This window comes from Izhakiella australiensis (genome assembly GCF_002006995.1).
In the GTDB taxonomy this organism is placed as follows: Bacteria; Pseudomonadota; Gammaproteobacteria; order Enterobacterales; family Enterobacteriaceae; genus Izhakiella; species Izhakiella australiensis.
This window is the reverse complement of record NZ_MRUL01000005.1, coordinates 1-115,343: the sequence shown is the minus strand read 5'-3', so window position 1 is coordinate 115,343 and position 115,343 is coordinate 1. Positions and strand designations below refer to the sequence as shown.

Here is a 115,343-nt window from a genome sequence, read left to right as displayed (position 1 = left end):
TGGCCAAATTTGCCGGTGAGCTATCAACGTTTATAAAAGTGAAAACCCGTCGCCCCCGACAAGCGCCTGGTTATGAACACGCCCATTTGTACGCATCAATCCGCCCGCTGGTTGACGAGGTGCATGAGCTGTTAAATCAGATTTTAGTGCGAGCGGGTCAGTTAATTACGCTTGAATCCCGTGGCAATGGCGTATGGTCAGCAACCTTACTCCCGGCAGAATTACGCGGTTTTTCTAATCTGGTTCTGGCGGTTTCTGCGCAAATACCAATGGATGTATTACAGCATCAATATGCAGCTCAGGCGAAAATCAGCGCGCCGCAACAGCTGCGTGAGTTGGTGCGCTCGCATTTACCAGGCCTTGAGATCAGTATGTTGCCGGTTCCCCCTCGACAGATCCCCTACAGTTCGGGTTATGTCTATTTTGAACTCAATAAAGCCGGGCCTTTCTGGGATAAAGTTTCCAGTACAGGTGCAATTGCGATACATGTCGCCGGTGATTTTCCCGGATTGAAAATGGAACTCTGGGGAATCAGGGATTAATGGCCGTGAGTAATGAACCTAATCTGGTCGATGAGTTAGCTGCTTTTTCGTCTGGCACCCTGAGTGAAGCCGGTTCGCAATCGCAGGGAGACTTTTTACTCGACCATGGCGATCCTTTTAATTTTGCTGAACCAGGTAATAGCAGAAGGGGCAGCGAGGCCGATCGGGCGCAGCTATCTTCACTGTACGATGTCAGCCAATTGCGCACTGCCAGCGTACAGCAACGGGTCGCAATGGTGACCGCATCTGCGACGCCGTTACTGGAAGCGGCGCAACCGCTGCTACGCGCCCTGAGCGAAATGCCTGAAGTCATCAAAAGTAAAGAGCAGGTATGGCTGCTAAAGCAAGCGTTGAAGAATGAGGTTTCGCTGTTTAGCGTTGTCTGTGATGAAGCGGATATTTCGTGGAAAAAAATGGCCATCGTCCGCTATTGCCTGTGTACTTCGTTAGATGAGGCCGCCCACGGTCGGCCCTGGGGCGTTGAATCAGGTTGGTCGCAAAGTAATCTTCTTAATCATTTTGAGGGCGATAACGACGGCGGCAATAAATTCTTTTTGCTCGTAGGCCGGCTGTCAATGAATCCACGGGAATACGGTGATGTTCTGGAAATATTACTGCGGATTCTGGGACTGGGTTTTGAAGGCCGCTATAGCATCATTGAAAACGGTGAACGGCAGCTGACCCGTATTCGGCAGCGGTTGTTAACGCTGCTACAAAGTATGAGAGACAGTGTACCGGATCAGCTGTCTTCCCACGGGTTGCCGCTAAGAACCGGGAAACAGCGCCGGCGTTTTTATGTTCCTCTGCGCGTGTCATGGTTATTCGCCGGCATACTACTTGCCGGGAGCTTCATTGCTCTCAAGTATTTTCTCATGCAACCGGAATTACGTTTACAACACCATATGCAGAGCCTGAAAAGGCTTCCGGTCGCTCAGGTTGCGCCACCGGTGCGATTACGCCTTGCTGTTTTGCTAAGAAATGAGATCGCCCGGAAACTCGTGAAGGTCGTGGAAACGGATAAACAGAGCACGGTGACGTTTCAGGGAGACACAATGTTTGCTGTCGGTGGTGACTCGGTTTTACCTCGCATGCGCCCTGTCTTGCAGCGCGTGGCCGATGAAATACGACGTGTTAAAGGGAAAGCGTTGGTTGTGGGATATACAGATTCAATGCCGATAAATAAGCCGGGCTTTCCTGATAATCAGGTGCTATCGGAAAAACGTGCGGCCAATATTGCTCTTTTTCTGAAACAGTCAGGAATACCGGCCAGCAATATACGGTTCGAAGGGCATGGAGAACGTGACCCGTTAGCCAGCAATAAAACGGTTGAAGGTCGGGCACAAAACCGACGTGTGGAAATATTTGTTAATTACTAATGGATTAGTCATGTCAGTATTTAATAGGTTATTCAGCGGGCAGGGACTAAAGCAGTTTTTATTAATCGCTTTTTTTTGCTTGCTTGGCGCAGCTATCTGGTTTTTAGGCCCGTTGTTGGGCGTTGGTGATGTGCGTCCGCTAGAGCCGGTGGATAGCCGGATTATACTTTTATTTTCGCTTTTCTTGTTATTCCTTTTCTGCTGGTTCCATCTGCCATTATTTATTTCTATTGCTCTGCTTATCAGTGTCTCTGTTTGGATTATTGGACCTTATCTGGTAACCGGAAGTAGTTATCCATTGAAGGATGTAGGCGTTCGTCTGGCTATCCTGATCGCTATTCTGACGCTGACATTATTATATTCGCTATGGTGTCTTTTACGGGCAATGACAATAAACCCTGCACTGCTTGACAGGTTTATAAAAAGCAAGCCGCAGGAAAAGCAATCTGTTAATGAACAGAAAGTGATTGGTAACATTATCAAACAGGGGATTCGCTATATGCAGCGTATCCATCGAACTACGCCCTTATGGCAGCGTTTTTTGTTTATTAATACGCGTCAGAGATTGCCCTGGTTTCTGGTCATGGGGACAGCGGGTGCCGGAAAAACAACCATGTTGTTCTCTTCCGGGCAGGAGCTTCCTTTACCAGAACAATTGAATCGCAAAGATAAAGAAAATCCGCCAACTGAAAGCTGTGAATGTTTGTTCACCAATGACGCTATTTTCCTTGATACCGCTGGCAGATATACCAGTGATGAGGGGGGTTCCCAGCAAGAATGGGATTATCTGGTGCAGGCGCTCAAGAAAAATCAGTTAGAATGCAATGTAAGCGGTGTGTTATTGGCTCTTTCTGCAACCGATATTTTACACAGAACTACGTCAGAATTGCTGTCCGTAGCGGCAACTTTGCGCGCCAGACTTTACGAGTTGCGTCAGCAAACGGGTGAGCACTTTCCTGTTTACCTGACGATTACTAAGTTAGATCTATTAACCGGATTTGAAGAGTATTTTCGTAACCTGACAGCCGCCGAGCGTGAGCAGATATGGGGAGTGACGCTGCCCTGGCAACAAGGGAAGATCATAACGACTGATGAATTGAAAGATAGGCTTGGCCATGAGTTCTCCTTATTAGCGGAGCGACTCAGCAGGGTGATGTACCTGCGTCAGCAGGAGGAATATGACGTAAACGATCGAAAAAATATGTATGCCTTTCCTCAGGATTTCCATCTGCTGGCGCAGAGGGTTATTGAAGTGGTGAAGAATATTTTTATCGCGTCTCGCTATGATGATACTCAGTTTAATTCCACTCTCAGAGGTGTCTACTTTGTCAGTAGTTGTCAGGCAGGTTTTGTCAGGCTGCTTAATAATAGTACCTTATTAAGAAAATGGAATAACCTGATTGAGAACGATACACCGGCAACACCCTCATCGCTGTCTGATAAAAAAGATGAAGAAGGACTGCTAAGCCATTCTTTTTGGGGGAAAAGTTATTTTTTAAATAGTTTGTTTAGGGATGTTGTCGTTAAAGACCAGGGGTTAGCCGGATACAGTGTGCCTTTGCAGTCTAAGTTTATGCTTAAAAATATCATGGGGCATATTTTTATCTGGGGCGGTATCTTATATTTATTGTCCGGTCTTGCTACGAGCTATCAACTTAATCGGGGTTATATTAATACGATAGGGGATAGAGTCGACAGCCTTGATGGACAGGTTACTTATTACATTAAGCATCCAGGTGAGAAGTTGTTGGCAGGTTTACTGGATAAAACTCAGTTGCTGTCATCATATGAACATCTTGATATTAATAATCCTGAATTTAGCTGGCGCTATGGTCTTTATACCGGAAGCCAAATATTTTTTGGCGCTGATAAGTTATATCATTACTTTTTGCAGCACTATCTGCTGGCTCAAATTGAAGCCGAAAGTGAGAAAGCATTGAGCGATGCAATACAAAATGGTGATGAAAATAAGACATGGGAAAGTTTAAAGCTTTATTTGATGCTTACAGCGCAGGGACGGGAAAATACCGCCTGGATGATAAAGGCGATTGCTGAGCAGTGGGATGAGAGCGGTTTAATTCAGTCTTATAAGAACCGTGAGCAGTTTTTATCACATTTGAATGATCTTTTCAGCAATGCACAATGGAAGCGTTATGCAAAAAAACCAGATGCTGAGCTGATAAAATTGGCTCGCTCATTATTAAATCAAACGTCGTCAACGATGCGTATATGGCAACAGCTAAAGCGTGAAATGATGGCTGAGTTACCTGAAAATATCACTATCGCCAGGGTGACCGGTGAGGATAGCCAACAGATTTTTACGTTGGCAGGCAGCCCAATGCAGCAACAGGGCATTCCGGGTATTTACACGCGCTCAGCCTGGAATCATCTGGTTAAAAAAAAATTCTTAACCGATTTGGTAACGCTGCATCGTGAAGATGACTGGATAAGCGGTCGGCAAGCTAAAATGCATAATCCTTTCGCTCAACGAGCAGAAATTATGAAACTGTATTTACAAGAATACACAAATTACTGGCAGTCTTTTCTGGCAAGTATTCGGTTGAGCACTTTTAGCTATGTAACTAATAATGCTCCTGACATGCCATTAAACATAGCCTTACTTCGCACTCTGTCTACCGGCCATTCTCCTCTGGTGGCCTTGCTAAATAATGTCGTATATGAAACCACTTTGGCGCCGGATGAAAATGAAATTTCCGAAAATATAAATTTAAAGATGAACCATGGGCGGATAGTGGATCAGGCCAAAAAGATTAGCAAAAAAATAAGTGAAAAAGAGCAGCTACTGATCAGGGAGAACGTTGATGCTAAGTTTAGTGCGCTTCGTTTCTTTGTTAAAGGTCCGGGACAAGCTGGCGGAAGAGGCGATGCCGCTCAATCCTCATCCGGGACGGCCCTTACCCGACTAATGAGCATGTTAAACGAACAGTATACCCGTCTTGTTATTTATAACGATGAATTGAAAAATGGTGATATACCGCCGACGAGCGAAGCAAGTAGCCAGCTGATTGCGGAGTCAAGAACCTGGCCAGATCCGATAAGAAATATTGTTTCTCCGTTACTTACCCGCTCCAATGCCAAAATTAAAAGTAGCGCTATTCAGCTGAGCGTTGCATCAATCGATAAAGGGCCGGGAGCCGTATGTCGTGACCTTCTGGAGGGGCGCTATCCTTTTGCGAATAGTAAACGTAATGTTCGCCTGGCCGATTTCGAACGATTTTTCTCGTCCGGTGGTGTTGTTGATTCGTGGTTCAGAGACCATCTGGCAGGCAAAGTGGATACTTCTAGTTATCCCTGGCGTTTTAAAGGAACGACGGACAGTAAGGGACTTGCTTTTTTTGAAAAAGTTGACAGCATTCGCAGTACATTCCTTACAGGCAATGAAGGAAAAAGATTAGCGCTCAATTTTTCTGCCTCAATTCGCTATATATCCCCTTCCATCACGCAGTTCAATATGAATATGGATGGTGAAAATTTCAATTATGCGCATGGCCCGCTGACAACACATTATTTCACCTGGCCGGGAAATAAAAAGGGCACCATCATTACTATGGTTGCTCAAAGTCAGCATGCCGATTCAGTACCGGTTACAAGCAGGAAATCAAAAGATCGTTGGGATGCATTACGCTGGCTTGGTGATAAGAGCCAGCAGGAACGCGCTAATGATTCAGCGCGTGGTTCAGCTGTGTCTGGTAATCTAATTTATCGGGGACCATGGGCATTACTGCGCTGGCTGGAGGCAGCAGAAAGCGTTAATCAACAGGACGATGGCAGCCTGCTTTTAAGCTGGAAGATTGGTCCAGGTCGCGTCGATATTCAGATTGATGGACTGAATGAATCAGCTCAATTGCCAGGCGAGCTATTGCGTAGCTTCCACTGCCCTGGCAGTTAGTCAGAGGGATAAATATTATGTTTAATTTTACTATCCCACATATAAGAACTTTTATACCAGCAAAGATGGAGATTACTCCCCGGCTGGCTTTTTATCGTTCTGTTAACCAACAATTTTGCAGCTGGTTGCAGTATGTATCTCGTCATATGCAGCCATCGTTAGTACCTTTCTCGGATAGCTATCCCTGGTGCTTTGTTTCTCCTGCATATGCTATCAGTCAGCGACACTTTATGGTTGGTGCTTTTCTGCCTGCGTGGCAGACAACGGAAAGCCAGCCAGCTGCATTATATGTACTGATTAAGAAAGAGAGCACCATTCGCCTTCTCCAGCATATTCAAAATGAAACGCTACCGTTTTTTATGATGCGAATTTTAGCATTATTAGCGGAGAGGGGAGAACAAGAGAAATATAAGAAAGAGTTGTACCGCTGGCTTCAACGATTACAGTGCATGCTGCCTGCAATACGATGCTCACGGCAATTTATGTATGCGAATGGTGCAAGATGGAAAATAGATAGTCTTCGGGTGCAGCACTGTGGTTTTGATTTTCGGTACAAGGATGAAGATGGGGTGGATGTGATGCCATGGATAGATTGGCCGAACTGCACCCTGAGTAGCAATGAAATATGGCTATGGAGACAAAGCAGAAATGGAAAAATACTTGAATCGCAAAAGTTAGACAGGTTGATTATGAATCAGTCTTCGAAGGATATTGTTCATAGTTAAGGAATCACTCATCTATCAGGTATGATTATGTCCCGTACAATTACACTTACCAGTGCAGCAATGCCCTTCTTATTGGGAGAGCCTGCTTTAGTATTATTCAGGTTAGATGGCGAAGAAGCCTTTTCAACATTGTATAGTTACACGTTAACGATAAAAACGCCCGATAATCCGCAAATCCCCTGGCAGGCAGCATCTAATATTGACCTGAAGGCTCTGGTCGGTAAAGAGATGACTGTCGTTATGGAGCTTGATGGTAGCGGACTGGACTTTATTCGTGGTATCGGTAAAGGTCAGCGTGAAATTTCTGGAATAGTTGAAAAAGCAAGTTATGTCGGCCGTGATGCTAACCAAGCGATGTTTGAGATTGTTATTCGTCCCTGGCTGTACCTCGCCACGCTAACCAAAGACTTTAAAATATTTCAGAATAAAACGGTCGTAGATATTATTGATGAGGTACTCCTCGAATATAATTTTCCTTACGAAAAACGTTTCTCGGCGGTTTATCCTGCGCTGGATTTTCAAGTGCAATATGGTGAAAGCGACTTTGCCTTCATTGAGAGATTAATGGAGGAGTGGGGGATTTATTGGTTTTTCGAACATCAGGATCAAAAACATAAATTGATTTTGGTTGATCATGTCGGAGCACATAAATCCTATTTCAGTGAGGCATATCGCGTCATCGAGTATATGCCGGAATCACCTAAAGCTGGTGAGGAGTATATCAGCCAGTTTCATCATAAAGAGTCAATTACCACAGGTCGTTGGGTAACCAATGATTATGATTTTACTAAGTCACGAGCTGATATTATTGCGTTAGATATGAAGCCGCGACAAACCAGCTTTAATAATATGGAGATTTTTAGCTGGCCTGGCGACTATGACCAACCCAATATTGGTGAGCAACTGGCACGTATTAGAATGGAGGAACTCGGCGCAATAGGGTCGCGCGCTGTGGGTTGTGGAGAGGTCCGTGGTATTGTTTGCGGGACTAATTTTGAGTTAAAAGGTTATCCGGTTAGTAAAGTCAATCGTGAATATATGGTAATTTCCAGCCATCTTCTGGCGCAGGAGATTGACCAGGGTGCCCGTGACGATCAATTTAGTATCAACTGTTCATTCACCGTTCAGCCAACCAGCAAAATATACCGCCACCCTCAGGTTATTCCTCGACCAAGAACGCATGGACCGCAAAGTGCTATCGTGGTAGGACCGCCAGGCGAAGAAGTCTGGACCGACACCTACGGCCGGGTGAAGATTCGTTTTGTTTGGGATCGCTATGGAGAGAATCGTGAGAATGATTCCTGCTGGGTGCGCGTTAGTCAGGCATGGGCAGGTAATGGCTTTGGTGGTATTTACATTCCCCGCGTCGGGCAGGAAGTCATTGTTGAATTTATTAATGGTGATCCCGACCGCCCAATTATTATGGGGAGTTTATATAACAATGTAACCCAGCCTCCTTGGGCTCTGCCGGGCAACGCAACGCAAAGTGGCATGATCAGTCGTACCATTGGCGGTGGTTTTATGAACTACAACGGCGTGCGATTTGAAGATAAACCCGGGCTGGAAACCTATTGGGAACAAGCTGAACGCGACATGATCCGCCTGACTAAAAATAATGAATGCCAGACGATCGGTATTAACTCATCTATGCAGGTTGGTTGCCATCGTGATGTGGTCATCGGCGGCAATTTGTCTGAAAACGTGGCGGAATGCTCTTCATATGTCGTAGGCCTGAACACAAATTATAGCATTGGTGGTTGTTATGGCATGGTTGTTGGGATGAATTTCAACTCAACGATTTCTGGCCTGTGCAGCACGCTAGTGGGGGCTTGCTCCACGTTACAAGTTGGCGGGGCTTACGACATAACGGTAGCTGGTGCCCATGCACTTAATGTTGGTGGTGTGGTCGCAAATAACGTTGGCGGAGCTTATTTAACAAATGTTGGTGGCGCGCATCTCACCAACGTCGGAGGGTATTATGCAACCAGTGTTGGAGGTGCCTGGCAGGCGACAGCAGGAGGTGCCGCGACGGTATTTGGTGGTGGTAAGGTCGCCGTTGGTGCCGGTGGCGAGCTGATTCTGTCGGGTAAGGTCGTCAAGATTATTGGTAAGGATAAAGTCATCATTCAGGGAGGAGAAGTCCACATTAATCCCGGAGATGACGATGAATGTGGCGGCGGTGGTGGCGGTGGCGGTATTGGCCTGGGAGGGCTGGCAAGCCTTGCCGGTTTGGGGGGATTAATATCGCTGGCAGTTATTGCCGGTGGACCAGGATTACCTATACCTCTACCGCCGTTGCCGATTCCGCCGCCGCCAGCGCCTCCGACACCGCCAACGCCGACACCAACGCCAACGCCAACGCCGACGCCAACGCCGACGCCGACGCCAACGCCGACACCGACGCCGACGCCAACGCCAACGCCAACGCCAACGCCGACGCCGACGCCAACGCCGACGCCGACGCCAACGCCGACGCCGACGCCAACGCCAACGCAGAGTCAGACGCCTGAACCTTAATCAGAGGTTTTATCATGCCGGGTTTCAACCTGGCCGATGTTGACATTTATTAGGGAGGATTAAACATGCAACCTGCAGCAAGATTGGGAGACGCCAGCAGTCATGGGGGCGCGATTGTCAGTGGGTCTGGTAATGTATTTATTAATAGCCAACCCGCTGCAATTGCAGGAGTCAGCGTAGCAACCTGTGCTTTGTTGCACGGTGCCGCAAGTATTGCCTGTGGATCAGGAACGGTATTTATTAATGAGCAGCCAGCTGCACGTTTGGGGGATGCAACCGGATGTGGCGCAGCTATAACATGCGGTTCCGGTAATGTTTTTATCGGCTAATATAATTCTACTAACTATCAACTGGCCGCCAGACCTGCCATCCTTCTCTGTCGATGGGGGGAATAATAAGGAAGGCAACGCGCTGTACTTTATTTTAAGTAAAGCCGGAGCCAGCCTGAATACCCCTACGCCAGGGGAGGATTTTCTCTGCTTCTACTGGACGGACACTGCGCTGATGATGAAAAATCATTGTCATGAGCATGTTTGCTTGATTAATGGACATATTCAGCGGCCGGATAACGTTATTACTTTACAAAGTGGCGTAATGGTTCAGGCCGGAACATTCAGATTAAGCGTCACTATGCCAGATGAAGATAAACCCATCCTCAGTCCGGATATTATCGGAGATCATAAAGATCTGCCTGAATTAGATGAGTTTTTATCGCACGGGGGGCACTATATACCCTGGGACGAATCGGCAGCACATCAGGATGATGTGCTGAAAAAGCTGGCGTATGAATATAAATACTTCTTACTATGGGGGCGGAATAGTCAGGAGGATTATGAAAATGAAGAAAAGGACGAAAATTATTTACCTGAGCGTGATGAGTTTTTGGATAGCGTCACAGACAGTGTAAAAGATAAAACCATCACAGAATGTATTTTTGATAATGAACACCTTATTAATCGTGTCATTGACGAAATCATGTCAATAAATCAGCCAGAAGAGCCAGAAGAGCAACCACCTGATTTGTTAACAGCGTTAGCGCCCGATAATATGAGCAGAATTGAAAAACACTCGATGCCAGAATTACTGTATCGCGAGCTTTATAAATTGGGGCTGGATAGCCACCTTTAGATTTAAAGGAATTATATGAACACAGAAAAAGTAACCATCAGCGCGGAAGCATCTGAATTTGAAAAAATGATAATCCAATCAATTGATGCTGTGAAAAAAAATCCAGATGATGTTGAATGCCGTCTGACATTATTCAAAATTTATTGCCTTCAAAGTAATTGGGATGCTGCTCTGCAGCAGCTGGTAATACTTATGAAGATTGAACCCGAGGTACAGCAGCAATGCGAACTCTATAAGAATTTGATTTACAGTGAGCGCATGCGCGAATCTGTGCTTTCAGGTGAGAGGGCGGCAGGATCACCAGGAAAACAGCAGCCGGACTGGATTAAAAATTTACAGAGAGCAAATGCACTATATGCCGCAGGCCAGTTCATTGAGGGGGAGTCGGTTCGCGGTCAGTGTATTGAAGTGGCCAGCGCTCAACCGGGTTATAGCTCAGCCATTGGCGAGTTTGAATGGTTGGCCGATGGCGATGACCGTCTGGGGCCTGTGTGCGAATTTATCAGTGCTGGTGCTTACCGCTGGGTTCCTTTCGCTACCATACAGTCCCTCCAGGTTAATGAGCCTCAGAGCATAAGTGATCTCGTCTGGGCGCCAGCTGAAATAGTGATTGAAGGACAAACATGGAAAGGTTACTTGCCGGCTCGATACCCACTTACTATTACCAGTGAGCAAAGTCTAAAGATTGGTTCTAAAACCGAGTGGCAACGGCAGAAAGGCGGTCGCTACATAGGGCTTGGAAGAAAGACATGGATAAGTAACCGGGGGGAATACTCGCTTTTTGAAATGGGTAAACTCACATTCAGCGAGCATGGTAATCAGCAATGAGAAATAATCCATTTCCTCCAGGACTACTGGAGCGATTGCTGGATGATGAGCCAAGAGTACAAACTGAAGAATGGAATAAGTACCATTTTGATGCCCGCACAATGCGGGCTGTCGTCCAACGTAGTATCGCTGAGTTGCTTAACACTACCAATATTGAAGGTAGCCTTGATGCTACACGTCATAATGAAGTCATGGCATCGACATTGAATTATGGTATCTCACCACTAATCGGTGGGTATGCCTCATCTCGTAATTGGAACTCATTAGAAATAAAAGTGCGTAACGCGCTTATCAGGTTTGAACCCAGACTCATTCCTGACTCTATAGTCATTAACTGTTCAGGGAACAGACAGTCACCATCATCCAATGGTATCATCAATTTCGAAATACATGCTTTGATAAACTGGCATCCACATCCTATTGATTTAGCCCTTAAAGCGCTCTACGAAGTTGAGACTGACAGAGCTAATTTACTATAGCGCCTTTATGCAGTTAATGCTGCGAAATACAAATGGATTTCGCAGCATTATTTTTCATTTTTTTAATTAATAGATAATATCCACCATTTTATAAAAATGAAAGCGTAATAGCCGTATGCTAATGTCCACTCGATTGATACAGTTAAGTAACATATCCAGGGATGTTTCTGAGTAAAGTTAATAAATGCTTTCTTCATACTTAATATGTATGGATGATTGTAATCTTTATTATTTAATAGATGACATTGATTTTAAATCAGGTTATGAATAATGATAATGTAAGTAATATGTTAACAATTATCATTAGCAATAAAATGTAGCTTAATTTACTCCACACACCTTTATCTGAACAAGTTGATAACAATTTCTTTGTGCGGGTTATTATCTGGGATGTTTCTTTATCATCTTCATTTTTTGTAGGATCCGGCTGGTCATCGGATAAAAGCGTAAATCCCCTGCGTGGTATCGTTTGGATTAGCTTTTCATGAACGCCACAGGATTTTAAGGCTTTTCTTAGCTCTGATATATTTTGATAGAGCGTATTTGCCGTGACCTCCATACCAAAGCGCCGCCATGCATATTCATACAACTCTTCATGGCTAACCAGCTTATCTCTCTTCTCTATCAATAGGGTCAGGCAGTATGATGCCGGAGTACTTATGTCGTAACTGGTAAAGTCAGATTTAAGCATTTTTTTATCCTTATCATACTCTACTTCATTATTTATTCTGACTATCATAAGATTCATCTCATTGTTGTTTTACTAAATATAAATTTGATTATTACAACAAGCTTGTTAGTTGTAAAACCAAAAAAATGATGCTTTTCTGGAAAGCAGTAAGTAGCCGTTAAAATATTTATTTAACGCCATGATTTCAGGTTGTAGTATGTAAAAGACATTACCGTCCTGCTCAGCGTTTGATCAGAGTATGGTTTTTATAGCAGAGCCATTAATGATAATTATCGTGACATTATCAAAAACATGTACACTCTCCCTCAGAAATAAGGGTGGTATCCATGCGTAATGACTGATTATAATCGTTATTTAATTTAGTCTGCTTTTGCGATTTGTTACGAGAGGGTGCCATGCATTCCATTGCCATTTCCTTTAAGAAAAATATCAACATAATAGTTCACCATTAAAAAAATTGGTTAAGCCCATGGGAATATCTATAGTTATATATCCTACATAAACAAGTGTTACACTACATTAAAAAATAAAAAAAGTTAAATAGATTAAAACAATTAAATTGTATGAATCGATCGTTATTAGCAATTCAAAAATAAACAACTTAATCTCATTCAATATTTGGTATTGATTGGCTGTTAGCTGTAAAGCGTACTGCATTAATTAATTTTAATATTTTCTGGGTTGCTTTCAGATTAATACTCTGTATTTTTTCAAAATTAATCTATTTTAATAACTTTTTATGTTTTATTTATCATATTGTTATGTCTAATCTCATCTGTTTTTATGTCTCTGAAGGGAAAAGTACAATGATTATAATACACTTCATATTATCTTCTTTATTAGGCGCATTCAGAGACCGATTTATCATGATCGATACCGCTAAAATCCGTTAAAAGTGGATTTTACAACACATAACCACTGCATGGTCATACTCCTTCCGGTGAAAAAATTCTGACTCTGGCTGTACTGTTTGATATAAAATGATGTGAAGTTATCTGGCTTTGATGGAGGTTTTTTGACCATTAATCAAGTTGTTAATTTTTTATTATGAAGTTGCGTTTATATTTCCTGTGCGGAACTCACTTCCTATTGCTCTGCGTTCCGGTTTATCCCTACTATATCTCTATCGATTTCAATCGGTGACTTTTTTGTTGTGTTAATGATTACTTTTTGCTTCAGATGGCAGCTTAATAATCCTGTATTTCATTCTTTAATGTAAAAAATCAGCTTGCCAAAAATTACCCTGATATGAAAGTTCGCCAGATTCTGCTGCAAGGCGAGTAAGCTTGCCTGTGGCATTTTAATTTTTCGGGTGTCAGTGATAATGGTTGAGCCTCTGTGGGTTTCTGCCATTCAGAATACGGAGGTTTAGGGTGGTGGTAGTCAGATATAATTTGATAATTTTAATTTTTTTATCTTTAACCGGTTGTTCACTTATTTCCTCTGACGGGATTGATACTGAACCAAATGCTCAACGTACAGCAAGTGCGGTTAAGTCTCGCTATCCATCATCGATTGGAGAAGCGAATAAAAAACCCACAAAATATTGGAATGCGATCCCTTCTTCTAATAACACCTGTATCGATAATTTTAATTTTCTCAAAAGTACAAGCCCGGATGATTACTCAGACTTTGAGGAGCGGTATAGCAGGATCAGTAAAGTATATGGTTTTCTGAATAAAAACAAGAACATCATGGACCCGGATGCTAGATCGATTCTTTCGATCTCTCTCAACATGAAGCTGTATACGCTATGTGAAGAAATTAGGTACAAAGGCTATCAGCTGGTAAGGGACAAGGTCAGGGTCGTTGAAAATAGTGACCGGATATCTTCTGCAGAAGCGGGGAAATAAGCCCATATTTTTATCAGAATGGGTCGGGGAGAACGTTGTGAGAATAACTCTACGAGGTTTCTTTTCATTGCTATCTCAAGGTAACTTTTTAGTCTTACAGACGACGACTTCGTTCCCCCAGGGAGCAGTCGTCGCCGCTAAGCTTATTCACCGGGAAACAAAAACGGATTCAGACTGCTGCGGGCAAATCCTTCCTGCTCCATACGCGCATCCAGCACCAGTGAAGCCAGATCATCGGCAACCGGTTCCAGCGCGGGATCTTTTTCCTGATAGAGCATTTTCAGGTAGGTGCCGCAGTCGCCGCAGCTTTCCGCTTTTATCGCGCTTTTTTCGCTCTCCAGCGCCCAGTAATGCATATCGATGGTTTGCTCGCAGTTAGTGCATTTCGCGGGCTCCACGTACCATTCGCTTTCACACAGATTGCAGTGCAGATAGCGTAAATCCTCGCGCTGAGTTGCCATATGCACCACGCTTGCTACCGGCATACTGGCGCAGACCGGACAAAACTGGCGATGTTCACCGAATGTGGCGCGTGCTTTGCCGGGAATATGCGCTGCCATTTGCGCCCAGTAAACGGAAAGGGCTGCCCAGATAAAGGGCGCTTTATCGCTGTTGAGCCGGGCGAACTCCTGCGCGAACAGCGCATCGGCCATCGATTCCAGCTCGCTGGCGGATGATTTTTCAAGATTTTCCAGCACCGCCAGCGCCTGACCGGTCATTTCCGGTTTCAGCTCGGCGATTAATGAGTGCAGCAGCCGCTGCCAGTGATCGCCACGTGGCAGGCTATGGATATCAAGCGGGGGTTTGCCAATGCTCGCGGCCTGCTTGAGGCGCGAGTGCAAATCTATATGCAGCGGATGGTCGTAAAGTACGATCTCCTGCGCCTGGGCGATTTTAGCGGCGAAGCGCAGATAATCACCCAGCGGGTTTTTATCTGCCAGCTGGCGCAGTCGTGCCGCCCTGCGGCTGTAGAGATTTTTAAGCCGGGGAAAAAGTAACGGTGGAATCGTCTCCTCCGTTATCTTATCGCTCTTCTCCAGCGCGTCCAGTGGGATGATCCGAATACTCATCAGAGACGTTTTCCTGTTGGTCAGGTGAGCGTTGCTGTCGTAATTTCCGACACCGAATGCGCTGGTCGTGCGGCGTGGATCCGCAGTATTGAACATGCGTCGCTAAACCGCAGACGCCAGATAACTGACCGCTAACCAGCTGCAAGAGTAAACGGATATTCGAAGCCTTGAATACACATTTCTGCCGCAAATTATAGCGTCCGTGAATGACGAATTCCTTATGACGGGCCATTTTATGGCTATTTTTTGCCCACTTCATAACATAGCGCTTAATACGAGGCGATTGCCGGAGAAAGTATCGGGGGTAAAGGCTGCTGGCGTAAAACGGAGAGCGGCAATCAGCAGTTTGCTGCTGACGTTGCGTCGAAGGTCGCGGCGCGCCAAAATAAAACCGTTTAGCCATGCTATAAAGTTAAAGAATTATCATATGAATTGTCGGGTTGAGAAAAAGGGTGGCATCGTTGGGCGCTGAAAAACAATATCCTGGTGAGGTTACCTCCACCACCGCTGGGGCGATCGCTAAGCCGGTCTGGTCACGTTCAGCGTTGAGTGAGCCTGCCGTCGACTGGCTGGCGCAGGAGGTGCCGGTTGCGCTGGTCTATAACGGGATTTCTCATGTGGTGATGATGGCAACCCCCGGCGATCTCCAGCATCTGGCTGTAGGCTTCTCGCTTTCAGAAGGGATTATCTCTACGCCGCAGGATATCTATGGCATTGATATCGTCAACGCGGGTCAGGGTATTGAGGTTCAAATTGAACTGTCCAGCCGCCGCTTTATGGCGCTAAAAGCGCGCCGTCGTTCGATGGAAGGGCGTACCGGTTGTGGCGTATGTGGCGTGGAGCAGCTGGCTGAAGTTGGCAAGCCCATTGAGCCGTTGCCATTTACACAATCTTTTGCGCTGTCGCTGCTTGATGCGGCGCTGTCGCAGTTAAAGGCCTGCCAGCCGGTGGGAAAAATAACCGGATGCACACATGCCGCCGCCTGGTTAATGCCTGATGGCCAGCTAGCCGCCGGGTTCGAAGACATTGGTCGCCATGTGGCGTTGGATAAGCTGCTTGGGGCGCGCAGTCATCGACCGGAATGGCAGGCGGGAGCGGCGCTGATCTCCAGTCGCGCCAGCTATGAAATGGTGCAGAAGGCGGCGATGTGCGGCGTGGAGATCCTGTTTGCCGTTTCCGCCGCAACCAGTCTGGCCGTTGAGGTTGCCGAGCGCAGTAACCTGACGCTGGTCGGCTTTAGCCAGCCGGGGCGTGCAACCGTCTATTCCCATCCGCAGCGCTTACGCTGATTATGCTGGGTCAGAACCAGCTGCTTTCGGTATAAACCCGATAACACGTCAGTAACGTTGCTGGAAAATGCAGATGATTCTTAAACCACGGTAACGGCATCGGCGGTTTGAGTGCCAGCATGTCGGTTACTATGTGGATCTTTGTGCTGTTTATCGGCGGCGTGCGGTGAGTATTTCATTGCTGATAATCAGGAGGCTGCATGATTTTGCGGCTGGCGCCTGCAACGTGGTTTTATCGCTGTTGGCTGCCCGGTGGATAGCGTCGGCGACCTCCTTTTTTGCAGAAAAAAACCGTGTTTGTTCGGAAATCGCATCGACTGAGAGATTGTAACGCATTGATATACCTTTCCCGGTTGTTGAATTTAACTATAATGATCTCACTGCTTACGCGGTGAAGGACAGCAGGCTGACCTTCACGCTTACCTATAAAATGGAGATGAAACATGAGCTATTCACTGCCATCCCTGCCTTACGCCTACGATGCACTGGAACCGCATTTTGACAAGCAGACGATGGAAATTCACCACACCAAACACCATCAGACCTACGTCAACAACGCCAATGCCGCGCTGGAAGGTACCGAATTCGCAAACCTGCCGGTTGAAGAGCTGATCGCCAAGCTGGAACAGGTTCCTGCTGACAAGAAAACCGCCCTACGTAACAACGCTGGCGGTCATGCAAACCACAGCCTGTTCTGGAAAGGCCTGAAAACCGGCACCACGCTACAGGGGCCGCTGAAAGCTGCCATTGAGAAAGATTTCGGCAGCGTAGAAAAATTCAAAGAAGATTTTGAGAAAGCAGCCACCACCCGTTTTGGTTCCGGCTGGGCATGGCTGGTGAAAAAAGGCGATAAGCTGGCAGTTGTCTCTACCGCTAACCAGGACAGCCCGCTGATGGGCGAAACAGTCAGCGGCGCTTCCGGATTTCCGATTATCGCTCTGGACGTGTGGGAACACGCTTACTATCTGAAATATCAGAATAAACGTCCTGACTACATCAAAGCGTTCTGGAACGTGGTTAACTGGGACGAAGCTGCAAGCCGTTTCGCTTCAGCAAAATAAACCCGCTTTCGAAGCCAGAAGCAGAGGCCGGCAAACATCAGTTTGCCGGCTTTTTTATTCCCGTATACGCCAGATTAATAATTTAATTCTCAAGACGTTGTATTTATTAACAAGATGTTTTTGCACCAGGGCGGGTTTATTTTTCGCTTATTCGCGTAAATCAAACAAAGCCAGGTTTTGTTTTGATTTGTTGTATATCTTAATTTTATTTTTTTGTTTGCAAGCGGGGTGGTGTTGCCTTTTTGGTTCTTTCTTATTTTTCTGTTGTTAATTTTATTATTTTTTTATTAACCATAATGCGTTGTGGTTAATATCTTAATCTTGATTGGTCTGTACATTATTTAACAAAAAAACATGCCATAACTTTAATGGCAACAATATTAATTGGCTGTGCAGCTTTGTTGTTTACTCATATTCTGGCATATTTGTTTTTCAATTTTTTTAGCAATCAAGTTAACGGAGCTGCGGATATATTCCGCAACTCTGCTATGGACAGCTGGAGCGCAACCAGGAGTAATAACATGGACAGATTTAATGTTCGCAGTAGCAAAAGGCTGGCCACGATAGTTGAGGTTTTGCAGGTTATTGAAGAGATGATGGACTCACCCGATAATTCTCCTGCTGATTTATTCTCATTTCCCAGCACGCGTGATATTGCCGATCGCTGTAGCCTGAGCATTTATTCAACGCGGCATATCCTTTTACTATTGCAGGAGAAAGGATTGATTCACTCCGTGAAGGGAAAGCATACGAAACACCTTTACTGGAAACGCACTGACAGTCCAGGCCTGAAACACTGATCAAAAAAACCATCTTAATAAAGATGGTTTTTTTGGTTAAATAATAATGGATCGCATTAGCGCTTTAATTGTTTGGGCGCTTTTCCTTCCGGCCAGACGGCAGCGATGCGTATATGATAGACCATCGTCGCATCAGGTGGGATCTTAGGCGGTACGCCTTTTTTACCGTATGCCAGCTCCGGCGGCACCACTAAATTCATTTCACCCTGGCTGCGAAGTTTCGACAGCGCTTCCTGAAATAGTGGCGGATAGGCGCTCATCTTTTCACTCAGCATCTGCCTGGTTTTTTCCATATCGTTGATAACCCTACCGTTAGTCAGGCTCTCTTCAACTACGATAGCAACGGTATCACTGGGTTTCAGCGGTTTAATTCCCGGTTTAAGCACTTCATACCAGAATCCATAAGGTGATTTCTTAACGCCTTTTCGCTTACGGTAGGCGTCAAGAAAGCCGCGATCCTGCTTGCGGATGGTTGGTTTAAAACCTGGCGGCGGCGGTGATGGTGCTGCTGCTTGTTGTGAACGCGTTTTCGCTGGCAGCTGCACGGCATTTGCTTCATTTGCCGCTTCCAGCGCTTTGGTAAAGCTTTTTTCGTCGATCTTTGGTTGATGATTGAAGGCATCGATAATACCCGCCAGGATAAGATTCTTATCGACCTTATTGCCTGCCGCCTGATGCTTTTCCTGCAATAGCAAAATTTCAGCACCGAGCGAAATACCAATGGCATAGCCCTGGCGAACGGTAGGATTTTTTAAAATTTGCGGATTTAAAACCGGTAAGTTTTTGAGCGGTACGGCGTTAAGCCGATTTTGCAAGTCGGCGACTTTAGCCTGTGCCTCATTCAGGCGCTTTTGCAGCCCGTGGGATTCGTCCGGCGACTGCTGACCACTGTGGCTGTTTTCACTACTGCCGGCGCCTGCCGCCCGCAGCAGTTCGAGCTGATTTTGTAACAGGCTGAGCCTGGCGCTGGCTGCCTTTAACGCCTCCGCCGTCTTCTGGCGCTCCGCCACTGCTGATTCAGCGTCCTTGCGGCTCAGCTTCAACTGCTTTTGCAGCCCGTCCAGCTTGACGTTTGCCGTATTAAGCTGTGCTTTAAGCTGCTCCTGCGCGTTTTTTAACGCCAGCTCTGATTTTTGCTGGCCGGTGTCGGCGTTTTTCCGCGTGCGCTCCAGCTGCTGGTTTGCTGCATCCAGCTGTTTTTGCAGCTGCTCCCGCGTCGCTTTTAGCGCCTCGGCGGCCTTCTGCTGTCCGGCATAGGCATCATCACGGGCGTGGATAAGCTGTTGGTTTACCTCATCAAGCTGTTTACGCATCAGGGCGATTTCCGCCGCGTCCTGCTTCGCTGATGGCTGCCTGGCAGCGCGTAGTTGCTCCAGCTGGCTACGGGTCTGGCTGAGCTGCTCCTGAACCTTTTTTAATGCCTTATCCTGCTGCTGGCGGGCGGATTGCGCCGATTCCGCGTCGGCCTGGGCCTTAGCCAGCTGCTGCTGTAGCGTTTTTAATTGTTCTGCTTGTGCCTGGCGTGCGGGTTTTTGCGCGCGCTGCTGCTCTAATTGCTGGCGAACCTGTTTTATATGTTTTTTTAGCGCATGGCGTTGCTTCAGCAGCTGGTTATATTTTACCACCAGCTCGCTGGTGCGCTGCTGGCTTTGCGCCAGCTGCTGCGAAAGCGCCTCAATTTGTTGCCGGGTCTGACTCTCTCCGCTGGTAATGCCGGAAAGCTGACGCAGCTTCTGCACGGCGGTAGCAATTGCCGACAGGTCAATTTTTTCACTGGGTTGCGGATTTTTCTGGGCTTTTTCCAGCGCCTGCTTTAAGGCGTTTATTTCATCGGCCTGCTGCTGCAGACGTCGGCCGTCCTGCAAGGCGGCCTGATTCTGACTGACGCTTTTGGGGGATTTTTGTACGGACGACTTTTTTGGCGCCGACGCGCGATGCGTTGCTTGCTTTGAATGGCCCGGTGGATGCTCCGCCGTATACCGCTCAGCGAAGCGGAGTAGCGGCGGTACTGCTGAATCTGCTTTTGCCGCTAGCGGCAGTTGGGTAAGGCTCAGGCTGGCAGCGATACTAAGATAAAGCGCTCCCCGCATTACGGCATAGCTCCATGCAGGCTAAGGGTGTTCATCATCGTCTGGCCAATCTGCGCGCAGATCAGGTTTGAGCGATAATGATACAGCGCATCAATGGTATCCTGCGTTTCGGCAGAGGTTTCCGAGCGAATTGAAGCATATTTTGCCGCCCCGTTCATAATGAAGCGGAACGCGTTATTAAGACGTGGATATTGGTTTGGCGCCAGGGTTTTCAGCGCTTCAAGCTGAGCCTTGCAGCGTTCCAGGTTAAGGGTTTCACTGCTTTTGCTCTGGCTGTCAGTTGTCGTCTCAGAGGTTGCCGGTTCTGACGAATGCGGCGCCAAAGGCCGCAGGTTGTCAGCACCGGGTGATGAGGGCATTGTGGCCACTTTTGCCGGTGGCGCCTCAATCGTTTTTTTTACAGGGTGACTGCGAAACATACCCTGACAACCTGCCAGTGAACCGCTCACCAGCAGAGCCAATATGAGACACCAAGGGGATTTCATATCCATCTTCCTGAAAATCTAGGTATTAGTTACGTTTCTATTACTCGCAAGGGCGGTAAATGACGGCGGGGGACGGAAAAAGCCTTCATCAATCAACCAGTAGTTCAACTCGGTGGTGCGACTGATATTGAGCTTGGTCATAATGTTGCGTTTATGGGTGCTGACGGTTTTCTCACTAATTTGTAAGTAGCGCGCTACCGTTGCGTGGCTGATGCCGCGGGCCAGAAAGCGCAATATCTGGGTTTCGCGAAATGTCAGCGGGGAGCTGACAGAGAGAGCCGCGGCATTAAGCGGAGAAGTGTTGGCGACGCTTTGCAGCAGATCCAGCGCCGCGTCCAGATACTGCTTAATAACGGCAGGCTGAGTATGACGCGATATCGTGACGACGTTTTCCTGCAGAGAGGCGACCTCGTCCGGGCTGCTGTTTTCCTGTTGCTGAATGATAAATACGTGGCGACGGAAGGCGGGCATTTCCATGCGCAATGCGTGCAGGCGATAAGGCGTCAGTTCGCTTTGGGTAATAAAGATGATTTCGCTACGGGCGCGTAGCTGAAACTGATCGGCGAAATTAGCATTGAGTTTACGCCCGCTGGCCCACTCAGATATAAGTGTCTGTAAGCCTGAGGCGTAAAAACGATCGTCGTCACATATAAGTACCGAGAGATTTTTCTTCATTTTTTACTTCCCTGTTAGCCATCTCTGGGCGCGATGCTCTGCGCGGCAAGATTATCCTGATGTTGTTCTTTGGTGGCTATTAGCCAGACGTTTCCTTCAAGAAAGGTATAACGCAAGCCCTTATCTAAGAGCTTGTAGTTAATATACCGCAAAAAAAACGGGGGGAGTCGTGGCTGAAAAAATGCGATATTTTTGACTGTAAATTTATTTACCGCGACGTTTACTCATGGATAACGAGGAAAAGTAATGGTTATCGCATGGCGTATCGGAGGCAGACGTAAGGGCAATGCAGAGAAAGTAAGCAAGCCTGACAGCCAGGCTTGCCGGAGGCGAGGATTAAAATTTGCTGTTAGCGAAACCGGTCATCTCGGTCAGTTCCATTTCCCGTCCCAGCGCCGTCATGGGATGAACAACCACCAGTCCTTTGACCGATTTCTTCAGGGCGCCCATGTTCGCCTGCTCTTTGCGGGTTATTGCGCGGCTGAAGGTCATTTTCTTTAATTTCAGCGCTTCTTTACTCAGCTTCTGCTCGCGCAGGCTACGCAGGCGCTCAATCTCAGCTTCGAGCTTGTCTTTTTCTGCCAGCAGTTCGCCTAATTTTTCACTGTCTCCGGCGCTGAGCAGCGTTGGTTCTTTACGATTTAGCGCATCCAAACGGTCGCTGAGGCGCTTAATCTCTTCTTTTTCCTGTTCTTTCATTTTGACACCCGGTGATTCTTACCTGTAACAAAAACCATTAACCCGGCTAAGGATACACTAAAGGGAGATATTCGGGGAAAACCGTCTATTTCTGGAAGGCTTTTTTCATACTTATACGGGCGATCAGTTCGGTCAGCGAGAGCACCATGGTTGAGCGCACCATTTGCTGATAGCGCTGCTGCTGCATTGCCTGTAATTCTGCGTCTTCTCCTGCCAGATGCGGGCGGGGCGGCAATGTACTCACGCAGTGCAGCTCAGCGAATGGCCCGATAATTTCGTCATCGGTAAAGCGATATTCGCTGCCATCGTGATTCATCTCTTCCCGCAACGCCATCAGCAGCTCGCAGTCTTCGTATTCATGACGACTGATAATACCGAGGCCATAAATTAGCTTCAGTCGCACTGATAGTTCGCCGAGAGGGCCACTTCCCAGCAAAAGCGGTTCGACGGCATATTTCACCGCATAGTCGTCTTTGCGAAACACCTTTATGACTAGCATATTGACTGCTTCCGCCAGTAATTCGACGGTGGCGATCAAAAAACTTCGCACTGTTCGGCCGGCATTAAGGCGTTCAAGAACCTGATTTTCAAATGCCTGGGGTTGTTCCATAACTGCCCGTAACTTTTGCATAACCAAGGAGGGCGCCGATTGACGGAGCCCTTTGCTTTTTACCTGATAGGTCAGGAGAGGCGACATTACTTAATAGCGTTGTAAGCCTTCACTACGTCAGCAACGACCTCGCTTTTGCTGTCCAGACCAGAAACCTGCGCCAGCGCATCCTGCGGGCCTTTTTCCGCCAGTAACGCGGCCAGCTCCTGCGCCTGTGGGTCCTGGTCGCTGTGATAATGCATCGCTGCGGCAATACCCGTTACCAGGTTAGGATGCGGCAGATGATACTCCAGCGTACCCAACGTTGGTTTGATCAAACGATCCCCGGCGCTAAGTTTCCGCAGTGGCTGACGGCCAACGCGCTCAACGTCATCTTTAAGATAGGGGTTTTCAAAACGACCGAGGATTTTGTTGATATAGGCGGCGTGCTTCGCGGGATCGAAGCCATAACGTTTGATCAGCACGGCCCCGCTTTCTTCCATCGCGCCTTTGACGATAGCGCGCACTTTGCCATCCAGAATTGCATCACGAATAGTCTTATGGCCGTTGAGCTGCCCAAGGTAGGCCGTGATTGCGTGGCCGGTATTGAGGGTAAAAAGCTTACGTTCGACGAACGCCATCAGATTATCAGTGAGCTCCATGCCGGGGATCTGCGGCAGCTGGCCCTTAAACTGCGTTTTATCAACAATCCATTCGCTGAAGGTTTCTACCGTCACCTCCAGGGGATCGTTGCTGGCGGATTCGGACGGCGGCACGATACGATCGACCGCCGAGTCAACAAAGCCGACGTGCGCTTCAACCCAGTCATGATACTGCGCGGGCAGCGCGTTGAGCACCTGTACTTTTAGCTGGCTGGTGCCGCGAACCATATTTTCACAGGCGATAATATTCAGAGGACGGGAATTACCGCTATCACTGCGTTTGGCCAGCCCTTTAGCAATTCCCGGAGCGATACGTTCCAGAATTTGCGGACCAACCGCCGTGGTAACGATATCAACCTGGGCAATTTTGCTGATAACTTCTTCGCTGGTGCTATTAATGGCGTCAACGCCTTTGACAATCTCTACCAGTGCCTGCTCGCCAACCACGTGTACCGGATACTCTTTGCGTGCATTCAGCGCATCCAGCACCGCCTGATTAACGTCGGCGAAAGTGAGCTCAATTCCGGCATCAGCCAGCAGTTTGCCAATGAAGCCGCGGCCAATATTACCCGCGCCAAAATGTAATGCTTTCATAACGCTACCTTTACAAATAACCCGTAAATAAAAAGGGGCCGGGTAAGCCGGCCCCTCCGATTATGCAGTGTGTGTTCCGGATAGAATTTCCACTACTTCATCGACACTGGTGGTATTTGCCAGCTTCTCAATGACGCTCTCATCATCGAGCGCATTGGTAAGGCTGGTGATTACCTGTATATGCTCGTTGTTGCGAGCCGCGATACCGATGACCAGGCGGGCGATATCATCGTCTTCTTCGCCGAAGCGAACGCCTGCCGGATACTGACAGAACACCACGCCGGTTTTCAGCACGCGATCTTTTGCTTCAACCGTACCGTGCGGTACTGCAATAGACTCGCCCAGATATGTTGGCGTTAATTTTTCACGCTCCAGCATTGCCTCAACATATTCCGGCTGAACGTAGCCGCCTTTTACCAGTTGCTCGCCGGCAAAACGTATAGCCTGTTCTTTATCGCTGGCTGTCAGACCGAGGAATACGTTACTCGCGCTGAGCTTAAACAGATTTTCGCCGCTGTTATCAAAGCTATCAGCCAGCGTTTCGCCAACTTTCTCACGATGAGACTCGGAACGATTTGCGTCCACCAGGCGGGCGGTAAGATCGCTGTACAGCGCGCTGTCGAGAAAGTTACTCAGCGAGATGTGCTGTGCGTGTGGCGCCTGGCGAATCGCGCGCTCGGTCAGATCGCGGTGGGTGATAACCAAATCCACGTCACCTGGCAGAGCATTAATTGCGGTGTTGGTTACCGAGATGTTGCTCAGACCAGCGTCATTTACTTTCTTACGCAGTACGCCGGCACCCATTGCGCTGGAGCCCATTCCGGCATCGCAAGCAACGATGATTTTACGTACGTGGCTAAGATCGGCATCCTGGACGTTGGTACCGGACGCAGCGCTGGTCGTTGATGACTGACCTTTAGACTGCGCTTTCATATCCTGCACGCGGCGTGTAGCGGCTTCAATGTCATCATCTTCTTTGACTTTGCTGGTTTTCAGCAGGATGGCTGAAACCACAAAGGAGACGGCAAAGGCTGCAACTATCGCTGCGATGTTAGCGAAGTAGGCGCCTTTAGGCGTCATCGCCAACACGGCAAGAATGGACCCCGGAGATGCCGGAGAAACCAAACCGCCGTGCAGAACTGACAGCGTGAACACGCCGGTCATGCCGCCAAGGATAACCGCGATCAGCAGGCGCGGGCTCATCAGGACGTACGGGAAATAGATTTCGTGAATACCGCCGAGGAAGTGGATGATAGCCGCACCCGGCGCAGATTGCTTAGCGTTGCCGCGGCCAAAGAACATATACGCCATCAGCACGCCCATGCCCGGACCTGGGTTGGCCTCGATCAGGAAGAAAATAGATTTACCTTCCGCACTGGCCTGCTGAATGCCCAGCGGCGAGAAAATTCCGTGGTTGATGGCGTTGTTCAGGAACAGAATTTTTGCCGGTTCAACAAAGACGGAGGTGAGCGGCAGCAGGTTGTTTTTAACCATCAGGTTAACGCCGGTGGCCAGGATATGCGACAGGCCTTCTACCAACGGACCGATGGCAAGAAATGCAAGGATCGCCAACAGCATGCCGATGATACCGGCAGAGAAGTTGTTAACCAGCATTTCGAAGCCGCTTTTGATTTTACCGTCAATCTGGCGATCGAAGGTTTTAATTGCCCAGCCGCCCAGCGGGCCGGCAATCATTGAGCCGAGGAACATTGGCATGTCCGCACCAGCAATTACGCCCATGGTGGTAATTGCACCGACTACGCCGCCGCGATCGCCGCCGACCAGCCGGCCACCGGTATAACCGATTAACAGCGGCAGCAGGTAGGTGATCATCGGGCCGACCAGCTTGGCCAGCGTTTCGTTTGGCGTCCATCCCGTCGGGATAAACAGCGCAGTAATGATACCCCAGGCGATGAACGCGCCGATGTTAGGCATCACCATGTTACTCAGAAAACGGCCAAAGCTCTGAACTTTGACCTTGACTGATGAGGACATAAACACACCCCTTATTGGTACGCGCTGACAAATAAGAGAGCGCGTGATTTTTGTTAGAGTCTTACACAGTGGAAACCGTCGGTATTACTGTATGCACGCGGACTCTATCACGCGAATATGTCACTGCGTAGTACCTGGGCCAAACTGTGATTCATGTCACTAAATGCTGTGGGGGTGTGGTGGGTATTTAGTGATTTACGTCACATAAACAGCGTGTAAAAAAACAACACTGGCGATAATTAGTGCATGTAAGAGTTATTTATGTGATGTAGATCACTAATTGTTGTTGGCTGTTTGTTTTTATATTGTGATGTATATCACAAAGTATTTTCGTACAAAAATGCGTCCGATCACACTTTGTCCTGCGTGCGGCCAGCCAGGTTGGAAGTCGTAACTGAATTACGGTTTTACGCGGTCGCAAAGGTGGGATAAAAAGCCGGGTCGACGTGCGCCAACCCGGTCCGTGAGCGTGATTATTGCAGCAGTTTTTGCGCCTGGTTCAGCGCCTGACTGTTTTGTGCCAGCGCATTCATCAAACTGTTATACGTGTCGGCCTGCTGCTGACTGGTGAACTGGACGCTCACGCCATTAATAGTGACGTTGCCTCCCTGCTGTTGCAGAAAATCGCCAGCCTGAACCGCGCTCTGGCTAAGAGTCTGCAATGCGGGCAGCACCGGTAACAGCTGACTGGCTGGCTGCGTGACCACCTGGGCGTAAGCTTTATCGTAAACCGGCTTGAGATCTTCCGGCTGCTTCAAGCCTGCTTTGCTGTTATCCGCCTGGCTTTTTGCCGCCTGTAGCTGTTGAGTCAGCACCCCCAGCGAGCCGCTGGCCTGACGCAAGCTGTCGCGGTGCGTGATGTAATCCTGCGGCATGCGGATAGCGGTTAACTCTGAAACAACCGGCTGAATACCGTCCTGCTTCGCACGACTGACCTGCTGGGCGAAACCGTACAAAATGGCGTAGTCATTAACATAAGGACCAAATTTTTGCTTTTGATCTTCACTTAACGCCGGGATCCGCTCACCGCTGCGCATCACGGTGTTTTGCAGAAAATCAATGAAAGCTTTGCGTTGGTCGGCGGCTTTGTCACCACATCCGCTGAGTATTGCCGTCGAAACCAGGACCAGCAGTGGCAACCAGAACGCTGAATGTAAGCGTGAGATTCCCGTCTTCATGAATACTCCTGTTTAAACTATCAGTTTGATTCGTGGATAAAACTTGCCGAAAGAATAGACGAAAGCGCATTAAATTAACAGCGGGAATGCCGCATCAATCACCGTCCGTGCTGACACAGGATAGAGACATTGCGTGTAAAAATAAGGGGTTATAGCAGGATGTTTATCCGTAGCGGCAACAGGATGCTGTTGCATCCTGTTGCGATAACACCGCTAAAGTATTAAAGCGACCAGGAGGTAACCACTTTATTTTTATTAAAATAAATATCAAGGGTGTCGCCGTGATGTTCGGTATTTCCGGTAAGTTTGTTGGAGGCTGATGACGCGCTATCCGCCGCATCGTTTGCGCTTTGGGTCATGCCCAACGCGCTTGATATTGCCCCGGCGCCGGGAATATAGCCGGCAATGCCTGATGCCGTCCTCAGATTACCACCCTTATCATATGTCCAGCGCGATGAGCCGTCGGAATTCGAACGCTGCGAATCAGGCACGCCATACAGCGCCTGAACCTCAGCCTGAGTGGTTTTATCGGCAATGACGTGACTGCTGATATAACGCTGGCTGAATTTATCCTCGCCCCCGGTAGAACTACAGCCTGCAAGCAGCAAGGCGGCAACGACACCAATAACCAGTTTGTTCATCTTATTTTCCTGTTATATGCGGTAAGATATTTCTTATCACACTATTAATTTTTTTTAAATAAATGATTAAGGTTATGTAAATAAAAATTAACATTGATTTTTTTTATTTTAAATATCAACCAATAACAGACATATAGTTTTATGTACTTGTTAAGGATGACAATAAGCAAAAGATTGATTCGCAGAAAGCATAAATACCCGTTTGCAGACAGAGTATGCCGGTCTGTCCCCTTCATCTTTAATGGCTTTTACGCCTTAATCTGCCTGCCCGATCGCCTTGCACCATGACCGTCCAGGCGCGACTTTTTTCCGGGTTGCCATCCAGGAGAGATATTACTTGAATGCTGATGAGCGTAAATACTCACTGATTCATAGGGTTGCTTTAAAAGGGAAAAAAAGCATAAAAAAATTGGCGCAAGATCCCGGTTTCAGGCTAATAATTAAACCCTGGCGTTCATCCTTGCACTGCCTGTTCTGGCAAGCTTCCGTGCACGATCCCGACCAGTATTATCTGGACCTGTCTTAGGTCTTTCCTCTGGCTGTTCACTTATGTGAGTTTTATTGAGGAGTACCGTGTGGAAACGAGAGAACCAATTGCAGAGCTGCTAAGTAGTCTTGAGCAGATTGTCCTTAGCGGTAATCAGAAAGCGTTACCGAGCATTGATCGTGAAACGGCGCTGCCGGAACCCAAAAAGATCCGGGAAATTAGCGGCATGGAAGTTAATGAGTTTGCTCTGGCGCTGGGCGTGAGCGTTGCCTCAGTGAAGCGCTGGGAATCACAGACTGCCCGGCCATCGGGTTCGGCGCAGAAACTGTTGCAGCTACTGCATACCAATCCTTTGTTATATAAGCAGCTGGTAAATTAGTTTGTTATTACTTCATCTGGCGGCCGAGGCCTTGTCAGATAAATAGCGTAAAGCCCATTGTGGTAAAGAAAGAATAAAAAAACCCCAGCCGACTGCGCGTGGGGTTTTTTGCATTTAGCAGCCAGCGATGATTATTGCAGCAGCGAAATATCTGCAACCTGCAGGAAAAGCTCGCGCAGCTTAGCCAGCAGCGTAAGACGATTGAGCCTGACCGCCGCATCTTCAGCATTAACCATTACGTTATCAAAGAAGTTATCAACCGCTTCCCGCAGCTGGGCCAGCTCGTTGAGCGCTTCCTGATAACGGCCTTCGATAAACAGCGGCTCAAGCTTGCTGCTCAACGCTGCCACGTAGGTTGCGAGCTTTATCTCTGCGTTTTCTTTAAGCAGTGAAGCCTGCACTTCTTCATTCAGCGGGTCAGTCGCTTTAGCCAGGATGTTGGAAACGCGCTTGTTTGCTGCTGCCAGCGCTTGTGCTGCATCAAGAGTGCGGAAATGCGACACCGCTTTCATCCGCGCATCAAAGTCCGCCGGCCGGGTAGGGCGGCGGGCCAGTACGGCCTGGATGGTGTCGACACTGTGCCCCTCTTCCTGATACCAGCTGCGGAAGCGACCCAGCATGAAATCGATAACCTCATCCACCGCGTTTTTATTGGTCAGCTTATCACCGTACAGGCGCACCGCCTGTTCCGTCAGCGTTTGCAGATCCAAAGGCAGATTTTTTTCAACGATAATACGCAGCACGCCCAGCGCGGCACGACGCAGCGCGAACGGGTCTTTATCGCCTTTTGGATGCTGACCAATGCCGAAGATCCCAGCCAGGGTATCCATTTTATCCGCCACTGCAAGGGCACAAGCTACCGGATTAGAGGGCAGGTCATCGCCGGCGAAACGGGGTTGATACTGCTCGTTTAGCGCTACCGCGACGTCTTCCGCTTCGCCATCATGGCGGGCATAGTGCATACCCATTACGCCCTGAGTGTCGGTAAACTCAAACACCATATTGGTCATCAGATCGCACTTGGAAAGCAGTCCGGCGCGCGTGGCGTGGTTAACGTCGGCACCAATCTGAGCGGCGACCCAGCCGGCCAGCGCCTGAATGCGATCGGTTTTATCACGCAGCGTGCCGAGCTGCTTCTGGAACAGCACCGTTTCCAGACGCGGCAGGTTATCTTCCAGGCGCTTTTTACGGTCGGTATTAAAAAAGAACTCCGCATCCGCCAGGCGCGGACGAACGACTTTTTCGTTACCGCTGATAATTTGCTGGGGATCTTTAGAGGCAATATTGGCGACAAAAATAAAATGCGGTAGGAGCTTGCCTTGCTGGTCGTAAACCGGGAAATATTTCTGGTCGCCTTTCATGGTATAAACCAGCGCCTCGGCGGGTACCGCCAGAAACTTTTCTTCAAATTTAGCCGTCAGCACTACCGGCCATTCCACCAACGAGGTGACCTCTTCCAGCAGGCTGTCACTTAAATCGGCCACGCCGCCGATCTGGCGGGCGGCCGCTTCGGCATCGGCTTTTATCTGTGCTTTGCGGGCGTCAAAGTCAGCAATGACCTTGCCGCGTTGTTGCAGCAGAAGCGGATACTGGCTGGCATTCTCAATGGCAAACTCTTGCTCACCCATAAAGCGGTGTCCGCGGATGACGCGGTCTGAAGCGACACCAAGGATCGTCGCCGGAATCAGCTCGTTGTCCAGCAGCAGGGTAACCGTATGCACCGGGCGGACAAACTGCACCTCGCTGTCTCCCCAGCGCATCAGCTTAGGGATCGGCAGCTTAGCCAGCGCGGTACTCACCATCTCCGGCAGCAATCGCTGTGCCGACTCGCCCTTCACCGCCGCGCGATAAACCAGCCATTCGCCCTTGTCAGTGCTAATCCGTTCAGCCTGATCAACGCGAATGCCGCAGCCGCGCGCCCAGCCTTCGGCCGCTTTGGTCGGTTTACCGTCGCCATCAAAGGCGGCGGCGATGGCCGGACCACGTTTTTCTACTTCACGGTCCGGTTGCGCGGCACTCATCGCGGCGACTTTAAGTGCCAGACGGCGCGGTGCGGCGAACCAGCTGACTTCACCGTGCGCCAGGCCTGCGGCATCCAGTTCGGCGGTGAAGTTGGCGGCAAATGACTCGGCCAGATTACGTAGTGCTTTCGGCGGCAGCTCTTCGGTGCCGATTTCCACCAGGAAAGTTTTTTCAGTCATGGCTGCCTCTTACTTGTTATTGCACATCGGGAAGCCCAGCGCCTCGCGAGAGGCGTAGTAGGCTTCAGCCACGGCTTTAGTCAGGGTACGAATGCGCAAAATATAGCGTTGGCGTTCGGTCACGGAGATGGCTTTACGCGCGTCCAGCAGGTTAAAACTGTGTGCCGCTTTCAGAATGCGTTCATAGGCCGGCAGGGGCAGCGGTTTCTCCAGCGCCAGTAGCTGCTGCGCCTCTTTTTCATACTGCTCGAAGCAGGTGAAGAGGAAATCGACGTCGGCGTATTCGAAGTTATAGGTTGATTGTTCAACCTCATTTTGGTGGTAGACGTCGCCGTAGGTGGTTTTACCCAACGGGCCGTCGCTCCAGACCAGATCGTATACGCTGTCAACGCCCTGGATGTACATTGCCAGCCGTTCCAGGCCGTAAGTTATCTCACCGGTTACCGGTTTGCACTCCAGGCCGCCAACCTGCTGGAAGTAGGTAAACTGCGTCACTTCCATGCCGTTCAGCCAGACTTCCCAGCCAAGGCCCCAGGCGCCCAGCGTCGGGTTTTCCCAGTTATCCTCAACGAAGCGAATATCGTGGATGGTGGGGTCCAGACCCAGCTCTTTCAGCGATCCAAGATACAGTTCCTGAATATTGTCCGGCGATGGCTTAATAATCACCTGGAACTGATAATAGTGCTGTAACCGGTTTGGGTTTTCGCCATAGCGCCCGTCGGTCGGACGGCGTGAAGGCTGCACGTAGGCTGCGGCGATCGGCTCCGGGCCGAGTGCGCGCAGGCAGGTCATGGGATGGGATGTTCCTGCGCCGACTTCCATATCCAGCGGTTGGACGATGGTGCAGCCCTGGCGCGCCCAGTAATCCTGCAAGGTCAGGATCAGGCCCTGAAAGGTTTTAGTATCAAACTTTTGCATCTTGAATTCGCACGCGATACGGGTGGATTAAAAAAGTGTGCGCCAGTATACCCTTTGGCTGGGATGTTTACCAAAGGGGGATGCCTCTGAGGCCAATAATGGCCGAAAAAGGCAAACTTATCGCCTGGATGGGCTCGAAATCGCGCTCAGTATGCTCTGAATCGTGCTCTGCAATATTGTTGATGCGCTGTTTCCAGGGCAGGCTATCCGTTGACGCAAGGGGTTGTAACCTGAGGATAACATGACGCAACAGGTCGGTTGGATTGATAATTTACGCGCAGTAGCCTGCCTGATGGTCATTATGATCCATACCACGACCTGGTACCTGACCAGCGGCGCCAAAGCCAGCGAGCACGTCTGGGAGATCGCCAATCTGTTAAATTCCGCATCACGGGTCTGCGTGCCGCTGTTTTTTATGATTTCCGGCTACTTATTTTTTGGCGAGCGTAGCGCCCGCCGACGCCATTTTATCCGCATCGTCTGCTGTCTGCTGTTTTACAGTGCCGTTGCGCTGGCCTATATAACCTGGCTGACGCCTATTAGCGAAGGGCGTTCGCTGCAGCATCTGTTTCAGAAGCCGGTGTTTTACCATCTGTGGTTTTTCTTCGCCATCCTGGTGGTCTATCTGCTGTCGCCGCTGATTGAGGTTAAGCCGACTCATGCGCGTTACTTATTGATTATTGGCGTTATCTTTGGGGTTATTGCTAATCCTAACACCGTCAGTCAGTCATTGGGGTCTGTACACTGGCTGCCGCTGAATCTTTATATCGGGGGCGATACCTTTTATTACCTGCTCTATGGCTTATTTGGCCGGGCGCTTGGTGAGCTTAACAGTGCCAAAACCAGCTACAGCTGGTTGGCTGGCTGGCTGTTTTTCGCCTGCGTCATAGGCATAGCCCTCGGTACAAAAAACCAGACCGCGCTAAATGGCGCCTTTGCCGACACCTGGTATCTGTACTGCGGACCGCTGGTATTTATCGCCGCGTGCAGTCTGTTTATATTGTTCAAAAATGTTCTGCCGCAGTCGCTGCCGGGGCTGGCGCTTATTTCACGCTATTCTCTGCCCATTTACGGATTTCATGCGCTGTTTATTCACTTCATACGCACCCACCACTTAGATCACACCCAGCATCCCTGGCTGGATATTCCGCTGGTGTTTATTATCACGCTGCTGGGCAGTTTGCTGCTGGCCGCAGGGCTGAAAAAAATCGATAAGTATCATCTGGTGAGTTAGTTTGCTCTCCTGCACTGTCGGTTACGGCGACAAGCCAGCCCGCTTTGTTTCGCTCAATCATCATAAGGCCCTGGCATTTTCACCACATTGGGCTGTGCCCATCGCTGCTTGAGTTGATCGACAAACCATTTTCCCGCAGGGCCTGGTGGCTGCGAGGGTTGATAAAATGCAGACATGGTCAGCATAAAGCCCGTGCGGGGCATGTCATCCACATCCAGTACGACCAGCGTTCCGGCATTGATGTCTTGTTCAACCATGTGCAGCGGCATGCCGCCCCAGCCGACGCCATCTTTGAGAAACGCATATTTAGTCGACAGGTCTGCCAGACGCCAGGTCGCAGGAGACGCGACGGCAAAGTCGCGACCTGCTGAAAGGCTGGATCTGTCCGTCAGCACCAGCTGCACGTGATTTGCAAGCTCCTCCCTTGGGATTCGCTGAGTAAACGCCGCCAGCGGGTGGGAGGCCGAAGCGACGGCAATCAGCGGCAGCTCGCCCAGCCGCTCACTGGTCAGTGACGGAAATGTCTGCGGTAAGGGGGGCAGGATACCCAGGCTGCAGCGCCCATCCAGAACAGGTTGGTAGGCTGCCCCCAGCGCTTCCACGAAAAGGCGCAGCGGCGTCAGCGGAAACCGGACGGCAAAGGATTTCACCACCGCACTGATCACTGCGGTCGGAAAAAACACGTCGACCACAATGGATAACTCTGCTTCAACCCCGGAGGTCATAAGCTTCGCCCTTGCCTTCAGCTTGTCCACCCCGGAGACAATATTTCGGGCATCTGCAAGCATCAGAACCCCCTCCGGAGTGAGTTCAGGGTAGCGGCCTGAGCGATTAAACAGTACCACGCCGGTCTGGCTTTCCAGGCCGCTGATTAAGCTGCTAACGGCTGACTGAACCCGCCGGAGTTTACGGCCAGCCGCAGAAAAGCTGCCTTCATCCACCGCGGCAATAAAGGCTCTGATTTGATCGAGTGAGACACCGTCAAGCATGGCGACACCATGTATCTCTAAAACAGATGGGATGTATCAAAATATACTGTCTTCTCAGATGTGTTCCAATTAATTATTTTGTCTGCCAGCAGCACGCCCGCTGGTTATTCCGTACTGCGGCAGCCTGCAATACTTGTCATCCATTAAAGGAGCCGTTATGAACTATTCCATCATTGGCAGCGGCAGTGTCGGTATGGCACTGGCCAGCCAGTTTGCCCGCAGCGCTATCCCCGTCAGCATCGCAAACCGTCGCGGACCGGATTCGCTGATATCCGCGACAAAAAAATACGCTGACTATGTCCACCCGCTGCACCTTCAAACAGCGCTGGACGCCGACATCATTATCCTCGCCGTTCCATTTCCGGCGCATAAAGATATCGCGGCAACAAGAAAAGAATGGCAGGGCAAGATCGTTATTGATGTGACAAATGCCTGGGGTATCCCACTGTCCGAACTCGACAATCAGCCCTCTTCCGCAATAGTGGCGAAGGCGCTGCCGGGGGCGCACCTTGTCAAAGCGTTCAATCATCTGCCGGCAGCGATCCTCGCACAGGTTCCCGTTATTTCCGGGAGGCGCCGGGTTATTTTTGTTTCAGGAGACGATGAAGGCGCAAATACAACAGCCAGCGAACTGGTCAGTCAGCTTGGTTATTCCCCGGTCAGCCTGGGGAAAATTGCTGAAGGGGGGCAGCTGGTGCAGGCCCGATATAAACAATGGGCGCCGCTGATTTTTCAGGATCTGTTTAAAGAGGATAAATAAGCTTATGTACGATCATGAGCCGGGTAACCGTTGGTTTTCCGATGAGCCTTGTCGTCACGGAATATGAGCCTTTGCGCCGACTCGCCTGGGCCACGACCGTTGACGGTGATGATAGCGCATCGACTGCCTACCACGGCTGGGTGATTACCCCGACCAGTGAAGGGCGCCATGTGCTGACGGAAGAGACACAGCAGGGGCCCTGGTTTCTTGAGGTTCTCGGCCATCAACATCCTGGCGGACTTTACCGCTATCACCAGCAATGGGTCGAATGCCTTGCCCGCGCGGCAGAGGCTACCATTAATCGTTAGGACCGCAAGCGGCAGATATGCCGATCCTGAGTACGGATGGCCTGCGGGGCTATATGCCGCCGGTGCTAAAACGCGGGACTATTCTGACCCACTATTACAGAGGACAAATGCGATGAAGATTGAACTTACAGGCCGCAGGGCGCTGGTTACCGGATCGACAGCGGGCATTGGTTTTGCCATTGCGGAGGGGCTTGCTCTTGCGGGCGCTTCTGTCGTCATCAACGGGCGTGGAGAAGAGCGGGTTTCTTCTGCATTGCAGGCGTTGCGTAGCCGCAATCCGGATGGTGATTTTTCCGGGGTGGCTGCCGACCTGTCGACAGCGGAAGGCAGCGCAAAACTAACCGGCCTGGTGCAGGATACCGATATTCTTATCAACAACCTTGGCACTGCGCATCTCAATGGCTTCTTTGAGCAGCAGGACAGTGAGTGGCTGGATCTGTTTCAACTGAATGTAATGAGCGGCGTTCGTACTGCCCGATATTACCTCCCGGCAATGATGAATCGTGGCTGGGGGCGAGTTGTGTTTATCAGCAGCGAGTCGGCGATCATGATCCCAAGTGAGATGATCGATTACGGTATGACAAAAACGGCGCAGCTGGCCATCTCAAGAGGATTGGCCGAGCTGGCTGGCGGTACCGGCGTCACCGTCAATGCTGTTTTACCCGGCCCCACCCGCTCAGAAATTTTGTCAAACTGGATGAAAGTAACAGCCGAGGAGCAGGGGACCACGCAGGAAGAAGCGGAACAGGCATTTCTGAAAAAAATGCGTCCGACCACGCTCATAAAGCGATTCACGACGACTGAAGAGATTGCAAACATGGTGGTTTATGTCTGTTCTGAACAGGCTGCCGGCACTACGGGCGCAGCACTGCGCGTTGACGGTGGTGTTGTACGCGCACTCTTCTGAATTGACCGGGCAGCAACGTTTGCTGCCCTTAAAAAACCAGTCTGACTGCACCGTTAATTTTCCATTCTGGCTTCAATTATCCGCGCTTCACTTCTTACGCTAAATAACACCATAAAATATGTTCTCACCGTGGTTATTCACATCTCTGGCGGGCAGATCCCTTTAATAACTGACATTAAGAATGTTCTGAAACATACCCCAATGAGATACGTTGTGTAATTGCAAATGATAGTAATATTTATTATCATTTTCTTTTAGTGAATAACTGTAAAGAAAAATGACATGATGACAACAATGATAAAAAAGATGGCCTCAGGGGTGCTTGCTCTTTCATTTGTATTTCAATCCAGCGCGCTATTTGCCAGGGAATTCACGGAAAAAGATTTTCAGTCGCAGCCCTTGGGGCGCGGGGCTTACGAGCTGGCATATGATAATGGTCAGCAGGTTCTTTATGTTGCAACAGCCCCCTCATTTGATAAGGATAAAACTGACGGATTAGTATTCCAGCTGGCTGCCAGTAACCTGAATATTAATAAGGAAATAAAAACCGAACGACGGGCCTTTGCGGTATCTCTGGATGAAGAAAAGCATATTTTATATTTGGGCAATGCGCTGGACGGGTCGGTTACCCTGCTGGATACGCGTAGCAATAAAGTAGTAAAAACTATTCAGCTGAGTGATAACTCAAAGCCGCAAAATATCATCCACGCCCGTGAAGTGGTGCTGGATAAAAAGCATCAGCGCCTGTATATCTCCGGCATGGCGGGTAAGGGCAAAGGGTTGCTCTGGGTTGTCGATACGCAGAAACAGCAGTTGGTTGATACCCTTGAAGATATGGACCCCGTCGGCTTCGCGGTTGATACGCGCGGCGATAAGGTTTATGTCGTGAGCGGCAGGGGGGAGTTAATCACTCTGGATGGTAAAACATCGCAACCGCTGTCACGGGTGAAAGTCGATCCCGCTGAGCCTAAGCACTACTTTCTCAATATTGCCCTTAATACCGCCAGCGGAGTGGGTTATATCGCTGACACCAACACCCGTGACGTGCTGGTGGTGCAGCTGGACTCCGGCAAGCTTATTCAGCGTATTCCTTCGCCGAACTCCGTTGCCGTACTGTATAACGCCGCGCGCCACGAAATTTATGTTACCCACCGCAACGCCCGGCTGATAAGCGTTATTGACGCGAACCGCAATGCGCTGAAGCACACCATTAAAACTGCCGCAATGCCTAACAGCCTGGCGCTCTCTTCTGATGCCAGAACGCTGTATGCCAGCGTCAAGCAGGATGAAAAAGACAATAAAGCTGATTATGTCCTCAAAATTGATTTAACCAAACTCTAAGGACTTTTCCGTGACGATTAAAACGCGCCTGGCCGTGGCGATTGCACTCGCCTTTACTCCGCTTTCCGCTGGCGTTTACGCCGCAGAAAATCCGTCAACAAACGAAGGGCAGATGGTGGTAACCGCCACGGGTTTCAGTCAGGAACGACGCGAAGCCCCGGCCACAATCTCGGTGGTTGATGAGAAGGAACTCAATAGCCGTTCAAACCAGAATATTACCGAAGCCTTGCATGAGATGCCCGGCGTGCTGGCAGGCAACGGCCATGGCAGCCTGGCAACCGGCGATATACAGATGCGCGGAATGGACTCTACGTATACCTCATATATGGTTAACGGTATTAAGCAGAGTACCCGCGAATCCCGCCCTTATGGCCACCATCTGGGCACTGAAGCGGCGTTTATGCCGCCGCTGGCCGCCATTGAGCGCATTGAGGTGATCCGGGGGCCAATGTCTTCGCTGTACGGCTCTGACGCGATCGGCGGCGTAGTCAACGTCATCACTAAGAAAGCCTATAACCTGGATAAATGGACCGGGGTGCTGGAAGATAATTACTTCCTGCAGGAGAAAAGCGAGTATGGCAACACCAATCAGATCAATGCCTTTCTGATGGGGCCGGTGGTGCCTGGCAAGCTTGGCGTGAGCGTCGGCGCTGATTACCTCGATCGCCGCGATGATGATAGCCCGACGAAACAGCGTTTCGTTAAGCATCAGTCAGGAAACCTTGATGCCACTATCTCTATGTCGCCAACCGATACTCAACTGTGGGATCTGAATGCCACAAGAGGCCATCAGACCAAAAGTCATAATCCCTGGTACTGGGGTTTCGACCGCGACGCGGTGTCGCTTTCTCAACATGCCTGGTACGGCGATGATCTGATTGAAGTGAAAAATTTCGTCAGCTATGAGAAAGCCCGCACGGAATACCGCGTACCTGAAATGTCGCCGCAGTTCATTGAGCAGCGCAATTTTGAAGCGAATAGCGCCAATAGTTTCTCTCTGGGCGATCACAAGCTGACGTTGGGAGCAAACTTTACCCGTAATGAACTGAATGACACCTTCGACATTGAGGACAAAGTTGCCCCGGGGGTAACCCCGGTCAGCAAGATTGCGCGTAATGGCTGGGCGCTGTTTGCCGAGGATGCCTGGACGATCGTACCGGACTTCATGCTCACGACGTCGGCTCGTCTCGATCATGACAGCTATTTTGGCTACCACCTTACGCCTAAGCTCTATGGGAACTGGACGATTGATGAACACTGGGCGTTGAAAGGCGGCGTATCTGCCGGTTATAAGAAGCCGGATTTGCGCGAAAATAACGGCGGCTTTACCAGCGTGTATGGGAGTTATCCCTATTCGTCCATCGGCATTGGCAACGATGAGCTGAAACCGGAACAGAGCATCAATACTGAGCTGGGCTTGTACTGGCATCAAAACGCGCTGGCTCTGGATGCCACCCTCTTCCATACCAAATTTAAAAACAAAATCAGCGACTACACCATCTGTACGGAGACGGAGACTCAGCAATGCCGGTACAACGGCTATGTCGCTAAAGAGGTTTCCCAATATTTCAACGTCAGCGATGCGGAAATCTACGGTCTGGAGCTGAACGGTGACTGGCAGGTCACCCCTTCTCTGAAGGCCAATGCCAATTATACTTACACCCATAGCGAACAAAAAAGCGGTCAGTACAAGGGTTATGCGCTGAGTGATTTCCCAAGCAGTATGGCGAATGTTTCCCTTAGCTGGAATGCACGCAATGACCTTGAGCTGTGGACGAAAGCCAGCTGGCGCAGTCATTCACCGGATATTGGCAAAACCAGCTCAACGGACGCCTATGCGCTGGTCGACCTGGGGGCGCGCTACCATCTGAACCGCAGCATCACCCTGATGGCCGGTATCTACAACCTGTTTGATGTGAATCCGACTTACACGACCTCTTATAACCAGACGGCAATGCTGGAAGGAAGAAGGTATAACCTCGGCGCCCGCTTTGAGTTCTGATTTTTACCTGCATCCGTCGCGCCGCAGCGAAAAGTAGCGCTGGGATCAAATTGCAGGTTGGCGCGTCTGCATGCGGCGTAGCTGACGCGCGGAAGAGAAGCCGGCGGCCAGTGCGGCGCGTTCAAGGGACTCACCCTGAACCAGTTGCTGCTGGGCTATCGCCAGCCGCAGCGACTGGTGATAATCATGGACGCTGATGCCAAGGTGCTGACGAAAAAGGCGTGACAGATGGCGGGCGCTGACGTGAACCCGCCCGGCCAGTGCTTCTAACGGCCAGCTATCCTGCGGATGAGACAGCATCAGATCCTGGGCGCGGTGGATAGCCGGATGCTGATGATTGCGATGCTGTAGCCAGGGAGAAAGCTGCGGATCGTCGCCGGCGCGGCGAAACCACACCACCATTTCCCGCGCCACTTCCAGTGCGGTCTGCGCACCGCACCGCTGGTGAATCAGGTGTAGCGCCAGGTCGATTCCGGTGGTAATACCGGCGCTGCTCCAGACCCCCTGGTCGACAACAAAAATACGATTATCGCGGACCTTTGCCGCCGGCGCTGCCTGGCGCAGACGGCTGATAACATTATGGTGGGTGGTACATTCTACGCCGTTTAAAATGCCGGCCTGGGCGGCCAGCAGCGTGCCGGAGCAGATACAGATAATAGTAATATCACCGGCATGAATGGCGGGCTGCTGGCGCGCCAGCCAGTTGCGGGCGATACGGGCTTCTTCGCTGCTAAAGCTGCGACGTGAATCGCCGGCCCCCGGCACCACTAATATACTTCCCGGCGGCAACTGTTCCGGCAGCGGTTCTATTTCACCGAAGGTCAGACCGGCCGTTCCTTTCACCACCGGCACAGGGCCGATGTAACGCAGCGCGAAAGCGTCACCGCTTAGCGCCAGGGTTTCTGCCGGGCCGGTAACATCAAGCGTCAGTACGCCAGGGAGCATCAGAAACCAGACCGGGGTTGCCATCTTCACTACTCCTGATTAAAAACAGTCATCAACAGAACAAATATCGGCAAAGCGGTCGGTCAGCACCGCCGATGTGCGTAGACGTAAATCTGCCACGCTTAGCGTCTGACCGCCATACTCCAGCGGCGTGGTCATGGTCGCTTCGGTGACGAATTTCACCTTATAGCCGAGATCGCTGGCCACCCGCGCGGTGGTTTCACAGCATTGCTCGGTACGAATGCCGGTAATAATTAGCTGATTAATATCCCGCTCGCGCAGCCAGCGATCCAGTCCGGTATCGGTAAACGCGTTGTGAACATGTTTATAGATAGTCAACGCCGGTTGGTGGTTCAGGAAAGGCAGGCGAGTCACCAGGCCAGAGGCCAGCGAGAAGGGGCCTTCCTCCGCAAGATGAAACACATCCACTACCGGGATCTGCCGCTGTTCACAGGCGGCGATTAGCGCCAGCAGACGTTGTTCAAACAGCGCACTCTCCGGCTGTTCGGCATAGCCTCTTGCCAGAAATGAACGCTGCACATCAATGGATAATAACGCGGTACGGGACATTTTAAGCCATCCTTTTTTGTTAAGATGACCTTATTCTGCGTGGCTTTAAGTCGTTATGGCAGGCCAAAAACGGACATATTGAACAGCGTAAGGGACAGGTTTGCCTGCGGGGTGAAATCAGCGGGTTCCCGCCCGGGAAGGCGGGAACCCGACGCCGTCAGAAGTTATAGGTAAATCCGGCGGTATAGCGGCGGCCATCGAGGATGGTTTCGTAGGTCTGATAATCGATACGTTTATCAAACAGGTTATAAACCCCCGCGGAAAGCAGGGTATTTTTAGTCACATAATAACGTACCCCTACGTCCACCAGCGTATATGAAGGCGTTCCCTGCGCCATTGAAGTACGGCTCAGATACTCGGAGGTTTCACTGCGGAAGTTCAGGCGGCTCCAGACGCCAAGATCCTGAGTAGCCTGCCAGTCCAGCGTGGTATTAAACATATGCTTTGGCATTTTGGTCAGCGGCTTACCAGAGAACTGGCCGCTTTTTTGCTCTGATTCGGTAAAGGTATAATTCGTCGTCAGGTTGAGATCGCGCGTAATCTTCCAGCCAAAGGTGGACTCCACGCCGCGCATATTGGCTTTATCCACATTGACGCGATCGCTGACGAAATCATAGGTGTGGTTACCAATCCGGCAGGACGGATCGGCGCTGCTGTTGCAGCGTCGCACTTCGGTGATTTTATCTTTGAAATCAGTATTAAAGATGGTCACGCCGGCGTTCAGAGTATCGTTGTTATCCCACAGCAGGGCGATTTCTTCGCTCAGGCTCTTTTCCGGCTTCAGTTCCGGGTTGCCGACGATAATACCGTCCAGGCGGCCACCGCCGGTAACCTGGCCCCAGTTGGCGGAGGACTGGCGTAGGTCCGGCGCCCGGTAGCCTGCTGAAACGCCGCCTTTCAGCGTCCACTGTTCGTCCAGATGCCATACGCCGTAGCCGCGTGGCGTCCAGTTGGTACCGTAGTTCTCATCCTTATCCATGCGTAAACCGCCGGTCAGTGCAAAGCTGTCCGTCATTGCCCATTCGTCTTCGGCAAACAGCGCCCAGCTCCAGCGGGTAAGCTTACTCAAGCCATCGGCGGCTTCCAGCTGGTTACCATTGTCGCGTAGTTTTTCATAACGATACTGGCCGCCGACTGTAAGGGTATGATCGCCAAGAAATATTTGGTTTTGATTATTCAGTGTGGTGTTGTACGAGCGCATTTCACGACCTGGATTATTGGTCTCTTCATGCTGGATGTAGCTGGTGGTGTTAAAGGCATCGTAATAGCCATTATGCGTCAGGGCATAAGTTGTATGCTCATAGCGACTTTCACTTTTGCTATTGGGTGTACACATATTCCCACGACAGCGTTCAGCCGCAGCAGATCTGCCGGGCGTACTGTTGCGATCCTGCAATTCCCGGCTGAAATCGAGGTCAAAATCATTTTTCTCATCCGGCGTCAGATTAAAGGTGACCGCGCCGTTACGCATCCTTTGCTCATTGTAGCCGTTGAGGATTTTGTCCTCCGCGCGCCGTGAAAATAGCCCGGTAACTTTGGCGCCGAGAAGACCCTCAATGAGCGGACCAGAGGCATAAGCATCGGTCTGATACAGGTCGCCGGAACGGCGGTTTTCCTGCAAGGTGGCATCGCCATGAATAGAGCCTGACCAACTTTTACTGTTAGAAATCTTTTTGGTAATGATATTGATTACCCCGCCCATGGCATCGGAACCATATAGCGAAGACATCGGTCCGCGAATCACTTCGATGCGCTCAATGGACTCAAGCGGCGGCATCCACCCTTGCTCAATGCCGGAATTATCGCTATTTGGCCGGGTGCCGCGCGTACTAATACGCTTTCCATCTACCAGAAATAGCGTGTACTGGGATGACATACCGCGAATGCTGATATCGCTGCTGCTGGCTCCACCGGTCACAACCACGCCGGGTACATCTTTCAGCGCATCGGTAACATCGCGATAGGCTTTGTCCTCGATCTGCTGCTTGGTTATTACCGATATAGACGCTGGCGCATCCTGGATTTTTTGCTGAAATCCGGTTGCGGTTACTACCATGGTGTTTTGCTCAGCGGCAAAAAGTTGTGGGCAAGTCGCTGCTGTACAGACTAGTACAGCAAGAATTTTCAGACGGGACATTGTCCAATCACTCCGTTTGATAGGCCATTACGCTCATCAGGTAAGCCGTGCAAATTATGCCGCCGCAGGGCTTAGCGATGAACAGGAGTGAGTGATTGTACAAACTAATGTAGGCTTGTAAATAATAATTACAATAATAATCATTATCATTACGTTTTGTGGTAATGAAACGGCGTTATCTGCCCATGCTGCGTATAAACCATGGCCTGCAATCAACGGGCAGATGATATGTCGGGTTGTAAGGAATACGCGCCTGGGCGCACTGGCTGACAGCGCGTAGCTAAAGCGCGCTGCGATCGGGATCGCCTTCCAGCGCCTCAACCTCTTCTTTCTGGACGTCGTTTGCCAGCTGTTGACGCTGACGCAGGCCAGGGAACCACCACATCCATAGCCCTACCACCACCAACGTGCCGACGCCGCCGATCGCCGCTGCGGGAACCGCGCCAAGCCAGGCCGCCAGCATGCCGGATTCAAATTCGCCGAGTTGATTGGAGGTGTTGATAAAAATGGCATTGACCGCGTTCACCCGCCCGCGCATGTCATCGGGCGTATCAAGCTGTACCAGCGAACCGCGGATTACCATGCTTACCATGTCGAAGCCGCCGAGAGCGAACAGCGCCAGTAATGACAGCCACATCCAGCTGGAAAAGGCGAAAATCAGCGTTGCCGCGCCGAATCCTGCCACGCAGAAGAACATAATCATGCCGACGTTGCGTTGCAGCGTACGGCGGCTGAGCCAGAAGCCAACTAGCAGCGCGCCGACCGCCGGTGCGCTGCGCAGCAGGCCGAGGCCGAAGGGGCCGGTATGGAGCACATCGTGGGCAAAAATCGGCAGCAGGGCGGTAGCGCCCCCCAGCAGCACCGCGAACAGGTCCAGCGAAATAACGCCCAGCACGTCCGGTCGCGCGCGAATAAAGCGTACCCCGGCAAACAGCGTGGAGAGCGTCGCCGGCGTACGCGGCGGCTGAGCCTGCTGGTAACGTAGCGTCGCTACCATTAGCAGCGAAATAAGGTAAAGCACCGCAGTGATGGTATACACCACTTCGGCGCCGGTAGCGTAAAGAAAGCCGCCCAGCGCCGGCCCGACGATCTGCGCTGCCTGACCGGCTACGGCGTTCGCGGCGGTGGCACGCGGCAGAATGGTATTAGGCACCAGCGCCGGCAGCATTGAGATTAGCGACGGCGACTCCATGGTTTTTGCCGTTGAGATAATAAACACCAGCAGTAAAATCACGCCGACGCTGGCGTCACCCTGCCAGGTCAGCCAGGCCAGCGCGACAATCGCGGCCCATTCGCAGATCTGCGCCAGCAGCACCACCCGTCGGCGATCGAACTGATCGGCGATGTGCCCTGCCCAGAGCGCCAGCATCACCGAAGGTAAAAACTGAATCAAGCCGATCATCCCCAGCCAGAAGGCGCTATGGGTTTGGGCATAGATCTGCCAGCCAACGATTATCGACAACATCTGGAAACCGAAGCCGGAGCTGGTACGCGCCAGCCAGAAAGCCACGAACGAACGGTTTTGCAACAAGCGCTCGCTCTCATCTGACAATACAGGTGCCATAAATTCATCCCATTAATAAAATACAACCAACGCGCCCCGGGCTGCTAAAGGCAGGTTTTTTATAGGGTTAACGGCGTCAGATCGGATAAAGCTAAACGATAACTATACTGCTAACGATTCTCGCCGGCAGCTACGGCAGCATCTCTGTTTATTTTTTGTAACAAAGTTGTTAACGTACAATCACAGCCTGGCGCCCTGAACCGGCTTTAACGCTATCAGGATCCGCAGGCGCTATGCCTGCCGTGACGCGCAGCTGGCAAAGGGTAAAACCGCCTGTCATCGGCTGGCGCGGGACGCGGCGGTCGCCTATACCTTAAAACAGGCGATAGCCGATATTGATATCAGGAGGAATGCATGACCACCGCAAAGGTGTTGCTGGTCATTGATATGCAGAACGGGGTTTTTTCCGAACCCTTGTTTGACCCCGCTGGCCGCATTGCCAGCGTTAATCAGCTAATCGATGCTACAGATAAGGTGGTGTTTATTCAGCATACCGACGGCTGGATGAAGGAAGGCAGCGAAGCCTGGAAACTGCTCGACGAGCTGCATCAGCCGGCGGGCGCGCATTATCTCAATAAAACCGCCTGTGATGCTTTTTTTGCCACCGAACTGACAACCCTGCTACAGGATCTCGCCGCTTCCCCGGTCACGCTTTGCGGCTGTATGACGGATTACTGCATTGATGCCACGATCAAAAATGGCGCCAGTCAGGGGGTTAATCTGCTGATTGCCGGCGATGCGCACACCACGGTGGACTCGCCGTTTGCCAGCGCGCAGCAGCTGATTGCTCACCACAATCAGGTGTGGGCTAATCTGACCGTTCCCGGTGTGGAGATTCAGGTAAAAACCAGCGGTGAGATCCTGCAACTCTGGCGTGACGACGCGAATTAACCGTGGTGTCGGGCATAGGTGGCCAGCAGCACCCGCTCTGATTGTTCCAGATAGGTTTTCAGCATCCGCGCGGCGTCCTCGCCGTTGCCGGCCTCGACCCGTTGCAGTATTTCCCGGTTCATTTCAACGTAGGGTACGTGCAGATGTTCGGCGTCCTTGAGTATACCGAACGCCAGCCGCAGCTCTGCGGATATATTGCGATAAAAGCTGCTCAGGCGCTTGCTGTCCGCCAGCTCGACGATTGCCCGGTGAAAATCCATATTAGCGGTGCCGATGCCATCCCAGTCCTGACGTTCCCGACAGGCTAGCGCCTGCTCCACGGCGCGTCGCATGGCTTTCACCGCCGGATGCAATGGATAGGCTCTGGCTATCGCCTGGCATTCAATCAGCTGGCGTACCCGGTAAATATCGACAATGGTTGCCATGTCCGGCGTGCTGACAAAGACACCGCGATTCGGCCAGTATTCCAGCAGCCCTTCCAGCGTCAGCACGCGAAATACCTCGCGCAGCGTATTGCGGGAAATTTCCAGCGTTTCGCTTAACGCGGCTTCTGACAGGCGCTGACCCGGCCGTAGCTCGCCCTGAGTAATCTTATCCCGCAGCTTCTGCGCCACGCTGCCGCTGAGAGTACGGCCAGCGTCACCTGCCTGTTTTACAGCTACCATCTGAAGGGATCCCGTTCGCTTTTACCTGCACGCATAGTCACATAACTTCCTCACAGGCGGCAAGCTGGCTGCCTGCATGCACCAGGGGGGTGAAATGACTCATCGCACGCACTTTGTTGGTTCATTGTGCGCACTTTCGTGGTGCATGGCGGCGGCTTTAGCCTTAATGAGTTCACATTTTCGACAATTTTAAGTAACCATTCCATTACTTTTATGCGTATTGTTCAACAATGATCCCGTCATTGTTCTTATTAAATGCCATTTTGTTAATCACTGGCATGACAGTTGCTTAATTTATCGATGGTCTGACAAAACCTCAATCGGAGGCACAGTTGTGAAACGTGTTGATTTAAATAGCGATCTGGGCGAAAGCTTTGGCGCCTGGCGCATGGGTGACGATGAAGCCATGCTGGCACTGGTTTCCAGCGCCAACGTTGCCTGTGGCTTTCACGCGGGCGATCCGGCCGGCATCCTGCAAACCCTGTGCGCTGCACAAAAGCGTAACGTGGCGATTGGCGCGCACGTTTCCTACCCCGACTTGGCTGGCTTTGGCCGCCGCAATATGGATATTGCCAGCGCTGATCTGACTGCTGATGTGATTTATCAGATAGGCGCTCTGCAAGGACTGGCAACCGCCGCTGGCTGCCGCGTCAGCTACGTTAAGCCCCACGGCGCGCTGTATAACACCATCGCTCATCACCAGCAGCAGGCGCAGGCGGTGATTGCGGCGATCAAGGCGCTGGGGGGCCATCTGGCGCTGATGGTGCTGGCGAACTCGCCGCTGGAGGCGCTGGCGCGTCAGGCGGGAATCCGCGTGCTGCGTGAGGCGTTTGCCGACCGGGCCTATACCCCTGAGGGAACCCTGGTCTCGCGCCGTGAGCCGGGCGCGGTGCTGCACGATCCTGAACAGGTGGCGGCGCGCATGGTGCAGCTGGTTACCACCGGTACGCTGACCGCTATTGATGGCAGCACGCTGACGCTGACGGCGGAGTCAATCTGCATTCATGGCGACTCGCCGGACGCGGTAGCAATAGCCAGCGCTGTGCATCAGGCGTTAACCCGCGCCGGCGTTTCCCTGACTGCCGCGGCAGGCTGAGGAGCTGGCATGCGTTTTTTACCGGTTAATTACGATGCGCTGCTGGTCGAACTGGCAACGCTGGAAGAAACCCTGGCGCTTCTGGATGCGCTACAGCAGGCGTCACTGGAGGCCATCGACGAGATTATACCGGCGGCGCGCACGCTGCTGATCCGCTTTCAGCCGCAGAAAATGTCGGCGCAGCATCTGGTGAATACGCTCAGCGGCTGGCCGCTAAGCGCCCGTCAGCACCGGGTGGGCGAAAAGGTTGATATTCCGCTGCGCTACGACGGTGAGGATTTGCCGCAGGTTGCCGAGCTGCTCGGTATTGAGGTTGCGGAAGTGATCCGCCGCCACAGCGAAACCGAATTCAGCGTCGCCTTCACCGGCTTTGCGCCGGGCTTTGCCTATCTCTCCGGCGACAGCGGCCTGACGGTACCCCGGCGGGCCTCGCCGCGCCCGCGCATTCCCGCCGGCTCCGTCGGCCTGGCTGGGGAGTTCAGCGGCGTTTATCCCAAAGCCAGCCCCGGCGGCTGGCAGCTGATTGGCTCCACCCGATTGGCGATGTGGGATCTGGCGCGCGCCACTCCCGCGCTGCTGCAACCGGGTATGCGCGTCCGTTTCCATGATGAAAGCAAACGCAGCTTCTCATTACCCGCCGCATTCGCCGCCAAAGTAGCAGGCCAGCCTGACGGTGACGCGACGCTGAAGATCGTGGCGTCAGGGATCCAGATGCTGTTTCAGGATGAAGGGCGCGCCGGGAAAGCCGGGCAGGGGGTTTCTACCTCCGGTGCGGTCGATCGCGCCGCGCTGCATAGCGCCAATCGGCTGGTCGGCAATCCGGGTGCTGCAGCCTGCCTCGAATTACTGCCTGGCGGCGTGGTGATTGACATATTGAGCGACTGCCTGCTGGCGCTCACCGGCGCTGGCTGCGCCATCACCCTGACTACCGCCGATCAACAGCGGCATAGGCTATCCGGCTGGCAGCCGCTGGCACTGGCGGCGGGCGACCGCCTGACGCTGGGTGCCCCGCAGCAGGGCGCGCGCTGCTATCTGGCGCTGCGGGGCGGCTTTGTCGTTACGCCGGTGCTGGATAGCTGCGCCACGGATACCCTAGCGCAGCTGGGACCGGCGCCGGTGGTTCAGGGTGACATCCTGCTGCGCCGCCGCAGTGCTGCGCTGCTGCCGGTAGCGCTCAATGAAACCCCCGCCGCTACGCTGCCGGTCGCCGGTGAAAGCGTCACCCTGGATGTGGTGATGGGGCCGCGCACCGACTGGTTCACGCCGCAGGCGGTAGCGCTGTTAAGTCAACAAAGCTGGCGGGTAACGCCGCTTTCCAGTCGCATAGGTCTGCGGCTGGAGGGGGAGAGGGTGCTCAGCCGGGAACAAACCGCCGAGCTGCCCAGCGAAGGGGCAAGGCCCGGCGCGATTCAGGTACCCGCTAACGGTCAGCCAGTGCTGTTTCTTGCCGACCATCCGCTCACCGGCGGTTATCCGGTGATTGCCAACGTCGCTGACTGGCACCTTGATCTGACCGGGCAGCTGCCGCCGGGCGTGCTGGTGCGTTTTAACCCGGTAATGCCATTTATTCCGCTGACGCCGGAAGCGTCGGCCGCAAACGAGAGACCATGATGAAAAAAGTCCTGATTGCCAACCGTGGTGAAATTGCCGTGCGCGTTATCCGCGCCTGCCGCGATCTGGGCATTGCTTCGGTTGCTGCATACGCCGACTGCGATAGTGAGGCGCTGCATGTCCAGCTGGCGGATGAGGCCTGGGCGCTGCCCGGCAACCGCCCGGAAGAAACCTATCTTAATATTGAGCGCGTAATCGATCTGGCAAAAAAAGCCGGCGCCGATGCCGTTCACCCCGGCTATGGTTTTCTCTCTGAAAGGGCGGATTTCGCCCAGGCGGTGATTGACGCCGGGCTGTGCTGGATTGGTCCAAAACCTGCCACCATCGCCGTACTGGGAGATAAGGTCCAGGCGCGCCAGCTGGCGCAGCGCATCGGCGCGCCGCTGGTGGCGGGAACGCCCGGCCCGGTAAGCAGCGCAGATGAGGTTCAGGCATTTGCCGCGCAGCATGGCCTGCCGGTCGCGATTAAAGCTGCCTACGGCGGCGGCGGGCGCGGTATGAAGGTGGCCTGGCGTAAGGAGGAAGTGCGCGAACTGTATGCTCAGGCGGTACGTGAGGCAACCACCGCCTTTGGCCGCGGTGAATGCTTTGTTGAACAGTTTCTCGATCGCCCACGTCATATCGAGGCGCAAATTCTCGCAGACCAGTACGGCAACGTGCAGGTGCTGGGGACGCGCGACTGCTCGCTGCAGCGCCGCAACCAGAAGCTGATTGAAGAAGCGCCGGCGCCTTTTCTGAGCGATCGGCAGCGCGAGCGCATCCACAAGGCTGCCCATGATATTTGCGCCGAGGCGGATTATACCGGCGCCGGCACGGTGGAGTTCCTGCTGAGCAAAGAGGGCGTAATCTCTTTTCTTGAGGTCAATACACGTCTGCAAGTGGAACATACCGTTACCGAAGAAACTACCGGCATTGATCTGGTGGTAGCCCAACTGAAAATTGCCGCCGGTGAACGCCTTACGGACTGCGCCACGCCGTCGCCGCGCGGCCACGCGATTGAGTTTCGCATTAACGCGGAAGATCCGGCGCGCGGCTTTTTGCCGGTTTCCGGTACCCTCAGCTGCTTTTCACCACCCTCCGGGCCGGGTATTCGCCTCGATAGCGGCGTTACCCGGGGTTCGCTGGTGCCGCCAACCTTTGATTCACTGATGGCGAAGCTGGTGGTCTGGGGCAGCAGCCGCGAGCAGGCGCTGGCGCGCGCGCGCCGGGCGCTGGCCGAGTTCACTATCGAAGGCATTGCCAGCGTATTGCCGTTTCATCGTCAGGCGATCGAACACGCGGATTTTATTGCCGCCGACGGCAATTTCGCCGTCCATACCCGCTGGATTGATACGGATTTTAGCGCTGCGCTGGAACCGGCTGCGCGCGCGTTACCGGCAGCCATGCCAGCGTTAACCCGTACTTTTATTGAAATTGATGGAAAACGCGTGCAGCTGGGGCTGCCTGCTTCGCTGCTGGCGGGAGCGGCGCTCGCAGAAGGCGCATCCGCAGCGGACGCTGGTGCTGCCGGTGAGCAAAGCCGGCCGGGCGACGTTGAAGCGCCAATTGCCGGCGTGTTGCAGGCGTGGCTGGTTGAAGAGGGGGCGCAGGTTGCCGAAGGCGACACCCTCGCCACGCTTGAGGCGATGAAAATGGAAACGCCGTTGCTGGCGCCCTGTGCCGGCAAAGTGCAGTTGCAGGCGACCAGCGGCGAGATGATTGCCGCTGGCACCGTGGTAGCCCATGTGATTACTGAATAATAAGCCCGGCAGTTAGCTCTCGTCGGACAAATACATCATCGTGTCCCGCGCTGCGGGCCTTGATCTCAGGAGATACTATGAACGAAGCAGTGAATCTCTGGCCGCTAATCGGCATCGCCGCGATTATTATCGGCTTTTTATGCCGACTTAATCCGGTGCTGGTGGTGGTGCTCGCCGGAATCATTACCGGTCTGAGCGCCAGTATGCCTGTTGGAACCATTCTGGCGAGCCTCGGCAGCGGCTTTCTTAATACCCGCAACCTGGCGCTGATCATCGTGCTGCCGCTGGTGGTTATTGGTTTGCTGGAACGACATGGCCTCAAGCACTGGGCGCAGGTGTGGATTTCCAATATCAAATCGGCAACCGCCGGACGGCTGCTGACGGTCTATTTGCTGGTGCGTGAGCTGGCGGCGGCGATGGGGTTAACCAGTCTCGGCGGTCATCCGCAGATGGTGCGCCCGCTGCTGGCGCCGATGGCCGAAGGGGCAGCGGAAAATCTGTATGGTGAGTTGCCCAAAGCCACGCGCCTCAGGCTGCGGGCCATGGCGGCGGCAACCGATAACGTTGGCCTGTTCTTCGGCGAAGATATTTTCGTCGCGTTCGGCGGCGTTTTGTTCATGCATAATTTTATGCAGCAAACGGCGAATATTCAGACCGAGCCGCTGCATATCGCTCTCTGGGGGCTGCCGACCGCCATCTGCGCGTTCATTATTCATTCATTCCGCCTGCGTCGCCTCGATCGTCGCCTGGCGGCTGAGCTGGGTGCTTTAAATCGCGCGGCCCTGAAAGATAAAGGAGAGCGCTAATGTTTCAGCAACAGTATCTTAATTTTTTGGCCGCGCTGATTTTGTTTATTGTCGCCGCCATGTCCTGGCGCGATGATAAAAACCCGCGCCGTTTCACCACCGGCCTGTTCTGGGGGCTGTACGGACTGGTATTTCTGATTGGCGACTGGACGACGCATCTCGCTGTCGGCTGGGTCGGCGAGGCGAATGCCGCAAAAACGGTGAATATTATCGTTGGCGTGGTCGTGGTTCTGATGGCGCTGATCGCCGGCTGCGGCGGCGTTAAAATGGGCAGCTACCATAAGCGTCCGGAAAGTGAACAGCGGGCCAGCGCCAGCCGCCTGCGCAACCGGCTGTTTCTGCCGGCGTTGGCTATTCCGGCGATCACCGTTGGCGGGATTCTGGCCTTCAATAATATTCCTGGTCTGCAGGAAGGGCTGTTCGGGCCGGGTAACCACGCCACCCTGGTGACGCTTTTTTCCATGGCGCTGGGCTGCCTGATTGGCTGGCTGATCGCGCTGGCGTTGACCAGAGATACCCCGGCGCAGTCTATTCAGGAGACGCGGCGCTTGCTGGACGCCATCGGCTGGGCCTTTATCCTGCCGCAGATCCTCGCCACCCTGGGTTTATTATTCACCCAGGCCGGCGTCGGTGCGGCTATTTCCCATCTGGTTGAAACCTGGCTGACGGTCGATAACCGGCTGGTCGCGGTGCTGGTATTCGTTTTTGGCATGGCGCTGCTGACCATGGTGATGGGCAACGCCTTTGCGGCCTTCCCGATTATTGCGGCAGGGGTCGGCATTCCAATTCTGGTACAGCACCTGGGCGCTAACCCTGCGGTAATGGCGGCAATCGGCATGTTTTCCGGCTACTGCGGTACGCTACTGACGCCAATGGCGGCTAATTTTAATCTGGTGCCGGCGGCGCTGCTGGAGCTTCCCGATCGCAACGCGGTGATTAAAGCCCAGGCGCCGACCGGCGCAATGCTGCTGGTGGCGAACGTTATCCTGCTCTATTTCCTCGCTTTCTTATAACCTTCAAGGGCAGCGGAGGCTGCCCTGTCAGAACATCACATCGTTAAATTATTTTGCTTCATTAATACTTAACCAAACTATCACGCACAAATGAGGGCTTGCTGTTGCGGGAGCGAATGTTTATCGTGCGAGAGTTTTTAGCCTTGTGTGCTTTTTGTCTGGCTTAAGCAAGACCTCAGAATGAACCGTTAATCTACGCATTATTACCCGGCGTATTTATAAATTTTCTTTGGCGTGGTTTGCCTGAGGTTTAAACTTCATCGCGTATTCTCGGGAGCGGGCTCTTTCTCTTTTTATCCTGGGAGGGGGATCATATTCGGTTGATTTTTGTCACTCCGCCGCTTGACAGCCCGCACAAAAGGTTAAAAATTTAATCAATGTTCGTTTAGGGAAATTGAACTAATGTCTGAGTTTCTCCCCTTTTCACGCCCGGCAATGGGCGCAGAAGAACTGGATGCGGTCCAAGAGGTGTTGTCATCGGGCTGGATTACCACTGGCCCGAAAAATCAGCAACTTGAGCAGGCTTTCTGCCAGTTGACCGGCAACCAGCATGCCATCGCGGTTAGCTCGGCAACCGGCGGTATGCACGTCACGCTGATGGCATTGGGTATCGGCCCCGGCGATGAAGTGATTACCCCTTCGCTGACCTGGGTATCCACGCTGAATATGATCTGCCTGCTGGGCGCCACGCCGGTGATGATTGATATCGACCGCGACACCCTGATGGTGACGCCTGAAGCCGTTGAGGCTGCGATCACGCCGCGCACCCGCGCTATCATTCCGGTTCACTACGCCGGTGCGCCGGCCGATATTGACGCCCTGAATGCTATCGGACAGCGTCACGGCATTCCCATTATTGAAGATGCGGCTCATGCCGCAGGGACCTGTTATAAAGGCCGCCACGTTGGCGCCAGCGGTACCGCGATTTTCTCTTTCCACGCCATCAAGAATATGTCCTGCGCCGAAGGCGGATTGATCGTCACCGATAACGACGATCTGGCCGTCAAATTACGCAGCCTGAAATTTCACGGCCTTGGCGTTGATGCTTTTGACCGAAACCAACACGGCCGCGCGCCGCAGGCTGAGGTGATCTCACCGGGGTTCAAATATAACCTGGCCGATATCAACGCGGCGATTGCGCTGGTGCAGCTTAAAAAACTGCCTGAGCTAAACGCTCGCCGCGACGCTATCGCCCGGCGCTATCTGCGCGAGCTGGCGGATACGCCGTTTCTGCCGCTGACGCTGCCTGAATGGCCGCACCAGCACGCCTGGCATCTGTTTATCATCCGCGTTGATGAAGCGCGCTGCGGCCTGAGTCGCGATGCGCTGATGCAGGCCCTTAAAGAGCGCAATATCGGCACCGGTCTGCATTTCCGTGCTGCCCACACGCAAAAATATTACCGCGAGCAGTTCCCGGACGTCGTATTGCCCAACAGCACCTGGAACAGCGAGCGCATTTGTTCTATTCCGTTATTCCCCACCATGACCGATGACGATGTTACCCGCGTCATAAAGGCTCTGCATGAGCTGGCAGGAAAAAATGCATGATCAATAATGAACCTATTAAAAAAGTATCGGTTGTGATTCCGGTATTCAACGAGCAGGAAAGCCTGCCAGAGCTGATTCGCCGCACGCGTGCCGCCTGCGATCTGCTCTCCATGCCCTATGAAGTGGTGCTGGTAGACGACGGCAGCAGCGATGATTCAGCGCTGCTGATGGAAGCGGCGGCCAGCGAGCCGGACAGCCCGGTGGTGGCGATTTTTCTTAACCGCAACTACGGCCAGCATTCCGCAATTATGGCCGGCTTTAGCCATGTCAGCGGCGATCTTATCGTGACGCTGGATGCCGATTTGCAAAACCCGCCGGAAGAGATCCCGCGCCTGGTTGAAAAGGCCGTTGAAGGTTACGACGTAGTGGGCACCGTGCGCCAGAATCGCCAGGATACCTGGTTTCGCCGCCGCGCGTCGCGGGTAATAAACGGCCTTATTCAGAAGGCGACCGGCAAATCGATGGGCGACTATGGCTGTATGCTGCGCGCCTATCGCCGGCCGATCATCGACGCCATGCTGCATTGCCACGAGCGCAGCACCTTCATCCCAATTCTGGCTAACACCTTTGCCCGCCGTACCGTTGAAATCCCGGTGCTACACGCTGAGCGTGAGTTTGGTGATTCCAAATACAGCCTGATGAAGCTGATTAACCTGATGTATGACCTGATCACCTGTCTGACCACCACGCCGCTGCGACTGCTGAGTATTTTTGGCAGCATTACCGCGCTGGCGGGCTTTGCGCTTGCCGTGCTGCTGCTGCTGCTGCGATTGTTCTTCGGCGCCGAATGGGCGGGACGCGGAGTATTCACCCTGTTTGCCCTGCTGTTTATGTTTATTGGCGCCCAGTTTGTCGGCATGGGGCTGCTTGGCGAGTATATTGGCCGCATTTATAACGATGTGCGCGCCCGCCCGCGTTACTTTATTCAGCGTGTTGTCAGCAGTACGCCCGCTACTCCCTCTTCACAGGAAAAAAATTCATGAAAGCTGTTGTTTTTGCCTATCACGATATGGGCTGCGTTGGCGTTGAAGCCTTAATTAAGGCGGGTTTTGAAATCGAGGCGATTTTTACCCACGCTGACAACGCGGGGGAGAATCACTTTTTCGCCTCAGTGGCGCGCACCGCAGCAGCCCATGGGATCCCGGTATTTGCGCCGGAAGAAGTCAACCATCCGTTATGGATCGATCGTATTCGCGCGATGAACCCGGAGATGATTTTCTCTTTCTACTACCGTAACTTGCTGAGCGATAAGCTGTTGGCCTGCGCCAGCAAAGGCGGTTTTAACCTGCACGGTTCACTGCTGCCGAAATATCGCGGCCGCGCGCCGCTGAACTGGGCGCTGGTGCATGGCGAAAGTGAAACCGGCGTAACGCTGCATCGCATGGTGGCGCAGGCGGATGCCGGCAATATTATCGCGCAGCGCTCGCTGGCGATTGATGATGAAGACACCGCGCTGACCCTGCACCGCAAACTGTGCGATGAGGCGAAGCGCTTGCTGGACGATACGCTGCCGTCGCTGCTCAACGGTAGCTTTAGCGAACAGCCGCAGGATCTGAGCAAGGGCAGCTGTTTTGGCCGCCGTACGCCGGATGATGGCCGTATCGACTGGTCATGGCCCGCCAGCCAGATCCGTAATCTGGTGCGCGCGGTCAGCGAACCCTGGCCTGGCGCCTTTAGCTATGTCGGCACGCAAAAATTTATTATCTGGCAGGCGAAGGTACGTAAAGACCAGCCCGCAGCGCGCCCCGGCACTATCCTGTCAGCTAATCCGCTGATTGTTGCCTGCGGCCAGGATGCGTTGGAAATCGTAACCGGCCAGGGCGAGAACGGCATCTATATGCAGGGCGGTCAGCTGGCGCAGACCATGGGCTTGGTAACCAGCGCGCTGCTGAACAGCAAGCCGTGGAGCGCGGTGAAGCGCCGTACCCGCGTGCTGATCCTTGGGGTCAATGGCTTTATTGGCAACCATCTGACCGAGCGCCTGTTGCAGGATGACAACTTCGAAATTTACGGACTGGACATTGGCTCCGACGCCATCAGCCGCTTTGTTGATAACCCGCATTTTCACTTTGTGGAAGGGGATATCAGCATTCATTCCGAGTGGATTGAATACCACATCAAGAAATGCGACGTGGTGCTGCCGCTGGTGGCCATTGCTACGCCGATTGAATATACCCGTAATCCGCTGCGGGTGTTTGAGCTGGACTTTGAAGAAAACCTGAAGATTATCCGCGACTGTGTGAAGTACAAAAAGCGCATAATTTTCCCGTCAACCTCGGAAGTGTACGGCATGAGCACCGATTCGGTGTTTGATGAGGACAATTCAAACCTGATCGTCGGGCCGATTAACAAACAGCGCTGGATTTATTCGGTCTCCAAGCAGCTGCTTGACCGTGTTATCTGGGCCTATGGCGACAAAGCGGACCTCCGCTTTACCCTGTTCCGCCCCTTCAACTGGATGGGACCGCGTCTTGATAACCTGAATGCGGCGCGTATCGGCAGCTCGCGCGCGATTACCCAGCTGATCCTTAACCTGGTGGAAGGTTCGCCGATTAAGCTTATCGACGGCGGCAAGCAGAAACGCTGCTTTACCGATATCAAAGACGGTATTGAAGCGCTGTTCCGCATTATTGAGAACAAGGATAACAACTGCGACGGTCAGATTATCAACATCGGTAACCCGACCAACGAAGCCAGCATCCGCGAGCTGGCGGAAATGCTGCTGGCAAGCTTTGAGAAACACCCGCTGCGCCAGCATTTCCCGCCGTTCGCCGGCTTCCGCGAAGTAGAAAGCAGCAGCTATTACGGTAAAGGCTATCAGGACGTTGAGCACCGTAAGCCAAGCATCCGCAACGCGCAGCGCCTGCTGGGCTGGACGCCTGATATCGACATGAAGAAAACCATTGATGAAACCCTGGATTTCTTCCTGAAAACGGTGGACCTGGCTGAGATCGACAAATGATCAAAGTCGGTTTACGCGTCGACGTGGACACCTGGCGCGGCACCCGTGATGGCGTGCCGCGCCTGCTGGAAATTCTTAGCGCGCACCAGGTCCGGGCCAGCTTTTTTTTTACCGTCGGGCCGGACAATATGGGCCGCCATCTCTGGCGGTTGGTTAAGCCAAAGTTTCTCTGGAAGATGTTACGATCCCGCGCGGCTTCGCTATACGGCTGGGATATCCTGCTGGCCGGCACCGCCTGGCCAGGACGGCGCATCGGGCGCGGCCACCCGCAGATTATTCGCGATACCGCCGCCGGGCACGAAGTCGGATTACATGCCTGGGATCATTTTGCCTGGCAGACGTGGGCCGGGGTCTGGCCGCCGGAAAAACTGCATCAGCAGATAAGCCTGGCCCATCAGGCATTAGCGGAAATTTGCGGTAAGGCGGTAAGCTGCTCGGCCGTCGCCGGCTGGCGTGCCGACCAGCGCGTGGTGGAAGCCAAAGAGCCTTTCCATTTCCGTTACAACAGCGACTGCCGCGGTTCCGGGCCTTTTTTGCCACTGCTGGAAAGCGGCGCAACCGGCACGGTGCAGATCCCGGTGACGTTGCCCACCTGGGATGAGGCCGTCGGTACGCTTACCAGTCGGGAAAATTACAACCCGTTTATTCTGCAGCAGATACTTCAGGATAAAGGTACGCCGGTTTATACCATTCACGCTGAAGTGGAAGGTATTGTTTTGCATCAGCAGTTTGAGCAGCTACTGGAAATGGCGCAGAAAGCGGGTATTCAGTTTTGCCCGCTGAGTGAATTGCTGCCGGAAGATATTTCACAACTACCCACAGGCAAAGTCGTGCGCGGCAGTTTGACCGGGCGCGAAGGATGGTTGGGTTGCCAACAGGTTATGAGTAATTAACAATGTCAACAAAACAAAAAGGCTGGCTTTTACTACTGCTTTTTGCGCTTTATTACCTGATCCCCCTTGAGTTTCGCCCACTCTGGCAGCCGGATGAAACCCGCTATGCCGAAATCAGCCGTGAAATGCTGGCCAGCGGCAACTGGATCGTGCCGCATTTTCTTGATGTGCGTTATTTTGAAAAGCCGATCGCGGGCTACTGGATCAATAATCTGAGCCAGCTGATATTCGGCCATGATAACTTCGCCGTGCGCTTTGGTTCCGTGTTCTCGATTAGCCTTAGCGCGCTTGGCGTATACTGGCTGGCGGGACGTATCTGGCAAAACCGCCGTACCGCGTTGATGGCGGGGGTTATCTACCTGACTACCCTGCTGGTCTACAGCATTGGTACCTACGCCACCCTCGACCCCATGATTACCCTGTGGATGACCGCGGCCATGTGCTTTTTCTGGCTGGCGGTGACTACGCCGCAGGTCAGCGTGCGCGTCTCAAGCTGGATACTGCTGGGCATTGCCTGCGGCATGGGCTTTATGAGCAAAGGCTTTCTGGCGCTGGCGGTGCCGGTGATTGGCGTGCTGCCCTGGGTTATTATCCAGAAGCGCTGGAAAACGGTGTTGTGCTGGGGCTGGCTGGCGATTTTCAGCGCCCTTGCCATTAGCCTGCCCTGGGTTGTGGCCATAGCGCAGCGCGAGCCGGACTACTGGCATTACTTCTTCTGGGTCCAGCACATTCAGCGCTTTGCCGAATCCGATGCTCAGCACAAGGCGCCCTTCTGGTACTACCTGCCGGTGCTGTTAGCCGGATCGCTGCCGTGGCTGGCGCTGCTGCCGGGCGCGCTGAAGCTGGGCTGGAAAGGGCGAGCGGGCAACAGCGCGCCATTTTATCTGCTTGGCTGGATGGTCATGCCGTTTTTGTTTTTCAGCATCGCCAAAGGAAAGCTGCCGACCTATATTCTGCCGTGCTTTGCCCCGCTGGCAATCCTGATGGCGCAGTACGCTTGTTCGCTGCTGAATACTGGCGTCAGGGCTTTTAAAATCAACGGTGTTATCAACCTTATATTCGGGCTGGTTTGCATACTGGCGATGGTTGTATTCCTGGCGCCCTGGGGCGTAGCGAAGCACCCGCTGTATGCGCACTATGAAATTCCACAGGTGCTGCTGGGCGTGCTGGCGTTTGCCGTCTGGGCGCTTGCGGGCTGGCTCAGTCTGGTTGATCCCAGCCGCCGCTGGCACTGGGCTGCGGCCTGTCCGCTGGGTATTGCGCTGCTGTATAACTTTGCCCTGCCGCAGCATACCAGCAGCAAGCAGCCGCAGCCGTTTATCACCGCAATCCACGATCGGCTGGCAAACAGCCGCTACGTGCTGACTGACTCCGTCGGGCTGGGTGCCGCCCTTGGCTGGGAGCTCAAGCGCGCCGATATAAAAATGTACAGCGAAAAAGGTGAACTGGCCTATGGCCTGGCGTACCCGGATGCGCGCGGCAAGTACATCGATGAGCCGGCATTCCCCGCCTGGCTGGCTAAAGCGCGTCTGGAAGGCAACGTTTCGCTGGTGCTGCAGTTGGATCGCGAAGAAGACGTTAACAAGCTCAAACTGCCCCATGCCGACTTCACCTGGCGCCAGGGACGTTTAGTGTTGTTTTACTATATGAAGCAGCCATGAGTTATCTGCTGCTGGTGCTGGCCAGCCTGCTTAGCTGCGGCGGCCAGCTGTGCCAGAAGCAGGCCGCGCATCAAACGCGGCGCATTGATATACTGCGCTGGCTGATGCTGGCGCTGTTTTTATTGGGCTGCGCGATGCTGGTCTGGCTGCAAGTATTGCAGCGCTTGGCGGTGGGTATCGCCTATCCCATGCTGAGCCTCAATTTTATTCTGGTGACGCTGGCGGCCAGGCTCATCTGGCAGGAAGAAATCGATCGTCGCCACCAGCTGGGCATTGTGCTGATCGTTAGCGGTATTGTTCTGATGGGACTCAGCGCATGAAGGGTTATCTGTGGGCAGGCGCCAGCGTAGTATTAGTCAGCGTGGCGCAGCTGCTGATGAAATGGGCGATGGTGCAGCTACCGCCGCTTACCTCGCCGCTGCTGTGGCTGCAGTCGGTGCAGCTGACCGGTTTACCCGCGCTGAGCCTGCTCGGCGGCCTGCTGGCGTACGCTGCCTCCATGCTGTGCTGGTTTGTCGCGCTGCGCCAGATGCCGCTGAGCCGCGCCTATCCGCTGCTCAGCCTGAGCTACGTACTGGTCTGGCTGGCGGCGCTCTGGCTACCGGGTTTTCACGACAGCTTCAGCTGGCTGCAGCTGCTGGGCATGACGGCGATTGTTGCCGGACTGCTGCTAATTTGCTCGCAGCGGCGGGGTCGCTGAGGGCTGGATTGCCACATTGCTTCAGCGAGTCGCCGCCGGGCTACTGCTCATTTGCTCGCTGCTAAGATTCTGCTATCTGCCGGTACGCTGTGCCGCTACTAAGAACTGCCTTTTCCAACCTTTTCCTTTTCACATTCGCCAACGGATAGCGCGGCGGCCCAGGGCATTTTTTCTGCGTCTTTATTGGGTACGCTATGGCGGTTTTTTTCCGGTGCATCGTCGGGGCCGAGGAATCGAAATGGTCCGCAGTGGGCAATTTTACGCAGGACCCGCCTGACCAGCGGCTGCTTATCGGGCGACAGCGTTTCTTTGCTGGCTTCCTTCGTAGGGGGCTGGGGAACGGCGGTTTTGTGCTCGCTGGCATCGGCGTTTGCAGCGGTTATAACGATGGATAATCCGATCAAACCGAATAAAATCATGCGCGCTGCGGTTACCATATTGGCTAAAGGCGGGGCTTGCGAACGCTGATTCATAGTGAGCCTCATCTGTTTTCCGGCCTGCTGTTGCTAAAAAGATTGCTCAGGCTGTTTTAAACCCTGCATGGCACCGGGACAAGTCGTACTAAAAAATGAGCGTCAGCGGTATTGTGGGATAAGAATAGCGGAAAAAATATTATAAGGCTGCCTGATTCTGATGTGGCCGCAGGCAGATATTGATATCGTCCGCCAGGCCCTCGCCCAGCGGGGTCGGTTTACCGGTACTTGCGCTCTTCGCGGGAAAACCAGCTGTGCGGCACGTTATGGGGTGGTTCGGTCAGCGTTTGAATGCCGTTTTCAATTATTTCTGAGGCCGTTTGTCGCAGCGCAGCGTTTCCGGCGCTAAGCAGCGCAACCTGCAGGCGCTTTTCCAGCAGGTAGACGCGGGCAAACTCAGGGTCGTAATGGATAAGCGCCCGGGTGTTGTCGATAATATCCGCCAGCTTGATGGTCTGGGCATCGGCCGAGGCTCTGGCGGTATGTTGAAAATGCGCCGCCTTGCGCGCCGCGCGGTTTTTAGCCTGCGGCTGGTCGCTGTCGGTCAGCATCGCCACCAGGCGTGCGACCGGCTCACCAAAGCGGCTGCGGAGATCAGCAAGGGTAGTGGCGGTATCTTCCACCGTATCATGCAGCCAGGCGGCGGCCAGCATCACCTCGTCGTCGGTTACGCTGCGAACAATCTCCACCACCGCGGCGGGATGAACGATATAGGGTTCATCGGTATATTTGCGGCGCTGCTGTGCCTGCGCGTGGGCTTTAGTGGCAAAACGCTGCGCCCGTTCTTCCAGTGAATACTTCATGTTCGCTTCCTTAGCAATAATATCGCTTGCAATTAAGTAGTGCGCTATTTATATTTCATCCTATGACTACATCACAAGATGACAAAAAAGGGCAAAACGCGCCACTGTTGCTTGATCAGCAGCTGTGCTTTGCCCTTTATTCGGCCAACCTCGCCGTGCATAAACTTTACCGGCAGCTGCTGGCGAAGCTCGGTATCACCTATCCGCAGTATCTGGTGATGATGGTGCTGTGGGAGCGCGATGATATTACCGTTTCAGCGATTGGCGAACGCCTGTTTCTGGATTCAGCCACCCTGACGCCGTTGCTGAAGCGGCTGGAAAGCGCCGGCCTGTTAAGCCGCCAGCGCTCGCGCCAGGACGAGCGCCAGGTGGCGGTCAGGCTAACGGAAGAGGGTCGGGCGCTACGTCGCCAGGCGGAGGGTTTTCCCCAGGCGGTACAGTGTGCATCAGCCTGCGATAGCGACACCTTGCTGGCGCTTAAGCGCCAGCTGGAAACCCTGCGTGACAATCTGAACGCATAAGAAGGGCGTGAGGGTTATTACGCCGCGTAAACTTATTATTGCTTATTAAGTAGCGTGCGATTAAATCGCACATAATATTAACCTGCAACCGAAGGAAGTCATTATGTCATTAGAAAAAGTTGTCTACCGTGCCAAAGCTAAAGCCACCGGTGGTCGCGACGGCCGCGCTACCTCTTCTGATAACGTGCTGGACGTCAAGCTGGGCGTGCCTAAAGAGATGGGCGGCGCCGGCGGGGAAGTCATCAACCCTGAACAGCTGTTTGCTGCCGGCTACTCGGCCTGTTTTCTCGGCGCCATGAAGTTTGTCGCCGGTCGTGACAAAATCGCCATGCCGAAAGATGCCTGGATTGAAGGTGAAGTGGGTATCGGGCCGATCCCCGATGGGTTTGGCATCGAAGCGCAGCTGAATATTCATCTGGAAGGAATGGACAGCGCGCAAGCCAAAAAGCTGGTGGACGCCGCGCACATCGTTTGCCCGTATTCCAACGCCACGCGCAACAATATTGATGTGACGCTGAACATCATTAACTGATCCCCGGTCGATCGGGAGGCGCTATCCCATGTGATTTCTGCCTCCCGCTAAGTCAAACTACCCTCAGAATGTTCTTTATTGCGCGTAAAACGGCGTTAATTACCGTCCCCATCAGAACTATGTCGCAGCGGCAAAGTCAGAGTGGTGTTTAGTATTTGTTTAACTTTGATGGCGGAACCCGGTACGAATGAATTATATAAAGTCACTGACACAGCAAAAGCTTTCGATTTTCCTTGCTTTATATATCGGTATTTTTCTTAATCTGCCGATTTTTTACCGCCGTTTCGACCCGATGTTAACCCACTTCAACTTTACTGAGTTGCTCTCTGCGGTGGTGGAAGTCAGTTCAATCGTGTTGTTAACCTTTTTCCTGATGCGCCTGCTGTCGCTCGGCGGCAAGCTGGTGTATCGCATTCTGGCAACGCTGCTGGTGCTGATATCGGTGGCATCCAGTTTCTACATGACCTTTTTTAACGTGGTGATCGGCTACGGCATCGTCGCGTCGGTGCTGGCGAAAGACGATCTCTCCGGCGAAGTGGTGGGCTATCACTTTTATATCTGGATGGTGCTGGTCAGCGCGCTGCCGCTGCTGATGATCTGGAGTAACCGGCTGCGCCTGACGTTGATTGAACAGATGCGCACCCCCGGTCAGCGCCTGCGTCCGCTGCTGATCCTCGCGGCGGTAGTGGCGATGGTGTGGCTGCCGGTGCGCTATCTCGACATACGCCAGAAGGCACAGGAAGCGATGACCAACATCGATCTGCCGAGCTATGGCGGCGTGGTGGTACATTCTTATTTACCTTCCAACTGGCTGGCAGCAACCGGACTGTTTGCCTATACCCGGCTTGATGAAACCCTTGATAATCACGAGCTGCTCGACCCGGCAAAGAAGTTTACCTATACCGCGCCGGCGAGCCTGGATGACACCTATGTGGTGTTTGTCATTGGTGAAACCACCCGCTGGGATCACATGGGCATTCTTGGCTACGAGCGCGATACCACGCCGAAACTGTCGAAAGAGCCAAACCTGGTGGCGTTTAAAGGCCAGTCCTGTGACACCTCCACCAAACTGTCGCTGCGCTGCATGTTTGTGCGCGAAGGGGGAGCCGAAGATAACCCCGGCCGCACGCTGAAAGAGCAGAACGTTTTTGCCGTCTTAAAAGAGCTGGGCTTTAGCTCTGAGCTGTATGCGATGCAAAGCGAAGTCTGGTTTTATAACAACGCCGATGTTGATAACTACGCCTTTCGCGAGCAGATAGGCTCTGAAAAACGTAACCAAGGCAAGCCGGTCGATGACATGCTGCTGGTGCCGGAAATGAAAGCTTCTGTCGACCGTCATCCTAAAGGTAAGCATCTGGTTATTTTGCATACCAAAGGGTCGCATTATCTCTATTCCCAGCGCTATCCGCGCAGCTTCGCCCGCTATCAACCTGAGTGCATGGGCGTGGATGACGCCTGCAGCAAACAACAGTTAATTAACGCCTATGACAACTCGGTGCTGTATGTCGACAATATGCTGGATAGCGTTTTCGACCAGCTGCGCAATAAAAAGGCGATAGTGTTTTATGCCGCCGACCACGGTGAATCAATCAGCGACAATATGCATTTCCACGGCACGCCGCGTAACATGGCGCCGCCGGAGCAGTTCCGCGTCCCGATGATCGTCTGGGCTTCGGACAGCTGGCTGGCGAATGCCAATAATAAAGGCGCCTTTGAACGGCTGAAAGCGCAGCAGCGCGTGGGAACCACCCACCGCCACGTTGAGCTGTTTGATACTATTATGGGCTGCCTGGGTTATACCTCGCCGGATGGTGGTATTAACCAGAAAAATAACTGGTGCGCAGCGCCGCCAGCCAGCCAGCCGGCACCGGTGGCAAAAGCATCGTAAATCCTTCTGCCGTATGCGCTGCATGCTGGTCTGACGGATCCGCTGAGTTTCCAGGCAAACGGGCGGCAAGGGCGTGAAAACCCTTGACGGACGGGCCTGGCAGGCAGTAAGATTCGCCCCCATCGGTGAGTGGCGCAGCCTGGTAGCGCACTTCGTTCGGGACGAAGGGGTCGGAGGTTCGAATCCTCTCTCACCGACCAGATATTAAGAAACCTGCTTGAAAAAGCAGGTTTTTTTGCTTTGTAGTCACAAGAGGATGAGAACCTCCGAAGGAGGTTTGAGCCGAGCGTAGCGAGACAACGTTGCTTTAGCAACGGCCCGCAGGGCGCTTCCCGCAGGGATGCGTAATCCTCTCTCACCGACCAGATATTAAGAAACCTGCTTGAAAAAGCAGGTTTCAGAGTGCTGACGAACCCCACGTTTTTCCGTGGGGTTTTTGTTTTAACGCGACCGCAGGTCGCGATCGCGACATTTTTTCGTTCCTCGCTTTTTTACACACCTGCTGCCGTCCCGTTTCGCAACAGCGCCCCCTCTGAACCCGTCACTGCCCGTAAAAACCAACAAAGAAGCGCCAGCAGCGCCATCTTCTTCATATTCTGTGCCGTCGCCGCCAGCAGACACTGCATCTGCACCTTCATCAGACCGCGGAACCGCGCGTAACGGTGACCGTGATGCTGTTTCGCATCCGCGAAGCTCCGCTCCACCGTCTCCTTGCGCCGCGCATACACTTTTTTACCCCATTTCGTCAGACGCAGCGCGTTGGCGTCTTCTTTCGCATCCTCCCATACGTGCCGCGTCACCGTTTTTTGCATGCCACGGCTCTGCGTGCACTTTTCCCGCTCCGGGCACCTCGCGCAGACCGCCCTGTCTGAACGGTAATGCCGGTAGCCGTTACGGTCCGTGGTGCCATAATGCAGCAACTCCCCCGCCGGACAGACGTACAGGTCGCGCTCCGCATCATAACGGAAGTGCTTCTTCTGATAATCATTCGGCCCCTTATTTGGCCTGCGGTAGCCCGGCACCAGCGCGATGCTCATCTCCTGCGCCAGGTGACACACCGACGCCGTGAAGTAACCCGCGTCCACGCCCGCCGCCACCGGCTCCAGCCCGAACCGCTCCACCTGCCGCTTCAGCCGCCCGATAAACGGCTGGCTGTCGTGCACGTTGCCCGGTGTCACGTGCCTGTCGGTGATGATGCCGTGCCTGCCGTCCACCGTGCGGTGGTCAAGGTAAAAAAAGCCCTGCGGCTTGTTATCACGGTGCATGAACCCGCTTTCCGGGTCGGTGGTGCTGACCTTCGTGTTCTTACCGGCGGTTGCGTTTGCGGGCTGCCTTTTTGCAGCGGGCAGCGGCTTTTTTTCGTGCCGTTTCCTGTCGGCCTCCACGGCGGCGTTCAGCTCTGCCAGGTATTCGCTGACGCCTTCCGGACGTAGCTCATTCACCGCCTTACGCGGGTTGGCGTCCGCCTTCAGATGGGTGCTGTCGGTGTATAGCACCCGACCATTCGCCATTCCCCGGGCCAGGGCCTGCTCCACGATATGGTCGAATATCTGCTGAAAGATGTCGCTGTCGTTGAAGCGGCGGATGCGGTTCTGGCTGAGCGTGGAGGCATCGGGAACCTTTTCGGTCAGCCCCATGCGCAGGAACCAGCGGTAAGCCACGTTGACCTGAATTTCCTTCACCAGGCGGCGTTCGGACGGGATACCGAAGAGGTAACCCAACAGCATCATTTTAATCAGGCGTACGGGGTCGATGGCAGGACGGCCGTTATCAGCGCAGTAGAGGTGCTTAACGGCGTCGCGGATAAATTCAAAGTCGATGGTGGCGTCGATTTTACGTACCAGATGGTCTTCGGGAACGAGTTCCTCAAGGGTGACCATTTCAAACTGATACTGCTGCGGGGCGGGCTCTCTGAGCATGGCGGTCAGTCCGTTAATTGCACTGACCTTATTAGATCAAAGTCCTGACCCCACGGCCAGGACTTTGTCAGCAGTCTGAAACCTGCTTGAAAAAGCAGGTTTTTTTGCTTTTACCTTTGGTGGAGTATTCCGTTCGCCTGCCAGGCAGGTGGCATAGTTGCCCGCCGCTGCGGGCGACCGGCAAGGGGCCATCAAACGTCATGGCCCCTTGACCCCGGACTTCCGGCAGTTTCTGCGTGGCTGCGCCCTTCCCTCACGCATGTAGCCCGCCGTACGGGCCGTTCGCGATGCGTTCCCGACGCAGCGCTTACTTTCGCCGCCTCCCTGCGGCTCACCCTGGGGGGCTTCATTCGCTCGGCGCAGAAAAGCCTGTTTATGCAGGTTTGCTGAAAGCGGCATCCGTTTTTTATTACAAAGCAAAAACCAGGTTGCCGCCTTCAGTCCGGCGCAGAACTGCTTTTTTTACTGAAAGCGATGAAGAAGCTTACGGGGGAGGAGAAGGCCCGGCTGATTTCAGCAGGCTCGCGGCCAGGGATGGCCGTGCGCCAGGCCACACGGACGTGCTTGTGCCGGTGCGGAAAGCAGCCGGGCCTTCTGTGACCTGGGTACCGGGCTTGCAGCAATGAAGGTCTGCCGTTTGCGTAGTCTCACCACACGTATGTGCTGCTTGTGCCGGTGCGGAAAGCAGCCGGGCCTTCTATGACCTGGGTGCCGGGCTTACAGCGATGAAGGTCTGCCGTTTGCGTAGTCAGGCCACATGGATGTGCTTGTGTCGGTGCGAAAAGCAGCCGGGCCTTCTGCGACCGGGGTGCCGGGCTTGCAGCAATGAAGGTCTGCCGTTTGCGTAGTCTCACCACACGTATGTGCTGCTTGTGCCGGTGCGGAAAGCAGCCGGGCCTTCTGTGACCTGGGTACCGGGCTTGCAGCAATGAGGATCTGCCGTTTGCGTAGTCTCACCACACGGATGTGCTTGTGCCGGTGCGGAAAGCAGCCGGGCCTTCTGCGACCTGGGTGCCGGGCTTGCAGCAATGAAGGTCTGCCGTTTGCGTAGTCTCACCACACGGACGTGCTTGTGCCGGTGCGGAAAGCAGCCGGGCTTCTTTGACCGGGTTCCGGGCTTGCAGCAATGAGGGGCCGCCGTACGGGGCGTTCCCGACGCAGCGCTCACTTTCGCCGCATCCCTGCGGCTCACTCTGGTGGGCTTCATCCGTTCGGTGCAGAAAAGCCTGTTGGTGCAGGTTTGCTAAAACGGCACCCGTTTTTGAACGATACGCTACCCTTGGTCATTTTTCCGCAGCGTGTTAACCAGATCTGCAAAAGCCCCGACATACTGATCCGGCGTATCAGCTTTTATTGCTGCGTTGTTGATCAAATAACGACCTTTAACGTAAACGGATGGCGTGGCGGTGACCCGGAATGCCTCAGCCAGCGCTTGCTGGCGGGCTATAAAAGCACGCACTAACAGACTATGCCGTGCGCCGTCATACTGTTCGGGGCTAACGCCAGCCTGCTGAAAAACAGCCTTAATATCATCGGTATTGTGCAGGCTCCGATCGTGCTGAACGGCGATAAAAAGTGGTTTTTCCACCCGATCCGCGACACCCATTACCGACGCCACCGCCCAGGCCTCACTCAGCTCATTGCCAAGTTTTCCCATCGCGCTGATATGGTATTGAGTCACCGTTTGCCCTTGCGGAAGGGTTTGATTGATTTTTTCAACCACCGGGTAATGCTCAACAAACTGAAAGCAGGGGCCGCAGTAAAAAGAGAAAAACTCGACCACATCAGGCGCATCTGCCACGGGGGTTGCCAGGGGAGTATAGGCACGGGTGCTTGCGCCCGCGTAGCCTGAAAAACATAGACAAAATACAACGGCAACAATAGTTTTTATCTTTTTAACATTCATCAGACGTAGCAGCCTTTATCGGTTTCTTGATTCCCGGGCGGTGGGCATGGTGTGAATTATGCACATAGCGGACATGTGCTCATATAATAATCATATTCATTGCAACACTTATTAAACGCACTCTTATGAATGGGATCGTAATGTGAAGGTCCTGCGTGCCGTATCATGGAGTGATAGCGCAATAGTTGGCAGATTCTCCCCTCACCGTGGAGTCAACCCAATGTCACGGCAAGAACGCTTACCGGGGTAGTGTGCCCAGTCCTGCCCGTGGACCCCGTGACAATTTAGCTTAAAACTTAATACCCAGGCCTACACTAAATATGCCCTGTTGAGTATTTTTGAATTTGGCATATTCATAGCCAACTTTGAACACCGCTTTTTCATACGGCGTAATAAATAAGTTTAAGCCGCCGATTACACCATACTGAGAATCTAACCCATTAAAAATACTTTTCGATCGGGTGCGTTTCCTTCCGTTAATATTTTTTTGATTTTTTGGCATGTTTTCCTCCTCGTCTGAAATATAGGCGGCACCAATATAAGGAGCCAGCGTCAAATATTCACTCACCTTAAATGATGGGCCTATCCCCAGACTATAGTATGATGAATGATGAGGCTTAAATGGTGCCTGGGATGAACTCTCCCTGTGAGTAAGATAACTAGCCGTAAGCATTGCACCTGTATTGCCTTCACCTTCTTTCAAATAAAGGATGTTAATTCCCTTCATGGGGTTTTTATATATTCCATTTTTTGATTTTCCTTCACTTTTCAGTTGGCTGGATTGCGCATAGCCAAATGTGACCATATCCGCTAAACAGACATTTGATGAAGTTAAAATTGCTAGTGTAAATGCTATATTTTTTAAAATAGACATCAGTTACTCTCCATGTGCTAATAGGGTTTTAAATTTTAAATTAAAAAGTTGTACAATAGTCCTTCATTATTTTTGATAATATATAAGGTGTTTTATATGGTTCCTCTTATTAGGTGTGTTAATGATGTGGGGTTTTCTGTAGAAAATTTTTCGGTTTTTCTTTTCTGGTAAATGAGAATTAATATTAAGACACCAGGGAGAAAAAACAAATCGCTAATAAAATTATCGGAATATATAATATAAACATAGTCTGGGGTCTCTGAGTGCTATTTAATTTTCACGATGCCATGGACATAGTGAAGAGCAAAATTTTTTGGTGGTTCCACTTGAAAGTCGGGCAATATGTATGGAATCACCAGCACTACTTTTACGCTCTTAAATCCAGAGCTTTTTATTCATTATCTGAGTTTTTCAATATATCTCCGGGCTGGCAATCTAATGCCTGACAAATAGCCTCCAGCGTTGAGAATCGTATGGCCTTCGCTTTTCCCGACTTGAGAATAGACAGGTTTGCCTCAGTGATATCGATAATCTGAGCCAGTTCTTTAGCTGTCATTTTTCTGGCTTTCAATATCGCGTCAAGTTGTACTATGATTGGCATATTATATTACTAACTCCTGTTCTTCTTTCATCACTGTAGCCAGATGTAGTACATAGCTACAGATTACCAACCCTACGCCTACGGGGAAATAAATAAGATCATCAAGGGTTATGTAATAGTTTGTGATTTCGTCAGTGCTTTGAATAAGTGATATTAATAGATTTATAGTAATCGAATAAATCGATAGCGCAATAAAACACCAGCCGGATACGGAAATGCGTTTTGTTTGATTTTTGGTGAAAATTTTTCCTGACCGAATGTTTTTAAAAATCTGGCGAAATTGCCAGAGAATGATGCTGAAAATGACATCGCCGAAAAAGACAATTACGGCTGATGTGATTGTATAAGGTGCGCCTCCTGAAAGGCGTTCGCATTCTTTATATAACATTCCCCCCATCAGCTTAATGTCATCCCCCGACTGGAGTGCGATAGCAATTTGGTTAAACAATGGAATAGATAGCAATGCAATCAATAAGATGCTTTCCATCAGTTTACACCAAAAAGTAATTTTTGATCCTTTATCCATGTGCGTTGTTTCCCATTTCATATGTAAATTCCTGCTAAGGCGTATTGCGCTGGCAACTGCTGATTAGCTCTTCAGACTGCGAAATGAATTATTATCGAATAACGATAATATAGCAACTTAAAATTATCGAAAAACAATAAATTTTTTGTCATTGCAACTCAAAACAGGTCATCACCTTCTATTGCTACCCAGGGAAGGTTTGCTTCATAAGTCTTTCAGCACGCTGATATGGCGCGCCATGAAGGCTCTGCATAAAGCCCGGTTTCACTAAACATTAAATTATTGTTCCCACAAGCTCACCACGATGGGCTGAGCGGACAAAGACACCGGCGGTCAACAACGCAATGCTGCTGGCCATAGCGCTGGCACTCAACCACATCGCTGATCAATAAGAACGCAATAAATGGAAACAGAAGGGGCATGGCCTGTCGCCGCTAAACGCAAGGCTTAATCTGACAGTTGGTTAGCGATCTGTTGATCGTTTCTTATGCAGATGTTGCACTATTTTTCGCTACCGCAATCGCGGATTACCGCTGTGATTGCCTGAAAACGGCGAGTCGCGCGGTAAAAACTAATTCTTTTTTCGCAACGTGAAATGTGGAGCTTGTGAGCCTGATCGAAATTATTAGCTGTAAATGGTGCATTGTAGTGGCGTGTTGAACTGCTTTTGTAATAAAAACGTGTCTTTATTGTTTGCTTGCTGTTTCTCACACATTGTGTAAATACTTTACACTTGTATTGACGTTGGATGAATCTGTTGACAAATTTATGCCACAATGCCGCGCTTGCAGATTTCTCTGATGGATTCCACGCAGTCAGAATAAAAAAAGAGATCGCCCGCGTTGCATTACTGCCGCAAGGCATCGCGCCGGAGCTCAACTAAAAAAATATCGTTCCGCCGTACGCACACAACAACACATCACATTGGAGCATAAGCATGAGTATTACCCTGGCGAAAAAGAGGGTGCTAAAGGTGGGTCTGAGCCTGATCGCTCTGACCGTTGCCGCAGGCGTTCAGGCAAAAACCCTGGTTTACTGTTCAGAAGGTTCTCCGGAAGGATTCAACCCACAGCTCTTCACCTCTGGCACCACCTTTGATGCCAGCTCGGTGCCAATCTATAACCGTCTGGTCGAATTCAAAACCGGTACGACCGAAGTGCAGCCGGGCCTGGCGGAAAAATGGGACGTCAGCGAAGACGGCAAAACCTACACCTTCCACCTGCGTAAGGGTGTGAAGTGGCAGACCACTAAAGATTTCAAACCAACGCGCGACTTTAATGCCGATGACGTGGTTTTCTCCTTCGAGCGTCAGCTGGATAAAAACAACAAGTACCATAACGTTTCCGGCGGCAGCTACGAGTACTTCGAAGGCATGGATATGCCGAAGCTGATCGGCAAAATCGAAAAAGTGGACGATTACACCGTTCGCTTCACGCTGACGCGTCCGGAAGCGCCTTTCCTGGCTGACCTCGGTATGGACTTCGCTTCCATTCTGTCTGCTGAATACGCCGACAAAATGCTGGCTGCTGGCACGCCGGAGAAGCTGGACCTGAACCCGGTTGGTACCGGTCCGTTCCAGCTGCTGCAGTACCAGAAAGATTCGCGCATTCTGTATCAGGCGAATAAAACCTACTGGGGCAACAAGCCGAAGATTGACCGCCTGGTGTTCTCAATTACGCCAGACGCTTCAGTGCGCTATGCCAAATTGCAGAAAGGCGAGTGTCAGGTTATGCCGTATCCAAACCCGGCCGACCTGGCAAGCATGAAGCAGGATAAAAATATTAACCTGATGTCGCAGCCGGGCCTGAACGTTGGCTACCTGGCGTATAACACCGAGAAGAAACCGCTGGATAACGTTAAGGTGCGTCAGGCGCTGACGCTGGCGGTGAATAAGAAAGCGATCATCGATGCCGTCTATCACGGCGCCGGCGTGGCGGCGAAAAACCTGATCCCGCCGACCATGTGGAGCTACAACGATGCGGTGCAGGATTACAGCTACGATCCGGCTAAAGCCAAAGCGCTGCTGAAAGAAGCCGGCATGGCGGATGGTTTTAGCATTGACCTGTGGGCGATGCCGGTTCAGCGTCCGTACAACCCGAACGCGCGCCGCATGGCCGAACTTATCCAGGCTGACTGGGCGAAAATTGGCGTTAAAGCCAAAATCGTTACCTTCGAATGGGGCGAGTATCTCAAGCGCGCCAAAGCGGGTGAACATCAGACTGTGATGATGGGCTGGACCGGTGATAATGGGGATCCGGATAACTTCTTCGCCACCCTGTTCAGCTGCGCGGCGGCTAAAGACGGTTCCAACTATTCGCGCTGGTGCGACAAGTCGTTTGAGAACCTGATTCAGCCTGCCCGTTCTGAGTCTGACCATAACAAACGCGTTGAGCTGTATAAGCAGGCTCAGGTGGTTATGCATGACCAGTCTCCGGCGCTGATTATTGCGCACTCAACGGTGTTTGAGCCGGTGAGCAAGAAAGTGACCGGCTACGTGGTGGATCCGTTAGGTAAGCATCACTTCGATAACGTCGATATTCAGGAATAACAATAAGGGCCAGCATTGACTGGCCCAATCGGCATTTCCTGTAAGGGCTGGTTCTGCCAGCCCGCAGGCGGCAACGAGGCTGCCTGGCTGTTTTCAGCCGCCATCCATCCGATGCGGTCACTGAAAGCGGTTCATCACCCTTGGGAACAAAAATGGTAAAGGCACAGTTTATCTGCGCCGCGATTGGCTTCACCCGATTGCAAGATGTGAGCAAAAGCGCCTGACGCGACACTCGTCAGCGCACAGAAGAGAATCCGGATTATGCTGCAGTTCATACTCCGACGTCTGGGACTTGTCATCCCGACGTTTATTGGTATCACCCTGTTAACCTTCGCGTTTGTCCATATGATCCCCGGCGACCCGGTAATGATTATGGCCGGAGAGCGCGGAATTACACCAGAACGACACGCCCAGCTGATGGCCGCTCTCGGCCTCGATAAGCCCCTGTGGCAACAATACGTCAACTATATCTACGGTATCTTACATGGCGACCTCGGTCTTTCGCTGAAAAGCCGTATCCCGGTCTGGCAGGAGTTCGTGCCGCGCTTTAAAGCCACGATGGAACTGGGTATCTGCGCGATGATTTTTGCCGTTGTGGTCGGCATTCCGGTTGGCGTGCTGGCGGCGGTAAAACGTGGTTCAGTGTTCGATCATACCGCCGTTGGCCTGGCGCTAACCGGCTACTCAATGCCAATTTTTTGGTGGGGCATGATGCTTATCATGCTGGTTTCGGTACAGCTGAATCTGACGCCGGTTTCCGGACGCATTAGCGACGTTGTTTTCCTCGATGACAGCCAGCCGCTTACCGGCTTTATGCTGATCGATACCCTGATTTGGGGCGAGCCGGGCGACTTTAAAGATGCCCTGATGCACATGCTGCTGCCCGCTATCGTACTGGGCACCATCCCGCTGGCGGTGATCGTGCGTATGACGCGCTCCTCAATGCTGGAAGTGCTGGGCGAAGACTACATTCGCACCGCGCGCGCCAAGGGGCTGACGCGTATGCGCGTGATTGTGGTCCATGCGCTGCGTAACGCGATGCTGCCGGTGGTAACGGTTATCGGCTTGCAGGTCGGCACCCTGCTGGCTGGCGCTATCCTGACAGAAACCATCTTCTCCTGGCCGGGCCTCGGGCGCTGGCTGATCGATGGTCTGCAACGCCGCGACTATCCAGTGGTGCAGGGCGGCGTGCTGCTGGTAGCGACCCTGATTATCCTGGTCAACCTGCTGGTTGATCTGCTGTACGGCGTGGTAAATCCGCGCATTCGTCATAAAAAATAAGGGGGCCGCATGTCTTCTCAAGTAACACCGGAGAGTGTCAGCGTCGCTCCAACGCCAATGACGCCCATTCAAGAGTTCTGGCACTACTTCAAACGCAACAGAGGCGCGGTAATTGGCCTGGTTTACGTTGTTATCATGATCCTGATCGCACTGCTGGCCAGCGTGCTGGCACCCCATGCGCCCGCAGAGCAGTTCCGCGATGCGCTGCTGCATCCGCCGGTCTGGCAGGAGGGCGGCAGCTGGCAATTTGTGCTTGGCACCGATGACGTTGGCCGCGACGTGCTGTCGCGCCTGATGTACGGCGCCCGCCTTTCGCTGCTGGTCGGCTGCCTGGTGGTGGTGCTGTCGCTGATCCTCGGCGTCATTTTCGGCTTACTGGCTGGCTACGTCGGTGGTGCGGTGGATGCCACTATTATGCGTCTGGTCGATATTATGCTGGCGCTGCCGAGCCTGCTGCTGGCATTGGTGCTGGTGGCGATTTTCGGCCCGTCGATCGTTAATGCCTCCATCGCGCTGACCTTCGTGGCGCTGCCGCACTACGTGCGTCTGACGCGCGCGGCGGTGCTGGTGGAAGTCAACCGCGATTATGTCACCGCATCCAGCGTTGCCGGTGCCGGTCCCGTTCGTCAGATGTTCGTCAATATTCTGCCGAACTGCCTGGCGCCGCTGATTGTTCAGGCGTCGCTCGGTTTTTCTAACGCCATTCTTGATATGGCCGCGCTGGGCTTTCTGGGTATGGGCGCGCAGCCGCCGACGCCGGAGTGGGGCACCATGCTCTCCGACGTACTGCAGTATGCGCAAAGTGCCTGGTGGGTGGTGACCTTTCCCGGGGTCGCCATTCTGCTGACGGTACTGGCATTTAACCTGATGGGCGACGGTTTACGCGACGCCCTTGACCCGAAACTCAAGCAGTAAGAGGCCACCGATGGCGTTATTAAATGTAGACAAGCTTTCGGTGCATTTTGGCGATGAAAAAGCACCGTTCCGCGCCGTGGACCGCATCAGCTATCAGGTTGAGCAGGGCCAGGTGGTGGGTATCGTCGGCGAATCCGGCTCCGGTAAATCCGTCAGCTCGCTGGCCATTATGGGGTTGATTGATTACCCCGGCAAAGTGATGGCGGAAAAGCTGGAGTTTAACCAGAGCGACCTGACGCGCATTTCGGAAAAGCAGCGCCGCCAGCTGGTGGGTTCTGAAGTGGCGATGATTTTCCAGGATCCGATGACCAGCCTCAACCCCTGCTACACCGTGGGCTACCAGATAATGGAAGCCATTAAGGTGCATCAGGGCGGTAACCGCCGCACCCGGCGCCAGCGGGCCATTGACCTGTTGACCCAGGTCGGCATCCCCGATCCGGCCTCGCGGCTCGATGTTTATCCGCATCAGCTGTCCGGCGGTATGAGCCAGCGCGTGATGATTGCCATGGCGATTGCCTGCCGGCCAAAGCTGCTGATTGCCGATGAACCGACGACCGCGCTGGACGTTACCATTCAGGCGCAGATCATCGAGTTGCTGCTCGATCTGCAACGCCAGGAAAATATGGCGCTGATCCTGATCACCCACGATCTGGCGCTGGTGGCGGAAGCGGCGCAGCACATCATCGTGATGTATGCCGGGCAGGTGGTGGAAAGCGGCAAGGCAACGGATATTTTCAAAGCGCCGCGCCATCCCTATACCCAGGCGCTGCTGCGGGCGCTGCCGGAGTTCGCGACCGATAAGGCGCGTCTGGCTTCACTGCCGGGCGTGGTACCCGGTAAGTACGATCGTCCATCGGGCTGCCTGCTTAACCCGCGCTGCCCCTATGCCACCGATCGTTGCCGTACTGAAGAACCGGAATTACGCGATATTCCTGGCCGTCAGTCGAAATGCCATTTCCCACTGGATGATGCCGGGAGACCGACCTATGCCTGAACAGAACAATTCAACCCTGCTATTGCAGGCGATTGATCTCAAAAAACACTACCCGGTAAAAAAAGGGATGTTTGCGCCTGAGCGCCTGGTTAAAGCCCTCGACGGCGTCTCCTTTGATCTCGAACGCGGGAAAACTCTGGCCGTGGTGGGTGAATCCGGCTGCGGTAAATCGACCCTGGGCCGACTGCTGACGATGATTGAAACACCGACGGAAGGGCAGCTCTACTGGCAGGGGCAGGACCTGCTCAAGCACGATCCGCAGGCGCAGAAGCTGCGGCGCCAGAAGATTCAGATCGTGTTTCAGAACCCCTATGGCTCGCTGAACCCGCGTAAAAAGATCAGCCAGATCCTTGAAGAGCCGTTGCAAATCAATACCGCCCTGAGCAGGGCCGAGCGTAAGGAAAAATCGCTGGAAATGATGGCGAAGGTCGGCCTGAAAACCGAACATTACGACCGCTACCCGCATATGTTTTCCGGCGGGCAGCGTCAGCGTATTGCCATTGCCCGCGGCCTGATGCTCGACCCGGACGTGCTGATTGCCGATGAGCCGGTTTCGGCGCTGGACGTCTCAGTGCGCGCGCAGGTGCTGAACCTGATGATGGATTTGCAGCAGGATATGGGCCTTTCCTACGTGTTCATTTCGCACGATCTGTCGGTGGTGGAGCATATCGCTGACGAAGTGATGGTGATGTACCTGGGACGCTGCGTGGAGAAGGCCAGCAAAGAAGATCTGTTTGCCAACCCGCGTCACCCATACACCCAGGCGCTGCTGTCAGCCACCCCGCGCCTTAATCCGGAAGACCGGCGCGAGCGTATCAAGCTGACCGGCGAGCTGCCGAGTCCGCTGAATCCGCCGCCGGGCTGTGCGTTTAACGCCCGCTGCCGCCGGCGCTTTGAGACCTGTACCCAGTTTCAGCCACGGCTGAAAGCCTACAACAATCAGCAGATCGCCTGTTTCGCAGTCGATCAGGATGAAGGGCAGAAATTGCCCTGAGCGTCACCAGAGACCGGCCCCTAAGGGCCGGTTTTTTTTCGTCATGCCTCCTGTCCCCCCTTTGCCACTCCCTCGTCGGGCGCGCTGCCTGTTCGGCCAATACCTTAACCGTCTTTTTTCGTACTAGTCAGATATGCCATCCGGGCGTGAAACGGTATTTTTGTCGCATCAGTTGATTGCCTTCTTCAGAGAAAAAATTACCTGTATAGATGAGAACATTGAATAAAGCATAGTCAGCATATTTTTACTGACTTGCTTCTATTTACCTAAAGAAGGTCGTCATAACTTTTAATAATAAATTCAGTCATTCTTCACTTAATACACATCGTCTGTATAGACAATTGGGATATTTAACATGTTGACAAATAAACGGCTTTCAATGATTGCTAAAGGCGTTATTATTGCGCTGATGGCTACATCTGGCGCGGGTGTTACTTCTTTAGCCAATGCTGCAACAACCACTACAAACAGTGGCGATGTGGTGCTTCATACTAATCCTGATAACGGCAATATTTATATGGGGGATGAAGTCAATGCTTCTATTGCTAATCAGAATTTAAGCAATCATTACATCAATTTCAGTAAGCACGGTAATAAAGCACTTTCAATAAAAAATACCCAGGCTGACTTTATCGAAGGCGGAAATAAGAATGACACCACGAACACGACTCTGGTGCTGGATGGTGCCACGCTCAAGGGTGTACAGAAAGATAAAAACTACGATTCACATCCTGAAGGCCACGGCTTAAAAAATAAAAACTACGCGTCAGGCGATTCGATCTATTTTGACCGCGATGATAAGGGCATTTTAATCTTATCCGTTAACAACTCGACGCTTAATGGTGATATTTCAGCAGAAAATAAAGCAGCTAAACATGCACTAATAAAAAACTCGACCATTACGGGCGCGACGCGTTTCAAAGGTGAGGAAAACGAACTCCATTTTATTCATTCTCATCAAAAGAACTCCGCTAACTCTGGTGATGCCATCGCGATCGGCGAGGCGGGGCAATCAAAAGTATTTATAGACGCATCGACCTTTGAAGGCGGCATCAATATTCAGGGTAAAGAAACACAGCTGGATATTGGGCAGAAGTCTGGCATTGGCGGCGATATTAAGCTTAATGACAGCAAGCAAACTGACCTCAGACTGAACGACAGCAGCGTAAAAAATATTATTCTGAGCGGCAGCGGTGCGAGCCAGGTCGCTCTGAACAACTCAGAAGTAAAAGGCAATCTGGATAGTTCCGCCTCGACAGGCAGCACCGACGTCGCGGTTAACCACTCAACGGTTGACGGTAATATTACCCTTGGTAAGGGTAAGAACCGGGTTCAGCTGACGAACCACTCAGAAGTAAAAGGCGACATCAGCGCGGCGGGTAACGACAGTGAGTTGCGCATCGATGGCAGCAGTTCACATCGCGGCGCAGTTCATAACTTCACGCATATCTACGCCGACGACCACAGTAAGCTGGATACCCGGGCTATCCGCAACGCGAGAATCGATCTTACGGGCGCCTCGGCGTTATACGCATCAGAGCTAAGTTCTTCCGAGCTGGTGATGGATAGCGAAAGCCAGTTCTTCGTCAACGATGCATTGTCAGGTAATAACAGTGCGACGGTGAAAACGCTGTCTGCTGCAACCTCAGAGGGTGAGCACGAGCTTGGCCACTGGACCAACAACGGCGGCGGCAGCATGAAGGCGCAGTTTGCTAACGGCAGCCAGCAGGCGACGGCCCGTAAAGGCGCCTGGAACTATGACCTGACGCTGCACGGGATGAGCCGGTCGGCTAATACCACCGAGGAGATGCTGGCAGTTAAGCGCAGTACGCTGGCCAGTGATGTGAAGGGCGCGCAGGCGAACCTGAATGCAGCCCAGCGCAGCAGCAAAGCGATCAGCGCCAGCGTGGCCCAGCGTTTTAGCAAAATCGATGAAGACGCTATGTTTAATCAGCGTCAGCCTGGCGCCAACGTCTGGGCTGACTATATCGGCCAGAATAACTCCCAGCACGGCGATGCTGGCTATCATGGCAAGCTTGAGGGCACCATGCTGGGGATGGACTGGACCAGCGAACTTGCTGATGACTCACAGCTGACAACCGGCCTGGCTTTTGGCTATACCCGTACCAAAGTTGCCGATCGCGGGGACGGTGCGGAGTTTCATAACCGGGTCAGCGGGCGTTATTACACCCTGTACAGCGGCTGGCAGAAAAATCTGGGTGATAACCTGGGCCTGTTTGCCAATGGTAACCTGACATGGGGCGATATGAGCTACTCGCTGAAGGCTGCAAACGTTTCGGCCACGACCGATGGTAGCAAGCAGCAGCTGAATGGCGGCACGCACGGCAATAGCTATAGCGCTGAACTGCGCACCGGCGTGGCGATTAAACCGCTGCAGCAGCTGGTGGTCCAGCCTTATATTCTGGCAGGCTGGAATAAAACTGATGCGCACAGCTTCAGCGATCAGGCTGGTCAGTTCGGTCATAACCAGCGGGAAAATATGTATGCCGGCGCAGGCCTGCGCACCACGGTGCACTTTGCTCTGGGTAGTGTAAAACTGATGCCGTGGGCGGAGGTTAATTACATTGCGGATGTGACCGATAATAGCCGCTTCAGCGCCATGGACTACCAGCGCTCACACGGTAAAAAACTGCAGGCTGCGGCATTAAGCATCGGTGCTGATGCGGGCATCACGCCAAACCTGGGCGCGACGGTTAAAGTTTCCGCCAGTGAAGGCAATCGCAGCAGCGATACGGCGATGTTAGTCGGCGTTAACTACCACTTTTAATCGTTAACGCAGCGACCGATACTGCGGGTCGACCAGAAAACCACGCCCTTGCTGGCGTGGTTTTTTTTGGCTCTGAGGATGGCGCGATTTCATTTCAGCGGCGGGTTAACGCGTCATAGCCGCGCAGGCGATAGTTGAGTAACGACGACAGCCAGCAGGCAATAAACAATCCGACGATCGCGAATCCGGCATTGCTCAGATTATCATTCAGGGTGGCGATCAGCTGCCAGAACCCGCCTGTGAGCGCAAGCTTGTCCACCATTAGCCCCAGCGCCTCCAGTCCGCCGATGACCAGCGCGACCGCAACGGACGTTCCGGTGATCGTCATATTGTAATAGAGCTTGCGCTGGGGTTTGTTAAACGCCCAGCCGTAAGCGCCGACCATCATCAGGTTATCCAGACTGTCAATCAGCGCCATGCCGCAGGTAAAAAGCAGCGGGAAAATCATGATTGCCCAGGGTGACATCCCTCTGGCGGCGCTGGCGGCTGATATACCCAGCACGCCGATTTCGGTGGCGGTATCAAATCCCAGACCAAACAGAAAGCCCACCAGATACATATGCCAGCTTTTACTGACCAGCCGGAAGGCCGGACGATAGAGCCAGCTTGCCAGACCGCCGCCAGCCGTGGCAGTGGCCGACTGCCGGTTATCGGCCATGGCTTCTCCGCGTTTGAGACGGGCAAAGCGCCGCCACAGGTCACGCAGAATAACCAGATTAACCAGCGCCATTGCCAGCAGGAAGAAGGCGGAAACGGCGGTGCCGATGGTGCCGCCAGCCGCCTGAAACCACGCCATTTTCTGACTAAAGGCGCTGGCGGTCGCCGCAATGGCTATCGAGGCCAGCACCACGATGGTTGAATGCCCGAGTGAGAACCAGGCGCCCACGCCGCAAGGACGCTTCCCTTGTTGCATCATTTTGCGCGTCACGTTATCGATAGCCGCGATATGGTCGGCATCTACCGCGTGACGCAGGCCATAGCACCAGGCGAGCAGGCTGGCCGCCATCAGCGCAGGCGTATGATGAAACAGGTAAAACGCCAGTCCCCAGGCAAACAGATTGAGCAGGGTTAATGCCAGCATCAGCAGCGCGCCCGGCGAGCGGTTGGCATCCGGTATTTGGAACATCATTTTTCCTTAATTAAGAGAAGGTTGCGGCGGAAATCACCGCCTGACCATAAGCAATGGCGCCATCGCCGGCGGGCAACGCGTGCGGTAAAAGCAAATGGTAATCCGCCAGCCATCGTCGCAGACGCTGGCGCAGCAGGCGGTTGTTCAGGACGCCGCCGGCGCAGACAATAGTGGCAATATTGGCGCGGCGGGCGTGATAAGCGGCCATCTGCGCCAGCCCGCAGGCGAGCGCATCGTGAAACGCCCAGGCGCGCGCGGCAGCAGGCGCCTGCCAGTCAAGCCACTGGCGCCAGAAGGTGGTCATGTCCAGGCTGCCGTCAGCAAATGGCAGCGTCACCGGATGGCTGAGCGATCCGGTTTGCAGCGCCAGCGCTTCAAGGCGACAGGCCGCCTGTGCCTGATAGCTTTGCCGCTGCGGGGCGCAGCCGACGGCGGCGGCAACGGCGTCAAACAGTCTTCCCGCCGATGAGGCGACAGGTGAGTTAACCTCGCGCTCAATGGCGCGCGCCAACGGCTGCCAGGGCATGGCATGCAGCCTTGCAGCCTCAGGCCGCAGCGGCCAGTCAGGGACAAACGCGTGCCACTGCGCCAGCAGGTTGCGCCACGGTTCTCGCGCCGCCAGATCGCCGCCGGGCAGGGCGATTGCGGGCAGGCCCCCCAGCCGCACGCAGTGCAGGTAGTCCGCGCGCAGGCATTCTCCGCCCCACAGCGCCCCCTCCGCTCCCCAGCCGAGGCCATCCAGTACCAGGGCGATGACCTCGCCGGCGTCGCGCGGCCAGCGGTGCTCAGCCAGGCAGGCCGCCACGTGAGCATGGTGATGGAGAACTTTCATCCGCGGCGTGTCCGGATGTATTTCCAGCCGCGTGGTGTAATAACCCGGATGTGCATCGGTAACGATCAGCTGCGGTCTGAACTGCCAGATTTGCTGCAGGCTGCTCAGCGCCTGATTCCACTGGGCCTGTACGCCCTCGCTGTCGAGGTTGCCCAGGTGCTGGCTGAGAACCGCCTGATTGCCGCGCGTCAGGCAGAATGTGTTATTCATCTCTGCCCCTAGGCAGAGCAGCGGCGGCGCCGGTTTAAATCCGGGGGGCAGCGCCAATGCATCTGGCGCCATCCCTCTGGCGCGACGCAGCGTTTCGCCGCTCGCGTAGACAACCGAATCATCCAGCCGCTGGATGATCTCGCGATCGTGCAGCAGCCAGCCGTCGGCAATAGCGGCCAGATCGCTCAGCGCCTGAGCATTGCTCAAGGCCGGCTGCAGGCCGTTGCGATTGCCGGATGTCATGACCAGCGGCCGCTGTACGCCGTCCATCAGCAGATGCTGTAACGGATTGGCGGCCAGCATAATGCCGACATCATTCAGCCCTGGCGCCACCGCTTCACACAGCCCCAGAGCCTGCTTATCGACCACCACGATCGGCGCCGCAGGCGTGTTGAGTCGCGCCCGCACCGACCGGGGAAGTCCTTCTGCGCGTTGCTGCGGTAGCATTACCGCTAACGGTTTATCCGGGCGCTGCTTACGCTGGCGCAGGCGCCGCACCGCCGCTTCGTCTTGCGCATCGCAGGCCAGGTGAAAGCCGCCCAGCCCCTTAATCGCGACGATTTTGCCGTCGTTGAGCATGGCGATTGCCGCCTGCAACGCCGCCTCTTTTTCCTGAGCCGGTTGCCCGGGCGCCTGCCAGCTTAGCTGTGGTCCGCATTCAGGGCAGGCCAGCGGCTGGGCATGGAAGCGTCGGTCGCCGGGCGAAGCGTATTCTGCCGCACAGGCCGGGCAAAGGGGAAAGTCAGCCATGGTGGTTGCGGCGCGATCGTAAGGCATTCCCCGGATAATGGTGAAGCGCGGGCCACAGTGGGTACAGTTGATAAAGGGATAGCGGTAGCGGCGCTGCGTCGGGTCTTGCATCTCACGCAGGCAGTCAGGGCAGGTGGCTGCGTCCGGCACCACCCCGGTGCTCATCGCGCCAGCGCTGCTGGGGAGGATGGTGAAATGTGGTGGTCGCTGTGACCAGCGCCAGGGCGCACTGATAATCTCATCAATACGCGCCAGCGGCGGGCATTGCTGCCGGAGTCGGCGGATAAAGGTGTCGGCGTCTCCGGCGAGACGTATCACTACGCCAGCTGCGTCATTGCTGACGTCGCCCGTCACTGCCAGCTCATGGGCCAGTCGCCATACCCAGGGACGAAAGCCGACGCCCTGAACTTTGCCGCGAACGTGCAATATTGTGCCGTTAAAATGGGTCATATTTGCCAAAATAAGAAAGATGAGCGCAGGGGGTTAGCCAGAGACTAACCGCCATGGGGCGGGTCAATGCCGGCAGGGAGATGTGGGGTCCCGCCTGCTGGCGATTGCCTTAATTAGGCGTAACCGCTTCGCGCAGGCGTGATTTCATGGCGCTGTAAGTGGTCTGAGCATAGTTTTCCGCCCACTGCTGATCGTCAATCCGGCTGAGGTTAACGGCGCAATATTTGGTTTCCGGCGTTTTAGATATCGGATCGAGGTTATCCTGCGTCAGTTCGTTGCAGGCGCCGATCCACCACTGATAGGTCATATACACCGCGCCCTGGTTAATACGCTCGTTAACGTCGGCGCGGCTGATAACTTTACCGCGCCGCGAACTGACCCACACCAGCTGGCGGTCACTGATGCCGGCTTTAGCGGCATCCTGCGGATTGATTTGCACAAAGCCCGGCTCATCGGCCAGCGACTGCAGCGCGGCGCAGTTGCCCGTCATTGAGCGACAGGAGTAATGGCCTACCTCGCGAACGGTACACAGCACCAGCGGATATTCGTCATCCGGCAACTCGGCGGGCTTGCGCCACGGCGCGGCAAACAGCTTGCCTTTACCGCTGGCGGTATCGAACTGATTGTCCTGATAGAGATAAGGTGTTCCCGGATGATCAACCGTCGGGCATGGCCACTGCACGTGCCCCATGTCGCCCATTTTCTCGTAGGTGGCGCCGTAAAACTGCGGGCAGAGTTCGCGCATCTCATCCCAGATTTGCTGGTTATTCTCATAATGCATCGGGTAACCCATCGCGCTGGCTATCAGGCTGATAATTTCCCAGTCACGCTTAACGTTATACTGCGGCTCGATGGCCTTCTCGAAACGTTGGAACCCGCGATCGGCGCAGGTAAACACGCCGCCGTGCTCACCCCAGGAGGTCGCGGGCAGCAGCACGTCCGCCGTCTCGGCGGTTTTGGTCATAAAAATGTCCTGCACCACCACAAAATCAAGCGCATCAAAGCCTTCGCGCACCAGGCCGAGGTCCGCCTCGGTCTGTAATGGGTCTTCCCCCATGATGTAATAGGCTTTGATTTTACCTTCCAGCGCCATATGCGGCACTTCGGTAATACGTACGCCTGGCTGGTCGTCCATTAACGCCGGATCAACGCCCCAGGCGCGGGCGAATTTTTCGCGAATTTGCTCATCGGTAACGTTCTGATAGCCGGGGAACTGATTGGGAATAACGCCCATATCGCAGGCGCCCTGTACGTTGTTTTGCCCGCGTACCGGACCAACGCCGACGTGTTCGCGTCCCAAATTTCCGGTCAGCAGCGCCAGGCTGGAGAGGCCTTTGACCACATCAACCGCCTGGCCGAACTGAGTGACGCCCATTCCCCACATAATGGTGGCGGACGGCGCTGCGGCATAGGTGCGCATTGCCTGGCGGATCTGCTGCGCGCTGACGCCGACAATTAGCTCGACCTTTTCCGGCGCGTAATCTTTTACCGCCTCGCGCAGCTCCTCAAAGCCTTCGGTGTGGCGAGCAACATAATCTTTATCGTAAAGGTCTTCTTCCAGCAGCACGTGAATAAAGGCGTTCACCAGCGCCATATTGCAGCCGTTGTGAATCTGTAAGTGCTGATCGGCGATGCGTGCGGTTTCAATACGCCGCGGATCGCAGACGATAATGCGCGCGCCGTTTTCTTTGGCTTTTATCACGCGTCGCGCCACGATCGGGTGCGAATCGGCGCAGTTATAGCCAATAACCAGTAAACATTTCGAGTTTTCGATATCGTTAATCGAGTTGCTCATCGCACCGTTGCCGAGGGTAACCTGCAAGCCGGCAACGCTCGGCCCATGACAGACGCGCGCACAGCAGTCGACGTTGTTGGTGTTGAGCACTCCACGGGCAAATTTTTGCATCACGTAGTTGGTTTCATTGCCGGTGCCGCGTGAAGAGCCGGTGGTCATGATGGCGCGCGGGCCATATTTTTGCTTGATTTCGCTCAGCCGCTGCGCGGTGTAGCGTATTGCCTCGTCCCAGCTGACTGGCTGGAACTTGCCGCCCTTTTGATAGCGAATCATCGGCTGAGTCAGGCGCGGCGTAAGCAGGCCGGTGTCATTGAGAAAATCCCAGCCGTAATAGCCTTTCAGGCACAGCTGATTCTGATTGGTGGTGCCGTTAGCAGCCTCCGCCCGAATAATTTTGTTATTTTCGACAACGAGCTTTAATTTGCAGCCTGCGCCGCAGTAAGGACAAACACTGGTGATCTTTTTCATCAGACAGATCCGTTTTTAACAGGGGAAAATAGCGTGGGCTGATCAGAAAACCAGCATCGAAGCACCGTCCAGAGCCGCGCGTCGACGCCTCTCCTGGCTGAGCTGTTCCAGCTTCTGGCGATCAACGCAGGTAATGGCGTTGGTCGGGCAGACCCGGATACAGGCAGGTCCGTCCGGCTGGTGCTGGCAAAGATCGCACTTATTGGCTTCAGCCTTATCTGCCTGCACATTCAGTCCGGCGCCGCTGTTGCGTACTACCGGACGTAATACCACCTCCATTGCGCCGTAAGGACAGGCAACCACGCAGGTTTTGCAGCCAATACAGCGCTGTTGTTCAACGTAGACATGATCGCTATGACGCGTGATGGCGCCATTAGGGCAGACGTTGGCGCAGGGCGCGTCTTCGCACTGGCGGCAGGTGGTGGCGACAGAAACGTTAACGCCCTTAATGACGTGGATACGCGGCTGGAAATTTTGCGGCGTCAGGGCCGCGCAATCTTTGGTTTGCTGGTGGGACACCGCGCAGGCGACTTCACAGGTGCGGCACCCGATGCATTTGCTGGCATCGGCAATAATAAAACGGTTCATTCACTTCTCCGGCTGTAGCGACTGCCGGGGAATATTCATAAATCGTGCCAGTTTTTATTTGTTTGTTTTATAGAGTTTTTATTGCAATTGGCGGCGTCGGGCAGCTGACGTCGACACTTATGTCGATGTCAGCTGTCGATGTCAGCTGTCGATGCTGCTTGCCTGTGCATTACGCGAAGTCAGGTTTCATCACAGGGCGGGAAAGCGGCCGGGGGCGTCGCGATCCTCAAGGCTGGCATAAAGCGTTACGACGGCGTTTCTTATCGCCGGCGTCATCGGATAGCTGAAACCGACGATATCCGGCTGGATACCAAGAAACCACACTTGCTGCACGTCCTCGCGAAGCTGATCCACCAGGTAACTGAGCGGCATATTGTGGGTGGTCATCAGAAACTGTTCGGCGATATCCTGCGGGTCGATCAGGCGAATTTCACCGGGATTTAATCCCATATCCGTGGCGTCGACTATCAGCAGCCGCGCGGGGCGTAGCTCGCGAATGGCGACTATATCGTTCTCAGGCGCACTGCCGCCGTCAATCACCCGCCAATTGCCGCGCGGCTGCTGGCGGCACATGTCTGCCAGCAGCGGGCCGGCGCCGTCATCCCCCATCATGCTATTGCCGACGCACAATAAAACATCAGTCATTTTGCCGCCTTACCATCAGATAGATAGCCTGTTCCCGGTGAATACTGTGCAGCATTTCCAGCAGGCTGCGGCTCCACGCCAGCTGCTGCGGACTCTGGCGCGCTAAAGCCACATCGAAGGCGCCTGCCAGCATAGCGACGTGCTGGTTATCAATAACAATTTCGCCGTAGCGTGCGACGCCCTCCATCTTACGGCGCGCCTCCCCCTCGCTCAGGGTGGCGATCCAGTCGTGGTAATCCTGTAGAGGGCAGGTCAGCGCGGCGCTCAGGCAGTCAATGACCCCCAGATGATGGCCGATCGCCAGCCCGTAGTAGATCACCTGCTGTGCCTGCGGTGAGGTCTGCTGGCTCTCGTCGATAAACTTACGGCGCAGCTGGCTGAATATTACTTGTCCGGTCATGGCAGACGCTCCTGCACCACCAGTTGATTCAGCTGATCGACGATCTCCGTCAGCCGTGGATCGTTTTCGTTTGCCAGCCAGCGTGCAATAGCGTCATCGCCCTGCGGCAGATGATGCATAAAGCTGTCGGCAATCTGCCGTCCGTAGCGATAGCCAGCCAGGCGACGGGCCGTACGATCGATGCGTACCCGCAGCGGCTGCACCATCTGCGCGTGTAGCAGTTCAGCCGGCTGATCGTCCTGCTCACCGGGCTGACGGGCGTGAATCTTCTGTTCCAGCAGGCCCAGCGCCATGGCAAAGCCATATAGCGTCGCCGCCGGCGTCGGCGGGCAGCCGGGAATATAGACATCCACCGGGACGATTTTATCGGTCCCTCCCCAGACGCAGTAAAGATCGTGGAAGATGCCGCCGGAGTTGCCGCAGGCGCCGTAGGAAATACAGATTTTCGGGTCCGGCGCCGATTCCCAGGCGCGTAGCGCCGGCATGCGCATCGAACGGGTTACCGCGCCGGTAAACAGCAGAATGTCGGCATGACGCGGTGACGGCACCACCTTAATGCCAAAGCGTTCGGCGTCGAAAATGGGCGTCAGCGCGGCAAAGATTTCGATTTCGCAACCGTTGCAGCCGCCGCAGTCGACGCGGTAGACGTAGGCCGAACGCTTAATGTTTTTCAGCAGCGAGGTTTTGAGGCGGGCGATGGTGCTGTCGAGGGTCAGCGGCTGCGGCATTCCCTGCCGATCGCGCGGCGTGAGAAGTTCAGACATCAGCAGGCCTCCCGCACGGCCCGACCCAGGCCGCTTTGCGCTGCCATCAGCCCCTGACGGCGTTTACATGCCGGGCAGGTTTCAAAACTTTCACGCTGGCTTTCGGCGTACTCGTCGCCATTTTGCCGCAGCATGGCAATCACGTAATCAATCTCCTTTTGTACCGCCCAGGGTTGGTGGCACACCCGGCAGCTGCACAGTGCAAAGCTGGCCTGCTGCAGAAGATCCGCTTTTTGCCACACCGCCAGTTCGAACTCCGTCGACAGGCGGATTGCGGTGGTCGGGCAGACCTCTTCACAGCGGCCGCAGAAGATACAGCGGCCGAGGTTAAGCTGCCATTGCAGCCGATTGCTTTGGCTGTCGGTCGCAACCGTTAACGCGTTGGACGGGCAGGCGTTAATGCAGGCGGCGCAGCCGATGCACTGCTGCGAATTATGCTGCGGTCTGCCGCGCAGATTTTTATCTACCGCCAGCGGCGCCAGTGGATAGCGCTCGGTGACCACCCCGGTTTTAAGGGTTTTTTTGAGAAAATTAAACATACCAGCTCCGGTTAGCTGCCGCCGTGCGTCCTGTCGTCGCGGACATGGCGGCAGCGATTATTTCAGCGGCGAATTTTTGCGTTCAATGCCATAGCGCTCGATCTCTTTGTAAGGCACCACCTGGCTCTTCTTCTTACGCACATCGACCACCGTCATGCGGTCGGTGCAGGAATAGCAGGGATCGAGGCTGCCGATGATAATCGGCGCGTCTGACACCTTATTGCCGCGCAGCATGTAGCGCAGGGTGGGCCAGTTAGCATAGGTTGCTGCGCGACAGCGCCAGCGCCACAGCTTCTGGTTGTCGCCGGTCATGCTCCAGTGGATATCATCACCGCGCGGCGCTTCGGTAAAACCGAGGGCAAAACGATGCGGAATGTAGGTAAAGCCCTCCACCAGCAGCGGTCCGCCCGGTAGGTTATCAAGGCCGAAATCAATCATATTGAGGGCGGTAAAGACCTCATTAATCCGGACTTTGAGGCGGGAGATGACGTCGCATCCTTGCTCACTGTGTACGGTCATCGGGAGCAGGCCATAGCCGGCAAAAGGATGGTCGGCGCGGGCATCGCGCGCGTGGCCGCTGGCGCGCACCATCGGGCCAACATTGCTGAAATCTCTGGCAATTTGCGGATCGAGACGGCCGATGCCGACGGTGCGCTGTTCAACGTTGGCGGTGCTGAGCAGCATATCCACCAGCGACTGAACGTCACGCCGCATCTGCTGTGCCAGCAGGCGGGTGGCGATCATGTCTTCTTTCAGCATGTCGCGGCGGATGCCGCCGATCAGGTTAAGGCCGTATGTTTTACGCGCGCCGGTGAGAATTTCGGCCATCTTCATCGACGTTTCGCGCACGCGGAAAAACTGCATAAAGCCAGAGTCAAAGCCGACAAAGTGGCAGGCCAGCCCCAGATTAAGCAGGTGGGAATGCAGGCGCTCAACTTCCAGCAAGATTGAGCGGATGGCATGGGCGCGCGGCGGCACCTGAATGCCCATCGCGTTTTCGACCGAGGTGGCATAGGCGGTGCTGTGGGCAAAACCGCAGATGCCGCACACCCGATCCGACAGGAAGGTCACTTCGTTATAGCCCATGCGGGTTTCCGCCAGCTTTTCCATGCCGCGATGCACGTAAAACAGGCGATAATCGGCATCGATAATATTTTCACCGTCAACGAACAGGCGAAAATGGCCCGGTTCGTCTGATGTAACGTGCAGCGGTCCGATCGGCAGCACGTTATTTTTTTCGCTACCCAGTTCGTTGATAAATTCGTAGGTTTCCGCATCGGTAGTCGGCGCGGGGCGCTGGCGGTAATCCATGCTGTCTTTACGCAGCGGATACAGGCTGTCCGGCCAGTCGTCCGGCAGCACCAGGCGGCGCTCATCCGGCAGTCCGACGGGGATCAGCCCGTACATATCGCGTACCTCGCGCTCGCCCCAGACCGCAGCCGGTACCCGTGGCGTGACCGAGGGAAATTCCGGCTTACTGGCATCCACTTCACAGCGTACGGTAATCCAGCAGCGGGTGCCTTTTTCCATCGACAGCACGTAGTAAACCGCATAGCGGCCGCAAAGCTGGCGTTCGTCGTTACCGAACAGCACCGACAGCCAGCCGCCTTGCTGGTAGTAAAGATATTCAACTACCTGTGGCAAGGCGTCGATTTTTACCGTAATAGTTAACTGATCATTGGTTTGCCAGGCCTGTTCCAGCACCGCGCCGGGCAGAAACTGATTCAGTGCGATAAGGTAGTGCTGTCCTGTTTTTTCTTCAGACATGGTTGGTTCTCTAAAATCACGCCGCCAGCAAGGAGACAAGGGCTAAAAAGGCCAGGCCGAAAGCAGCCCAGGTAATGCGGGGCACCGCAGTGAAGCGCAGTCGCGCCATGCTGTTTTCAATCAGGGCGATGAACAGCACGCCGGCCAGCAGTTTGATCAGAGCCAGAATGAGCGCCAGCCCCAGCCCCGCCGCAGAGAAGACCTGCATTTCACCCCAGGGGAAAAAGACCCCGAGAAACATTTGCAGCACCGTCAGCTGCTTGAGGCTGACACCCCATTTAAGGATGGCGAAACCGGCTCCGCTGTATTCTGATAGCGGCCCTTCCTGTAGCTCCTGCTCCGCTTCGGCGAGGTCGAATGGCAGCTTGCCCATCTCAACAAAGCTGGCGAAGGCGCAGGCAGCGAGCGCCAGCAGCAGCGTCAGGCTCTCAGCCCGGGGCCAGTACCAGATCCGGCTGGCGATCTGGCTGATGAAGGTTGAACCGGCCAGCTGTGCCACCACCCACAGGCTAAGCAGCAGAACGGGCTCCACCAGTACGCCGAGCATCGCTTCACGACTGGCACCGACGCCGGTAAACGGGCTGCCGCTATCCAGTCCGCTGATGATGAAGAAAAAGCGAGCGATGGCGAACAGGTAAATCAAGGTGATCAGATCGCCACAGGCTGGCAATGGCGTTTCTATCGTGACTACCGGTAGTGAAGCGGCAATGGTCAGCATCACGGCGACTAATAACAGCGGCATCAGACGGAATACCCAGCCGGAGGCCGCTGGCGCAACGCTCTGGCGACCCAGCAGCTTAATGAGATCGCGATACTCCTGTAGCACGCCGGGACCGCGCCGGTTGTGCAGGCGCGCGCGCGCTGCGCGGCTGACGCCGGACAGTAGCGGCGCCAGCAGAAACATCCCCAGTCCCTGTAAAGCGGGAAAAATTAACCAGGTCATATCAGAGACTCCGTGTGATCAGAACAACCAGCAGTACGGCCAGTTCGATGGCTGCCAGCCGACGAAACAAACCGGGCAGCGGCTCCGCTTGCCAGCAGGAAAGCCAGCGCGCCGGGTTAAGCTGCCGCCGCAGGTTTATTAACGGCGCGAAAGCCGCTTTTACCGGTTGGGCAAAGCCATGGGCGGTGATAACCATCGAGGCTTCATGCTGATAACCGCAGGCCCAGGCGCTCCCCTTTCTGCGCGCCGGTAAGCGGGCGCCTTTAAACAGCCGCAGACAAATGCAGGGCAGCAGCATGGCGCTTATCAGCATCAATGCCATCACCGGCTGGAAAACGGCGGTATGGTTAATGACTGGCGGCATGAGGGGCAGCGGAGCGAAGCGCGGCAGCAGCCAGGGCGCTGCCACGCCGCATGCAATGCAGCACAGCGCCAGCGTCACCACCACGGCGCTCGCCAGCGGAGGTGCGGGCAGAGCCTGCTGCGCCGCCGCTGAACGCGGCGCGCCGAGGAAGGTCACGCCGTAAACCTTTGCCATGCACATCACCGCCAGTGCGCCGGTGATTGCTAGCCCGGTCGCCAGCAGTGGGCCAAGCAGGCGGGCGAACAGCTGAGGCTGCTGGCTGAGGTGGAAAAAGGACTGATAGATAACCCATTCGCCGGCAAAGCCATTGAGCGGCGGCAGCGCCGCCATGGCCATCAGCCCTGTCAGCATGGCTAATGAGATCAGCGGCATGCGCTTACCGATGCCGCCCAGCTTTTCAATATCCAGCAGGCCGGTGCGCAGCCAAAGCGTACCGGCGCCGAGAAACAGCGTCGTTTTGAACAGGCCGTGGTTGAACAGATGAAACAGGCCGCCCACCATACCCAGTGCGATCAGCAGCGGTGAATGCAGCGCAAAGCCCATCAGGCCTGCGCCCAGCCCGAGCAGAATAATGCCGATGTTTTCCAGGGTGTGGTAAGCCAGCAGGCGATGAATGTTGTGCTCCATCAGCGCATACAGTCCGCCGATAAAGGCGGTTAGCATGCCGAGCAGCATGAGGGTTAGCGGCCACCAGAGCGGCACATCGGTATCCAGCAAAGAGAGGATCAGGATGCCGTACAGGCCGACTTTCATTACCACGGCTGAAAACAGCGCCGCGGCGGGCGCAGAGGCGCCGGCATGTGCCTGCGGCGCCCAGCCGTGCAGCGGAATAATGCCGGCCAGCAGCCCGAAGCCCACCAGCCCCAGTAGCCGTACGCTATCGCTCATCGGCAGGTGCGCCATCAGCAGCCGCAGGCTGAACATATCCAGCGTACCGTAGGTGCGCCAGAGTAGAATGCACATCAGCGCCAGCAGCAGGCTGCCCAGCCGTCCCAGAACAAACCACAGCTTGCCTGACTCACGGCTGCCGGTGAGGAACAGCGCGCACAGCGCCATCACTTCCGCCATCAGCACCAGGGTTATCAGATTTTCCGCCATTACCGCCAGCGCCGCCGCCGCCAGCAGTAGATTTATCAACAAGCCTTCAGCGCGCGTCTGGCGCTGGCGCAGCCAGTCAAGGTTAAACAGGCTGATGAACAGTCCCGGCAAGCCGATGACTAGCAGCCAGAAAGCGTTTAGCGGTGACAGCCGTAGCAGCCAATGGCCCAAAAATGGCACCGCCAGCGGCGCATTGCCGGTCAGTGAGAACACGCTCACCAGCAGCAGTGCCAGACAGCCCAGTGCGCCGCCAAAACCGGCAACCAACCCGCTCAGCGTTTTGCAATTTGTCAGCACCCCGGCCAGCAGTCCGCTGAAAATCAGCAGCAGCAGCGCCCCGCTTATCAATATCGTGATGTTCATTCTTTCTCTCCGCGCAGTGCGGTTAATAGCGACAGGTCGGCAGGGAACGCGGTGACTGCCAGCTGACGTTTACGCCGACTGGCGCGGTCAACATCATGGTTATCAATCAGCTTAAGAGCGTTAGTTGGGCAGGTGCGAACGCACGCCGGCCCCTGTTCATCGAAATGGCACAGATCGCATTTCACCGCGACAGCGCGTATGCCAGCTGTCCAGTCAAGAAACGGGCTGATGGCCGCTGGCTGGGTCGGGGGCGCGGCGGCCAGTGAGGTATTACAGCCAGGCGCAATACCCTGCGGGCGGCTGCCGGAAAAGGTAATAGCGCCGAAAGGGCAGGCGATGCCGCACAGCTTACAGCTGACGCACAGGCTTTCGTTTAACTGAATAGCGCCGTCGCTGCGGGTAATGGCGTTTACCGGGCACACCTGCGCGCAGGGCGCATCTTCGCACTGGCGGCATAGCTGGGGTGCGGAATACTGACGATTAAAGGTGACGCTCAGGCGGGGCTGGGTTTGCAAACCCTGCTGGCGATGCTGCTCAGAACAGGCCGCTTCGCAGGTATGGCAGCCTATACAACGATCTGAATCAGCAATAACAAAACGATTCACTGGCTATCCTCGGGTCACGGTCATTTTTGACGAAAGTCTGCCTGAAGTGTCATTTTCGACACTTTCTCAGGCTGATTTTGCTTGATGAAACAGTTGCTCAAAGCTGGAAGTTTTAAGCGATTCACCACGTTCAACCGCCTGATACAGCAGGTCGTAAACCGGTCGAACCTGATGCAGGAAGTGCAGTAAAACTGCCTCCTTTTGACGAATATTGATTGCGCCGTCCAGCAGGCCATCATCTCCCAACCGGGCTTCGCCAAGCCCGGCAACAGGCTGGTTTTCGCGCGTTTCCAGCCTGTAGTACAGCCGGTGATCGTTGAAGTTAGCATCGGGCCGGACGGCGATGAGAAAGTGCGAAAAAAGCCAGAAACTCAGGCCGTTATCTGTACTGCAATTAATGCTGAGATGGAGTGGCGTCTTCGTTTGGGTAATGGCCTGAGTCAGGGTGTTGCCGTACTGATGCCAGAGGGTGTTCAATTCGCGGCGGCGTCTGGCAATGAAATCCGCTTTTTCGCCGAGTTCAGAAAGTATCATCGTCATCGATCCGGTAATGAAATTACTCACCCCCAAGCACATTCCGTGCCATTTTTTATGTTATTGATTTTAAGCTGTATTTTTTATTCCGGCCGCCGCAGGCATCGATGATGACATGTCAGGTCGTCATCTTTGACGCTGCCAGCCCGCTGCTGAAGCCTGTCGGCCGCAACGCGCAAAATGGCCGCCGGTAGCGCCGCGGCGCCTTATCAGATGGCATCTATCTTGCATATACCCGGCGAATAGCCATTCAGAGATGCTTTATGCATGAACTTACCCTTTGCCAGCGGGCGCTGGAGCTGATCGAACAGCAGGCGCTGCGGCACAAAACCCGTCGGGTCACCGGAGTATGGCTGCGCGTTGGCGCATTCTCCTGCGTGGAAAGCAGCGCGCTGGCGTTCTGTTTTGAACTTGTCTGCCGCGACACCGTTGCTGAGGGCTGTGCGTTGCATATTGAAGAACAGCCGGGCGAATGCTGGTGTCGCCGCTGTCAGGACTATGTTCAGCTCCGCTCCTGGCGCGTACGACGCTGTCCGCAGTGTGGCAGCGATGACCTGAACATTGTGGCGGATGACGGGCTGCATATCATGCGGCTGGAAATTGAACAGGAGTAAATTATGTGTACCACCTGTGGTTGCGCCCATGGCAACCAGTCTATTGAAGGCGATGAGCAAACGTTCTATTCAGCGTTCCACGGTGTGCCCTTCGCCCCTTACATACGGCGGCCGTTGCGGCTCAATAATGTCATGATATGCGGCTTTACCGCCTGCAAAGTGGTGGCGGGTAGCCTGGATTACGGTCAGGGCGAGGCAGGAACGCACGCTCCCGGCCTCAGCCAGCGCAAAATGGTAGAAATTGAACTGGATGTGCTGGATAAAAATAACCGTCTGGCGCAGCGCAATCGGGTGCGCTTTTCCGCTGCCGGCCAGCTGGCGTTAAATCTGGTTTCAAGCCCCGGATCGGGCAAAACTACCCTGCTGACCGAAACGCTGAGGCGTTTGCGGGATTGCGTTCCCTGTGCGGTGATTGAAGGTGACCAGCAGACAGCCAATGACGCTCGGCGCATTCGCGCCACCGGTACGCCGGCGATTCAGGTCAATACCGGCAAGGGCTGCCACCTTGATGCTCAGATGGTCGCTGATGCGATGCAGCGTCTGCCGCTTGCCGAAGGCGGCATTATGTTTATCGAGAACGTCGGCAATCTCGTCTGCCCGGCCGGATTCGATCTTGGTGAGCGTCATAAGGTCGCGCTGCTGTCGGTAACTGAAGGCGAGGATAAGCCGCTTAAATATCCACATATGTTCGCAGCCGCTTCGCTGATGCTGCTGAACAAAATCGACTTGCTGCCTTTTTTGCATTTCGACGTGGATAAATGCCTGGCCTGCGCCCGCGAGGTAAATCCGGATATTGAGATTATTTTGCTTTCCGCAACCAGCGGGGAAGGCATGGCTGATTGGCTGGGCTGGCTGGAGGCGCAGCGATGTGCATAGGCGTTCCCGGCAGGATCTGCGAGATAATCAGCGAAACCAGCGCCAGAGCTGAGGTTTGCGGCGTAACGCGCGACGTCGATCTGACGCTGGTTGGCTGCCTTGATCGGCACGGCGGCAGCCGCATTGGTCAGTGGGTGTTGATCCACGTAGGTTTTGCGATGAGCGTGATCGACCAGCAGCAAGCGCTGGATACCCTGGCGGCGTTACAGAGTATGCACGAGATGGAGCCCGACGTCGCCGCGCTGCTGTATGGTGAGGAGCGACCCGATGCGCTTCGTTGACGAGTACCGCGATGCGAGCGAAGTCATGCGACTGGCGGAGCGTCTGCGCAGCCGCAGCGCGCTACTGCCCCATGACAATCGTCGTCCGCTACGTATTATGGAAGTGTGTGGCAGCCATACTCATGCGATCTTCAGATTCGGCCTCGACCGGCTGCTGCCGGCCAACCTTGAGTTTATCCATGGACCAGGCTGTCCGGTATGCGTGCTACCGATGGACCGTATCGATAGCTGCATTGATATCGCCAGCGAACCCGGGGTGATTTTTTGCACCTTTGGTGACGCCATGCGCGTGCCGGGTGCGGCCGGCTCCTTGCTTGACGCCCGTGCGCAGGGTGGGGATGTACGCATCATTTATTCGCCGCTGGACGCACTGAAGCTGGCGCAGCGTAACCCGACGCGACGGGTGGTGCTGTTTGGCCTGGGTTTTGAAACCACGATGCCGGCGATGGCCGTCACCTTAAAGCTGGCAAAAACGCAGCGGGTCGCTAACTTCTTCTTCTTCTGTCAGCACATTACCCTTATTCCGGCGCTGACCAGCCTGCTGAGACAGCCTGATAACCGCATCGATGCGCTGCTGGCGCCGGGTCACGTCAGTATGGTGATCGGCACCAACGATTACGCTTTTATTCCCCGGGATTACCGGCGGCCGTTAGTGGTTGCCGGATTTGAACCTGTTGATCTGCTACAAGGCGTCATGATGCTTATTGAGCAGAAAATAGCGTGTATCAGCCGGGTGGAGAACCAATACCGGCGCGTGGTTGCCGCGGAGGGCAATCCCACTGCGCAGCGGGTGATAAACGAGGTCTTCAGCGTTCAGGGGGCCGGCGAGTGGCGCGGGCTGGGTGTGATTGACGATTCGGGCGTCGGCCTCACGCCGGCTTATTAACAGTTTGATGCGGAACGCCACTTTTGCCTGGCGCCGCGCCGCGCCAGCGACCATCCGCAGGGACGCTGTGGTGAGGTGTTGACCGGCCGCTGTAAACCGGCGCAGTGTCCGCTGTTCGGCCGCCGCTGTACGCCACAGCGCGCGTTAGGCGCGCTGATGGTGTCGTCAGAAGGCGCTTGCAGCGCCTGGTATCAGTACCGTTCGCAGGAGAATGAACAACCATGAAGAAAGTAACCCTCGCTCAGGGCAGCGGCGGGGCGGCTATGCAGCAGCTGATTGCCGGACTATTTATGCGCGAATTTGCCAACCCTCTGCTGCTGGAAATGGAAGATCAGGCGCGTATTCCGCTGCAGCAGCTGGCAACACAGGGCGATCGTCTGGCCTTTTCCACCGATAGCTACGTTATCGATCCGCTGTTTTTTCCCGGCGGCGACATTGGCAAGCTGGCGATATGCGGCACGGCGAATGATATCGCCGTGAGCGGCGCCATCCCCCGCTGGTTCTCCTGTGGATTTATTCTGGAAGAGGGACTGGAAATGGCGCTGCTGGAGCGCATCGTCTCCAGCATGGCGCAAACCGCCGTCGCCGCCGGTATTAGCATCGTTACCGGCGATACCAAAGTGGTTCCACGCGGCGCGGCAGACAAAATTTTTATTAATACCTCGGGCCTTGGCGCCATTCCGCAAGAACTTGACTGGGGTTTAAGCCGGATTCAGCCTGGTGATGTCATATTGACCAGCGGCACTCTGGGCGATCACGGCGCGACGCTGCTTAATCTGCGTGAAGCGCTTGGCATGGCCGGTGAATTAGTCAGTGATTGCGCGGTGCTGACGGCCTTAATTCAGTCGCTGCGCCATCAGCCCGGAGTACGAGCGCTGCGCGATGCGACCCGCGGCGGCGTTAACGCCGTCGCCCATGAATTTGCCGCCGCCAGCGGCTGTGGTATTGAACTTAATGAAAGCGCGCTGCCGGTAAAACCCGCGGTGCGCGGTGTTTGTGAGCTACTTGGCCTTGATGCGCTAAATTTCGCTAATGAAGGCAAACTCATCATCGTGGCCGCCCGCGACGCGGCTGAACAACTTATCGCCGCGTTACAACAGCATCCGCTTGGCCGCGACGCCGCAATAATTGGCGAGGTTGTGACGCAACCAGGGGTGCGGCTGGTTGGGTTTTATGGTATCCGGCGCAGCCTCGATTTGCCCTATACTGAACCAATGCCAAGAATTTGTTAGTGAATAAAATTTAACTTTCCAGGCAGGAAGCATGGCGTATACACCGAATCGTGCTGGCAGCGATCAAGGATTTTTTGAAATAACCCGCACGCTGATACAGCAACCTGATTTTTGCTCCCTGGCGCAGGTACTGAGAAATCACGTTGAGCAGAGCGGGCTGGCTGACAGCGTCAATCTGCTGATGTGGCAGCCTGATAACCAGAGCGCCAGCCTGTACAGCGTGGACAGGCAGCAGCAAGCTATTTTTTATCGCGATGAGGCCTCGCTGGCCAGCGGTCCGCTAAGCCATACCTTGCCTCATCCTGAGGCGTTGTATTACCCGCGTGAGCTGTTTCAGCAGCGCTGGCCACAGCTTAGCCAGCTGAACGCCTATCCTGCCTTCCGGCACTATTGCCTGCTGCCGCTGGTTTCTCAGGGAAAAATCATTGGCGGCTGCGAGTTTCTGCTTAATGCTGAGCGGCGCTGGTCAGAGTCCGACATTGCCAGGCTGCAGGCATTGGCGCCGATTATCAGTCTTGGGGTGGAGCATATACTGTCTCACCGCCAGAGCGATGACGTTTATGCTCAGCTTTACCGCGAACGCAACGATTTTCGCCTGCTGGTGGCGATTACCAACGCCGTGCTGTCGAAGCTGGACCTCGATGAATTGACCAAAGAGGTCGCGCGCGAAATCCATTGCAATTTCGGTTTCAGCTCCATTAGCCTGGCGCTGCGCAGCGAGGACAACCCGGGCAAGCTGCATCTTTATTCAACCCATTATCTCGACGACAGCGCGCCGCTGCACGATCGGACCGGGGTGGATGAAAAGGGCACGCTGTCGGAGAAAGTGATCAAATCCAGAGAGGCGCTTTTTCTGACGCTGAGCAGCCGCGATAGCCTGGCGCCCTATGAGCGCATGCTGTTTGAGCTGTGGCCCGGTGCGGAGCAGACTCTGTACCTGTTCCCGCTAATTTTCAGCGGCAGAATGCTGGGCGTATTGAAACTCTCACATCCCAGCCCGGCGGCGTTTACCGGCGTGGCCAATATTAAGTTGCTGCGTCAAATCACCGAACGGCTGGCGATTGCCGTTGATAATGCGCTGGCCTATCAGGAAATCCGCCGACTGAAAGAACGCCTGCTGGATGAAAATCTGGCGCTGACCGAGCAGATAAACAAGGTTGCCGGCGACTTTGGCGAAATCATTGGCCGCAGCGAGCCGATGATGGCGGTCATGAAACAGGTCGAGATGGTGGCGCAGAGCGACAGTACGGTGATGATCCTGGGTGAAACCGGCACGGGTAAAGAGTTAATCGCCAGGGCGATACATAAGCTCAGCGGGCGCAATGGCCGCCGTATGGTTAAGCTTAACTGCGCCGCCGTGCCGGCCGGGCTGCTGGAAAGCGATCTGTTCGGCCATGAACGCGGTGCCTTTACCGGCGCCAGCGCGCAGCGTATCGGGCGCTTTGAGTTAGCGGATCGCGGCACGCTGTTTCTTGATGAAGTGGGCGACATGCCGCTGGAGTTGCAGCCCAAGCTGCTGCGCGTGCTGCAAGAGCAAGAGTTTGAGCGCCTCGGCAGTAATAAGGTGATTAAAACCGATGCGCGCCTGATTGCTGCGACCAACCGCGACCTTAAACAGATGGTGGCCGACCGGGAGTTCAGGAGCGATCTCTACTACCGGCTGAGCGTTTTTCCTATCCGCATTCCGCCGCTGCGCGAACGACCGCAGGACATTCCGCTGCTGGTCAAAGCCTTTACCTTTAATATTGCCCGCCGGCTGGGGCGTAATATAGACAGCATTCCAGCACAGACGCTGAAGCTGCTCAGCAAAATGGAGTGGCCTGGCAACGTGCGCGAGTTGGAAAACGTCATTGAACGGGCGGTGCTGCTGACGCGCAGTAACGTATTGCAGTTGTCGCATGCTGATATGTTGCCGTATCCGGCGCTTGCTACGCACACTGAGGCGCAGACAGATGATGAGATTCATGGCGAAGAGGGTGAGTACCAGCGCATTGTGAGGGTACTTAAGGAGAGTAATGGCGTTATCGCCGGCCCCAAAGGCGCGGCAGTTCGGCTCGGGCTAAAGCGTACCACGCTGCTGTCGCGTATGAAGCGGCTCGGTATTGATAAAAAGGCGCTGCTTTAACGTGGTGGCTTTAACAGCCATTGAGGCAATAAAAAAACCGGACGTTAAAACGCCCGGTTTCAGACTGCTGACGCACCCCACGCTTTTTCGTGGGGCTTTATTTCACAGCGAAAGCCGGACGCTAAAACGTCCGGCTTTTTACATATCCAGAGGTGAATGACAGGTCTGAAATCAGAACTTATAGCCGACGCCGATATTAAAGCCGTTGAGATCGAAGCTTTCGCCATTTGGTTTCAACTGAGATCCCTCATAGCCAACATCGATAACCAGGTTGGTCATGGGGTTAATTTGAACCCCTGCGCCCCAGGCGAAGTTGCTGCCGTTCCACTTGCTGTCAGCAGAAGAATAGGCATTGCTTGCATTAACTTTGATATCAGCGAAATTTGCGCCAACTAATCCGTAAAGGCTGACGTATTCATTAATACGCCATGCCGGGCCGACCATCAGCGAATAAATATTAACTTTAGTTTTTCCATGGCCATCATAGGAAAAACTAAATTCATCATCTCCTTTCATCCAGCTAAAGGATCCGATAATACCGACCGGCGAATCCCATTCGTAGCGATATTTAACGTTAATACCGTCTAAATTTTTAACGTCAGATGCCGACGTACTGGTATGCGCCCAGCCGAGCGTCACGCTCTGCTGGTCGGCCTGCGCCACACTGCTAAAAAGAGGTAAAAGCGCTAAAGCGAGTAGTGTCTTTTTCATCATCAATATCCATATTGTTAGCTTTAATAGCTATGTTGCTTCGTTGACTCAGCAACGACAGAGGGAACGCTATTATAGAAACAGTGCAGATGGGTTCTCTGCAAAGTAATACCTTTACATATTGCTGGTAACAGAACGGCGGCCTTCCATACTGGCTGCTATAAGGAAAGGACAATCACATAGAGGATGTGACAGCTATATGGCAATCCTCTGTTCAGCTGTGGCAATGTACCATTTTGTTTTTTTAAATTACAACCTTTTATTTTATAGTTGAGGGTTATTTTTTATTTAAAAATTTCTTTCAAGGCGGTAGTCTATATTAATGCATGCTGACGGGTTTAATATTCATCACCTGCGCGGTGGTTGGTTTAATTAAATTTCACATAAGCTTTAACCCACCTCCTTTGGCTGCTTATGAATTTATCGCGTGGTGCCTGCAATGGTTTTAATTCAGCCCCCGGCGATAGCAACATAATCATGGATCTCAGGACGCGTATTTCCTTAGTTAATCAATAAGACTAATTTATCATTGTAAGCGTGGCCGGATAATAGTGACCACACTGTTATTGTTATCCGGTTTTATAGAACCCTGGCGTCGAAACAGTTAACTCGCTAAGTGAAAATAAATCCCGTCGCGTTCATCCTTTGCTGCATATCGTGATTTATATTATGTATACTTAATAATGCACTGGAAAAGAGTAGTTTTTGCTTAATCTAATAAGGATATGGACATGATCGAGTTTGCAAAATTTTCAACCGAAAACGCCGAAAAGGATGAAGCGGTAGGCATTGCTATCAGGCAGCTAATTGGGAGTGCCGACCTGAACGCCTATGCCACCTTTATTGCCGCCGGAAAAAAAGTAGGCTGCCATGGCCACGGTAACGGTGACGAATGGTACATTATTCTTTCAGGGGAAGGCGAAATATGGACGGGCGATATCATTAGCGGCACCGTTAATGATATAAAAAGCGAGACCTTTACAAAAGGCTGTATTTTCTGCATTCACCAGAATACCGCCCATCAGTTAAAAGCGCGCAGTGACGTCGAGCTAATTTTTTTATGTCCGGATGCGCACCTTACCCACGATCGCGTCGGTTTTAACGATCTGTGTCAATGAGTTACTCTAAATGTATTGATTTCTGCTGCCTGAAGAAATTTTCAGGAACGTAGTTAGTCATATTGCGTTCATAGCAGTAATCAATCAGGCCTTTTCGGCAGGTGGTGGCGGTTTTCTGATACAAATTCTGAATATGATTAGAAACCGTCCGGTATGACAGGCTGAGCGTATCGCCAATCTCTTTGGTGGAACATCCCTGCAGAAGGTAGAAGACGATTTCCCATTCCCTTGGGCTGAAAATTTCTGAGGGCAGGGTGAAAATTAATGAAGTCTGATGGTTTATTTTCTTTATTTTTTCGATGGTTATAATATCCACCGGCCGGCCGTGAAAAATAGTGCCCCGGCAGTATCCTTCGGCATCCATTAATGGAAATTTATCGAAATACCAGGGTTGTAGGTAGCGATGACCGGCAAAAGGATGTATTTCAATTGAGGTCACCCGGTCGAGCAGCGTTTCGACTTTTCTGTCATGTTGCTGAAACTCTTCCTGAAATTCTGCGGTAGAGGCGGGCAGCTCACCGTCATAATGACCCGCTACGTCGTATCCTTCAGGCAGTGCCAGCAGTTCATTATACTTTTTGTTGGCGTAGATAAACTGTGAATTACTGTCTTTAGCGCCCCAGGGTTCATTGCTAATCTCCCAGAAGCTGATTAATCCATTAATTAAACTATCCGCGACACCCGACATTTTCATTTCCTTTTGAGGTTTATTTTCCTTGTCACCAATAACAACCCTACTTTTATCTGTTATTTTTGCAAGGAATGTTGCGGTGTTTTTCCAGAGCGTTGTGCGAAACGGTAAATAATTAACGGAATTTATTAGCCGTTTTATAGCATTGCTTTGCCGAATTTGTACTAAGGATTTATTGTTATAATCCATATCCTTTCGTTGTTAGACAGCGACATCAGCGGCTCTTATCTTTCGTCATTATTTGTCAATAATTGATGCCGTTATACGACGAGGGAACTCATTTGGTACGCTTACCGAACAGCTTAAAAATTAAAACCACGCGTTTAGCTTCCGCTGTGCAGATTGCTCTGCTTGGCGGCATGTTGGCATTTGCATCCGGTGCCAGTGCCGATGAACGGCTAAAAGAGGGCATCACGCCGGCAACAGAGGTCAGTCAGGTGCCAACGGCGGCGAAACTGCGCAAAGATACCGTGGTGGCCGGCATTTCCGAGCCGCAGGGGATTTTTAACCCCTATTTTTTCGTCAACGGCTGGGATGAGAATGTTACTAACGTCATCTTTTCTCGTCTGATTGACTGGGACAGTCACGGTAAGCTGGTACCCGGCCTGGCGCAAAGCTGGACCGTCAGCCCGGACAACAAGGTTTACACCATCAAATTGCGTCCTGGTCTGACGTTCAGCGACGGCTCGCCCCTTAGCGCCGAAGACGTCGCTTTCACGCTCACCGTTCTGCACGATCCGAAATATGATGGGGATACCGATATTACCCTCGCTAACATCGCCGGCGGCGCGCAGTATAAAGCGGGTAAAGCCGACAGCGTCAGCGGCCTGAAAGTGATCGATTCGCTCACCCTTCAGGTAACGACCACCCAGCCAGGCGCCACTACGCTGGCGAAAATCGGCGGGCCGGTGCTGTCTAAAGCCTATTACGGCAAGGGTTATCAGCGCGGTAATCTCGACTATTTACGTACCCTGCACGGCAAGCCGCTGGGTAACGGTCCTTACGTTTATGATAAATATATTCCCGGCCAAGAGATTCGCTTTCACGCCAACACGCATTTTTATCGCGGCACGCCGCCCACGCTGCGCTTTATCTATCGCGTAACTAACCCGTCCACCAACTTCCAGCTGTTCCAGACCGGCGAAACCGATTATGACGCCTTTACCTCGCGTCCTGATGATATTGAGCAGCTAAAACTGCTCGGTTTTGCCAACATCAACCTGTACGGTTCCAGCGATTACAGTGAGGTGGAATTCAACGTGCGCCGTCCGGCGCTGAATGATGCCAGAGTGCGTAAAGCGCTGATTTACGGCCTCGATCGTCAGAAGCTGATTGATGTGGTTTATCAGGGCTACGGCAAGGTGGCGATCGAGCCGATTGCCCCCATCTCCTGGGCCTACAATACTCAGGGGGTCAATCCGTATAAATATGACCCGGCGCAGGCGAAAAAGCTGCTCGATGAGGCAGGCTGGAAGCCAGGGGCAGACGGCATCCGGACGAAAGACGGCAAGCGCCTTGAGCTAACCCTGCTGGTGAGCAAGAAGGTGCTTAACGACGCGCTGATCCCTATCGCTAAAGAGAACTGGCGCCAGATTGGCGTGCTGCTGAAGCCGCAGGTGGTGGATTTCAACGCACTGATGGCACAGCGTAAAGCCGGTAATTACGATCTGGCCTCATTTAGCACCAGCACGCTGAACGATCCGCACGATGGCGTGTGGGACTTTTACAGCAGCGAAGCGAAGGAGTCGGGCTATCACAATCCGCAGGTGGATAAGCTAATTAATGACGGCAATGCGGTGCTGGATATTGAAAAGCGCAAGCCAATTTATCATCAGCTGTATCAGGTGCTGGCCGACGATCCGCCGGTGATTTTGCTCGGCTACCGCGAAATCCTTTCGGCCAGCAGCGCCCGCGTCAGCGGCTTCAAGCCGGATATTTATAACGGGCTGACCGGCAGCCTGCCGGATGTGAAAATCGTTAAGTAATGGCGTAAATATTGCCGCCATCGGGCTGGTTGCCGCTGGCGGCATGAGAAAGCGATGAAAAATTTTATTCTGAGACGGCTGTTACAGACCCTGCCAATGCTGCTGTTTGCCTCGCTAATCATCTTCATGCTGTTCGCCAAAACCCCCGGCGACTTTATCGATGGCAATATCACGCTCACCGCCGCCCGCGCCGCCGAACTGAAAGCGATTTACGGGCTCGACCAGCCGCTGTTTACTCGCTATCTGCACTGGCTGGGTCAGCTGCTGCGCGGCGATCTTGGCTTTTCGTTGCAGTACCAGATCCCTGTCAGCCAGCTGCTCAATCAGTACATCTGGAACTCTTTTCTGCTGGCGATAATCGCGTTGGTTTTTTACTGGGGCATCGGGCTGGCGGTTGGCATTATTTCGGCGATGAAGCCCAACTCGCTGTTCGATCACCTGGTGAGCATCGCAGTATTCGCGGCCATGTCGTTTCCCACTTTCTTTCTCTGCCTGCTGCTTATCAAATGGTTTGCCGTTGATCTGCACTGGCTGCCGGTAGGCGGCATGACCAATACCGGCAGCGACGACAGCGGGCTGGCCTGGGCGATGCAGGTGGCCGCGCATCTGGCGCTGCCGGTGCTGGCGCTGGTCATGCTGCAGGCAGGCAGCCTGACGCGTTATTTTCGCGCCAGCATGCTCGACGTGGTGAAAATGGATTTTATCCGCACCGCCCGCGCCAAAGGGTTAGCTGAAAGAACGGTGATCCTCAAGCACGCGCTGCGCAACGCCCTGTTGCCGATTATTACCCTGCTGGGCTTTGAGCTGCCGGGGCTGTTTTCCGGGGCGATTATCACCGAAAAGGTGTTTAACTGGCCGGGGGCCGGTCATATCCATATCGATTCGCTGGCGGCGCGCGATTATCCGGTGCTGATGGGCTTTACCCTGTTTCTGGCGGTGTTGACTATTCTCGGCAATCTGCTTGCCGATGTGCTCTATGCGTGGGCTGACCCGCGTATCCGCGTGAGGTCGTGATGCTACGTTCGCTTATTTTTCCCAGCCGGCGCCTGCGTAAAGCGGCGATCCCGCTACTGGCTCAGGTTACGCCTTCGCCCTGGCGTCTGGCCTGGCGCGCGCTGAGGCGCAACCGCCTGGCGATGCTCTGCCTGGCGCTACTGATAATCATGGCGCTCTGGTGCCTGCTTGGCCCTGACTGGTCGCCGTGGAAAGACGACGCCACCGATGCTTTGATGATCAATAAACCTCCCGGCGCCGCTCACTGGCTGGGCACCGACTTCCTCGGTCGTGACGTCTATACCCGGCTGATGTTAGCCGGGCGTATTTCGCTGGCGATCGGTCTGCTGACGATGCTGCTATCGGTGACGCTCGGTTACTTGCTTGGCGCGGTGGCGGGCTATGCCGGCGGTCTGACCGACCGGCTACTTATGCGGCTGGCCGATCTGGTGATGACAATTCCGTCTCTGCCGCTATTGATCGTGGCTGGCGCCATGCTGGCAGAGCTGGATTTTTCGCCGGATGCGCGTATTTACATGGTGGTTGTCATGCTGAGCCTGCTGGAATGGCCAAAGCTGGCGCGGCTGGTGCGCGGCCAGATCCTGTCGCTGCGCGAACGTGATTTTATGCTGGCGACCCGGGTGTTGGGTCTGTCATCGCGCCGCCGCCTGTTCAACCACCTGCTACCTCATACCATACCGATCCTGGTGGTCATGGCGACCATGGCGGTGGCTAATGCCATCCTGATGGAATCTGCGCTGAGCTATCTTGGCCTCGGTGTGGTGCCACCGACGCCCTCGTGGGGCAACATGATGGATGCCGCTAACAGCCTGATCGATTTTCAGCGCCGCCCCTGGCTGTGGATGCCGCCGGGTATCGCCATATTTATTACCGTTATTGCTATCAACGTGCTGGGCGACGGACTGCGCGACGCGCTGGATCCGAAGATGAAACGGAGCCTGAAATGAACCTGCCGCTGGTTACCTTCAACCAACTCTCGGTTTCCTTTGAGTCCGAACGGGGCCGGGTACGGGCCGTGCAGGAGGTGTCATTTGTTATTCATGCCGGGCAGACTGTCGGCGTCGTGGGTGAGTCCGGCTGCGGCAAAAGCGTCACCGCCATGTCGCTGATGGGCCTGCTTCCCCCGCAGGTCGCGAGCATCGACGGGGGGGAAATCCTGTTTCAGGATAAAAACCTGCTGCGGCTTAAACCTACGCAGATGGCTGATTTGCGCGGCAATCAGCTGGCAATGATTTTTCAGGAACCGATGAGCGCCCTTAACCCGGTGCTGACCGTCGGCGAGCAGCTGTGCGAACCGCTTATTCGCCATCGCGGCATGACGGCAAAGGCCGCCTGGCAGCAGGCCACGCAGCTGATCGAAGAGGTCGGCCTGGCGCGAGCGCAGAGCCTGATGCGCAGCTATCCCCATCAGCTTTCCGGCGGCATGCTGCAGCGTATCATGATTGCCATGGCGCTCAGCTGTCGGCCGCAGCTGCTGATTGCCGATGAGCCGACTACCGCGCTGGACGTCACCGTACAGGCACAGATTCTGCGCCTGCTGCGCGACCAGGCGCGCGCGCAACAGATGGCGCTGATGCTCATCACCCATGATTTAGGGGTGATTGCGCAGATGGCCGAACAGGTGGTCGTGATGTATGCCGGGCGTATCGTCGAGCAGGGGCCAACCCGTGACGTGCTGCGTAACCCGCTGCACCCTTACACCAAAGGCCTTATCGCCTCGCGGCCGGTGCCGGGCGAGCGCCGTCGTCGTCTCTATTCCATCCCGGGCCAGGTACCGGATCTTGCCGGACTGCCGCCGTATTGCGCATTTGTCGAACGCTGTGAGCGCGCAACGCAGCGCTGCCGGCAAGGTATTCCGCCCGCCATCGGTCAGCAGCATCAGGCCGCCTGTTTTCACAGCGCGTTAGCGGGGGCGGTCATATGAGCAATGACTACGTTGTTGAAGTCGAAGGACTAAAAAAATATTTCCCGCTGCGCGACGGGCTGTTCGGTCAGCAAACCGGACAGCTGCGTGCCGTTGATGGCGTTAGCTTTAAAATTCGCAAAGGAACGATTTTCGGTCTGGTTGGCGAATCCGGCAGCGGGAAAACCACCGTTGGACGCACTCTGCTGGGGCTGTATGACAAAACGGCTGGCAGCATTAAGTATGGCGGCCGGCCGCTGCAAAATCTGACGCCGCGACAAATGCGAGCGCTGCGCCCGCAAATGCAGCTGGTGTTTCAGGATCCCTATAGCTCGCTTAACCCGCGTATTCGCATCGGCAACGCTATCGGCGAAGCGATGCTGGAACATAAGCTGTGCAGCCGTGCCGAACTGTATGACAAAGTCACTGAGGTAATGAAAATCTGCGGTCTGGCCGCGCAGCATTACAACCGTTTTCCCCACGAGTTCTCCGGCGGTCAGCGCCAGCGTATTGGCATCGCCCGCGCGCTGATCCTCAATCCGGATTTTATCATCGCCGATGAGCCGATCTCAGCGCTGGACGTTTCCATTCAGGCGCAGATCATTAACCTGTTTTCCGATTTACGCGAGCAACACGGCGTTACCTTTCTGTTTATTTCTCACGATCTTGGCGTAGTCGAGCACCTGTGTGATGACGTCGCGGTAATGTATCTGGGGCAACTGGTGGAAACCGCCAGCCGCGACGTGCTATTCAGTCAGCCGCTGCACCCATATACCCGCGCGCTGCTGGCCGCGGTGCCGACGCTGGACCCGGAGCGCGAGCCGATCGCCGCGCTGCAGGGCGAGATCCCCGATCCATCACGCCCACCGCCCGGCTGCCGCTTTTCGTCACGCTGCCCGCTGGCCACCGCTGAGTGTCGTCGCACCGCGCCGCAGCTGCGGGAAGTGGCCTCCGGGCATCTGGTCGCTTGCCACCGGGTATAGCTGAGGGGGACTTCCTGTAACCATTCACGGGCGCGTTGACCCGCGCCCGTGGTAGCTAACTGGAAGGGCTATTTTACGAAGGTTCTTTTCACCCGCACCGAGACGATAAAGTAAGGAACCCAGATGCAGCTGGAGACCAGGTAATGAAACACCACGCGCAGGTCATCGGAAGCGACGGGCGTGGCGAGAAAATGATGAGTCAGATAGACGTCGACGGCGTGAAACGCCAGGCCTGACAGCATCAGCAGGATATAAGTTTTAGGTAATGCCTTCTTTTTGCCGAAAAATAAAAAGCAGGTGTAAACCGAAAGCAGGAATAATAAAAAGAAGCCGACCAGCTCATAGCTAACCAGCCAGGTTAGCGTCGGGGTTAGCAGCTGAAACTTATCCACCAATATTTTTAACGTCTGAAAGGTGGACCAGGACAGCGAGATAATCGAAAGGATAATGCCGATCGCCGGCAGGATAAGAAATCCTCTGATTTTGCTCAGCTCGCGTGCTTCACAATCGGGGCAATAATCGACGCCGCGCGGGATTTCGATATCACAGTTAATACATTTGTTACTCATGCTTATCCCTTAAAGTATTGAATTTTAAATTAATTATTTTGTTCTGAAATGAGATGATTCTGTCATCGCTGAATGCGATGATGTTATAGCGGGCTATGATATCAAGAAATGGGTGAGGGAAATAATAATAGAAAAGGCATTGTCGTCGTGGTGACTTCAATCGCCTGAAGGGGAGTGACATTGCGACATCCGCACGGGGCTGGCGCGATGAAGCGTCACGAGCGCTGCTCTCTGTTAGCGATCCAACTCGACGCAGCCGATGTTGATATTAAAAGGCGTCCGGTTCTATTTCAGCTACAGATATAACTTTTCCGGCTTGGGTTACCTGCTGGAAAAAAGGATCTTCATGGGGAAGGTCTGTGACGATCATATCTATATCATCTAACTTTGCGGCTCGGTATTTGTGCATTAAGCCAAATTTCGAAGCGTCTGCGACAATAATAACCTTTTTGGCATTCTTGATTATTGCTTTTTTCGTATATGCGTCTTCTTCATTGGGTAAAGTAATGTCACCCTCTACGCTGATTCCTTCTGTACCAATAAATGCAATATCAAAGCTGAAATCTTGTACATAGTTTATAGTTTGAATACCCAAAAAACCTTTAGAAAGCGCCCTGTACTTTCCCGGAACCGAGTAGAGAAGGATATTTTCATATTTTGATAAGGCATTGTGTACGAGAAGTGAATTTGTATAAAACTTACTGTCCGTATTACGGAAGATTTCTTTTGCTACGAAAAGCGTTGTTGTTCCTGTTTCAATAAAAATGGAATCTCCAGGTTTGATCAGGGACTTACAATATCTGGCTATTTTTTTCTTACCTTCGATATTAACGCCTTCTTTTATTGACATTGAATGTTCTGACATATCAATGCCATGTAAAACGGCTCCCCCGTGTGTAAGTTCAATATTTCCGCTCTTGGTAAGTTCTTTCAAATCACGGCTAATGGTCATCGTAGAAACATTCAATTTTTCTGCTAAATCCTTAGAGCTTACCTCGCCGTGAACCTTTATCTGCTCAAGAATATATATTTGTCGCGTTGCCTGTTTCATTGTATAACTCTTTTAATAGTAATTAATTCTGATTCGCCAGGATTCCATCTGTCATTTTTAAAATTAAAATGTCAGAGCTTACTTGCCAGAGTAAATCTTACCTTTAATGAAAATCATCGTCAACATGAAATAATACTTAAGAATTTTATACGTAACGCATGACTCAGGTAAATATAAGTGCGAGCTGACACTGTAATTCAGTAAAAGTAACATTGAATAAATAAAAACAGGGCCCACACAAGACAACGAAATATCGGAATAGCCGGACAAGGGGAGATGCATCACAGGGGGAATATTGGATTCTGGGATATTACAAATAATCACATTTTTTGAAAGCGGTTCGGTAATTTTAAATGCAGGTTAATAAAGACATCATACCTTATATAAAATTACAGAACCGCAGTTGAAGCATTTTATGACCGGTTAATCTGAGCAAACCAGAGCACGTTCTTTATCTAAAAGATATGGTCTCAAAAAGGCGACTGAACTACACATTGGCAAAATATCCTGGGACAAGTTTACCCCCAGCGTCTCAATAAGATAAGACCTGCGCTTTTGCATTCTGAGCCACATTTCAGGATAAGCGTCTTTAATTTCCTGCTTTAATTTTTCATCAGCAAGGAGTACCGTACTTTCGGCTGAAGCTCCCCCGAATCCTGGCACAGCAGGGATAATATCTATTTGCAGGATCATACCGCTTAAAAGCTTTTCGGTAGAGCCTTCATAAATGGGAGAAGACATCCATTCTTCGTCAGCTACCAAATGGCCAGGACAAAGAGACCAATGATAATCTTGACGTGGAAGTATCTGATCTATTTTGCCAAATAGCTCGCCTCCCGCCATGCCAACAGAAATCGCTTCGAGCCAGAGAACATAAGCGCGAAAATAGGGTACTGCGACTGCATCCATATAGCCTTGCGCTTCAACTGGCAGATCATGTTGATGGTAAGCCGCATAACCTGCACGCGTTGATGCTCCCCCCCGGTAGCCAACGGTGAGGGAAATAGTATCACCACATTTAACAGCATTATCAGTGGGAAACATATTCCCTGATACATAGCGTGGACCCGCCGCGGCAATCGTGACAATACTGTTATGTTGACCTGCGCGATTCAGGCTGTCACCTAACGTTTGCTCCGTGACGCCTGGCGCCAGTTTGTCCATTGCATCAAGTATGCAGTCAGATGCCAACGCTGCGCCATATTCATAATGAGCCACTTCGTTTGCATTGTTTATCGTTCTAACCCCGTGCTCACCAATAAATAAATCAGTTTCGTTAGACAATAGATGCTCATTGCCGACTATATGCCTGATGGTGTCAACAATATATGATGGAAGATCATATAATTTTTTTTCAACTTCCCCGTTGCTGACAAACATTTTCCATCCGACAAGCCCGGTTCTGGTATTATTTCTTACTCCTGCCAGGCTCAGTAATTCTTGCAGAGACTTTTCCTGCGAAAGTGGCTGATTAGGCAATGAAAAATGTGGTACGTGTACAGCGTTGGCGGTTACCCTTGATTTAGTTGCTTTGTTGAGATTTTCATTTCCCAGAACCAGCGTTATTTCGCCGTGAACGTTGATTACTAAAAGCGACTCTTCAAAGCGGGTAAAGTATCCAGTTAAATACTCAAAGTTACTTCCATGTTCTACATCTCCATAGATTATGATCTGGTCCAGACCTCGCTCTTTCATTTTTTTGAGAATTTTTTCTTTTCTTTCCGAAATGGTTTTTTCCGTTAACGGAACGGGAATTCCGCTCCAGTCTTTTTCTGGAGGACTAACTTGCTTAAAACATACATTTTTTTTACTCATGTGAAAACCTTTGATTAAGTATAAGTATGCCTGTCAGGGCACCTTAAAATATCCATATGCAATGTATATTTTGCATCGCGCGAATCTGGTGTTAATTCTGTTAAATCAAATATTATCTATAGGAAACATAGGCCTCATTACACGCTTAAAGGGAATTGAGCGTGTATCTTGCGGTGTCGCACCCATCGTCAGAGACATTATGGAAAGTTTAGCTTTGTCTTTAAGTTCCGGGAAAATATAGCCTTGTTTTACAACGATGATGTCATACTCATCCCAATCGAGGCCAGCAGCAATAAATTGATGATGCTCAGCCATAGTTTGGCGACTATTTGCAATAGATATATCAATAGTCGTATCTACTACCGTCACCGTTACGCTATGACCATAGCATTCATCGCGAGAATTTAGCATATACCCACGAACTTCTCCTTTAGCTTTAATAATAACTTCAAGCTCAACACTTTTTGACATCTCGTCGTGGTCTACGCCCAGGGAAATCATTGTTCTTGAGCCTGTGTTCATCAGCTCAAGCGTTCTGAAGGTATCCGGATCGCAAATATTGGCAAACAATATTTTTTTACTTAATGACGCTAAGGACAAAACTTGCCTTAAAATTACGGTATTCCAGCCTGTAGCGCCTGATGTGGTGTTATCACCGGAGTCTGTGATAAAAACGGGTTTGTCTGCAAAATCTAAAGCCATCTCAAGTGCTTTATCTGGCTGAGCAGTCAAACCGGTATAATGGAACTCATGTCGTTTATTCCAGATAAATTCTGCCAGTTTATCTGCCACTTCTTCAGCCCATTCAAAATCTTGCTCTGTCGCCGGGACGACAACGATACCGCAGCCTGCAACGGGAGTATCATGTCGAATGTAACCCACATGCCAGCTCACGCTCAGGATGCGCGTATCTTGCTCTAACTCATTGAGGTAAAGGTTAATAGATTTGACAGGTTCATCAAATGAAACGCTTTGCTCCCCTCCTAAAATTAACGGCAGCTTTCTATAAATAGAATGGATGTTTTCTCGTTTTTTCAGGAGACCGCAAAGCATTGAGGCCACTTTTTTCTTTGTTTCCAGATTATCTATATGTGGTGACTCCCGGTAACTGCGGATCAATGTAGTTGATTCAACGTATTCTTTACACAGATTGCCATGTGGATCACAGGCGATAGCAATGGGCATATAGGGACCGACAACTTTTCTTATCTCGCGCAAAATGTGATGGTCACCTGAACCAATATCTTCTACTTCACTGGCACCATGAAGCATAAGATAAATGCCATCTATTTCATGTAAGTGCTTGCGTACCGCACGCAGAAAGCAAGACTCGATATATTTAAACGCATCAATTTTTATAACGCCTGACGGCCCTGCATCCGCATAAACTGAAGGAATAAGTTCTATATTAGCCTCAGAAAACACCTCAGCAATCTGCATTTTATTGATGCAAGTATCCCCGAAATATAATTCAAAATCCGTGATTTCATTTTTAAGTGGTATGTTTGCATTAGATTCTGTTACAAAGTGTCCAACTAAAACCTTCATAATATACCTATCCTTTATTTATTAAAGTAAGTTCGCTCATGGTCGTCATAGTGGTTGCTGCATTTGTACACGGTTCTTTTTAGCTGCTCTTCTTTCATCTAATGTTAAAATCATTTTGGTTGCTGTGAAGGATACGATGATGGATACAGCAGCGACGATAGCGGCAATAAACACATAATGAAGGTTACCTTTGTCATCAACAAAATATAAAAATGTCAGTAATCCGGGGCAGCCACCGATTATATAGGCGCGAAGCCCCAGTAAGCCTGCGACAATCCCACCACTAATTGCACCTAATGCTGTACCAATTAATACTCGGGGCCTGGAGATCAAACAGCCATAAAATGCAGGCTCGGTCACGCCGCACAGTGCTGTTATTCCGAAGGAGCTGTACATCCCTTTTTGCGCCTTATCAACTTTACTGGTTGTCGCGACTGCCAAGGCGCTGGCGCCGATACATAGATTAGAGATAAAGCCCATTGATCCGGTTACTGAGTCATAACCTACCGTGGCAACTAAATGTACACCGATAGCCACTAACGCTTTATCAATTCCTAACATCACCATATAGGGATAGGCGGCTGATAATATTGGTTGCGACAGGAACCCTACGGTATCACCAAGCCAGATACAAAAATCACCGATAGCTCCGCTGGCTCGCGTTCCCAGTGGCCCAATTATAATAAGAAGAATTGGAACGCAAATAACCATGGTTAAGAGAGGCTTGGCAAAGTAAATTAAAAATTCCGGGATGATTTTCTTTAAAAGTTTTTCAACATAATACATAAAGAAAACCCCCAGTATTACCGGGAGAATTGTCGCGCCATACTCTATTTGCGGAATACTTATTCCGGCAAAGCTCAATCCACTAACATTATTTATTCTTTCAGTTAAAAGCACCGCGCCCAGAAATGCGCCCATGATAGGCTGCATTTTTAACTGTGAAGCCAGTGTATAACCGAGATAAACAGGTAAGAATACAAATCCCGCCTGGAAAATAGCCAGCAAGACATTTGCTGTGCCGCCATTGACGTCCATTCCAACATAGTTCACAAGGAGGTTACGTATTGAAAGTATCATCCCACCAACGATCATTGCTGGTACTACGGGCATAAACATGGGAGCAACAAAATTTGCGAACTTATTTACATACCAGCTAAAGTTACGTGGTCCGGACTTTTCCTTTGACGATTCTTTTTCTTTATTTCCAATTTCACTCCACCGCGAAATGGCAATAATCTCATTGTATGCATCGTCTACATTCGGACCAATAATAATCTGTACTTGCTCTTGATTTCTTACAACACCGGCAGAGTTTGGCAGCTTTTTTAATCCTTCAATATCGACAGAATTATTTTCTTTTACGTTAATACGCAGCCTGGTTGCACAATGTGTTATGTGTACAATATTTTCCACTCCGCCCAGATACTTTATGGCGAGCTCAGACATTTCAGTATATTTACTCATAGTATCTCTCATTTTTATGATGCATTCCTGGGTCAGATATTACTGTCTCTTCAAAACAACAGTTTTGCCTGATTAGAATAACCACTGCTTATATCAGCTTTTAAAAAATGCATACTGCATAATATTTATTTATAGTGAGAACCATACTTTGCGTAATACAACCCGAGCAGCAGGCTCTTACTCTCGCCTAACACAACACAACAAAATCTAGCATTTTATGTTTATTTGTGTTGTGTTTGTGGGCAGGGATGAGACTGGAGTCACATAAAAGATATGTTTGGGGGCCGGGATTTATCCGTTCGAGGATCGCCTGGACTGTTTAAAGGGAAGAGATCAGATGACCGACCCCGCCGCGCCGCAGCCGAAGCAGTGATACAGGTTCTTCTCCGGGCTGATGACGCACGACGGCGTCTTCTCTTCATGGAACGGACACAGCAGCGCCATATCCCGGCCCTGGCGCTTC

General features: G+C 53.0%; 99 protein-coding genes, 1 tRNA gene, 1 other RNA gene and 2 pseudogenes (1 of these 103 running past the window's edge). 56 read left to right on the top strand and 47 right to left on the bottom strand.

What is annotated here, in order from left to right; all coding sequences use genetic code 11:
* The 9 genes from tssK to BTJ39_RS09785 form a co-directional block, all read left to right on the top strand.
* Nucleotides 1-542, top strand: the final stretch of a protein-coding gene (tssK, locus tag BTJ39_RS09825) for a type VI secretion system baseplate subunit TssK (protein ID WP_078002512.1). Its footprint begins 805 nt before the window's first position; 542 of the gene's 1,347 nt are visible here — the last part of the coding sequence; the start codon falls outside the window, past its left edge; its stop codon occupies nt 540-542.
* Nucleotides 542-1,918: a type VI secretion system protein TssL, long form gene (gene tssL, locus BTJ39_RS09820; protein WP_078002511.1), complete on the top strand. Its 1,377-nt coding sequence runs from the start codon at nt 542-544 to the stop codon at nt 1,916-1,918. The genes tssK and tssL overlap by 1 nt, the downstream gene beginning before the upstream one ends.
* A gap of 10 nt (nt 1,919-1,928) precedes the next feature.
* Nucleotides 1,929-5,828 (top strand): type VI secretion system membrane subunit TssM, encoded by a 3,900-nt coding sequence (gene tssM, locus BTJ39_RS09815; protein WP_078002510.1) that lies wholly within the window; start codon nt 1,929-1,931, stop codon nt 5,826-5,828.
* A 17-nt stretch (nt 5,829-5,845) separates the two neighbouring features.
* Complete coding sequence (locus BTJ39_RS09810) at nt 5,846-6,553, top strand: hypothetical protein (protein ID WP_139356336.1); 708 nt, start codon at nt 5,846-5,848, stop codon at nt 6,551-6,553.
* A gap of 60 nt (nt 6,554-6,613) precedes the next feature.
* Nucleotides 6,614-9,070, top strand: coding sequence for a type VI secretion system Vgr family protein (locus BTJ39_RS09805; protein WP_078002628.1), 2,457 nt, complete (start codon nt 6,614-6,616; stop codon nt 9,068-9,070).
* A gap of 65 nt (nt 9,071-9,135) precedes the next feature.
* Entirely contained in the window at nt 9,136-9,399 is a 264-nt protein-coding gene (locus BTJ39_RS09800; protein ID WP_078002508.1) for a PAAR domain-containing protein, read from the top strand.
* The gene (locus tag BTJ39_RS09795; protein WP_078002507.1) at nt 9,383-10,198 is read left to right on the top strand and encodes a TagK domain-containing protein; all 816 of its coding nucleotides are present in this window, start codon (nt 9,383-9,385) and stop codon (nt 10,196-10,198) included. Before BTJ39_RS09800 ends, BTJ39_RS09795 begins: the two co-directional genes overlap by 17 nt.
* A 15-nt stretch (nt 10,199-10,213) precedes the next feature.
* The gene (locus BTJ39_RS09790; RefSeq protein ID WP_078002506.1) at nt 10,214-11,026 is read left to right on the top strand and encodes a type VI secretion system accessory protein TagJ; all 813 of its coding nucleotides are present in this window, start codon (nt 10,214-10,216) and stop codon (nt 11,024-11,026) included.
* The gene (locus BTJ39_RS09785) at nt 11,023-11,505 is read left to right on the top strand and encodes a type VI secretion system baseplate subunit TssE (protein ID WP_078002505.1); all 483 of its coding nucleotides are present in this window, start codon (nt 11,023-11,025) and stop codon (nt 11,503-11,505) included. The genes BTJ39_RS09790 and BTJ39_RS09785 overlap by 4 nt, the downstream gene beginning before the upstream one ends.
* A gap of 256 nt (nt 11,506-11,761) precedes the next feature.
* On the opposite strand, the gene BTJ39_RS09780 is transcribed toward BTJ39_RS09785, so the two are convergent.
* Nucleotides 11,762-12,244, bottom strand: a complete 483-nt coding sequence (locus BTJ39_RS09780; protein WP_096777714.1) for a winged helix-turn-helix domain-containing protein — start codon at nt 12,242-12,244, stop codon at nt 11,762-11,764.
* Nucleotides 12,245-13,569: 1,325 nt separating this feature from the next.
* On the opposite strand from BTJ39_RS09780, the gene BTJ39_RS09775 reads away from it, so the two are divergent.
* Nucleotides 13,570-14,049 (top strand): hypothetical protein, encoded by a 480-nt coding sequence (locus BTJ39_RS09775; protein WP_078002503.1) that lies wholly within the window; start codon nt 13,570-13,572, stop codon nt 14,047-14,049.
* 143 nt (nt 14,050-14,192) lie between these two features.
* Here the strand turns inward: BTJ39_RS09775 and fdhE are convergent, their stop codons facing one another.
* Nucleotides 14,193-15,119 (bottom strand): formate dehydrogenase accessory protein FdhE, encoded by a 927-nt coding sequence (gene fdhE, locus BTJ39_RS09770; RefSeq protein WP_078002502.1) that lies wholly within the window; start codon nt 15,117-15,119, stop codon nt 14,193-14,195.
* 461 nt (nt 15,120-15,580) lie between these two features.
* On the opposite strand from fdhE, the gene fdhD reads away from it, so the two are divergent.
* From fdhD to BTJ39_RS24845, 3 genes are all read left to right on the top strand, one after another.
* A complete protein-coding gene (gene fdhD, locus BTJ39_RS09765) occupies nt 15,581-16,408 on the top strand; it encodes a formate dehydrogenase accessory sulfurtransferase FdhD (RefSeq protein WP_078002501.1) in 828 nt (275 codons plus the stop codon).
* Between the two features lie 443 nt (nt 16,409-16,851).
* On the top strand, nt 16,852-17,469 hold the full coding sequence (sodA, locus tag BTJ39_RS09755) for a superoxide dismutase [Mn] (protein WP_078002499.1): 618 nt from the start codon (nt 16,852-16,854) through the stop codon (nt 17,467-17,469).
* 521 nt (nt 17,470-17,990) lie between these two features.
* On the top strand, nt 17,991-18,269 hold the full coding sequence (locus BTJ39_RS24845; protein ID WP_078002498.1) for a FaeA/PapI family transcriptional regulator: 279 nt from the start codon (nt 17,991-17,993) through the stop codon (nt 18,267-18,269).
* Between the two features lie 56 nt (nt 18,270-18,325).
* Here the strand turns inward: BTJ39_RS24845 and BTJ39_RS09745 are convergent, their stop codons facing one another.
* The 9 genes from BTJ39_RS09745 to BTJ39_RS09705 form a co-directional block, all read right to left on the bottom strand.
* Entirely contained in the window at nt 18,326-20,359 is a 2,034-nt protein-coding gene (locus tag BTJ39_RS09745; protein WP_078002497.1) for an FKBP-type peptidyl-prolyl cis-trans isomerase, read from the bottom strand.
* Entirely contained in the window at nt 20,359-20,844 is a 486-nt protein-coding gene (locus tag BTJ39_RS09740; protein ID WP_139356334.1) for a hypothetical protein, read from the bottom strand. The genes BTJ39_RS09745 and BTJ39_RS09740 overlap by 1 nt, the downstream gene beginning before the upstream one ends.
* An 18-nt stretch (nt 20,845-20,862) precedes the next feature.
* The gene (locus BTJ39_RS09735) at nt 20,863-21,519 is read right to left on the bottom strand and encodes a helix-turn-helix transcriptional regulator (RefSeq protein ID WP_078002495.1); all 657 of its coding nucleotides are present in this window, start codon (nt 21,517-21,519) and stop codon (nt 20,863-20,865) included.
* A gap of 336 nt (nt 21,520-21,855) precedes the next feature.
* A complete protein-coding gene (locus BTJ39_RS09730; RefSeq protein WP_078002494.1) occupies nt 21,856-22,218 on the bottom strand; it encodes a YibL family ribosome-associated protein in 363 nt (120 codons plus the stop codon).
* An 85-nt stretch (nt 22,219-22,303) separates the two neighbouring features.
* A complete protein-coding gene (locus tag BTJ39_RS09725; protein ID WP_096777717.1) occupies nt 22,304-22,849 on the bottom strand; it encodes an MltR family transcriptional regulator in 546 nt (181 codons plus the stop codon).
* 65 nt (nt 22,850-22,914) lie between these two features.
* Complete coding sequence (gene mtlD / locus BTJ39_RS09720) at nt 22,915-24,063, bottom strand: mannitol-1-phosphate 5-dehydrogenase (protein WP_078002492.1); 1,149 nt, start codon at nt 24,061-24,063, stop codon at nt 22,915-22,917.
* A gap of 60 nt (nt 24,064-24,123) precedes the next feature.
* On the bottom strand, nt 24,124-26,058 hold the full coding sequence (locus BTJ39_RS09715) for a PTS mannitol transporter subunit IICBA (protein ID WP_078002491.1): 1,935 nt from the start codon (nt 26,056-26,058) through the stop codon (nt 24,124-24,126).
* 473 nt (nt 26,059-26,531) lie between these two features.
* The gene (locus tag BTJ39_RS09710; protein ID WP_078002490.1) at nt 26,532-27,236 is read right to left on the bottom strand and encodes a DUF3053 domain-containing protein; all 705 of its coding nucleotides are present in this window, start codon (nt 27,234-27,236) and stop codon (nt 26,532-26,534) included.
* 221 nt (nt 27,237-27,457) lie between these two features.
* Entirely contained in the window at nt 27,458-27,877 is a 420-nt protein-coding gene (locus BTJ39_RS09705; protein WP_078002489.1) for a hypothetical protein, read from the bottom strand.
* A gap of 575 nt (nt 27,878-28,452) precedes the next feature.
* Here BTJ39_RS09705 and BTJ39_RS09695 point away from each other — a divergent pair.
* Entirely contained in the window at nt 28,453-28,743 is a 291-nt protein-coding gene (locus BTJ39_RS09695; protein WP_078002487.1) for a helix-turn-helix domain-containing protein, read from the top strand.
* Nucleotides 28,744-28,874: 131 nt separating this feature from the next.
* Here the strand turns inward: BTJ39_RS09695 and glyS are convergent, their stop codons facing one another.
* Nucleotides 28,875-30,944 carry a glycine--tRNA ligase subunit beta gene (glyS, locus tag BTJ39_RS09690; protein ID WP_078002486.1) on the bottom strand — a complete coding sequence of 690 codons (2,070 nt, stop codon included), beginning with the start codon at nt 30,942-30,944 and terminating at the stop codon, nt 28,875-28,877.
* Nucleotides 30,945-30,953: 9 nt separating this feature from the next.
* Nucleotides 30,954-31,862 (bottom strand): glycine--tRNA ligase subunit alpha, encoded by a 909-nt coding sequence (gene glyQ / locus BTJ39_RS09685; RefSeq protein WP_078002485.1) that lies wholly within the window; start codon nt 31,860-31,862, stop codon nt 30,954-30,956.
* 241 nt (nt 31,863-32,103) lie between these two features.
* Between glyQ and BTJ39_RS09680 the strand changes: the two genes are divergently transcribed.
* Entirely contained in the window at nt 32,104-33,096 is a 993-nt protein-coding gene (locus BTJ39_RS09680) for an acyltransferase (RefSeq protein WP_078002484.1), read from the top strand.
* Nucleotides 33,097-33,149: 53 nt separating this feature from the next.
* Here the strand turns inward: BTJ39_RS09680 and BTJ39_RS09675 are convergent, their stop codons facing one another.
* Nucleotides 33,150-34,085 (bottom strand): LysR family transcriptional regulator, encoded by a 936-nt coding sequence (locus BTJ39_RS09675; protein ID WP_078002483.1) that lies wholly within the window; start codon nt 34,083-34,085, stop codon nt 33,150-33,152.
* 133 nt (nt 34,086-34,218) lie between these two features.
* On the opposite strand from BTJ39_RS09675, the gene BTJ39_RS09670 reads away from it, so the two are divergent.
* The 5 genes from BTJ39_RS09670 (at nt 34,219) to BTJ39_RS09650 (ending at nt 39,403) form a co-directional block, all read left to right on the top strand.
* Nucleotides 34,219-34,845: an NADPH-dependent F420 reductase gene (locus tag BTJ39_RS09670; RefSeq protein ID WP_422386033.1), complete on the top strand. Its 627-nt coding sequence runs from the start codon at nt 34,219-34,221 to the stop codon at nt 34,843-34,845.
* Between the two features lie 41 nt (nt 34,846-34,886).
* Nucleotides 34,887-35,153, top strand: coding sequence for an SRPBCC family protein (locus tag BTJ39_RS09665; protein WP_198412942.1), 267 nt, complete (start codon nt 34,887-34,889; stop codon nt 35,151-35,153).
* Between the two features lie 112 nt (nt 35,154-35,265).
* Complete coding sequence (locus BTJ39_RS09660) at nt 35,266-36,060, top strand: SDR family NAD(P)-dependent oxidoreductase (protein ID WP_078002481.1); 795 nt, start codon at nt 35,266-35,268, stop codon at nt 36,058-36,060.
* 306 nt (nt 36,061-36,366) lie between these two features.
* Nucleotides 36,367-37,401, top strand: a complete 1,035-nt coding sequence (gene yncE, locus BTJ39_RS09655; RefSeq protein WP_241825900.1) for a 7-bladed beta-propeller protein YncE — start codon at nt 36,367-36,369, stop codon at nt 37,399-37,401.
* A gap of 10 nt (nt 37,402-37,411) precedes the next feature.
* A complete protein-coding gene (locus tag BTJ39_RS09650) occupies nt 37,412-39,403 on the top strand; it encodes a TonB-dependent receptor domain-containing protein (protein WP_078002479.1) in 1,992 nt (663 codons plus the stop codon).
* 45 nt (nt 39,404-39,448) lie between these two features.
* Here BTJ39_RS09650 and BTJ39_RS09645 read toward each other — a convergent pair whose 3' ends face one another.
* The 4 genes from BTJ39_RS09645 to BTJ39_RS09630 all read right to left on the bottom strand — a co-directional run bounded on the left by BTJ39_RS09645 (nt 39,449) and on the right by BTJ39_RS09630 (nt 44,619).
* Complete coding sequence (locus BTJ39_RS09645) at nt 39,449-40,372, bottom strand: GlxA family transcriptional regulator (protein ID WP_078002478.1); 924 nt, start codon at nt 40,370-40,372, stop codon at nt 39,449-39,451.
* Nucleotides 40,373-40,387: 15 nt separating this feature from the next.
* Entirely contained in the window at nt 40,388-40,918 is a 531-nt protein-coding gene (locus BTJ39_RS09640; RefSeq protein WP_078002477.1) for a cysteine hydrolase family protein, read from the bottom strand.
* 157 nt (nt 40,919-41,075) lie between these two features.
* Entirely contained in the window at nt 41,076-43,055 is a 1,980-nt protein-coding gene (locus BTJ39_RS09635) for a ligand-gated channel protein (RefSeq protein WP_078002476.1), read from the bottom strand.
* Nucleotides 43,056-43,335: 280 nt separating this feature from the next.
* Entirely contained in the window at nt 43,336-44,619 is a 1,284-nt protein-coding gene (locus tag BTJ39_RS09630; RefSeq protein WP_078002475.1) for an MFS transporter, read from the bottom strand.
* A gap of 354 nt (nt 44,620-44,973) precedes the next feature.
* On the opposite strand from BTJ39_RS09630, the gene BTJ39_RS09625 reads away from it, so the two are divergent.
* Nucleotides 44,974-45,510 carry an isochorismatase family protein gene (locus BTJ39_RS09625; RefSeq protein ID WP_078002474.1) on the top strand — a complete coding sequence of 179 codons (537 nt, stop codon included), beginning with the start codon at nt 44,974-44,976 and terminating at the stop codon, nt 45,508-45,510.
* Here the strand turns inward: BTJ39_RS09625 and BTJ39_RS09620 are convergent.
* Nucleotides 45,507-46,175: a GntR family transcriptional regulator gene (locus BTJ39_RS09620; RefSeq protein ID WP_078002473.1), complete on the bottom strand. Its 669-nt coding sequence runs from the start codon at nt 46,173-46,175 to the stop codon at nt 45,507-45,509. The genes BTJ39_RS09625 and BTJ39_RS09620 overlap by 4 nt on opposite strands.
* Nucleotides 46,176-46,509: 334 nt before the next feature.
* Between BTJ39_RS09620 and BTJ39_RS09615 the strand changes: the two genes are divergently transcribed.
* The 12 genes from BTJ39_RS09615 to arnF all read left to right on the top strand — a co-directional run bounded on the left by BTJ39_RS09615 (nt 46,510) and on the right by arnF (nt 60,204).
* Nucleotides 46,510-47,271, top strand: a complete 762-nt coding sequence (locus BTJ39_RS09615; RefSeq protein WP_078002472.1) for a LamB/YcsF family protein — start codon at nt 46,510-46,512, stop codon at nt 47,269-47,271.
* A 9-nt stretch (nt 47,272-47,280) separates the two neighbouring features.
* Nucleotides 47,281-48,882 (top strand): 5-oxoprolinase subunit B/C family protein, encoded by a 1,602-nt coding sequence (locus BTJ39_RS09610; protein ID WP_078002471.1) that lies wholly within the window; start codon nt 47,281-47,283, stop codon nt 48,880-48,882.
* Complete coding sequence (locus BTJ39_RS09605; RefSeq protein WP_078002627.1) at nt 48,882-50,621, top strand: acetyl/propionyl/methylcrotonyl-CoA carboxylase subunit alpha; 1,740 nt, start codon at nt 48,882-48,884, stop codon at nt 50,619-50,621. The genes BTJ39_RS09610 and BTJ39_RS09605 overlap by 1 nt, the downstream gene beginning before the upstream one ends.
* A gap of 77 nt (nt 50,622-50,698) precedes the next feature.
* Nucleotides 50,699-51,427, top strand: coding sequence for a DUF969 domain-containing protein (locus tag BTJ39_RS09600; RefSeq protein ID WP_078002470.1), 729 nt, complete (start codon nt 50,699-50,701; stop codon nt 51,425-51,427).
* Nucleotides 51,427-52,440 carry a DUF979 domain-containing protein gene (locus tag BTJ39_RS09595; protein ID WP_078002469.1) on the top strand — a complete coding sequence of 338 codons (1,014 nt, stop codon included), beginning with the start codon at nt 51,427-51,429 and terminating at the stop codon, nt 52,438-52,440. The genes BTJ39_RS09600 and BTJ39_RS09595 overlap by 1 nt, the downstream gene beginning before the upstream one ends.
* Nucleotides 52,441-52,842: 402 nt before the next feature.
* On the top strand, nt 52,843-53,988 hold the full coding sequence (arnB, locus tag BTJ39_RS09590) for a UDP-4-amino-4-deoxy-L-arabinose aminotransferase (protein ID WP_078002468.1): 1,146 nt from the start codon (nt 52,843-52,845) through the stop codon (nt 53,986-53,988).
* The gene (arnC, locus tag BTJ39_RS09585) at nt 53,985-54,971 is read left to right on the top strand and encodes an undecaprenyl-phosphate 4-deoxy-4-formamido-L-arabinose transferase (RefSeq protein WP_078002467.1); all 987 of its coding nucleotides are present in this window, start codon (nt 53,985-53,987) and stop codon (nt 54,969-54,971) included. The genes arnB and arnC overlap by 4 nt, the downstream gene beginning before the upstream one ends.
* Nucleotides 54,968-56,950, top strand: a complete 1,983-nt coding sequence (gene arnA / locus BTJ39_RS09580; RefSeq protein WP_078002466.1) for a bifunctional UDP-4-amino-4-deoxy-L-arabinose formyltransferase/UDP-glucuronic acid oxidase ArnA — start codon at nt 54,968-54,970, stop codon at nt 56,948-56,950. The genes arnC and arnA overlap by 4 nt, the downstream gene beginning before the upstream one ends.
* Entirely contained in the window at nt 56,947-57,843 is an 897-nt protein-coding gene (arnD, locus tag BTJ39_RS09575; RefSeq protein WP_078002465.1) for a 4-deoxy-4-formamido-L-arabinose-phosphoundecaprenol deformylase, read from the top strand. The genes arnA and arnD overlap by 4 nt, the downstream gene beginning before the upstream one ends.
* A 2-nt stretch (nt 57,844-57,845) precedes the next feature.
* Nucleotides 57,846-59,504, top strand: coding sequence for a lipid IV(A) 4-amino-4-deoxy-L-arabinosyltransferase (gene arnT, locus BTJ39_RS09570; RefSeq protein WP_078002464.1), 1,659 nt, complete (start codon nt 57,846-57,848; stop codon nt 59,502-59,504).
* A complete protein-coding gene (gene arnE / locus BTJ39_RS09565; protein WP_078002463.1) occupies nt 59,501-59,824 on the top strand; it encodes a 4-amino-4-deoxy-L-arabinose-phosphoundecaprenol flippase subunit ArnE in 324 nt (107 codons plus the stop codon). Before arnT ends, arnE begins: the two co-directional genes overlap by 4 nt.
* The gene (arnF, locus tag BTJ39_RS09560) at nt 59,821-60,204 is read left to right on the top strand and encodes a 4-amino-4-deoxy-L-arabinose-phosphoundecaprenol flippase subunit ArnF (protein WP_078002462.1); all 384 of its coding nucleotides are present in this window, start codon (nt 59,821-59,823) and stop codon (nt 60,202-60,204) included. Before arnE ends, arnF begins: the two co-directional genes overlap by 4 nt.
* Nucleotides 60,205-60,302: 98 nt before the next feature.
* Here the strand turns inward: arnF and BTJ39_RS09555 are convergent, their stop codons facing one another.
* A complete protein-coding gene (locus BTJ39_RS09555; protein ID WP_139356333.1) occupies nt 60,303-60,689 on the bottom strand; it encodes a hypothetical protein in 387 nt (128 codons plus the stop codon).
* Between the two features lie 206 nt (nt 60,690-60,895).
* Nucleotides 60,896-61,480, bottom strand: coding sequence for an HD domain-containing protein (locus tag BTJ39_RS09550; protein ID WP_078002460.1), 585 nt, complete (start codon nt 61,478-61,480; stop codon nt 60,896-60,898).
* Between the two features lie 62 nt (nt 61,481-61,542).
* On the opposite strand from BTJ39_RS09550, the gene BTJ39_RS09545 reads away from it, so the two are divergent.
* The 5 genes from BTJ39_RS09545 (at nt 61,543) to BTJ39_RS09525 (ending at nt 64,786) form a co-directional block, all read left to right on the top strand.
* Complete coding sequence (locus BTJ39_RS09545; protein WP_078002459.1) at nt 61,543-62,001, top strand: MarR family winged helix-turn-helix transcriptional regulator; 459 nt, start codon at nt 61,543-61,545, stop codon at nt 61,999-62,001.
* A 103-nt stretch (nt 62,002-62,104) separates the two neighbouring features.
* Nucleotides 62,105-62,533, top strand: a complete 429-nt coding sequence (locus tag BTJ39_RS09540) for an organic hydroperoxide resistance protein (RefSeq protein WP_078002458.1) — start codon at nt 62,105-62,107, stop codon at nt 62,531-62,533.
* Between the two features lie 187 nt (nt 62,534-62,720).
* On the top strand, nt 62,721-64,421 hold the full coding sequence (gene eptB / locus BTJ39_RS09535) for a kdo(2)-lipid A phosphoethanolamine 7''-transferase (protein WP_078002457.1): 1,701 nt from the start codon (nt 62,721-62,723) through the stop codon (nt 64,419-64,421).
* Between the two features lie 123 nt (nt 64,422-64,544).
* Nucleotides 64,545-64,621: transfer RNA gene (locus BTJ39_RS09530), tRNA-Pro, on the top strand.
* A gap of 35 nt (nt 64,622-64,656) precedes the next feature.
* Nucleotides 64,657-64,786: non-coding RNA, RtT sRNA (locus BTJ39_RS09525), on the top strand.
* Nucleotides 64,787-64,912: 126 nt separating this feature from the next.
* On the opposite strand, the gene BTJ39_RS09520 is transcribed toward BTJ39_RS09525, so the two are convergent.
* From BTJ39_RS09520 to BTJ39_RS09495, 5 genes are all read right to left on the bottom strand, one after another.
* The gene (locus BTJ39_RS09520) at nt 64,913-66,340 is read right to left on the bottom strand and encodes an IS1182 family transposase (protein ID WP_078002456.1); all 1,428 of its coding nucleotides are present in this window, start codon (nt 66,338-66,340) and stop codon (nt 64,913-64,915) included.
* Between the two features lie 1,273 nt (nt 66,341-67,613).
* Nucleotides 67,614-68,141, bottom strand: coding sequence for a DsbA family protein (locus BTJ39_RS09510; protein ID WP_176110283.1), 528 nt, complete (start codon nt 68,139-68,141; stop codon nt 67,614-67,616).
* Between the two features lie 394 nt (nt 68,142-68,535).
* Nucleotides 68,536-69,120, bottom strand: coding sequence for a porin family protein (locus tag BTJ39_RS24535; protein WP_139356332.1), 585 nt, complete (start codon nt 69,118-69,120; stop codon nt 68,536-68,538).
* Nucleotides 69,121-69,511: 391 nt separating this feature from the next.
* Nucleotides 69,512-69,721: a helix-turn-helix domain-containing protein gene (locus BTJ39_RS09500; protein ID WP_078002452.1), complete on the bottom strand. Its 210-nt coding sequence runs from the start codon at nt 69,719-69,721 to the stop codon at nt 69,512-69,514.
* Nucleotide 69,722: 1 nt separating this feature from the next.
* Nucleotides 69,723-70,268 carry a DUF2975 domain-containing protein gene (locus BTJ39_RS09495; RefSeq protein ID WP_078002451.1) on the bottom strand — a complete coding sequence of 182 codons (546 nt, stop codon included), beginning with the start codon at nt 70,266-70,268 and terminating at the stop codon, nt 69,723-69,725.
* A gap of 916 nt (nt 70,269-71,184) precedes the next feature.
* Here BTJ39_RS09495 and dppA point away from each other — a divergent pair.
* The 6 genes from dppA to BTJ39_RS09465 all read left to right on the top strand — a co-directional run bounded on the left by dppA (nt 71,185) and on the right by BTJ39_RS09465 (nt 79,767).
* Nucleotides 71,185-72,795, top strand: coding sequence for a dipeptide ABC transporter periplasmic-binding protein DppA (dppA, locus tag BTJ39_RS09490; RefSeq protein ID WP_078002450.1), 1,611 nt, complete (start codon nt 71,185-71,187; stop codon nt 72,793-72,795).
* Nucleotides 72,796-73,056: 261 nt separating this feature from the next.
* Nucleotides 73,057-74,076, top strand: coding sequence for a dipeptide ABC transporter permease DppB (dppB, locus tag BTJ39_RS09485; RefSeq protein ID WP_078002449.1), 1,020 nt, complete (start codon nt 73,057-73,059; stop codon nt 74,074-74,076).
* A 9-nt stretch (nt 74,077-74,085) separates the two neighbouring features.
* A complete protein-coding gene (dppC, locus tag BTJ39_RS09480) occupies nt 74,086-74,991 on the top strand; it encodes a dipeptide ABC transporter permease DppC (RefSeq protein ID WP_078002448.1) in 906 nt (301 codons plus the stop codon).
* 10 nt (nt 74,992-75,001) lie between these two features.
* Nucleotides 75,002-75,985 carry a dipeptide ABC transporter ATP-binding protein gene (gene dppD, locus BTJ39_RS09475; protein ID WP_078002447.1) on the top strand — a complete coding sequence of 328 codons (984 nt, stop codon included), beginning with the start codon at nt 75,002-75,004 and terminating at the stop codon, nt 75,983-75,985.
* Nucleotides 75,978-76,979 (top strand): dipeptide ABC transporter ATP-binding subunit DppF, encoded by a 1,002-nt coding sequence (gene dppF, locus BTJ39_RS09470; RefSeq protein ID WP_078002446.1) that lies wholly within the window; start codon nt 75,978-75,980, stop codon nt 76,977-76,979. The genes dppD and dppF overlap by 8 nt, the downstream gene beginning before the upstream one ends.
* Before the next feature lie 355 nt (nt 76,980-77,334).
* Complete coding sequence (locus tag BTJ39_RS09465; RefSeq protein ID WP_078002445.1) at nt 77,335-79,767, top strand: autotransporter outer membrane beta-barrel domain-containing protein; 2,433 nt, start codon at nt 77,335-77,337, stop codon at nt 79,765-79,767.
* Nucleotides 79,768-79,861: 94 nt separating this feature from the next.
* Here BTJ39_RS09465 and BTJ39_RS09460 read toward each other — a convergent pair whose 3' ends face one another.
* The 13 genes from BTJ39_RS09460 to BTJ39_RS09400 all read right to left on the bottom strand — a co-directional run bounded on the left by BTJ39_RS09460 (nt 79,862) and on the right by BTJ39_RS09400 (nt 94,041).
* Nucleotides 79,862-80,896, bottom strand: coding sequence for a HoxN/HupN/NixA family nickel/cobalt transporter (locus tag BTJ39_RS09460; RefSeq protein WP_078002444.1), 1,035 nt, complete (start codon nt 80,894-80,896; stop codon nt 79,862-79,864).
* A gap of 10 nt (nt 80,897-80,906) precedes the next feature.
* Nucleotides 80,907-83,147 carry a carbamoyltransferase HypF gene (hypF, locus tag BTJ39_RS09455; RefSeq protein WP_078002443.1) on the bottom strand — a complete coding sequence of 747 codons (2,241 nt, stop codon included), beginning with the start codon at nt 83,145-83,147 and terminating at the stop codon, nt 80,907-80,909.
* Nucleotides 83,148-83,247: 100 nt separating this feature from the next.
* Nucleotides 83,248-85,401, bottom strand: a complete 2,154-nt coding sequence (gene fdhF, locus BTJ39_RS09450; RefSeq protein WP_078002442.1) for a formate dehydrogenase subunit alpha — start codon at nt 85,399-85,401, stop codon at nt 83,248-83,250.
* Nucleotides 85,402-85,443: 42 nt separating this feature from the next.
* Nucleotides 85,444-85,989, bottom strand: coding sequence for an electron transport protein HydN (hydN, locus tag BTJ39_RS09445; protein ID WP_078002441.1), 546 nt, complete (start codon nt 85,987-85,989; stop codon nt 85,444-85,446).
* 189 nt (nt 85,990-86,178) lie between these two features.
* Nucleotides 86,179-86,634, bottom strand: a complete 456-nt coding sequence (gene hycI / locus BTJ39_RS09440; protein ID WP_078002440.1) for a hydrogenase maturation peptidase HycI — start codon at nt 86,632-86,634, stop codon at nt 86,179-86,181.
* Nucleotides 86,627-87,034: a formate hydrogenlyase maturation HycH family protein gene (locus tag BTJ39_RS09435; protein WP_078002439.1), complete on the bottom strand. Its 408-nt coding sequence runs from the start codon at nt 87,032-87,034 to the stop codon at nt 86,627-86,629. Before BTJ39_RS09435 ends, hycI begins: the two co-directional genes overlap by 8 nt.
* Complete coding sequence (locus BTJ39_RS09430) at nt 87,031-87,798, bottom strand: NADH-quinone oxidoreductase subunit B family protein (RefSeq protein WP_078002438.1); 768 nt, start codon at nt 87,796-87,798, stop codon at nt 87,031-87,033. The genes BTJ39_RS09435 and BTJ39_RS09430 overlap by 4 nt, the downstream gene beginning before the upstream one ends.
* A complete protein-coding gene (locus tag BTJ39_RS09425) occupies nt 87,798-88,337 on the bottom strand; it encodes a formate hydrogenlyase complex iron-sulfur subunit (protein WP_078002437.1) in 540 nt (179 codons plus the stop codon). The genes BTJ39_RS09430 and BTJ39_RS09425 overlap by 1 nt, the downstream gene beginning before the upstream one ends.
* A 57-nt stretch (nt 88,338-88,394) precedes the next feature.
* Nucleotides 88,395-90,104: a hydrogenase large subunit gene (locus BTJ39_RS09420; RefSeq protein ID WP_078002436.1), complete on the bottom strand. Its 1,710-nt coding sequence runs from the start codon at nt 90,102-90,104 to the stop codon at nt 88,395-88,397.
* A gap of 16 nt (nt 90,105-90,120) precedes the next feature.
* Nucleotides 90,121-91,047 carry a respiratory chain complex I subunit 1 family protein gene (locus tag BTJ39_RS09415; RefSeq protein WP_078002435.1) on the bottom strand — a complete coding sequence of 309 codons (927 nt, stop codon included), beginning with the start codon at nt 91,045-91,047 and terminating at the stop codon, nt 90,121-90,123.
* Nucleotide 91,048: 1 nt separating this feature from the next.
* On the bottom strand, nt 91,049-92,872 hold the full coding sequence (hycC, locus tag BTJ39_RS09410) for a formate hydrogenlyase subunit 3 (RefSeq protein WP_078002434.1): 1,824 nt from the start codon (nt 92,870-92,872) through the stop codon (nt 91,049-91,051).
* Nucleotides 92,869-93,477 carry a 4Fe-4S dicluster domain-containing protein gene (locus BTJ39_RS09405; protein ID WP_078002433.1) on the bottom strand — a complete coding sequence of 203 codons (609 nt, stop codon included), beginning with the start codon at nt 93,475-93,477 and terminating at the stop codon, nt 92,869-92,871. Before BTJ39_RS09405 ends, hycC begins: the two co-directional genes overlap by 4 nt.
* 66 nt (nt 93,478-93,543) lie before the next feature.
* Entirely contained in the window at nt 93,544-94,041 is a 498-nt protein-coding gene (locus BTJ39_RS09400) for a transcriptional regulator (protein ID WP_176110280.1), read from the bottom strand.
* Nucleotides 94,042-94,274: 233 nt separating this feature from the next.
* Between BTJ39_RS09400 and hypA the strand changes: the two genes are divergently transcribed.
* The 6 genes and pseudogenes from hypA (at nt 94,275) to flhA (ending at nt 100,025) form a co-directional block, all read left to right on the top strand.
* The gene (gene hypA, locus BTJ39_RS09395; protein ID WP_078002431.1) at nt 94,275-94,625 is read left to right on the top strand and encodes a hydrogenase maturation nickel metallochaperone HypA; all 351 of its coding nucleotides are present in this window, start codon (nt 94,275-94,277) and stop codon (nt 94,623-94,625) included.
* A gap of 3 nt (nt 94,626-94,628) precedes the next feature.
* Entirely contained in the window at nt 94,629-95,501 is an 873-nt protein-coding gene (gene hypB, locus BTJ39_RS09390) for a hydrogenase nickel incorporation protein HypB (RefSeq protein WP_078002430.1), read from the top strand.
* A complete protein-coding gene (locus BTJ39_RS09385; protein ID WP_078002429.1) occupies nt 95,492-95,782 on the top strand; it encodes a HypC/HybG/HupF family hydrogenase formation chaperone in 291 nt (96 codons plus the stop codon). Before hypB ends, BTJ39_RS09385 begins: the two co-directional genes overlap by 10 nt.
* Nucleotides 95,769-96,893: pseudogene (hypD, locus tag BTJ39_RS09380) on the top strand (hydrogenase formation protein HypD). Before BTJ39_RS09385 ends, hypD begins: the two are co-directional and overlap by 14 nt.
* Nucleotides 96,890-97,900, top strand: coding sequence for a hydrogenase expression/formation protein HypE (hypE, locus tag BTJ39_RS09375; protein ID WP_078002428.1), 1,011 nt, complete (start codon nt 96,890-96,892; stop codon nt 97,898-97,900). Before hypD ends, hypE begins: the two are co-directional and overlap by 4 nt.
* Before the next feature lie 31 nt (nt 97,901-97,931).
* Nucleotides 97,932-100,025 (top strand): formate hydrogenlyase transcriptional activator FlhA, encoded by a 2,094-nt coding sequence (gene flhA, locus BTJ39_RS09370; protein ID WP_078002427.1) that lies wholly within the window; start codon nt 97,932-97,934, stop codon nt 100,023-100,025.
* A gap of 171 nt (nt 100,026-100,196) precedes the next feature.
* Here the strand turns inward: flhA and BTJ39_RS09365 are convergent, their stop codons facing one another.
* Nucleotides 100,197-100,739 carry an Ail/Lom family outer membrane beta-barrel protein gene (locus tag BTJ39_RS09365; protein ID WP_078002426.1) on the bottom strand — a complete coding sequence of 181 codons (543 nt, stop codon included), beginning with the start codon at nt 100,737-100,739 and terminating at the stop codon, nt 100,197-100,199.
* A gap of 728 nt (nt 100,740-101,467) precedes the next feature.
* Here BTJ39_RS09365 and BTJ39_RS09360 point away from each other — a divergent pair.
* A complete protein-coding gene (locus BTJ39_RS09360) occupies nt 101,468-101,854 on the top strand; it encodes a cupin domain-containing protein (protein ID WP_078002425.1) in 387 nt (128 codons plus the stop codon).
* A 1-nt stretch (nt 101,855) separates the two neighbouring features.
* On the opposite strand, the gene BTJ39_RS09355 is transcribed toward BTJ39_RS09360, so the two are convergent.
* Nucleotides 101,856-102,734, bottom strand: a complete 879-nt coding sequence (locus BTJ39_RS09355) for a helix-turn-helix transcriptional regulator (RefSeq protein WP_338418161.1) — start codon at nt 102,732-102,734, stop codon at nt 101,856-101,858.
* A gap of 170 nt (nt 102,735-102,904) precedes the next feature.
* Between BTJ39_RS09355 and BTJ39_RS09350 the strand changes: the two genes are divergently transcribed.
* The 5 genes from BTJ39_RS09350 to BTJ39_RS09330 are packed head-to-tail and all read left to right on the top strand — an operon-like array spanning nt 102,905 to nt 108,430.
* Nucleotides 102,905-104,530, top strand: coding sequence for an ABC transporter substrate-binding protein (locus BTJ39_RS09350; protein WP_241825898.1), 1,626 nt, complete (start codon nt 102,905-102,907; stop codon nt 104,528-104,530).
* Nucleotides 104,531-104,584: 54 nt separating this feature from the next.
* Nucleotides 104,585-105,544, top strand: a complete 960-nt coding sequence (locus BTJ39_RS09345) for an ABC transporter permease (protein WP_078002422.1) — start codon at nt 104,585-104,587, stop codon at nt 105,542-105,544.
* The gene (gene opp4C / locus BTJ39_RS09340; protein ID WP_078002421.1) at nt 105,544-106,491 is read left to right on the top strand and encodes an oligopeptide ABC transporter permease; all 948 of its coding nucleotides are present in this window, start codon (nt 105,544-105,546) and stop codon (nt 106,489-106,491) included. The genes BTJ39_RS09345 and opp4C overlap by 1 nt, the downstream gene beginning before the upstream one ends.
* A complete protein-coding gene (locus BTJ39_RS09335; RefSeq protein ID WP_078002420.1) occupies nt 106,488-107,468 on the top strand; it encodes an ABC transporter ATP-binding protein in 981 nt (326 codons plus the stop codon). The genes opp4C and BTJ39_RS09335 overlap by 4 nt, the downstream gene beginning before the upstream one ends.
* Nucleotides 107,465-108,430 carry an ABC transporter ATP-binding protein gene (locus BTJ39_RS09330; RefSeq protein ID WP_078002419.1) on the top strand — a complete coding sequence of 322 codons (966 nt, stop codon included), beginning with the start codon at nt 107,465-107,467 and terminating at the stop codon, nt 108,428-108,430. The genes BTJ39_RS09335 and BTJ39_RS09330 overlap by 4 nt, the downstream gene beginning before the upstream one ends.
* Nucleotides 108,431-108,498: 68 nt before the next feature.
* Here the strand turns inward: BTJ39_RS09330 and BTJ39_RS09325 are convergent, their stop codons facing one another.
* The 6 genes and pseudogenes from BTJ39_RS09325 to BTJ39_RS09300 all read right to left on the bottom strand — a co-directional run.
* Entirely contained in the window at nt 108,499-108,999 is a 501-nt protein-coding gene (locus BTJ39_RS09325) for a DUF2569 domain-containing protein (RefSeq protein WP_078002418.1), read from the bottom strand.
* A gap of 268 nt (nt 109,000-109,267) precedes the next feature.
* Nucleotides 109,268-110,050 (bottom strand): DeoR/GlpR family DNA-binding transcription regulator, encoded by a 783-nt coding sequence (locus BTJ39_RS09320; RefSeq protein ID WP_078002417.1) that lies wholly within the window; start codon nt 110,048-110,050, stop codon nt 109,268-109,270.
* 423 nt (nt 110,051-110,473) lie between these two features.
* A complete protein-coding gene (locus BTJ39_RS09315; protein WP_078002416.1) occupies nt 110,474-111,865 on the bottom strand; it encodes a M24 family metallopeptidase in 1,392 nt (463 codons plus the stop codon).
* 105 nt (nt 111,866-111,970) lie between these two features.
* Nucleotides 111,971-113,413, bottom strand: coding sequence for a M81 family metallopeptidase (locus BTJ39_RS09310; RefSeq protein ID WP_078002415.1), 1,443 nt, complete (start codon nt 113,411-113,413; stop codon nt 111,971-111,973).
* Between the two features lie 45 nt (nt 113,414-113,458).
* A complete protein-coding gene (locus BTJ39_RS09305) occupies nt 113,459-114,880 on the bottom strand; it encodes a PTS transporter subunit EIIC (RefSeq protein ID WP_078002626.1) in 1,422 nt (473 codons plus the stop codon).
* Nucleotides 114,881-115,216: 336 nt separating this feature from the next.
* Nucleotides 115,217-115,343 (bottom strand): annotated as a pseudogene (locus BTJ39_RS09300) (CHC2 zinc finger domain-containing protein); the annotation flags it as partial.

Bases quoted from the DNA above. Each gene is read 5' to 3' on its own strand.
- BTJ39_RS09605 (WP_078002627.1), top strand. From the start codon at position 48,882: ATGAAAAAAGTCCTGATTGCCAACCGTGGTGAAATTGCCGTGCGCGTT.
- arnC (WP_078002467.1), top strand. From the start codon at position 53,985: ATGATCAATAATGAACCTATTAAAAAAGTATCGGTTGTGATTCCGGTA.
- hycI (WP_078002440.1), bottom strand. From the start codon at position 86,634: ATGACTGATGTTTTATTGTGCGTCGGCAATAGCATGATGGGGGATGAC.
- BTJ39_RS09500 (WP_078002452.1), bottom strand. From the start codon at position 69,721: ATGCCAATCATAGTACAACTTGACGCGATATTGAAAGCCAGAAAAATG.
- BTJ39_RS09710 (WP_078002490.1), bottom strand. From the start codon at position 27,236: ATGAAGACGGGAATCTCACGCTTACATTCAGCGTTCTGGTTGCCACTG.
- BTJ39_RS09665 (WP_198412942.1), top strand. From the start codon at position 34,887: ATGAGCCTTGTCGTCACGGAATATGAGCCTTTGCGCCGACTCGCCTGG.
- BTJ39_RS09705 (WP_078002489.1), bottom strand. From the start codon at position 27,877: ATGAACAAACTGGTTATTGGTGTCGTTGCCGCCTTGCTGCTTGCAGGC.
- BTJ39_RS09415 (WP_078002435.1), bottom strand. From the start codon at position 91,047: ATGACCTGGTTAATTTTTCCCGCTTTACAGGGACTGGGGATGTTTCTG.
- BTJ39_RS09465 (WP_078002445.1), top strand. From the start codon at position 77,335: ATGTTGACAAATAAACGGCTTTCAATGATTGCTAAAGGCGTTATTATT.
- BTJ39_RS09735 (WP_078002495.1), bottom strand. From the start codon at position 21,519: ATGAAGAAAAATCTCTCGGTACTTATATGTGACGACGATCGTTTTTAC.
- mtlD (WP_078002492.1), bottom strand. From the start codon at position 24,063: ATGAAAGCATTACATTTTGGCGCGGGTAATATTGGCCGCGGCTTCATT.
- hydN (WP_078002441.1), bottom strand. From the start codon at position 85,989: ATGAACCGTTTTATTATTGCCGATGCCAGCAAATGCATCGGGTGCCGC.
- BTJ39_RS09715 (WP_078002491.1), bottom strand. From the start codon at position 26,058: ATGTCCTCATCAGTCAAGGTCAAAGTTCAGAGCTTTGGCCGTTTTCTG.
- BTJ39_RS09355 (WP_338418161.1), bottom strand. From the start codon at position 102,734: ATGGATTATAACAATAAATCCTTAGTACAAATTCGGCAAAGCAATGCT.
- BTJ39_RS09680 (WP_078002484.1), top strand. From the start codon at position 32,104: ATGACGCAACAGGTCGGTTGGATTGATAATTTACGCGCAGTAGCCTGC.
- BTJ39_RS09350 (WP_241825898.1), top strand. From the start codon at position 102,905: ATGTTGGCATTTGCATCCGGTGCCAGTGCCGATGAACGGCTAAAAGAG.
- arnF (WP_078002462.1), top strand. From the start codon at position 59,821: ATGAAGGGTTATCTGTGGGCAGGCGCCAGCGTAGTATTAGTCAGCGTG.
- BTJ39_RS09555 (WP_139356333.1), bottom strand. From the start codon at position 60,689: ATGAGGCTCACTATGAATCAGCGTTCGCAAGCCCCGCCTTTAGCCAAT.
- BTJ39_RS09335 (WP_078002420.1), top strand. From the start codon at position 106,488: ATGAACCTGCCGCTGGTTACCTTCAACCAACTCTCGGTTTCCTTTGAG.
- BTJ39_RS09630 (WP_078002475.1), bottom strand. From the start codon at position 44,619: ATGGCACCTGTATTGTCAGATGAGAGCGAGCGCTTGTTGCAAAACCGT.
- BTJ39_RS09365 (WP_078002426.1), bottom strand. From the start codon at position 100,739: ATGATGAAAAAGACACTACTCGCTTTAGCGCTTTTACCTCTTTTTAGC.
- arnB (WP_078002468.1), top strand. From the start codon at position 52,843: ATGTCTGAGTTTCTCCCCTTTTCACGCCCGGCAATGGGCGCAGAAGAA.
- BTJ39_RS24845 (WP_078002498.1), top strand. From the start codon at position 17,991: ATGGACAGATTTAATGTTCGCAGTAGCAAAAGGCTGGCCACGATAGTT.
- BTJ39_RS09790 (WP_078002506.1), top strand. From the start codon at position 10,214: ATGAACACAGAAAAAGTAACCATCAGCGCGGAAGCATCTGAATTTGAA.
- BTJ39_RS09780 (WP_096777714.1), bottom strand. From the start codon at position 12,244: ATGATAGTCAGAATAAATAATGAAGTAGAGTATGATAAGGATAAAAAA.
- BTJ39_RS09545 (WP_078002459.1), top strand. From the start codon at position 61,543: ATGACTACATCACAAGATGACAAAAAAGGGCAAAACGCGCCACTGTTG.
- BTJ39_RS09805 (WP_078002628.1), top strand. From the start codon at position 6,614: ATGCCCTTCTTATTGGGAGAGCCTGCTTTAGTATTATTCAGGTTAGAT.
- BTJ39_RS09730 (WP_078002494.1), bottom strand. From the start codon at position 22,218: ATGAAAGAACAGGAAAAAGAAGAGATTAAGCGCCTCAGCGACCGTTTG.
- BTJ39_RS09610 (WP_078002471.1), top strand. From the start codon at position 47,281: ATGCGTTTTTTACCGGTTAATTACGATGCGCTGCTGGTCGAACTGGCA.
- BTJ39_RS09435 (WP_078002439.1), bottom strand. From the start codon at position 87,034: ATGACCGGACAAGTAATATTCAGCCAGCTGCGCCGTAAGTTTATCGAC.
- BTJ39_RS09795 (WP_078002507.1), top strand. From the start codon at position 9,383: ATGTTTTTATCGGCTAATATAATTCTACTAACTATCAACTGGCCGCCA.
- sodA (WP_078002499.1), top strand. From the start codon at position 16,852: ATGAGCTATTCACTGCCATCCCTGCCTTACGCCTACGATGCACTGGAA.
- eptB (WP_078002457.1), top strand. From the start codon at position 62,721: ATGAATTATATAAAGTCACTGACACAGCAAAAGCTTTCGATTTTCCTT.
- dppF (WP_078002446.1), top strand. From the start codon at position 75,978: ATGCCTGAACAGAACAATTCAACCCTGCTATTGCAGGCGATTGATCTC.
- BTJ39_RS09420 (WP_078002436.1), bottom strand. From the start codon at position 90,104: ATGTCTGAAGAAAAAACAGGACAGCACTACCTTATCGCACTGAATCAG.
- BTJ39_RS09325 (WP_078002418.1), bottom strand. From the start codon at position 108,999: ATGAGTAACAAATGTATTAACTGTGATATCGAAATCCCGCGCGGCGTC.
- opp4C (WP_078002421.1), top strand. From the start codon at position 105,544: ATGCTACGTTCGCTTATTTTTCCCAGCCGGCGCCTGCGTAAAGCGGCG.
- BTJ39_RS09540 (WP_078002458.1), top strand. From the start codon at position 62,105: ATGTCATTAGAAAAAGTTGTCTACCGTGCCAAAGCTAAAGCCACCGGT.
- tssM (WP_078002510.1), top strand. From the start codon at position 1,929: ATGTCAGTATTTAATAGGTTATTCAGCGGGCAGGGACTAAAGCAGTTT.
- BTJ39_RS09430 (WP_078002438.1), bottom strand. From the start codon at position 87,798: ATGTCTGAACTTCTCACGCCGCGCGATCGGCAGGGAATGCCGCAGCCG.
- flhA (WP_078002427.1), top strand. From the start codon at position 97,932: ATGGCGTATACACCGAATCGTGCTGGCAGCGATCAAGGATTTTTTGAA.
- fdhE (WP_078002502.1), bottom strand. From the start codon at position 15,119: ATGAGTATTCGGATCATCCCACTGGACGCGCTGGAGAAGAGCGATAAG.
- tssL (WP_078002511.1), top strand. From the start codon at position 542: ATGGCCGTGAGTAATGAACCTAATCTGGTCGATGAGTTAGCTGCTTTT.
- dppC (WP_078002448.1), top strand. From the start codon at position 74,086: ATGTCTTCTCAAGTAACACCGGAGAGTGTCAGCGTCGCTCCAACGCCA.
- hypB (WP_078002430.1), top strand. From the start codon at position 94,629: ATGTGTACCACCTGTGGTTGCGCCCATGGCAACCAGTCTATTGAAGGC.
- BTJ39_RS09550 (WP_078002460.1), bottom strand. From the start codon at position 61,480: ATGAAGTATTCACTGGAAGAACGGGCGCAGCGTTTTGCCACTAAAGCC.
- BTJ39_RS24535 (WP_139356332.1), bottom strand. From the start codon at position 69,120: ATGTCTATTTTAAAAAATATAGCATTTACACTAGCAATTTTAACTTCA.
- hypE (WP_078002428.1), top strand. From the start codon at position 96,890: ATGAAGAAAGTAACCCTCGCTCAGGGCAGCGGCGGGGCGGCTATGCAG.
- arnD (WP_078002465.1), top strand. From the start codon at position 56,947: ATGATCAAAGTCGGTTTACGCGTCGACGTGGACACCTGGCGCGGCACC.
- arnT (WP_078002464.1), top strand. From the start codon at position 57,846: ATGTCAACAAAACAAAAAGGCTGGCTTTTACTACTGCTTTTTGCGCTT.
- BTJ39_RS09620 (WP_078002473.1), bottom strand. From the start codon at position 46,175: ATGGTAGCTGTAAAACAGGCAGGTGACGCTGGCCGTACTCTCAGCGGC.
- BTJ39_RS09305 (WP_078002626.1), bottom strand. From the start codon at position 114,880: ATGAGTAAATATACTGAAATGTCTGAGCTCGCCATAAAGTATCTGGGC.
- BTJ39_RS09645 (WP_078002478.1), bottom strand. From the start codon at position 40,372: ATGGCAACCCCGGTCTGGTTTCTGATGCTCCCTGGCGTACTGACGCTT.
- yncE (WP_241825900.1), top strand. From the start codon at position 36,367: ATGGCCTCAGGGGTGCTTGCTCTTTCATTTGTATTTCAATCCAGCGCG.
- arnE (WP_078002463.1), top strand. From the start codon at position 59,501: ATGAGTTATCTGCTGCTGGTGCTGGCCAGCCTGCTTAGCTGCGGCGGC.
- glyS (WP_078002486.1), bottom strand. From the start codon at position 30,944: ATGACTGAAAAAACTTTCCTGGTGGAAATCGGCACCGAAGAGCTGCCG.
- dppA (WP_078002450.1), top strand. From the start codon at position 71,185: ATGAGTATTACCCTGGCGAAAAAGAGGGTGCTAAAGGTGGGTCTGAGC.
- BTJ39_RS09330 (WP_078002419.1), top strand. From the start codon at position 107,465: ATGAGCAATGACTACGTTGTTGAAGTCGAAGGACTAAAAAAATATTTC.
- dppB (WP_078002449.1), top strand. From the start codon at position 73,057: ATGCTGCAGTTCATACTCCGACGTCTGGGACTTGTCATCCCGACGTTT.
- BTJ39_RS09345 (WP_078002422.1), top strand. From the start codon at position 104,585: ATGAAAAATTTTATTCTGAGACGGCTGTTACAGACCCTGCCAATGCTG.
- BTJ39_RS09660 (WP_078002481.1), top strand. From the start codon at position 35,266: ATGAAGATTGAACTTACAGGCCGCAGGGCGCTGGTTACCGGATCGACA.
- BTJ39_RS09520 (WP_078002456.1), bottom strand. From the start codon at position 66,340: ATGCTCAGAGAGCCCGCCCCGCAGCAGTATCAGTTTGAAATGGTCACC.
- hycC (WP_078002434.1), bottom strand. From the start codon at position 92,872: ATGAACATCACGATATTGATAAGCGGGGCGCTGCTGCTGCTGATTTTC.
- BTJ39_RS09600 (WP_078002470.1), top strand. From the start codon at position 50,699: ATGAACGAAGCAGTGAATCTCTGGCCGCTAATCGGCATCGCCGCGATT.
- BTJ39_RS09385 (WP_078002429.1), top strand. From the start codon at position 95,492: ATGTGCATAGGCGTTCCCGGCAGGATCTGCGAGATAATCAGCGAAACC.
- arnA (WP_078002466.1), top strand. From the start codon at position 54,968: ATGAAAGCTGTTGTTTTTGCCTATCACGATATGGGCTGCGTTGGCGTT.
- glyQ (WP_078002485.1), bottom strand. From the start codon at position 31,862: ATGCAAAAGTTTGATACTAAAACCTTTCAGGGCCTGATCCTGACCTTG.
- BTJ39_RS09310 (WP_078002415.1), bottom strand. From the start codon at position 113,413: ATGAAGGTTTTAGTTGGACACTTTGTAACAGAATCTAATGCAAACATA.
- BTJ39_RS09740 (WP_139356334.1), bottom strand. From the start codon at position 20,844: ATGAAATCCCCTTGGTGTCTCATATTGGCTCTGCTGGTGAGCGGTTCA.
- BTJ39_RS09315 (WP_078002416.1), bottom strand. From the start codon at position 111,865: ATGAGTAAAAAAAATGTATGTTTTAAGCAAGTTAGTCCTCCAGAAAAA.
- BTJ39_RS09425 (WP_078002437.1), bottom strand. From the start codon at position 88,337: ATGTTTAATTTTCTCAAAAAAACCCTTAAAACCGGGGTGGTCACCGAG.
- BTJ39_RS09635 (WP_078002476.1), bottom strand. From the start codon at position 43,055: ATGTCCCGTCTGAAAATTCTTGCTGTACTAGTCTGTACAGCAGCGACT.
- BTJ39_RS09800 (WP_078002508.1), top strand. From the start codon at position 9,136: ATGCAACCTGCAGCAAGATTGGGAGACGCCAGCAGTCATGGGGGCGCG.
- BTJ39_RS09495 (WP_078002451.1), bottom strand. From the start codon at position 70,268: ATGAAATGGGAAACAACGCACATGGATAAAGGATCAAAAATTACTTTT.
- BTJ39_RS09640 (WP_078002477.1), bottom strand. From the start codon at position 40,918: ATGTCCCGTACCGCGTTATTATCCATTGATGTGCAGCGTTCATTTCTG.
- BTJ39_RS09675 (WP_078002483.1), bottom strand. From the start codon at position 34,085: ATGCTTGACGGTGTCTCACTCGATCAAATCAGAGCCTTTATTGCCGCG.
- BTJ39_RS09785 (WP_078002505.1), top strand. From the start codon at position 11,023: ATGAGAAATAATCCATTTCCTCCAGGACTACTGGAGCGATTGCTGGAT.
- hypA (WP_078002431.1), top strand. From the start codon at position 94,275: ATGCATGAACTTACCCTTTGCCAGCGGGCGCTGGAGCTGATCGAACAG.
- BTJ39_RS09810 (WP_139356336.1), top strand. From the start codon at position 5,846: ATGTTTAATTTTACTATCCCACATATAAGAACTTTTATACCAGCAAAG.
- BTJ39_RS09595 (WP_078002469.1), top strand. From the start codon at position 51,427: ATGTTTCAGCAACAGTATCTTAATTTTTTGGCCGCGCTGATTTTGTTT.
- dppD (WP_078002447.1), top strand. From the start codon at position 75,002: ATGGCGTTATTAAATGTAGACAAGCTTTCGGTGCATTTTGGCGATGAA.
- BTJ39_RS09745 (WP_078002497.1), bottom strand. From the start codon at position 20,359: ATGCGGGGAGCGCTTTATCTTAGTATCGCTGCCAGCCTGAGCCTTACC.
- BTJ39_RS09460 (WP_078002444.1), bottom strand. From the start codon at position 80,896: ATGATGTTCCAAATACCGGATGCCAACCGCTCGCCGGGCGCGCTGCTG.
- BTJ39_RS09360 (WP_078002425.1), top strand. From the start codon at position 101,468: ATGATCGAGTTTGCAAAATTTTCAACCGAAAACGCCGAAAAGGATGAA.
- BTJ39_RS09320 (WP_078002417.1), bottom strand. From the start codon at position 110,050: ATGAAACAGGCAACGCGACAAATATATATTCTTGAGCAGATAAAGGTT.
- fdhF (WP_078002442.1), bottom strand. From the start codon at position 85,401: ATGAAAAAGATCACCAGTGTTTGTCCTTACTGCGGCGCAGGCTGCAAA.
- BTJ39_RS09725 (WP_096777717.1), bottom strand. From the start codon at position 22,849: ATGCAAAAGTTACGGGCAGTTATGGAACAACCCCAGGCATTTGAAAAT.
- BTJ39_RS09625 (WP_078002474.1), top strand. From the start codon at position 44,974: ATGACCACCGCAAAGGTGTTGCTGGTCATTGATATGCAGAACGGGGTT.